The organism is Salmonella sp. SAL04213 (assembly GCF_046550535.1).
GTDB lineage: Bacteria > Pseudomonadota > Gammaproteobacteria > Enterobacterales > Enterobacteriaceae > Salmonella > Salmonella enterica.
On record NZ_JBGDXS010000011.1, the window covers coordinates 1 to 100,476 of the forward strand.

Annotated in this window: 89 protein-coding genes, 3 pseudogenes and 1 riboswitch; of the genes and pseudogenes, 45 read left to right on the forward strand and 47 right to left on the reverse strand. The window is 52.4% G+C overall.

From position 1 onward, the window contains the following. Window positions 1-311 precede the first annotated feature (311 nt). Together murI and btuB are read right to left on the reverse strand one after the other, a co-directional pair. On the reverse strand, window positions 312-1,163 hold the full coding sequence (gene murI / locus ACLJPQ_RS19635; RefSeq protein WP_023238485.1) for a glutamate racemase: 852 nt from the start codon (window positions 1,161-1,163) through the stop codon (window positions 312-314). After that, window positions 1,108-2,952, reverse strand: a complete 1,845-nt coding sequence (gene btuB / locus ACLJPQ_RS19640; RefSeq protein ID WP_000591403.1) for a TonB-dependent vitamin B12 receptor BtuB — start codon at window positions 2,950-2,952, stop codon at window positions 1,108-1,110. The genes murI and btuB overlap by 56 nt, the downstream gene beginning before the upstream one ends. 65 nt (window positions 2,953-3,017) lie before the next feature. Continuing rightward, a riboswitch (cobalamin riboswitch) is annotated at window positions 3,018-3,211 on the reverse strand. A 114-nt stretch (window positions 3,212-3,325) separates the two neighbouring features. Between btuB and trmA the strand changes: the two genes are divergently transcribed. Continuing rightward, window positions 3,326-4,426 carry a tRNA (uridine(54)-C5)-methyltransferase TrmA gene (trmA, locus tag ACLJPQ_RS19645; protein WP_000186981.1) on the forward strand — a complete coding sequence of 367 codons (1,101 nt, stop codon included), beginning with the start codon at window positions 3,326-3,328 and terminating at the stop codon, window positions 4,424-4,426. 46 nt (window positions 4,427-4,472) lie between these two features. Here the strand turns inward: trmA and ACLJPQ_RS19650 are convergent, their stop codons facing one another. Together ACLJPQ_RS19650 and fabR are read right to left on the reverse strand one after the other, a co-directional pair. Next, window positions 4,473-4,832, reverse strand: a complete 360-nt coding sequence (locus ACLJPQ_RS19650) for a YijD family membrane protein (RefSeq protein WP_000813838.1) — start codon at window positions 4,830-4,832, stop codon at window positions 4,473-4,475. Between the two features lie 15 nt (window positions 4,833-4,847). Continuing rightward, the gene (fabR, locus tag ACLJPQ_RS19655) at window positions 4,848-5,483 is read right to left on the reverse strand and encodes an HTH-type transcriptional repressor FabR (RefSeq protein ID WP_000971958.1); all 636 of its coding nucleotides are present in this window, start codon (window positions 5,481-5,483) and stop codon (window positions 4,848-4,850) included. Between the two features lie 198 nt (window positions 5,484-5,681). Here fabR and sthA point away from each other — a divergent pair, with 198 nt between their 5' ends. Beyond that, window positions 5,682-7,082, forward strand: coding sequence for a Si-specific NAD(P)(+) transhydrogenase (sthA, locus tag ACLJPQ_RS19660; protein ID WP_001120791.1), 1,401 nt, complete (start codon window positions 5,682-5,684; stop codon window positions 7,080-7,082). On the opposite strand, the gene oxyR is transcribed toward sthA, so the two are convergent. The 4 genes from oxyR to argC form a co-directional block, all read right to left on the reverse strand. After that, window positions 7,065-7,982 carry a DNA-binding transcriptional regulator OxyR gene (gene oxyR, locus ACLJPQ_RS19665; protein WP_001025919.1) on the reverse strand — a complete coding sequence of 306 codons (918 nt, stop codon included), beginning with the start codon at window positions 7,980-7,982 and terminating at the stop codon, window positions 7,065-7,067. The genes sthA and oxyR overlap by 18 nt on opposite strands. Window positions 7,983-8,265: 283 nt before the next feature. Beyond that, the gene (argH, locus tag ACLJPQ_RS19670; RefSeq protein ID WP_001230048.1) at window positions 8,266-9,642 is read right to left on the reverse strand and encodes an argininosuccinate lyase; all 1,377 of its coding nucleotides are present in this window, start codon (window positions 9,640-9,642) and stop codon (window positions 8,266-8,268) included. A gap of 117 nt (window positions 9,643-9,759) precedes the next feature. Beyond that, on the reverse strand, window positions 9,760-10,536 hold the full coding sequence (gene argB / locus ACLJPQ_RS19675) for an acetylglutamate kinase (RefSeq protein WP_001575262.1): 777 nt from the start codon (window positions 10,534-10,536) through the stop codon (window positions 9,760-9,762). A 7-nt stretch (window positions 10,537-10,543) separates the two neighbouring features. Further along, a complete protein-coding gene (argC, locus tag ACLJPQ_RS19680; RefSeq protein WP_000935332.1) occupies window positions 10,544-11,548 on the reverse strand; it encodes an N-acetyl-gamma-glutamyl-phosphate reductase in 1,005 nt (334 codons plus the stop codon). Window positions 11,549-11,636: 88 nt separating this feature from the next. On the opposite strand from argC, the gene argE reads away from it, so the two are divergent. From argE to ACLJPQ_RS19715, 7 genes are all read left to right on the forward strand, one after another. Next, entirely contained in the window at window positions 11,637-12,788 is a 1,152-nt protein-coding gene (argE, locus tag ACLJPQ_RS19685) for an acetylornithine deacetylase (RefSeq protein WP_000800208.1), read from the forward strand. Window positions 12,789-13,179: 391 nt separating this feature from the next. Further along, window positions 13,180-15,831 (forward strand): phosphoenolpyruvate carboxylase, encoded by a 2,652-nt coding sequence (gene ppc / locus ACLJPQ_RS19690; protein ID WP_001005548.1) that lies wholly within the window; start codon window positions 13,180-13,182, stop codon window positions 15,829-15,831. Window positions 15,832-16,041: 210 nt separating this feature from the next. Continuing rightward, complete coding sequence (locus ACLJPQ_RS19695) at window positions 16,042-17,775, forward strand: phosphoethanolamine transferase CptA (RefSeq protein WP_080185084.1); 1,734 nt, start codon at window positions 16,042-16,044, stop codon at window positions 17,773-17,775. Between the two features lie 160 nt (window positions 17,776-17,935). Next, entirely contained in the window at window positions 17,936-18,772 is an 837-nt protein-coding gene (locus tag ACLJPQ_RS19700; protein WP_000274595.1) for a helix-turn-helix transcriptional regulator, read from the forward strand. Window positions 18,773-19,026: 254 nt separating this feature from the next. After that, entirely contained in the window at window positions 19,027-19,689 is a 663-nt protein-coding gene (fsa, locus tag ACLJPQ_RS19705; RefSeq protein WP_000424866.1) for a fructose-6-phosphate aldolase, read from the forward strand. A gap of 11 nt (window positions 19,690-19,700) precedes the next feature. After that, complete coding sequence (locus tag ACLJPQ_RS19710; protein ID WP_080185083.1) at window positions 19,701-20,804, forward strand: glycerol dehydrogenase; 1,104 nt, start codon at window positions 19,701-19,703, stop codon at window positions 20,802-20,804. Window positions 20,805-21,062: 258 nt separating this feature from the next. Beyond that, the gene (locus ACLJPQ_RS19715; protein ID WP_080185082.1) at window positions 21,063-21,686 is read left to right on the forward strand and encodes a DUF1287 domain-containing protein; all 624 of its coding nucleotides are present in this window, start codon (window positions 21,063-21,065) and stop codon (window positions 21,684-21,686) included. Between the two features lie 57 nt (window positions 21,687-21,743). On the opposite strand, the gene katG is transcribed toward ACLJPQ_RS19715, so the two are convergent. The 3 genes from katG to ACLJPQ_RS19730 form a co-directional block, all read right to left on the reverse strand. Then, window positions 21,744-23,924: a catalase/peroxidase HPI gene (gene katG, locus ACLJPQ_RS19720; RefSeq protein WP_000108115.1), complete on the reverse strand. Its 2,181-nt coding sequence runs from the start codon at window positions 23,922-23,924 to the stop codon at window positions 21,744-21,746. Between the two features lie 164 nt (window positions 23,925-24,088). After that, the gene (gene metF / locus ACLJPQ_RS19725) at window positions 24,089-24,979 is read right to left on the reverse strand and encodes a methylenetetrahydrofolate reductase (protein ID WP_000007507.1); all 891 of its coding nucleotides are present in this window, start codon (window positions 24,977-24,979) and stop codon (window positions 24,089-24,091) included. Between the two features lie 194 nt (window positions 24,980-25,173). Then, window positions 25,174-26,730, reverse strand: coding sequence for a bifunctional metallophosphatase/5'-nucleotidase (locus ACLJPQ_RS19730; protein ID WP_001728569.1), 1,557 nt, complete (start codon window positions 26,728-26,730; stop codon window positions 25,174-25,176). Between the two features lie 135 nt (window positions 26,731-26,865). Between ACLJPQ_RS19730 and ACLJPQ_RS19735 the strand changes: the two genes are divergently transcribed. The 3 genes from ACLJPQ_RS19735 (at window position 26,866) to mscS (ending at window position 30,083) form a co-directional block, all read left to right on the forward strand. Then, on the forward strand, window positions 26,866-27,990 hold the full coding sequence (locus ACLJPQ_RS19735; protein ID WP_001134802.1) for a hypothetical protein: 1,125 nt from the start codon (window positions 26,866-26,868) through the stop codon (window positions 27,988-27,990). 234 nt (window positions 27,991-28,224) lie between these two features. Next, entirely contained in the window at window positions 28,225-29,223 is a 999-nt protein-coding gene (locus tag ACLJPQ_RS19740; protein WP_079952692.1) for a hypothetical protein, read from the forward strand. A gap of 2 nt (window positions 29,224-29,225) precedes the next feature. After that, window positions 29,226-30,083 (forward strand): small-conductance mechanosensitive channel MscS, encoded by an 858-nt coding sequence (mscS, locus tag ACLJPQ_RS19745; protein ID WP_000398251.1) that lies wholly within the window; start codon window positions 29,226-29,228, stop codon window positions 30,081-30,083. A gap of 115 nt (window positions 30,084-30,198) precedes the next feature. Here mscS and ACLJPQ_RS19750 read toward each other — a convergent pair whose 3' ends face one another. Together ACLJPQ_RS19750 and metB are read right to left on the reverse strand one after the other, a co-directional pair. Next, window positions 30,199-32,631: a bifunctional aspartate kinase/homoserine dehydrogenase II gene (locus ACLJPQ_RS19750; RefSeq protein WP_000110805.1), complete on the reverse strand. Its 2,433-nt coding sequence runs from the start codon at window positions 32,629-32,631 to the stop codon at window positions 30,199-30,201. Window positions 32,632-32,633: 2 nt separating this feature from the next. Continuing rightward, window positions 32,634-33,794, reverse strand: coding sequence for a cystathionine gamma-synthase (gene metB, locus ACLJPQ_RS19755; RefSeq protein ID WP_000197213.1), 1,161 nt, complete (start codon window positions 33,792-33,794; stop codon window positions 32,634-32,636). A 264-nt stretch (window positions 33,795-34,058) separates the two neighbouring features. Here metB and metJ point away from each other — a divergent pair, with 264 nt between their 5' ends. From metJ to ACLJPQ_RS19770, 3 genes are all read left to right on the forward strand, one after another. Then, window positions 34,059-34,376, forward strand: coding sequence for a met regulon transcriptional regulator MetJ (gene metJ / locus ACLJPQ_RS19760; RefSeq protein ID WP_000852811.1), 318 nt, complete (start codon window positions 34,059-34,061; stop codon window positions 34,374-34,376). A 456-nt stretch (window positions 34,377-34,832) separates the two neighbouring features. Then, a complete protein-coding gene (locus ACLJPQ_RS19765; protein ID WP_000899639.1) occupies window positions 34,833-36,623 on the forward strand; it encodes an aryl-sulfate sulfotransferase in 1,791 nt (596 codons plus the stop codon). 200 nt (window positions 36,624-36,823) lie between these two features. Then, the gene (locus tag ACLJPQ_RS19770; RefSeq protein ID WP_080185081.1) at window positions 36,824-37,486 is read left to right on the forward strand and encodes a TIGR02117 family protein; all 663 of its coding nucleotides are present in this window, start codon (window positions 36,824-36,826) and stop codon (window positions 37,484-37,486) included. 44 nt (window positions 37,487-37,530) lie between these two features. Here the strand turns inward: ACLJPQ_RS19770 and rpmE are convergent, their stop codons facing one another. After that, window positions 37,531-37,743 carry a 50S ribosomal protein L31 gene (gene rpmE, locus ACLJPQ_RS19775; RefSeq protein WP_000715284.1) on the reverse strand — a complete coding sequence of 71 codons (213 nt, stop codon included), beginning with the start codon at window positions 37,741-37,743 and terminating at the stop codon, window positions 37,531-37,533. A 203-nt stretch (window positions 37,744-37,946) separates the two neighbouring features. On the opposite strand from rpmE, the gene priA reads away from it, so the two are divergent. The 7 genes from priA to rraA all read left to right on the forward strand — a co-directional run bounded on the left by priA (window position 37,947) and on the right by rraA (window position 45,936). Then, on the forward strand, window positions 37,947-40,145 hold the full coding sequence (priA, locus tag ACLJPQ_RS19780; protein ID WP_000109397.1) for a primosomal protein N': 2,199 nt from the start codon (window positions 37,947-37,949) through the stop codon (window positions 40,143-40,145). A 154-nt stretch (window positions 40,146-40,299) separates the two neighbouring features. Continuing rightward, window positions 40,300-41,325 (forward strand): DNA-binding transcriptional regulator CytR, encoded by a 1,026-nt coding sequence (gene cytR / locus ACLJPQ_RS19785; protein ID WP_000841337.1) that lies wholly within the window; start codon window positions 40,300-40,302, stop codon window positions 41,323-41,325. 93 nt (window positions 41,326-41,418) lie between these two features. Beyond that, the gene (gene ftsN, locus ACLJPQ_RS19790) at window positions 41,419-42,399 is read left to right on the forward strand and encodes a cell division protein FtsN (RefSeq protein WP_080185080.1); all 981 of its coding nucleotides are present in this window, start codon (window positions 41,419-41,421) and stop codon (window positions 42,397-42,399) included. A gap of 91 nt (window positions 42,400-42,490) precedes the next feature. Further along, window positions 42,491-43,021: an ATP-dependent protease subunit HslV gene (hslV, locus tag ACLJPQ_RS19795; RefSeq protein WP_000208240.1), complete on the forward strand. Its 531-nt coding sequence runs from the start codon at window positions 42,491-42,493 to the stop codon at window positions 43,019-43,021. A 9-nt stretch (window positions 43,022-43,030) separates the two neighbouring features. Continuing rightward, the gene (gene hslU, locus ACLJPQ_RS19800) at window positions 43,031-44,362 is read left to right on the forward strand and encodes an HslU--HslV peptidase ATPase subunit (RefSeq protein WP_001293360.1); all 1,332 of its coding nucleotides are present in this window, start codon (window positions 43,031-43,033) and stop codon (window positions 44,360-44,362) included. Window positions 44,363-44,428: 66 nt separating this feature from the next. Next, window positions 44,429-45,358 (forward strand): 1,4-dihydroxy-2-naphthoate polyprenyltransferase, encoded by a 930-nt coding sequence (gene menA / locus ACLJPQ_RS19805; protein ID WP_000139639.1) that lies wholly within the window; start codon window positions 44,429-44,431, stop codon window positions 45,356-45,358. 92 nt (window positions 45,359-45,450) lie between these two features. Continuing rightward, entirely contained in the window at window positions 45,451-45,936 is a 486-nt protein-coding gene (rraA, locus tag ACLJPQ_RS19810) for a ribonuclease E activity regulator RraA (RefSeq protein WP_000872918.1), read from the forward strand. A 221-nt stretch (window positions 45,937-46,157) separates the two neighbouring features. Here the strand turns inward: rraA and zapB are convergent, their stop codons facing one another. Next, a complete protein-coding gene (zapB, locus tag ACLJPQ_RS19815; protein ID WP_000051370.1) occupies window positions 46,158-46,397 on the reverse strand; it encodes a septal ring assembly protein ZapB in 240 nt (79 codons plus the stop codon). A gap of 398 nt (window positions 46,398-46,795) precedes the next feature. Between zapB and ACLJPQ_RS19820 the strand changes: the two genes are divergently transcribed. The 4 genes from ACLJPQ_RS19820 (at window position 46,796) to fpr (ending at window position 51,135) form a co-directional block, all read left to right on the forward strand. Then, a complete protein-coding gene (locus tag ACLJPQ_RS19820) occupies window positions 46,796-47,641 on the forward strand; it encodes an MIP/aquaporin family protein (protein WP_000084285.1) in 846 nt (281 codons plus the stop codon). A gap of 20 nt (window positions 47,642-47,661) precedes the next feature. Beyond that, entirely contained in the window at window positions 47,662-49,170 is a 1,509-nt protein-coding gene (gene glpK, locus ACLJPQ_RS19825) for a glycerol kinase GlpK (RefSeq protein WP_000136808.1), read from the forward strand. 111 nt (window positions 49,171-49,281) lie between these two features. Further along, complete coding sequence (gene glpX / locus ACLJPQ_RS19830; RefSeq protein ID WP_001250624.1) at window positions 49,282-50,292, forward strand: class II fructose-bisphosphatase; 1,011 nt, start codon at window positions 49,282-49,284, stop codon at window positions 50,290-50,292. Window positions 50,293-50,388: 96 nt separating this feature from the next. Continuing rightward, window positions 50,389-51,135 (forward strand): ferredoxin--NADP(+) reductase, encoded by a 747-nt coding sequence (fpr, locus tag ACLJPQ_RS19835; protein ID WP_000796303.1) that lies wholly within the window; start codon window positions 50,389-50,391, stop codon window positions 51,133-51,135. 106 nt (window positions 51,136-51,241) lie between these two features. Here fpr and ACLJPQ_RS19840 read toward each other — a convergent pair whose 3' ends face one another. Further along, complete coding sequence (locus tag ACLJPQ_RS19840; RefSeq protein WP_000155237.1) at window positions 51,242-51,670, reverse strand: DUF805 domain-containing protein; 429 nt, start codon at window positions 51,668-51,670, stop codon at window positions 51,242-51,244. Between the two features lie 100 nt (window positions 51,671-51,770). Here ACLJPQ_RS19840 and ACLJPQ_RS19845 point away from each other — a divergent pair, with 100 nt between their 5' ends. Both ACLJPQ_RS19845 and tpiA read left to right on the forward strand, forming a co-directional pair. Beyond that, complete coding sequence (locus ACLJPQ_RS19845; protein WP_000802241.1) at window positions 51,771-52,367, forward strand: YiiQ family protein; 597 nt, start codon at window positions 51,771-51,773, stop codon at window positions 52,365-52,367. A gap of 112 nt (window positions 52,368-52,479) precedes the next feature. Then, entirely contained in the window at window positions 52,480-53,247 is a 768-nt protein-coding gene (gene tpiA, locus ACLJPQ_RS19850) for a triose-phosphate isomerase (RefSeq protein WP_001216339.1), read from the forward strand. 91 nt (window positions 53,248-53,338) lie between these two features. Here the strand turns inward: tpiA and ACLJPQ_RS19855 are convergent, their stop codons facing one another. The 7 genes from ACLJPQ_RS19855 to lsrA form a co-directional block, all read right to left on the reverse strand. Further along, window positions 53,339-54,103: an epimerase gene (locus tag ACLJPQ_RS19855; RefSeq protein ID WP_001088047.1), complete on the reverse strand. Its 765-nt coding sequence runs from the start codon at window positions 54,101-54,103 to the stop codon at window positions 53,339-53,341. 9 nt (window positions 54,104-54,112) lie between these two features. Next, window positions 54,113-54,403 carry a (4S)-4-hydroxy-5-phosphonooxypentane-2,3-dione isomerase gene (gene lsrG, locus ACLJPQ_RS19860; protein ID WP_001543603.1) on the reverse strand — a complete coding sequence of 97 codons (291 nt, stop codon included), beginning with the start codon at window positions 54,401-54,403 and terminating at the stop codon, window positions 54,113-54,115. Between the two features lie 82 nt (window positions 54,404-54,485). Then, window positions 54,486-55,361: a 3-hydroxy-5-phosphonooxypentane-2,4-dione thiolase gene (gene lsrF / locus ACLJPQ_RS19865; protein ID WP_023137066.1), complete on the reverse strand. Its 876-nt coding sequence runs from the start codon at window positions 55,359-55,361 to the stop codon at window positions 54,486-54,488. 28 nt (window positions 55,362-55,389) lie between these two features. Continuing rightward, window positions 55,390-56,412: an autoinducer 2 ABC transporter substrate-binding protein LsrB gene (lsrB, locus tag ACLJPQ_RS19870; protein WP_000090737.1), complete on the reverse strand. Its 1,023-nt coding sequence runs from the start codon at window positions 56,410-56,412 to the stop codon at window positions 55,390-55,392. A 28-nt stretch (window positions 56,413-56,440) separates the two neighbouring features. Further along, window positions 56,441-57,442 (reverse strand): autoinducer 2 ABC transporter permease LsrD, encoded by a 1,002-nt coding sequence (gene lsrD, locus ACLJPQ_RS19875; RefSeq protein WP_000981826.1) that lies wholly within the window; start codon window positions 57,440-57,442, stop codon window positions 56,441-56,443. Further along, complete coding sequence (gene lsrC / locus ACLJPQ_RS19880) at window positions 57,439-58,482, reverse strand: autoinducer 2 ABC transporter permease LsrC (RefSeq protein WP_080185079.1); 1,044 nt, start codon at window positions 58,480-58,482, stop codon at window positions 57,439-57,441. The genes lsrD and lsrC overlap by 4 nt, the downstream gene beginning before the upstream one ends. Beyond that, on the reverse strand, window positions 58,476-60,011 hold the full coding sequence (gene lsrA / locus ACLJPQ_RS19885; RefSeq protein ID WP_001167248.1) for an autoinducer 2 ABC transporter ATP-binding protein LsrA: 1,536 nt from the start codon (window positions 60,009-60,011) through the stop codon (window positions 58,476-58,478). The genes lsrC and lsrA overlap by 7 nt, the downstream gene beginning before the upstream one ends. A 255-nt stretch (window positions 60,012-60,266) precedes the next feature. Between lsrA and lsrR the strand changes: the two genes are divergently transcribed. From lsrR to ACLJPQ_RS19900, 3 genes are all read left to right on the forward strand, one after another. Continuing rightward, on the forward strand, window positions 60,267-61,226 hold the full coding sequence (gene lsrR / locus ACLJPQ_RS19890; RefSeq protein WP_001283049.1) for a transcriptional regulator LsrR: 960 nt from the start codon (window positions 60,267-60,269) through the stop codon (window positions 61,224-61,226). 86 nt (window positions 61,227-61,312) lie between these two features. Then, complete coding sequence (gene lsrK, locus ACLJPQ_RS19895) at window positions 61,313-62,905, forward strand: autoinducer-2 kinase (protein WP_000113084.1); 1,593 nt, start codon at window positions 61,313-61,315, stop codon at window positions 62,903-62,905. Window positions 62,906-62,918: 13 nt separating this feature from the next. Then, window positions 62,919-63,269, forward strand: coding sequence for a cupin domain-containing protein (locus tag ACLJPQ_RS19900; RefSeq protein ID WP_001173080.1), 351 nt, complete (start codon window positions 62,919-62,921; stop codon window positions 63,267-63,269). 89 nt (window positions 63,270-63,358) lie between these two features. Here the strand turns inward: ACLJPQ_RS19900 and ACLJPQ_RS19905 are convergent. The 11 genes and pseudogenes from ACLJPQ_RS19905 to cpxP form a co-directional block, all read right to left on the reverse strand. Further along, window positions 63,359-63,499: pseudogene (locus ACLJPQ_RS19905) on the reverse strand (CDP-diacylglycerol diphosphatase); the annotation flags it as partial. A 51-nt stretch (window positions 63,500-63,550) separates the two neighbouring features. After that, window positions 63,551-63,676, reverse strand: a pseudogene (locus ACLJPQ_RS19910) (hypothetical protein); the annotation flags it as partial. Window positions 63,677-63,773: 97 nt separating this feature from the next. Beyond that, entirely contained in the window at window positions 63,774-64,496 is a 723-nt protein-coding gene (locus ACLJPQ_RS19915; RefSeq protein ID WP_001528882.1) for a GntR family transcriptional regulator, read from the reverse strand. Between the two features lie 62 nt (window positions 64,497-64,558). Then, window positions 64,559-65,599 (reverse strand): ADP-ribosylglycohydrolase family protein, encoded by a 1,041-nt coding sequence (locus tag ACLJPQ_RS19920; protein WP_080185078.1) that lies wholly within the window; start codon window positions 65,597-65,599, stop codon window positions 64,559-64,561. Window positions 65,600-65,608: 9 nt separating this feature from the next. Further along, window positions 65,609-66,568 (reverse strand): aminoimidazole riboside kinase, encoded by a 960-nt coding sequence (locus ACLJPQ_RS19925; protein ID WP_023216597.1) that lies wholly within the window; start codon window positions 66,566-66,568, stop codon window positions 65,609-65,611. A 10-nt stretch (window positions 66,569-66,578) separates the two neighbouring features. Next, window positions 66,579-67,913 (reverse strand): MFS transporter, encoded by a 1,335-nt coding sequence (locus tag ACLJPQ_RS19930; protein WP_000777314.1) that lies wholly within the window; start codon window positions 67,911-67,913, stop codon window positions 66,579-66,581. A 264-nt stretch (window positions 67,914-68,177) separates the two neighbouring features. Next, window positions 68,178-68,933: a CDP-diacylglycerol diphosphatase gene (locus tag ACLJPQ_RS19935; RefSeq protein WP_000750756.1), complete on the reverse strand. Its 756-nt coding sequence runs from the start codon at window positions 68,931-68,933 to the stop codon at window positions 68,178-68,180. A gap of 100 nt (window positions 68,934-69,033) precedes the next feature. Next, a complete protein-coding gene (locus ACLJPQ_RS19940) occupies window positions 69,034-70,023 on the reverse strand; it encodes a sulfate ABC transporter substrate-binding protein (RefSeq protein WP_000758711.1) in 990 nt (329 codons plus the stop codon). A 203-nt stretch (window positions 70,024-70,226) separates the two neighbouring features. Continuing rightward, window positions 70,227-71,189 (reverse strand): 6-phosphofructokinase, encoded by a 963-nt coding sequence (gene pfkA / locus ACLJPQ_RS19945; protein ID WP_000591793.1) that lies wholly within the window; start codon window positions 71,187-71,189, stop codon window positions 70,227-70,229. A gap of 184 nt (window positions 71,190-71,373) precedes the next feature. Continuing rightward, window positions 71,374-72,276: a CDF family cation-efflux transporter FieF gene (gene fieF, locus ACLJPQ_RS19950; RefSeq protein WP_001077321.1), complete on the reverse strand. Its 903-nt coding sequence runs from the start codon at window positions 72,274-72,276 to the stop codon at window positions 71,374-71,376. A gap of 147 nt (window positions 72,277-72,423) precedes the next feature. After that, complete coding sequence (gene cpxP, locus ACLJPQ_RS19955; RefSeq protein ID WP_001233463.1) at window positions 72,424-72,924, reverse strand: cell-envelope stress modulator CpxP; 501 nt, start codon at window positions 72,922-72,924, stop codon at window positions 72,424-72,426. Between the two features lie 150 nt (window positions 72,925-73,074). Here cpxP and cpxR point away from each other — a divergent pair, with 150 nt between their 5' ends. Both cpxR and cpxA read left to right on the forward strand, forming a co-directional pair. Beyond that, window positions 73,075-73,773 (forward strand): envelope stress response regulator transcription factor CpxR, encoded by a 699-nt coding sequence (gene cpxR, locus ACLJPQ_RS19960; protein WP_001033731.1) that lies wholly within the window; start codon window positions 73,075-73,077, stop codon window positions 73,771-73,773. After that, window positions 73,770-75,143: an envelope stress sensor histidine kinase CpxA gene (cpxA, locus tag ACLJPQ_RS19965; protein WP_000580402.1), complete on the forward strand. Its 1,374-nt coding sequence runs from the start codon at window positions 73,770-73,772 to the stop codon at window positions 75,141-75,143. The genes cpxR and cpxA overlap by 4 nt, the downstream gene beginning before the upstream one ends. A 47-nt stretch (window positions 75,144-75,190) precedes the next feature. Here the strand turns inward: cpxA and ACLJPQ_RS19970 are convergent, their stop codons facing one another. The 4 genes from ACLJPQ_RS19970 to sodA all read right to left on the reverse strand — a co-directional run bounded on the left by ACLJPQ_RS19970 (window position 75,191) and on the right by sodA (window position 77,301). Continuing rightward, window positions 75,191-75,394, reverse strand: coding sequence for a hypothetical protein (locus tag ACLJPQ_RS19970; protein ID WP_000338671.1), 204 nt, complete (start codon window positions 75,392-75,394; stop codon window positions 75,191-75,193). A 120-nt stretch (window positions 75,395-75,514) separates the two neighbouring features. Next, a complete protein-coding gene (locus ACLJPQ_RS19975; RefSeq protein ID WP_000133443.1) occupies window positions 75,515-75,910 on the reverse strand; it encodes a nuclear transport factor 2 family protein in 396 nt (131 codons plus the stop codon). 11 nt (window positions 75,911-75,921) lie between these two features. Next, window positions 75,922-76,611, reverse strand: a complete 690-nt coding sequence (gene yiiM / locus ACLJPQ_RS19980; protein WP_000559229.1) for a 6-hydroxyaminopurine reductase — start codon at window positions 76,609-76,611, stop codon at window positions 75,922-75,924. A gap of 69 nt (window positions 76,612-76,680) precedes the next feature. After that, entirely contained in the window at window positions 76,681-77,301 is a 621-nt protein-coding gene (gene sodA, locus ACLJPQ_RS19985; protein ID WP_000122634.1) for a superoxide dismutase [Mn], read from the reverse strand. Window positions 77,302-77,629: 328 nt separating this feature from the next. On the opposite strand from sodA, the gene ACLJPQ_RS19990 reads away from it, so the two are divergent. From ACLJPQ_RS19990 to ACLJPQ_RS20000, 3 genes are read left to right on the forward strand one after another with little or no spacing between them, the layout of a single operon-like run. Further along, window positions 77,630-78,613 carry a TRAP transporter substrate-binding protein gene (locus ACLJPQ_RS19990; protein WP_000812816.1) on the forward strand — a complete coding sequence of 328 codons (984 nt, stop codon included), beginning with the start codon at window positions 77,630-77,632 and terminating at the stop codon, window positions 78,611-78,613. A gap of 18 nt (window positions 78,614-78,631) precedes the next feature. Next, complete coding sequence (locus ACLJPQ_RS19995) at window positions 78,632-79,147, forward strand: TRAP transporter small permease (RefSeq protein ID WP_001091413.1); 516 nt, start codon at window positions 78,632-78,634, stop codon at window positions 79,145-79,147. Further along, window positions 79,140-80,447: a TRAP transporter large permease gene (locus ACLJPQ_RS20000; RefSeq protein ID WP_000566804.1), complete on the forward strand. Its 1,308-nt coding sequence runs from the start codon at window positions 79,140-79,142 to the stop codon at window positions 80,445-80,447. The genes ACLJPQ_RS19995 and ACLJPQ_RS20000 overlap by 8 nt, the downstream gene beginning before the upstream one ends. Window positions 80,448-80,604: 157 nt before the next feature. On the opposite strand, the gene ACLJPQ_RS20005 is transcribed toward ACLJPQ_RS20000, so the two are convergent. Next, window positions 80,605-81,288 (reverse strand): oligogalacturonate-specific porin KdgM family protein, encoded by a 684-nt coding sequence (locus tag ACLJPQ_RS20005; RefSeq protein WP_000378721.1) that lies wholly within the window; start codon window positions 81,286-81,288, stop codon window positions 80,605-80,607. A gap of 618 nt (window positions 81,289-81,906) precedes the next feature. Between ACLJPQ_RS20005 and rhaT the strand changes: the two genes are divergently transcribed. Then, window positions 81,907-82,941, forward strand: coding sequence for an L-rhamnose/proton symporter RhaT (rhaT, locus tag ACLJPQ_RS20010; protein ID WP_000063541.1), 1,035 nt, complete (start codon window positions 81,907-81,909; stop codon window positions 82,939-82,941). Here the strand turns inward: rhaT and rhaR are convergent. Then, window positions 82,938-83,786, reverse strand: coding sequence for an HTH-type transcriptional activator RhaR (gene rhaR, locus ACLJPQ_RS20015; protein WP_000013292.1), 849 nt, complete (start codon window positions 83,784-83,786; stop codon window positions 82,938-82,940). The genes rhaT and rhaR overlap by 4 nt on opposite strands. Before the next feature lie 152 nt (window positions 83,787-83,938). Then, window positions 83,939-84,775: an HTH-type transcriptional activator RhaS gene (gene rhaS / locus ACLJPQ_RS20020; RefSeq protein WP_000217108.1), complete on the reverse strand. Its 837-nt coding sequence runs from the start codon at window positions 84,773-84,775 to the stop codon at window positions 83,939-83,941. A 287-nt stretch (window positions 84,776-85,062) separates the two neighbouring features. Between rhaS and rhaB the strand changes: the two genes are divergently transcribed. The 5 genes from rhaB (at window position 85,063) to rhaM (ending at window position 90,344) form a co-directional block, all read left to right on the forward strand. Beyond that, window positions 85,063-86,532: a rhamnulokinase gene (gene rhaB / locus ACLJPQ_RS20025; RefSeq protein ID WP_080185077.1), complete on the forward strand. Its 1,470-nt coding sequence runs from the start codon at window positions 85,063-85,065 to the stop codon at window positions 86,530-86,532. Then, window positions 86,529-87,788 carry an L-rhamnose isomerase gene (gene rhaA / locus ACLJPQ_RS20030; protein WP_000211470.1) on the forward strand — a complete coding sequence of 420 codons (1,260 nt, stop codon included), beginning with the start codon at window positions 86,529-86,531 and terminating at the stop codon, window positions 87,786-87,788. The genes rhaB and rhaA overlap by 4 nt, the downstream gene beginning before the upstream one ends. Before the next feature lie 142 nt (window positions 87,789-87,930). Further along, window positions 87,931-88,758, forward strand: coding sequence for a rhamnulose-1-phosphate aldolase (rhaD, locus tag ACLJPQ_RS20035; protein WP_001179685.1), 828 nt, complete (start codon window positions 87,931-87,933; stop codon window positions 88,756-88,758). A gap of 126 nt (window positions 88,759-88,884) precedes the next feature. After that, on the forward strand, window positions 88,885-90,033 hold the full coding sequence (fucO, locus tag ACLJPQ_RS20040; protein ID WP_000009248.1) for a lactaldehyde reductase: 1,149 nt from the start codon (window positions 88,885-88,887) through the stop codon (window positions 90,031-90,033). After that, window positions 90,030-90,344, forward strand: coding sequence for an L-rhamnose mutarotase (rhaM, locus tag ACLJPQ_RS20045; RefSeq protein ID WP_000619478.1), 315 nt, complete (start codon window positions 90,030-90,032; stop codon window positions 90,342-90,344). Before fucO ends, rhaM begins: the two co-directional genes overlap by 4 nt. Window positions 90,345-90,432: 88 nt before the next feature. Here the strand turns inward: rhaM and ACLJPQ_RS20050 are convergent, their stop codons facing one another. Then, entirely contained in the window at window positions 90,433-90,981 is a 549-nt protein-coding gene (locus tag ACLJPQ_RS20050; protein WP_001517951.1) for a helix-turn-helix domain-containing protein, read from the reverse strand. 100 nt (window positions 90,982-91,081) lie between these two features. On the opposite strand from ACLJPQ_RS20050, the gene ACLJPQ_RS20055 reads away from it, so the two are divergent. Beyond that, a complete protein-coding gene (locus ACLJPQ_RS20055; RefSeq protein ID WP_000683586.1) occupies window positions 91,082-91,741 on the forward strand; it encodes an AzlC family ABC transporter permease in 660 nt (219 codons plus the stop codon). Then, a complete protein-coding gene (locus tag ACLJPQ_RS20060) occupies window positions 91,741-92,064 on the forward strand; it encodes an AzlD domain-containing protein (RefSeq protein ID WP_000527677.1) in 324 nt (107 codons plus the stop codon). The genes ACLJPQ_RS20055 and ACLJPQ_RS20060 overlap by 1 nt, the downstream gene beginning before the upstream one ends. Before the next feature lie 354 nt (window positions 92,065-92,418). On the opposite strand, the gene ACLJPQ_RS20065 is transcribed toward ACLJPQ_RS20060, so the two are convergent. The 4 genes from ACLJPQ_RS20065 to ACLJPQ_RS20080 form a co-directional block, all read right to left on the reverse strand. Further along, window positions 92,419-93,519: a YiiG family protein gene (locus ACLJPQ_RS20065; protein WP_001651170.1), complete on the reverse strand. Its 1,101-nt coding sequence runs from the start codon at window positions 93,517-93,519 to the stop codon at window positions 92,419-92,421. Window positions 93,520-94,103: 584 nt separating this feature from the next. Further along, window positions 94,104-96,413 carry a hypothetical protein gene (locus ACLJPQ_RS20070; protein WP_080185076.1) on the reverse strand — a complete coding sequence of 770 codons (2,310 nt, stop codon included), beginning with the start codon at window positions 96,411-96,413 and terminating at the stop codon, window positions 94,104-94,106. Window positions 96,414-96,415: 2 nt separating this feature from the next. Next, window positions 96,416-98,251, reverse strand: coding sequence for an ATP-binding protein (locus tag ACLJPQ_RS20075; RefSeq protein WP_043856157.1), 1,836 nt, complete (start codon window positions 98,249-98,251; stop codon window positions 96,416-96,418). Window positions 98,252-98,909: 658 nt separating this feature from the next. After that, window positions 98,910-99,176: a DUF3829 domain-containing protein gene (locus tag ACLJPQ_RS20080; protein WP_000815832.1), complete on the reverse strand. Its 267-nt coding sequence runs from the start codon at window positions 99,174-99,176 to the stop codon at window positions 98,910-98,912. Between the two features lie 196 nt (window positions 99,177-99,372). On the opposite strand from ACLJPQ_RS20080, the pseudogene ACLJPQ_RS20085 reads away from it, so the two are divergent. Then, window positions 99,373-100,401: pseudogene (locus ACLJPQ_RS20085) on the forward strand (YiiG family protein); the annotation flags it as partial. Between the two features lie 15 nt (window positions 100,402-100,416). Here the strand turns inward: ACLJPQ_RS20085 and ACLJPQ_RS20090 are convergent. Next, the gene (locus ACLJPQ_RS20090) at window positions 100,417-100,473 is read right to left on the reverse strand and encodes an IS1 family transposase (RefSeq protein WP_003032489.1); all 57 of its coding nucleotides are present in this window, start codon (window positions 100,471-100,473) and stop codon (window positions 100,417-100,419) included. Between the last annotated feature and the right edge of the window lie 3 nt (window positions 100,474-100,476).

Sequence of the window (100,476 nt, forward strand, 5' to 3'; positions counted from 1 at the left end):
ATTTTTCGTCCGAGGACGTTAAGAATCCGTATCTTCGAGTGCCCACACAGATTGTCTGATAAATTGTTAAAGAGCAGTGCCGCTTCGCTTTTTCTCAGCGGCGCGGGGTGTGCATATTACGCTTTCCCGCTTCAGAGTCAAGCGATTATTTTCGCTTTTCTCCGTGAGGTTCTGGTCTGAACCCCGCTGACCCGGCGGCCTGTGTGCCGTTGTTCCGTGTCAGTGGTGGCGCATTATAGGGAGTTATTTCTGCCTGACAAGAGGAAATTTAAAATAATTTCTCAAGTGCCTGGTATTTACCCAAAACGCCATTAAACCGGCAGTTTTTCGAGCGTTTCAAAGCCATAACGCTGTAAAACGGGTAATAATTGTTCAGCTCCTGGCGTCATTGCCATGCAATAAGCAATATTGGCATCGGTTGATTTCGCATCCGGCGCTTCATGTTCCAACAGCCAGGCTGTACGACGCGCTATCGCCGCGCCGGAATCCACTAACCTCGTCCCTTCAGGCAGGACTTGCAAAAGCTCGTCCCGTAATAGAGGGAAATGCGTACACCCCAGAACGACCGTGTCAGGCGGCTCCGGCATTCGTAGCCATGGGCGTAATATGCGGCGCAGCTCTTCCAGCGATACCGAGTCGCCATGTAGTTTAGCTTCCGCCAGTTCCACCAGTTCTGCCGACCCCAACATCGCTATCTGACATTCATTAGCGAAGCGCGCAATCAGCTCGTGAGTATAAGGACGTTTGACCGTGGCTCTCGTCGCCAGTAGCCCGACGACGCCATTTGCGGTCAGCCGCGCCGCTGGTTTAATCGCAGGCACAACGCCCACCACCGGGAAGACAAACTTTTCACGTAATGCGGGAAGTGAGACCGTACTGGCGGTATTACAGGCAATCACCGCCAGTGAAAGGGGATAGCGCTGCTGTACCGCGGTCACAATCTCGACAACGCGCTCAACGATAAACGTTTCGCTCTTTTCCCCGTAGGGGAAAGCCACGTTATCGAAAGCATATATATAGTGGAGATCCGGCAGGAGCCGCCGAATCTCATCATAGACCGACAATCCACCGACGCCGGAATCAAATACCAGCACGGTGGGACGTGGTTCAGAAGGTGTAGCTGCCAGACAAGGTGTATTCTCGTCCTGCAGTTTGGTAGCCATAAACTGTCTCGTAATCTTTGTCGAACAGGTTGGCTATTTTACCACGAACTGTCAGATGTGAGGTGACCGGATATGCAACCGTAAGATCCCATAAACTGACGCCGCCCATTTTTACTGTCCGGTATGGGTAAGCGGAGTAGTCCGAATCATAGCGGGAACCAAGGTATTGATATGTCACCCCCCAGTCAAAATCGTAAACGTCCCAGTCAAGTTGATATTTTGCCATCTGTTTGGAACGCCGCGGTAATGGCGTATCGGTAATCGCATTACGCGCATCAACGTAATCGTAACTGACCGTATGCGTTAACGGTCCGGTATCGAAATTCGCCGTCGCCTCAATACCTTTAATGCGCGCCTTACCTTCGTTGTAATATTTTTGCAGATGATCGTCATAATCGATCATGTCATTAATATCGTTACGATAACCTGAAATACGCCAGCTGACGCCAGCGGTTAGCCCTTCAAATGCGCCTTCCCACTGTTTACTCTTTTCAGGATTCAGGTTCGGATTACCGTAATAACCATACAGTTGGCCCAAATTAGGCGCTTTGTAGGAGGTTCCGTAGGAGGCAATAAAGCGATAACCTTCTATAAACTCCCATCCTGCGCTGGTTTGCCATGTACCATGACGGCCAAACTGGGAGTTGTCATCACTGCGCGCCGCCGCTTCCAGAGTGAAGTCACCCAACTGTTGTAATCCTGTCAGGTAAACCCCGGTATTACGCTGGTCATATCCCTCGGGCACATAGCCGGTACCTGGCGTGGTAGTCTGTTTCTGCCAGTCTACGCCCGCCCCAACATTACCGTGCCCCACGACCACACTGTTGGTCCATTGAACATTGTACTGTTTCATCTCATCCAGCGTGGCGGAGGTATCATACCGGCCATAGTGCGGATCATAGTTGTAATCTTTACTGTGGCTATAGCTTGAAACCAGCTGAGACTGAATACGTTCGCCATTAAAGCGCAGCCCGGCGTCCCAGCTTTGGCTATAAAGTTTGCGTGTATCAATCAGCGGCGAGCCCGGCGAGTAATAAGCGTCGTAATCGGTACGGTTATCGTAGCCATAACCACGCACGAATCCGCTCCAGCGATCAGAAAAAGTATGCTCTAACGCGCCATAAAGCGTTTTACTCAAAAAGCCGTCCCGGTCAGGCTGCGCCTGCATCCCGGTACCGCCTTTCGCTACCACGTCAAACCCTTTGGTGTATTCGTAATCGCCGATCAACGTCGCCCGCGTGTTTTCGCCAAGTTGCTGTTGCGTCGAGATGTCGTAATTCTGGTAGCTATTGCTTCCCCATCCAGCGGTTAATTCTGTGCCTGGGTTATCGCGCGTCGTAATGATATTCACTACGCCGCCGATAGCATCGGAACCATAAATAGCGGAACGCGGACCGCGAATATATTCAATGCGCTGTACCAGCGACACCGGGAACTGGCTGAGATCGGCGGACCCGCTCACGCCTGCTAAATTCAGACGCACGCCGTCAATCAATACCAGTACATGGCTGGAGTTGGTGCCGCGAATGAAAATGGAGGAGTTTTGTCCGGCGCCGCCGCTCTGCGCAATATCGACGCCAGGCAAACGGCGCAGAACATCATTTACGGAGGTCGATTGCCAGCGTTCAATATCCTGACGCGTCACGATGGTAACGGGCGCCAGAACCGCGCTGCGCGGCTGCTGAAAACGGTTGGCGGTGACAACCAGGGTATCCGGGCTAGTGTCCTGCGCCCAAGCGGAAAAGGCCGTGACGGAGAACGCCGTCAGCAGCGTAGCTTTTTTAATCATTGTAAAGCATCCACAATATAAGAAGGATGCCGCAGGCTTCATCGATAGTACGCGATGATGAAAAACCAGATGCGACGTTAGCCGGCAGGTCTTCGGGCTTGGAGGGTTATCCGTTGACTGGATAGCAGAAATGATGACTTCCCGCCGGAGGCAGTGTCTGCTTACGCTCTCATCTCACCTTTCCTTACCGCTGCGCGTCAGCTCCAGATTTTCACTGGATTCCCTATTAACTCACAGGACCGGCCCACGGATGCTACCGTCTGTCACAACACCCTGTCCAGACCGCGCATCACAAATCAGAAATCATCAATAGCTGGACATCCACTGAGCAATCCCTACAATCCCCGCGTACTTTTATTATTCAGGATGCGATATGACCCCCGAACATCTTCCGACAGAACAGTATGAGGCGCAGCTGGCCGAAAAAGTGGCGCGCTTGCAGAGTATGATGGCGCCGTTTTCTGGCCTGGTTCCGGAAGTATTTCGCTCGCCGGTCAGTCACTATCGTATGCGTGCGGAATTTCGCCTGTGGCATGACGGCGATGACCTGTACCACATTATGTTTGATCAGCAGACCAAAAGCCGCATTCGCGTTGACACCTTCCCGGCGGCCAGCCAACTGATTAATACCTTAATGAAGGCGATGATTGCCGGCGTGCGCGATAATCATGCACTGCGGCATAAGCTGTTCCAGATCGATTATCTCACGACCTTGAGCAACCAGGCGGTAGTGTCGTTGCTGTACCATAAGAAGCTGGACGAAGAGTGGCGTGAAGCCGCCACTGCGTTACGCGATGCTTTACGCGCGCAAGGTCTGAACGTACACCTGATTGGCCGGGCCACTAAAACTAAAATCGAATTGGATCAGGATTATATTGATGAGCGTCTGCCTGTGGCAGGTAAAGAGATGATCTACCGCCAGGTCGAAAACAGCTTTACGCAGCCAAACGCCGCCATGAATATTCAGATGTTAGAGTGGGCGCTGGAGGTGACGAAAGACTCAAAAGGCGATCTGCTTGAGTTGTATTGCGGCAACGGCAATTTTTCTTTAGCGCTGGCGCGCAATTTTAACCGCGTGCTGGCAACCGAAATCGCCAAACCGTCCGTCGCTGCCGCACAGTACAATATTGCCGCTAATCATATTGATAATGTGCAAATTATTCGCATGGCGGCGGAAGAGTTTACCCAGGCGATGAATGGCGTTCGTGAGTTTAACCGCCTGCAGGGGATCGACCTGAAGCGCTATCAGTGCGAAACCATTTTTGTCGATCCGCCGCGCAGCGGTCTGGACAGCGAAACGGAAAAAATGGTGCAGGCTTATCCACGTATTCTGTACATTTCCTGCAATCCGGAAACGTTGTGCAAAAACCTGGAAACGTTAAGCCAGACGCACACGGTGTCTCGCCTGGCGCTATTCGATCAGTTCCCGTATACGCATCATATGGAATGCGGGGTATTACTCACCGCAAGGTAAAATGTACGTCGGATGGCCGGTTATACCGCCATCCGGCATTCGCACACTATTCCGCGGTGTCCTGCTTGCGGTTACGCAGTTTAAAGCCAATCCAGAATACCAGAATCACCGACAGCACCGCCGGGAAGAAATTAGAGCCAATATCCGGATATTCTGCACGCACCACGGTGCTATACAGTAAAACGCCAAGAATGAAACAGGCGGCGGCCAACCCCGGCAAACCTACCGGCATAGTACGATTTTGGTAGCGCTGATGCAGACAATATACCGTCAGCACCAGCGAGATAACCGGGAATACGGAGAACGGCACAATAGCGCTAAACAGCGCCGCGAATGTGCCGTTAATCGATAAGCCAGCGATGAGCGCCAGCAACAGCGTACCTTTATCTTGACCTGACTGTTTCATTACTCGTCCTTCACGTTATTCGGAATGATGTGCTATTTTCTCTTGCTCACGGCGATACCAGTAATACGCCCCTTTCGCAATCATGCGCAGTTGCAATACCAGCCGCTCTTCTAATTGCCGACGCTGTTCAGCGCCGATGTCCAACGCCTCTGCGCCCGCGCTAAAGACAATAGTCACCATCGCTTCGGCCTGGGCTTCAGTAAACGCGCGCGGCATATGGTTTTCGAGTTCCAGATAGTCGGCAAGTTCCGCAATAAAATGCTGAATCTCCCGCGCGACGGCGGCACGAAACGCCGCTGAAGTGCCGGAACGCTCGCGCAACAACAGACGGAAGGCGTTGGGGTTGTTGCCGATAAACTCCATAAATGTGGAGACCGACGTGCGAATGACGCTGCCGCCTTTCGCGATGCGCTGTCGCGCCTGACGCATCAACTGACGCAGCATCAGACCGCTTTCATCCACCATCGTCAGACCGAGTTCATCGACATCGCGAAAATGACGGTAAAACGACGTTGGCGCAATGCCCGCTTCACGCGCCACCTCACGCAAACTCAGGCTGGCAAAACTCCGCTCAGCGCTCAGTTGGCTGAATGCGGCTTCCACCAGCGAACGCCGGGTTTTTTCTTTTTGTTGCGCTCTAACACCCATCACAATGTCTGAATCCTTCCATATGCCTTATTCGGCACTATACCAGAGAATAAAAGTAACGGGTTCACACTGGATTGTGAATGATTGTTTACAGACAGTTTGTGCTCCGGCTTCGCAAAAAAGCACAACGATAATTGGGTTAAAGCTGGGCAAATGTTATCATCGTGTTTATTTTATGTATAAAAACAGGTGAGTAATACCATGCCACATTCCTGGGATTATGATGCAGTCGTCATAGGGTCAGGCCCCGGCGGTGAAGGCGCTGCAATGGGTCTGGTTAAGCAAGGAGCACGCGTCGCGGTGATTGAGCGTTATCATAACGTTGGCGGCGGATGTACCCACTGGGGCACCATCCCATCCAAAGCCCTTCGCCACGCCGTCAGCCGCATTATTGAATTTAATCAAAACCCGCTCTATAGCGACCACTCCCGTCTCCTTCGTTCTTCTTTCGCCGACATCCTTAATCATGCCGATAACGTGATTAATCAACAAACGCGTATGCGTCAGGGGTTTTATGAGCGTAACCACTGTGAAATATTGCAGGGCAACGCCCATTTTATTGACGAACATACCCTGGCGCTGGAATGCCATGACGGCACGGTTGAAACCCTGACGGCAGAAAAATTTGTTATTGCCTGTGGTTCGCGTCCTTACCATCCCAGTGATGTGGATTTCTCGCATCCGCGCATTTATGACAGCGACTCAATCCTGAGTCTCCACCATGAGCCGCGCCACGTTATTATTTACGGCGCCGGCGTTATCGGCTGCGAATATGCGTCCATCTTCCGCGGTATGGATGTGAAAGTGGATCTGATCAACACCCGCGATCGCCTGCTGGCCTTTCTCGATCAGGAGATGTCCGACTCTCTCTCTTACCATTTCTGGAATAGCGGCGTGGTTATTCGCCACAATGAAGAGTATGAGAAAATCGAAGGCTGCGATGATGGCGTCATCATGCACCTGAAATCCGGCAAAAAACTGAAGGCTGACTGCCTGCTTTATGCTAATGGCCGTACCGGTAACACCGATTCGCTGGCGCTGGAGAATATTGGTCTGGAAACAGACAGCCGTGGACAGCTCAAAGTCAACAGTATGTACCAGACCGCCCTGCCGCACGTCTATGCGGTGGGCGACGTGATTGGCTATCCCAGTCTGGCCTCCGCCGCCTACGATCAGGGGCGTATTGCAGCGCAGGCGCTGGTGAAAGGCGAAGCGACCGCGCATCTCATCGAAGATATCCCCACCGGGATTTATACCATTCCGGAAATCAGTTCTGTCGGCAAAACCGAGCAGCAGTTAACGGCAATGAAAGTGCCTTACGAAGTGGGCCGCGCGCAATTTAAGCATCTGGCGCGAGCGCAAATCGTCGGCATGAACGTCGGCACGCTAAAAATTCTCTTCCACCGCGAAACCAAAGAAATTCTGGGGATTCACTGCTTTGGCGAACGCGCCGCCGAAATTATTCATATCGGCCAGGCGATCATGGAGCAGAAAGGTGGCGGTAACACCATCGAATACTTCGTTAACACCACCTTTAACTACCCAACCATGGCGGAAGCTTATCGGGTTGCGGCGTTGAACGGCTTAAACCGCCTGTTTTAACGCCTTGTCGAAATGGCCATCCATTGCGCCACGGATGGCCTCTGCCAGTTGCTCATAACGGCTACGCAGCGGCGATCCCGGGCGATAAACCAGCCCCACGGTACGACGCGGCTCCGGCTTAATGCATGGCAGATAAACCACGCCGTCGCGCTTACGCTCCTGCGGTACGGCCAGCGCGGGAAGTAGTGTAATACCACTGCCCGCCGCTACCATGTTGCGCAGCGTTTCCAGACTGGTCGCCCGGAAATGGGTATCTTCATCCGCTCCCGCTTCAAAACAGAACCCCATCGCCTGATCGCGCAGACAGTGGCCATCTTCCAGCATCAGCAATTTCTCGCCCGCCAGATCGGACATCGGCACGCGATCGCGATTCGCCCACGGATGATCCTCATAAATAGCCAGCATCATGGGCTCATCAAACAGCGGCACTTCGATAAACGCCTCGCTCTCTTTCACCAGCGCCAGAATAGCGCAGTCAAGCTTGCCGCTATCGAGTTGCGCTAACAGCTGGTGCGTTTGCGCCTCATGCAGATACATTTCCAGCTTCGGGAAAGTCTGGTGCAACATTGGAATGATAAGCGGCAGCAAATAGGGACCAATTGTTGGGATTAAACCAATATGCAGCGGGCCGGACATCGTCTCGCCTTGTTGGCTTGCCATCTCCTTGAGCACCTTGACCTCACGCAGTACGGTACGCGCCTGATCCACCAGCAGTAAGCCCGCCTGGGTAAACAGCACCTTACGGCTCGTACGCTCCAGCAGCATAACGCCCAGCTCATCTTCCAGCTTACGTATTTGCCCACTAAGGGTTGGCTGGCTGACGTGACAGGAGTCCGCCGCTCGCCGGAAATGGCGATGTTCGGCTAACGCCACCAGATATTCAAGATCACGAATATTCATTATTCATCCTCCGTCGCCACGATAGTTCATGGCGATAGGTAGCATAGCAACGAACGATTATCCCTATCAACCTTTCTGATTAATAATACATCACAGAACGGAGCGGTTTCTCGTTTAACCCTTGAAGACACCGCCCGTTTAGAGGGTATCTCTCGAACCCGAAATAACTAAAGCCAACGTGAACTTTTGCGGACCTCTGGTCCGCTTTTTTTTGCGTAAAAAAGCCCGGCGTCGCTGATGCTCGGCCGGGCAGTATTACCTGATGGCGCTACGCTTATAAGGCCTACAACGCGAGGCGCGCCCTGGCATCGTCGATGGCCTGCGCCACCTGCTGTGGAGAAACGCCGCCTTTTGCCGCCCGTTTATCCAGACACGACTGCAAAGACAATATCGGATACACATCGTCGCCAATCACGCGGCTGAATTTCTGTAAATCGGCCAGCGGCAACGCTTCCAGCGGCTTACCCTGGCGAATAGCTTCTACCACCGCTTCGCCGACAATATGGTGCGCTTCGCGGAACGGCACGCCTTTCGCGACCAGGTAATCCGCCAGCTCCGTGGCGTTGGCATACCCCTGTTGCGCCGCGTCCTGACAACGTGGGCGTTTCACCTGAATACCGTCCAGCACCAACGCCGCCATATGCAGGCAGTCAAGCCAGGTATCGAGCGCATCGAACAGCCCTTCTTTGTCTTCCTGCATATCTTTGTTATACGCCAGCGGCAGACCTTTTAAGGTCATCATCATGCCGGTTAGCGCCCCTTGTACGCGACCGCACTTACCGCGAATCAGCTCCAGCGCGTCCGGGTTTTTCTTCTGCGGCATTAACGATGAACCGGAAGTCACGCGGTCAGAAAGCTCTACAAAACCCGCTTCACCAGAATTAAAGAAAATCAGATCTTCCGCGAAGCGTGACAGATGCACCATGCCGATAGCCGCATCAGAAAGCAGTTCCAGTACGTGGTCACGATCGGACACGCTGTCCAGGCTGTTGCGGGTCGCAGACGCAAAGCCCAGCCAGCCTGCCAATTGTTCACGGTCAATTTCATAGGCCGTTCCCGCCAACGCGCCGCAACCTAGCGGACTCACGTCCAGACGTTTAAGCGTGTCCTGCAGGCGGCTTTCATCGCGCGCCAGCATTTCGACATACGCGAGACACCAGTGGGCGAAAGTCACTGGCTGCGCGCGTTGCAGATGGGTATATCCCGGCATTACCGCGTCCTGGTTCGCCTGCGCGGTTTCCACCAGCGCGCTCTGTAGCTGGCGGTTAGCGGTAAGCAGTTCCCTCACCGTCTCTTTGCACCACAGTTTCAGGTCCGTCGCCACCTGATCGTTACGGCTGCGTCCGGTGTGCAGCTTTTTACCCAACTGACCCACTTTGTCGATGAGCTTACCTTCCACCCAGCTATGGATATCTTCCGCATCGCTTTGCAGGATTTGCTGCGGATTCGCGCGAACCTCTTCCAGCAGCACGTTCAGCGCTTCTTCCAACTGTCGTTGCTCATCGGCAGTCAGTACGCCTACCGTGACCAATGCTTTGGACCAGGCCACAGAACCGACAATATCCTGCTCCGCCAGACGGTAATCGAAGCGCAACGAATCATTGAATTGTTTAAACCGCTGGTCTGCCGCCTGTGTAAAACGCCCACCCCAAAGTGCCATAATAGACTTCCTTAAATTCTTCGAATTTCACTGCCGGATGGCGCTACGCTTATCCGGCCTATAATTTCTGTTCACGTAGGCCCGATAAGGCGCAGCCGCCATCGGGCGAACAAATACTTAAGCCAGAATACGCGTGCCAATCGGCGTGCCGTTAAACAGTGCAGGCAATTGTTCCGCATGACGCCAGGAAGCAATATCCACCGGGCGACCCAGCGCCCGCGCAGCATCGAGAGCCGCATTCACTTTCACAATCATCCCGTCGGTAATAATGCCCTGGTCGATAAGCTGCTCGGCTTTGGACGCCGTCATTTCGGCGATACGCTGGCCTTTGCCGTCCAGAATACCGCTCACGTCGGAAAGCAGGATCAGATCGGCCCCCAGCGTCGCCGCCAGCGCGGTTGCCGCCTGATCGGCGTTGACGTTCATCAGTTGGCCGTCGTCTGTTACGCCAATGGAGCTGACCACCGGCAGAAAGCCGTTTTCCAGCAGCATGTTAATCAGCTTCGGCGACCCCGGCTGCGCCAGCCCGACGTGGCCTAACGCTTCATCGAGTTGGGTCACGTTTACGCTGTCGCCATCGCCCAGAAACAGACCAACAGAGGCGATATGGTGTTTCTTCGCCCAGGCCAGCAGAGTCTTGTTAGCGGTTCCCGCCAGCGCGCCGGTAATGATGCCAATCTGATCGGCAGGCGTCACGCGCAGGCCGTCTTTCTTTTTCACTGGCAAATTAAGCCCTTTCATCAGCTCATCCACCACGCAACCGCCGCCGTGAACAATCACCAGCGGACGCTGATGGGACTCACGATAGTTGACCAGCGCGGTAAAAAGACGTTCCAGAGCCTCTTCGCTATCCAGTAATACGCCACCCAGCTTGATAATTAATGGATTCATCATTTCACCCTTAAATAAGAGACTGCGTTTCAGCGAAGCCAAAACGAATATTAGCGCACTGCACCGCCTGCGCCGCTGCGCCTTTCAACAAGTTGTCTTCGGTTGCCACCACAATCAGATGTTCGCCCTGGACGGCAAAACCAATATCGCAGAACGGCAGCCCGACGACGTTCTTTAACGCCGGAACGCCTTTGTCATACAGGCGCACCAGCGGTTTGTCGCCATAGGCTTTTTGCAACACGTCGGCGACCTGCGCATGGGTTACTCCCGCTTTCAGGCGGCAGGTAATGGTTTCCAGAATCCCGCGCGGAAAATTCCCCAGATGCGGGGTGAAGATGACCTCCGCGCCCAGATGGGCGGCGATTTCCGGCTGATGACGATGCGTAAACACGCCATACGGTTGCAAACTCACTTCACAGAAACTGTTCGATATTGCCGCTTTGCGCCCCGCGCCGCTCACCCCGCTGGTGGCATTAATTACCGGCCACTGCGTCAGATCCAGAAGCCCGCCGTCAATCAGCGGTTTTAGCGACAACTGCGCTGCGGTTGGATAGCAACCAGGAACCGCAATCAGATTCGCCGTGTTCAGTTTATCGGCATTCCACTCCGCCAGACCGTACACCGCCTGCTCCAGCAGCTCAGGATACTGATGAGTAAATCCGTAGTACTTTTCATAGAAGGCGCGATCGTTTACCCGAAACGCGCCGGAAAGATCGAATACGACGCATCCGGCCTGTAAAAATTGCGGCGCCAGATCGTGGCTCACTTCATGCGCTGTCGCCAGGAACACCACATCAACATCTGCGCTAAAGTCACGTACATCCGACATCGGTTGCAATGGCAGGTCGACAATCCCTTTTAACTGCGGATGTAAATCAGAAATTAACTTTCCTGCATCATTGCTTTGCGCTGAGACGGTCAAAGCGGTTATGGTCATATGTGGGTGGCGATTTACGTAGCTTACAAGCTCTGCGCCCGCATAACCGCTAGCGCCTACAATCAGCGTATTCAACATCGGGTTCCTTTATGCTCAACGTTAATGTATTTTTATTCATAATTAATGCATGAATATTGATACTATCATGACCTGAGGTGTGTCAACAATGAAAAACGTTTTACCGCCATTTATCGAGATTTACCGCGCTCTGATTGCCACACCGTCGATAAGCGCAACCGAAGAATCCCTGGATCAAAGTAATGCGTCTTTAATCACTTTGCTTGCAGGCTGGTTCAGCGATCTTGGTTTCAACGTAGAGGTTCAACCGGTTCCAGGAACGCGAAACAAATTTAATATGCTCGCCAGCACCGGACATGGCGCGGGCGGTTTGCTGCTGACCGGCCATACCGACACGGTTCCCTTTGATGACGGACGCTGGACGCGCGACCCGTTCACGCTGACCGAGCATGACAATAAGCTCTATGGCCTGGGCACTGCGGATATGAAAGGCTTCTTCGCTTTTATTCTGGACGCGCTACGTGACGTTGACGTCACAAAGTTGAAAAAGCCGCTCTACATTCTGGCGACCGCCGATGAAGAGACCAGCATGGCGGGGGCGCGTTATTTTTCCGAAACCACGGCATTACGTCCGGACTGCGCGATCATTGGCGAACCGACGTCGTTGCAACCGATACGCGCGCACAAAGGGCATATCTCTAATGTCGTTCGCGTCCTGGGGCAGTCCGGTCATTCCAGCGACCCGGCGCGTGGGGTTAACGCCATTGAACTGATGCACGATGCGATTGGCCATATCATGCAACTGCGTGACTCGCTGAAAGCGCGGTATCACTACGAGGCGTTTACCGTTCCGTATCCAACGCTGAATCTGGGCCATATCCACGGCGGCGATGCCTCAAACCGTATCTGCGCCTGCTGCGAATTGCATATGGATATTCGTCCACTGCCGGGCATGACGTTAAACGACCTTAATGGACTGCTTAACGACGCGCTGGCTCCGGTAAGCGAACGCTGGCCGGGCCGCCTGACGGTGGCGGAATTACATCCGCCGATTCCAGGTTATGAGTGTCCACCGGACCACCAACTGGTTGAAGTAGTAGAAAAACTGTTGGGAACAAAAACCGACGTGGTGAACTACTGTACTGAAGCGCCGTTTATGCAGACATTATGCCCAACGCTGGTGCTTGGTCCGGGCTCAATCAATCAGGCGCATCAGCCGGATGAATATCTCGAAACGCGTTTTATTAAGCCAACCCGGGAATTGATTACCCAGGTAGTACACCATTTTTGCTGGCATTAATGCATATTGCCCGGTGACACGATGTTTACCGGGCCTCCCCCGTCTTGTAGGCCGGATAAGCGCAGCGCCATCCGGCATCTCTACGCCACATGTTCATAAGCATTTCTTATTTGGCACGATGCGAATTAACTTTAATAAATTACCGCCATTTTTTCGTTTGCTGAACCGATTTCGCAGTAATTGACGCCACGGGTTTTACGTGGCTTTATAAAGATGAGAAGTGATGTGAAAAAGCTTGGTCCGAAAGATTTCGCGTTGCGGCAAGACGGCAAACGAGCACATCCCAGGGAGCTTACATAAGTAAGTGACCTGGGTGGGAGAGCGCAGCCAACGCCGCCGCAGCGTGAAAGATGCAGGACAATTACAACAGAGATGGGGTGTCTGGGATCATATGAACGAACAATATTCCGCGTTGCGTAGTAATGTCAGTATGCTCGGCAAGGTGCTGGGAGAAACCATCAAGGATGCGCTGGGAGAACACATTCTTGATCGCGTAGAAACAATCCGTAAGCTATCCAAATCTTCACGCGCCGGCAATGAAGCTAATCGCCAGGAGCTGCTCACCACGCTACAAAATTTGTCTAATGACGAGCTGCTGCCAGTTGCGCGCGCGTTTAGTCAGTTCCTGAACCTGGCCAATACTGCCGAGCAATACCACAGCATTTCGCCAAAAGGCGAAGCCGCCAGCAACCCGGAAGTGATTGCCCGCACTCTGCGTAAACTGAAAAACCAACCGGACCTCAACGACGCAACCATCAAAAAAGCGGTAGAGTCGCTGTCTTTGGAGTTGGTGCTAACCGCCCACCCGACAGAAATTACCCGCCGTACGCTTATTCACAAGATGGGTGAAATCAACAACTGTCTGAAACAGCTTGATAATACCGATATCGCCGACTACGAACGCCACCAGGTGATGCGTCGCCTGCGCCAGTTGATTGCCCAATCCTGGCATACGGATGAGATCCGCAAGCAGCGTCCAAGCCCGGTGGATGAAGCCAAATGGGGCTTCGCCGTGGTTGAGAACAGCCTGTGGCAGGGCGTACCTAACTATCTGCGTGAACTGAACGAACAGCTGGAAGAAAATCTCGGCTACAAATTGCCGGTGGATTTTGTGCCGGTACGTTTTACCTCCTGGATGGGCGGCGACCGTGACGGCAACCCGAACGTGACGGCGGATATCACCCGCCACGTGCTCTTGTTAAGCCGCTGGAAAGCCACCGATCTGTTCCTGAAAGACATTCATGTTCTGGTATCAGAACTGTCGATGGTCGACGCCACGCCGGAGCTGCTGGCGTTAGTGGGCGAAGAAGGCGCGTCTGAGCCGTATCGCTACCTCATGAAAAAATTGCGCGCCCGTCTGATGGCGACCCAGTCCTGGCTGGAAGCGCGTCTGAAAGGCGAGAAGCTGCCCAAACCGGCTGGCCTGCTGACGCAAAACGAGCAGCTCTGGGAACCTCTGTACGCCTGCTACCAGTCGTTACAGGCCTGCGGCATGGGCATTATCGCCAACGGCGAGTTACTCGACACGCTCCGCCGCGTGAAGTGTTTCGGCGTACCGCTGGTGCGCATTGATATCCGTCAGGAGAGCACCCGCCATACCGAAGCGCTGGGCGAAATTACCCGCTACCTTGGTATTGGCGACTACGAAAGCTGGTCGGAAGCCGACAAGCAGGCCTTCCTGATCCGCGAGCTGAACTCCAAACGTCCGCTGCTGCCGCGTAACTGGGAGCCGAGCAACGATACCCGCGAAGTGCTTGAAACCTGCAAGGTTATTGCCGAAGCGCCAAAAGGGTCGATCGCCGCCTACGTAATTTCAATGGCGAAAACGCCGTCTGATGTGCTGGCTGTGCATCTGCTGCTGAAAGAGGCTGGTATCGGCTTTGCCATGCCGGTCGCGCCGCTGTTTGAAACCCTCGACGACCTGAACAACGCCGACGACGTGATGACCCAGTTGTTGAATATCGACTGGTATCGCGGGCTGATTCAGGGTAAGCAGATGGTCATGATCGGCTACTCCGACTCGGCGAAAGACGCCGGCGTTATGGCCGCGTCATGGGCGCAGTATCAGGCGCAGGACGCCCTGATCAAAACTTGTGAAAAAGCTGGCATCGAGCTCACCCTCTTCCACGGCCGCGGCGGCTCTATTGGCCGTGGCGGCGCGCCAGCCCACGCGGCGCTGCTTTCGCAACCGCCAGGCAGTCTGAAAGGCGGCCTGCGCGTGACCGAGCAGGGCGAGATGATCCGCTTCAAATACGGCCTGCCGGAAGTCACCGTCAGCAGCCTGTCGCTCTACACCAGCGCAATTCTGGAAGCAAACCTGCTGCCGCCGCCGGAACCGAAAGACAGCTGGCGTCATATTATGGATGAGCTTTCCGTCATCTCCTGTGAAACCTACCGCGGCTACGTGCGCGAAAATAAAGACTTTGTACCGTACTTCCGCTCCGCGACGCCGGAACAAGAGCTGGGCAAATTGCCGCTCGGCTCACGTCCGGCGAAACGTCGTCCAACTGGCGGCGTCGAATCGCTGCGCGCGATTCCGTGGATCTTCGCCTGGACGCAAAACCGCCTGATGCTGCCAGCCTGGCTGGGCGCGGGTACTGCGCTGCAAAAAGTGGTGGAAGACGGTAAACAAAGCGAACTGGAAGCCATGTGCCGCGACTGGCCGTTCTTCTCCACGCGTCTTGGGATGCTGGAAATGGTATTCTCGAAAGCCGACCTGTGGCTGGCCGACTATTACGATCAGCGTCTGGTGGCGAAAACGCTATGGCCGCTGGGCAAAGAGCTACGAGACCTGCTGGAAGAAGACATTAAAGTGGTGCTGGCGATTGCCAACGATTCGCACCTGATGGCCGACTTACCGTGGATTGCGGAGTCCATTCAGTTAAGAAACGTTTATACCGATCCATTAAACGTGTTGCAGGCCGAGTTGCTGTATCGTTCCCGTCTGACTGAAGAGCAGGGCAAATCGCCCGATCCTCGCGTCGAACAGGCGTTGATGGTCACGATTGCGGGCGTCGCCGCCGGTATGCGCAACACCGGCTAACGCCAAAAGAAAGCCGCCCTCACGCAGTTATGTGGGGGCGGCATGAAATACTGCTGTCATCCTCGTCATTTTTTCAATATATTCCTGTCTGCATTTTATGCATTTGTAAATCTTTCTTAGCAAAACGTGCGGCATAAAGCAGGTTTGCTTCAGATTCTTTTAAGGTTCAGGCGTTACGTTTGGCGCTACGATTAAAGACAGGCTCTCATTATGCAATCCACATTACTCCAGACTAAACCCGCGTTTAGCTGGAAAGCCCTGGGCTGGGCACTGCTCTACTTTTGGTTCTTTTCCACCCTCCTGCAGGCCATTATTTATCTCACCGGATACAGTGGGACAAACGGTCTGCGGGATTCGCTACTGTACAGCTCACTGTGGCTGATCCCGGTCTTTCTGTTTCCAGGCCGCATCCGGGTTATTGCTGCCGTTATTGGCGTCGTACTTTGGGCCGCCTCGCTGGCGGCGCTGAGCTATTACGTAATCTACGGGCAGGAGTTCTCGCAAAGCGTGCTGTTTGTGATGTTTGAAACCAACGCCAATGAAGCCAGCGAATATTTAAGCCAATATTTCAGTCTGAAAATTGTTCTTGTCGCCCTGGCTTATACGGTAGCGGCGATTCTGCTGTGGACACGTCTGCGCCCGGTTTATATTCCATCCCCCTGGCGCTATCTGGTGTCGTTTGCCCTGCTGTACGGGCTGATCCTCCATCCCATCGCGATGAATACCTTTATCAAGCATAAGTCGATGGAGAAAACGCTGGATAGCCTGGCGTCACGAATGGAACCCGCCGCGCCGTGGCAATTTATTACTGGCTACTATCAGTACCGTTTACAGCTCGCCTCGCTGAATAAACTGCTGAATGAAAACGATGCCCTGCCGCCGCTGGCTAACTTCAAAGACCACTCCGGCGATGCGCCGCGCACGCTGGTACTGGTGATTGGCGAATCGACCCAGCGTGGCCGTATGAGTCTGTACGGTTATCCGCGCGAAACCACGCCGGAACTGGACGCGCTGCATAAAACCGACCCCGGGATGACCGTGTTTAATAACGTGGTAACTTCGCGACCGTACACCATTGAGATTCTGCAACAGGCGCTAACGTTCGCGGACGAAAAGAACCCGGACTGGTATCTGACGAAGCCATCGCTGATGAATATGATGAAACAGGCCGGGTATAAAACCTTCTGGATCACTAACCAGCAGACGATGACGGCGCGTAATACCATGCTGACCGTGTTCTCTAAGCAGACTGATAAGCAGTTCTATATGAACCAGCAGCGCACTCAAAGCGCACGCGAATATGACAGCAACGTGCTGGCGCCGTTTAAAGCGGTGTTAGCCGACCCGGCGCCGAAAAAATTCATTATTGTGCATCTGCTGGGAACGCACATTAAATACAAGTTCCGCTATCCAGAAAACCAGGGCAAGTTTGATGGTAAAACCGACCATGTTCCGCCGGGATTAAGCAGCGACGAACTGGAATCGTATAACGATTACGACAACGCGAACCTGTATAACGACTATGTTGTCGCCAGCCTGATTAAGGACTATAAAGCGACCGATCCGAACGGTTTCCTGCTCTACTTCTCCGATCACGGTGAAGAAGTGTATGACACGCCGCCGCATAAGACGCAGGGACGAAACGAAGATTCGCCAACCCGTCATATGTATACGGTGCCGTTCCTGCTGTGGACCTCAGAGAAATGGCAGGCAGCGCATCCGCGCGACTTCTCACAGGATGTCGATCGTAAGTACAGTAGTTCCGAGCTTATCCATACCTGGTCGGACTTAGCGGGCCTGACCTATGATGGCTACGACCCGACGCGTTCCATCACCAACCCGCAGTTCAAAGAGACCACGCGCTGGATTGGCAACCCGTATAAGAAAAACGCGCTGATTGATTATGATACGTTGCCGTATGGCGATCAGGTCGGTAATCAATAGCCTGTATGTTGCCCGATAACGCTAACGCTTATCGGGCCTGGCGTTCTTCTCTCCCGTAGTCCGGATAAGGCGCAAAGCGCCGCTATCCGGCAATAATCGCTTGAGGACATCGGTTTTCGACGTTACTGTTTCCTCTGTTTGCGATCGGCAGGGGATTATCATGTATCACGACGTCAGCCACCTTCTCTCCCGTCTCATCAACGGCCCGCTGCCGCTGCGCCAGATTTATTTTGCCAGCGCCAGCGGCCCAGCGCCGGAACTGGCGTACCAGGTGGATTTTCCGCGGCTGGAGATTGTGCTGGAGGGCGAGCTTACTGACATGAGCATTACCGCCCCGCTCATTCCTTGCGATGTTCTCTACGTTCCGGCTGGCGGCTGGAACATCCCGCAATGGCAAACGCCCGTCACCACCCTGAGCATTCTGTTTGGCAAACAGCAGTTAGGTTTCAGCGTGGTCCACTGGGACGGTCAGCAGCATCAAAACCTCACGAAACAGCACGTTGCGCGCCGCGGCCCGCGTATCGGCTCTTTCCTGTTACAAACGCTTAATGAGATGCAGATGCAGCCGCAAGAGCAGCAAACGGCCAGATTGATTGTCGCCAGCCTACTAAGCCATTGCCGCGATCTGCTCGGCAGCCAAATCCAGACCGCCTCCCGCAGCCGCGCGCTTTTTGAAGCCATTCGGGAGTATATTGATGAACGCTACGCCGCGCCGTTGACGCGCGAATCGGTAGCACAGGCGTTTTATATCTCGCCAAATTACCTCTCGCACCTGTTCCAGAAAACGGGAGCCATCGGCTTTAACGAATACCTGAACCATACGCGACTGGAACACGCCAAAACGTTATTGAAGGGTTATGACCTGAAAGTGAAGGAGGTGGCGCACCGCTGCGGCTTTGTCGACAGTAACTATTTCTGCCGCCTGTTTCGCAAAAATACGGAACGCTCGCCGTCGGAGTATCGCCGCCAGTATCACAGCCAGCTAACGGAGAAATAATCCACACGCCAGTAAAGAGAATACAGTAGATAAAACGCGCATTTACTGGATTATTGTAATATCAATGCAAAAACCTCACTCTCCCACATGGCATACAACAGCACGTTATACGTTAATCATCACCAACTTGTGAAGTAAATCACACTTTACCAAGAGCATCACATTTGTCCAGTTTTTGGCAGATTTGTCACATAGCGCATCCGGGGCACGCTCCTTTATCCTGTCCATAACGAAAACTCACGAAGAGAAAGACTATGGAACTCTATCTGGATACCGCTAACGTGGCGGAAGTTGAACGTCTGGCGCGCATTTTCCCGATTGCCGGCGTCACCACCAATCCAAGCATTGTGGCAGCCAGCAAAGAATCTATCTGGGATGTGCTACCCAGGCTGCAAAACGCCATCGGCGAAGAAGGCACTTTATTTGCGCAGACCATGAGCCGCGACGCGAAAGGGATGGTGGAAGAAGCCAAACGACTGAATAACGCCATCCCCGGCATTGTGGTGAAAATTCCGGTGACCGCCGAAGGTCTTGCAGCGATTAAATTGCTGAAAAAAGAAGGCATCGTGACGCTGGGCACCGCCGTCTACAGCGCGTCGCAGGGCCTGCTGGCGGCGCTGGCGGGCGCAAAATATGTCGCTCCCTACGTCAACCGCGTTGATGCGCAGGGCGGCGATGGCATTCGTATGGTTCAGGAGCTGCAAACGCTACTGGAGCATCACGCGCCCGACAGCATGGTACTGGCGGCCAGCTTTAAAACGCCGCGGCAGGCGCTGGATTGCTTACTGGCAGGTTGCCAGGCGATTACCCTTCCTTTAGATGTAGCGCAACAAATGCTCAATACGCCTGCGGTAGAGTCAGCAATAGAGAAGTTTGAGCAAGACTGGAAAAACGCTTTTGGTAATCTGAACCTGTAGGAGAGAAATGTATGGATCGCATTATTCAGTCACCAGGTAAGTATATTCAGGGTGCAAACGTCATCGCGCGTCTTGGCGATTATTTAAAACCAATGGCGAACAACTGGCTGGTTGTGGGCGATAAATTCGTGCTGGGATTTGCCGAAGAGACGCTGCGCAAAAGCCTGACGGATGCCGGTTTGTCAGTAGAAATCGCCCCGTTTGGCGGCGAATGTTCGCAAAATGAGATCGACAGGCTGCGCGCCGTCGCCGAGAAAAGTCAGTGTGGCGCCGTACTGGGTATCGGCGGCGGTAAAACGCTGGATACCGCCAAAGCGCTGGCGCACTTTATGAACGTCCCGGTCGCTATCGCGCCGACCATCGCCTCTACCGACGCACCGTGCAGCGCGCTCTCGGTTATTTATACCGATGCCGGTGAGTTTGACCGTTATCTGCTGCTGCCGCATAACCCGAATATGGTCATTGTCGATACGCAGATAGTGGCGGGCGCGCCGGCGCGTCTGCTGGCAGCCGGTATCGGCGATGCGCTGGCGACCTGGTTTGAAGCGCGCGCCTGCTCACGCAGCGGCGCCACCACAATGGCGGGCGGCAAGTGTACACAGGCCGCGCTGGCGCTGGCGGAGCTATGCTATAACACGCTGATCGAAGAAGGCGAAAAAGCCATGTTGGCCGCCGAACAGCACGTCGTCACGCCAGCGCTGGAACGCGTCATCGAAGCCAACACCTACCTGAGCGGGGTCGGTTTTGAAAGCGGCGGTCTGGCCGCAGCGCACGCGATTCATAACGGTTTAACGGCGATTCCGGATGCGCACCACTATTATCACGGTGAGAAGGTCGCTTTCGGTACGCTGACGCAACTGGTGCTGGAAAACGCGCCGGTCGAAGAAATCGAAACCGTTGCGGCGCTGTGCCATTCCGTTGGCCTGCCGATTACGCTGGCGCAACTGGATATTAAACAGGATATCCCGGCCAAAATGCGCACCGTCGCGGAAGCCTCCTGCGTAGAAGGTGAAACTATTCATAACATGCCTGGCGGCGCAACGCCGGATGAAGTGTACGCCGCGCTGCTGGTCGCCGACCAGTACGGTCAACGCTTCTTGCAGGAATGGGAATAAGGTCTGAGCAATACTCCTGACGATAGTCAGGAGTATTTCAGCTTGCTGACCCAACAGAATTCATTTGCCGAATATCGACACAGGCGCCTTATCTGGCCTTGTTATCCAATCATCCAGGCCGGGTAAGCGAAGCGCCATCATCAGGTATTCCATAGCCTGGAATCAGTCCATTTTGTCCTGAAATAGACTTTTTTGTCACGCACCATTCTCTCCGCGGAAAGTCAAATGACGTACTGACACACTTCACGGACGAAGAAGATGAAATTCGCACGGGCGCTTATCGGTATTCTTGCTGCTTTTTTTATTAGCCATATCTCTCATCATTCGCCACGCTCTGATACCAGACCAATAACCGTTCAGGCGCAAACTAATGCTGCAATCGCCCAAAGTGCCGGGACGCAAATAGGTAAGACGCTATTTTATGATGCTGCCTATGTTCGTCTGGATTATCCGAATGGCGATCTTCCGCTGGAGCGTGGCGTATGTGCAGATGTCGTCATCCGCGCGCTGCGCAGTCAGCAGGTTGATTTACAGAAACGGGTACATGAAGACATGCAGTCGCATTTCTCTGCCTACCCGAATAACTGGAAGCTGAAACGCCCGGACAGCAATATCGACCATCGCCGCGTTCCGAATCTGGAAACCTGGTTCCAGCGCCACAACAAAGCGTTGCCGGTGACAGATAAATATAGCGATTATCAACCGGGAGATATTGTCTCCTGGCGACTGGATAACGGCCTTGCGCATATTGGCGTGGTGTCCCTGAACGTCACGCCTGAAGGGGTGCCGCTGGTTGTGCATAACATAGGCGCGGGAGCACAGGAGGAAGATGTATTATTTAACTGGAAAGTAACGGGGCATTTTCGTTATTTTTCGCATTAAACGCGGAAAACGTCAGCGACTACCGAATAGCAGCCGCTGACGAATTAACCTATCAGATTATTGCAGATCGAAACGGTCCAGGTTCATCACTTTCACCCATGCCGCGACGAAGTCCTTCACAAACTTCTCGTGCGCATCGCTACACGCGTAAACTTCCGCCAGCGCGCGCAGTACGGAGTTGGAACCAAACACCAGATCGGCGCGGGTCGCCGTGTATTTCACCTCGCCAGTCAGACGATCCCGGCCTTCGAACAGCTCATTAGCGTCGTCGGTGGGCTTCCACTCGTAACGCATATCCAGCAGATTAGCGAAGAAGTCTGTACTGAGCACGCCCGGTCTGTCGGTAAAGACACCGTTCTGGCTGCCGTCAAAGTTGGTTCCCAGCACACGCATCCCGCCAACCAGTACCGTCATTTCCGGCGCGGTCAACGTTAACTGCTGCGCTTTATCAATCAACAGCGATTCGGTCGTCGACACATCCAGACGCGCACGATAGTTACGGAATCCATCGGCAATCGGTTCAAGCAGCGAGAACATCTCGATGTCGGTCTGATCCTGACGCGCATCCACCCGGCCCGGCGCAAAAGGTACGCTGATGCTGACACCCGCAGCAGCGGCCGCCTGCTCGATACCGACCACGCCCGCCAGCACAATAATATCGGCCAGCGAGGCTTTATTCGTCGTTTTCTGGATCTCTTCTAATACCGGCAGAACGCGAGCCGCAACGGCGTTGACCTCCCAGTCGCGCTGAGGCGCTAATGCCAGACGCGCGCCGTTAGCGCCGCCACGCTTATCGCCGCCGCGGAAAGTAGACGCGGATGCCCAGGCAACCGAAACCATCTCGCTAATAGAAAGCCCGGATGCAGCGATCGCCGCTTTCAGGTTGATAATGTCTTCCTGCGTTGGCTGGTAGAGCGGTTGCGGCAACGGGTCCTGCCAGATCAGATCTTCTTTCGGCACTTCCGGTCCGATGTAACGCGCTTTTGGTCCCATATCTCTGTGCGTCAGTTTGAACCAGGCACGAGCAAAGGCTTCATTAAAGGCCTGCGGATCGTTAAGGAAACGACGGGAAATCTTCTCGAACTCCGGATCAAAACGCAGCGTCAGGTCGGTGACCAGCATGGTTGGCTTACGTTTTTTCGACGGATCGAACGGGTCCGGGATGATGTCCGGCGCGTCTACCGCTTCAAACTGGATAGCGCCAGCCGGACTACGGGTTTGTACCCACTCATATTTGAACAGGTTCTCGAAGAAATAGTTGCTCCACTGGGTCGGCGTCTGCGTCCAGACCACTTCCAGCCCGGAGGTGATAGCATCCGCGCCAACGCCGCTACCATAGCTGCTGGCCCAACCTAAGCCCTGCGCTTCAATCGGCGCGGCTTCCGGATCGGCCCCTACATGGGATGCCGCTGCCGCGCCGTGGGTTTTACCGAGGGTATGCCCGCCAGCGATCAACGCCACGGTTTCTTCGTCGTTCATCCCCATATTGCCAAAGGTAGCGCGAATAGCGGCGGCGGCAGAAAGTGGTTCGCCGCTGTGATCCGGCCCTTCCGGGTTAACGTAGATAAGGCCCATCTCGGTCGCGCCCAGCGGCGCTTTTGCCAGCGCTTCAGGGTGTCGGTGAGTCAACCAGGCTTTTTCATCGCCCCAGTTCACATCCAGATCCGGCTCCCAGACATCTTCACGCCCGGCGCCGAAACCGAAGGTACGGAAGCCGGAGTTTTCCAGCGCCACGTTACCCGCCAGAATAAACAGGTCAGCCCAGGAAATTTTCTGGCCATATTTCTGCTTAATCGGCCACAACAAACGACGCGCCTTATCGAGGCTGACGTTATCCGGCCAGGAGTTAAGCGGCGCAAAACGCTGTTGACCACGACCCGCGCCGCCACGACCATCAATAGAACGGTAGGTGCCAGCGCCATGCCAGGCCATACGAATAAACAAACCGACATAGCTGCCCCAGTCGGCGGGCCACCACGGTTGTGAATCGGTCAGCAGCGCCTTGAGATCCCCTTTCAGGGCGGAGTAGTCTAACTTGCTAAACTCTTTGCGGTAGTCAAAGTCTTCACCCAGCGGGTTAGAACGGTTGGAATGTTGATTCAAAAGATCCACGCGAAGCTGGTTCGGCCACCAGTCGCGGCTGGCAGTCCCTGCGCCTGCGCTTCGGTCATGCCCCCCCTGATGGAAAGGACATTTTCCAGTGGATAACGTGTTATGGGTATCGTCGGTCGTGCTCATATCTCAGCTCCCTTTTAAAGTGTTACCGTTACGATATACACCAGGAGCAAATAGATATAGTTGAATTAATCCACAGATTCGATAGCTAATACCTTTTATATTTTTAGTTACAGAGATGTAGATCAATATGAGTTGTAATAAAGCTCCCGGCAGGGAGCTGGAGGTTATAAACCCGGTCTTACGCCCAACGTGTGGCAAATGGCATAACTCATTTCCGCACGATTCAACGTGTAGAAGTGGAAATCCTTCACTCCTTCGCGACTTAAAATTTTCACCATGTCCATCGCAATGTTAGCGCCCACCAGCTTGCGGGTTTCTGCGTCATCATCCAGACCCTCAAACATCAGTGACATCCAGGACGGAATGCGGACATTGGTCATATCGGCAAATTTTTTCGCCTGTTTAAAGTTAGACACCGGTAAAATGCCGGGAATAATTTCTACGTCGATACCGGCGGAAACACAGCGGTCGCGAAAACGCAGGTAGCTTTCCACATCGAAGAAAAATTGGGTTATCGCGCGGTTAGCGCCAGCATCCACTTTACGCTTCAGATTAAGCAGATCGGCCTGCGCGCTTTTCGCTTCCGGATGTACCTCCGGATAGGCCGCTACTGAAATATCGAAATCGGCCACCTCTTTGAGCAAACCAACCAGATCGGCGGCGTACATCTCCGGCTTACCGCTGCCCGGCGGCAAATCGCCGCGCAAAGCGACAATGTGGCGGATACCGTTATTCCAGTAGTCGCGGGCAATGGTACGCAGTTCATCGCGCGTGGCGTCAATACAGGTAAGGTGCGGCGCGGCCTCAAGCCCAGTACGCTCTTTAATGCCTTTAATAACGCTATGAGTGCGGTCGCGTTCCCCGGAGTTGGCGCCATACGTTACCGAAACAAACTTCGGTTTCAGACTGCTCAGGCGATCGATGGAGTTCCACAGGGTTTGCTCCATTTCACTGGTGCGCGGCGGGAAAAATTCAAACGAAACGTTAATCTGACCCTGTACTTCCGCCAGGCTCTGATTCAGGGCTTCCCGCTGGTTGGCGTGAAAAAAGCTCATACCTTACCTCATCAATCGCATGTTATTATTTGTTGTGTTGTAAACATCTATCCGTTTAGACGTCCAGATGTAAAAATGACGGAAAAGCGGAAGGACGTCAACTGAAAAATCACGCCAAAGAATGAGGAATATTCAGCAAAGTTGAATTTTCTTCATGTCACGCCGCGACACTGAACGCGCCGCGGCAGGGGAAATTACTTCTTCACATCCGCAACGCGCATCCCTTTGAGCTGCTCATCCGTGATGGTGTTGCCCGCCTTAAAGTAATCAACTATCGCATTCGACACATAGTAGCCGCCGGAGGTGTTCCGCGCCTGGCCTTCCGTGAACGCCGCAAAACCGTCGCCGCCGTCGGCAAGGAAGCTATTGGTAGCGATGTGATAAACCGTAGCATCGTCAATCGGCTTGCCATTGAGCGTCAGCACGGTAACCCGCTGGCCGATAGGTTTGCTGCTGTCATACTTCATCTCCAGCCCTTTAGACACCTGCAATACGCCGTTGCTTAATCCAGCGCCATGCTCCATCAGGCTGCGCAATTGTTTACCGGTTAAATCCATCGTGACCAGTTCATTAGGGAACGGGAAGGTACTGATTACCGCACCCATCGTCACCGCGCCAGCCGGGATTTCGTTGCGGATACCGCCAGAGTTAGTAAGCGCTAACTGGGTGTCTTTCCCCGCCGTAAAAAGCAGTGCATCCGCCGCCAGATTCCCCAGCGACGACGATTCGCCATACGCGCGCGTTAACTCGACCGGCGACTGGGCCACCGTTTGCTGCACGACTTTATCGAGCTTTTTGTTCCAGCCGTCGATCACCTGTTTCGTTTGCGGATCGGGCTTCCACTCATCAGCAAAAATGGTCTTCAGCTCGAAGTTCTTCACCGTAAAGTGGTGTGGTTTCTCTTTGTAATCCAGCACCAGTTTACCCACATCAATACCGCCGCTGTCCGTTGAGAGGATCAGCGTATTACCGACTTTAATCGGTTCCGGCGTACCGACATGCGCGTGGCCGGTAATCAAAATATCCAGCCCTTTTACCTGACTTGCGGTCTGAATATCTTTATCCAGCGCGCGTCGCACATCGGTATTTCCCATGCTGGACTGGCGGGCCGGGGTGCCTTCGTGAATCAGCGCCACGGTCAGATCGACTTTACCTTTAAGTTCATCAATGTAACGTTGCAGCCACTTAATCTCATCGCGTGCCTCAATGCCCACGCGCGTCGCGGCGGATACCGTATCATTAAAAGCAAAGACACCGTGTAAGCCGATTACGCCAATCTTGACGCCATCTTTTTCAACAATGGTGTACGGCTTATCCCAGAAGGATTTACTGCTGTCCTCATAAAAAATATTGCCCTGCACGATAGGGAATTTTGCCCGGCTCAGTTGCAACAATGTATTGTCCCAGCCATGATCGAACTCATGATTACCGATAGTGGCAGCGTCATACTGCATGGTATTCAAAATATCGATAATCGCTTTACCCTTCGTCAGGCTGCTGATATACGGTCCGGTAAAGTAATCTCCGGCATCAAAAAACCACGTCGCCTTATTTTTGGCTTTTTCCTGCTTCACCAACGTAGTGATATTGGCCCAACCGCCAATATCGCGTTTACCGTCAGCAATCCACGGCACTTTATAAGGCTCCACATGGGCGTGTAGATCGTTGGTGTAAATAATGGTGACATCTTTGGCGCAGGCCCAGAACGGCAGCGTGAACAAAATACTGGCTGCAAGCAGTTTTACTTTCATAAATAAGTCCCTTTCAGTCATATAAAGATTCGCTACGTTACGTTCTGAAAGGTTTTTTTATGTGAGAGTCCTCACACCCGCGTACCGTTTTATGAAGGCAGAATCAACGACCTGCCAAAATCGTTGGTAAAATGTATGCCGCCTCTGTTCACCATTAATGCCTGCAAAAGCGCTGGTTGTCGCAATCTTGGGCTGCCTGACTCGCCGGATTATGTGTGGCCGGACTATCGCCTGGGTTATCCGGCATTGCATTGTCGAGCCTGCGGCAGTTATCCGCCGCTCTTCAACGAGGGGGAATTTCGCCGCTGGGCGTCTGCTTATATCGCGCAATATGCCAAAGAGCATGGTCACTTTTGTCCCGACTGCTATCAAAAAACATGGATTCGCTATGGACGTAATCCCGGCGGAACGCAGCGACTTCAGTGCCAGTACTGTAAGAAAGTCTGGACGCCAAAAAAGCACGCGCTGAATGTCGCCGAAACGCCGGAACAGATTTGCAGTATTCCGCTGCTCGTACCGTTTCAGGGAGCGAATGCCTTCCAACAATTGTACTTTTTATTCAGTTTTGACGCTGTTCGCGGCAATGTTCTTCACCTTTCCAGCAATTTCACGTTACTTTCTGCCGGAAAGAGTTTGCATTACCACTGGAAAGGAATTGCGCCGCCCGAGGGTGAGGATGGCGATATTATTCACCGTATCGCCATTAAAGAACGGCAATTTTTACAGCGCAGCCAGTTCGATGAGATTCAGTATGGCCCGGCGGCGCTTAAACGTAACGCGCAAGGGACAATACTTCGCCCGGTCATTACGGCGCATGGTCATTTTCGGGTGCTGAAAAACCGCTTTCCTGATGTCACGACACACATCATTGCCCATGAGTGTTTTTTGCGCGGCGCGGTCATTACGGCATGGGCGGAGCGGTTTCGCCAGCGTCTCTCCTCGCTGTGGTTCGTTGAGGAAGAGATAAACGATGACGATTGCCGCGCAGAGTGGCAACTGTTAGGCAAAACATGGCAGGGATGGTGGCAAAATCAGTGGCAACTCTGGGGGCAAGGTCACAACCGCAAAATGGTCTGTTCGTTAACCGGTTCCCACTTAGAACAAGGTGTCGCCGTTAATCTGGCGGCCAGTCGCCGCTTTGTTACCTGGCTATGGCAACAACCTGAATTCCAGCAAAGCGCTCACTATTCCGCCAAACGCGTCACGCAAATTCTGTATTTGCTGACGGAAAAATATAACTCACAATGGAATCACATTTAACCCAATGATGTAATGCCACGCATAAAAAATCACAGATTATCATTCAGAAGGCGCTATAGATTTAATCACCTCACATCCTGCTTTTATACGCTGAAAAAGAATAGAACTATTTGATAAAATGGCCCTTCGTTTTAAGTTAAAATCGGCTATAAACGTTATTCACATAATCAATATTTATTATCAATTTAAATAGTTCTATACATTCTTATTTTCTATGGAAAACAAGGGATAAATATGGAAATTACTTTACCGTCAATGTCAGATAAAAAATGGACCTGCGCCGATCTCCTGAGTAGCTATCGATTCTGGGGGATCACTTTTTTCTTTTTGGTGCTCTCTTTTATCAGTTCGCTGGGATCGTCGTATGGTGTTTATTTTTGGAGTAAATCACTGTCTATTCCAGCCGATCGTATTGGTGTTATTCTCGTTTGCGGCCAACTGGGATACCTCCTGGGTATGGTTGCCAGCTGGTTTGTCTGCCGTATAAAAAATTGTTACCCCTTCTACTTTGTTGCGCTCCTGTTAATCATTGGCGTGGTCTGTTCCTTCTGCATAAATGGCCCGTCTGACGTAGTCAGGCTTATCATAGCGCAGTTTTTAATTAATCTGGGTATGGGGATCGTAACGCTGTTAGTCCCCATGCTGCTTTTCAGCGCTATCGGCAGTGCTCAGACATTTGTTATTTTATTTAGCCTCTGCTTACTGTTCAAATTTATCATCGCTGGCTATCTGTCTATATTTATATACTCAATTCCTTATATAGGAATAATCGTAATTACTTTAGCGGTTATCGCGCTTTTGCTACTATTACCGCTCAAAAAAGAACTTTTCTATATTGCACCGCCCAAAAGGTTCTCATCAACCCAGCGACCTGAGTGCGCAGAACCCGTTGTTGTCGCATTATTGGCCTTTTTCATTCCATTTTATATTATTTATTGGTTCTTCAGAATTCACCGGGAAATGCAATTTGTGGCGCCTTCGCCCCGACTCATGACCGCATGTGGCGCGGGATGGCTGTCAGCAATTATGCCGTTTGGCACAGCCATATTGTGTCTGACGCTTAGCGATGAAATCCGCGCTCTGCTGGCGAATAAAAACGAAGATGGCGGAATACGAACCGGCTGGACACTATTCTGGGCGTTACTGCTGCCACCCGTCGGCGCGGCGATTATCCAGGCAAAAATGAACCGTTTTATTACCGCTAATACCGCAGATACTGCTGACAGAGGATAAACATGGAAGGTTTTGAGTTATTTCCAAAAATTAAAGGCGCGATCAAATGGATGGCCGAGCACAGTGACTCGGTAATTCATTTTGGCTGGAATGTTGTTGCCGCCATCATTCTACTTTTCATCGGTAAGTTAATAGCTCGCTTACTATCGAGGGGGCTGGAAAAGTTACTTCTCAGGCGGCAAGTGGATGCCACTATTGTCCACTTTTTCTCCGCGCTGGTTCGCTACATCACAATAGCTTTCACGGCAGTAGCCGCTCTTGGCCGTGTCGGTATAGAAACCTCCTCAATTATTGCCGTTATCGGCGCGGCGGGTTTAGCCATTGGCCTGGCGTTGCAAGGGTCACTTTCCAACTTTGCCGCAGGCGTACTGCTTGTCTCCCTGCGCCCTTTCCGCGCCGGGGAAATTGTACAAATTGGCCTGGTTATCGGCACAGTAGAAAAGGTCCATATTTTCTCCACCACTCTGCTCACTGCGGATAGCAAAGAAGTTGTCATCCCGAATGGTAAAATTATTGCTGATAATATTATCAACTATTCACGACACCCCTATCGACGTATTGATCTGATTATTGGCGTGGATTACCAAAGCCGTATTGCTGACGTAAAAAGCGTGATACATCGTATTATTGAACAAGATCATCGCATTGATAAAACCCGCGATATTACGGTCCGCCTGGGCGAACTTGCGCCCTCTAGCCTGAATTTCTATGTTCGCGTATGGGTGCCCAACGCTCAGTACTGGAGTACTTACTACGATCTTCTGGAAAATATCAAGGAAGCAATGGATGAAAACGGCATCAATATTCCTTACCCCCGGATGGATGTCCGGGTTGAGAATGTAAAAAGCATCACGCCATAATGTTTCGTCAGCAATCGGATGGCGCTTCGTATATCAGTATCTACAGAATGACTGCATAACGTATTGATGAGGGAGCGAAGCGCAACCCGGCGCTTCGCTCACGAACTTGCCTTTATTACAGCAACTGCGCCAGGCGGTTGATATCCGACTGAATCGCCCCGGCGGTCACATCGCGGCCCGCGCCCGGCCCACGGATCACCAGCGGGTTATCGCGATACCAGCGGCTTTCAATAGCAAAGACATTATCGCACGGCAGCAGCGCCGCCAGCGGATGTTCCGGACGCACCGCTTCAACGCCGACGCGCGCTTTGCCATTGGCGTCGAAACGCGCCACGTAACGCAACACCAGCCCCAGTTCGCGGGCTGCCTCCAGACGCTGCACCATCTGTTCATTCAGCGCGTCGCCGTTTTCGAAAAAGTGATCGATAGACCCTTCTTCACAATGCGCCGGCACCAACGATTCTACACGCACCTGATCCGGCTCGATGTCGTATCCCGCCTCGCGCGCCAGAATCACCAGCTTACGCATGACATCTTTTCCGGAAAGATCGACGCGCGGATCGGGTTCCGTCAGCCCCTGCTGCCAGGCCTGATCCACCAGATCGGTAAACGGCACCGTACCGTCAAATTGCAGGAACAGCCAGGATAGCGTCCCGGAGAAGATCCCGCTGATCGAGAGAATCGTATCGCCGCTGTCAATCAGATCCCGCACCGTGTGGTTGATCGGCAACCCCGCGCCCACGGTGGCGTTATACAGCCAGTAACGCCCGGTTTTTTCAAACGCGTCATGAATCTGGCGATACTTATCGCTGGCGCTTGCGCCCGCCAGTTTATTGGCGCTAATCACATGAAAACCGTGGCTGGCGAAATCCAGATACTGATCGGCCAGTTGCTCGCTTGCTGTCACATCCAGCACCACTAAATCATCATACGGATGCGCACGCATCCACAGGAATAGCGACTCTTCGTCCTGCTCAACGGCTTCATCATCAAAGAATGCCAGCGCGCGGCTGGCGTCCAGCCCTTCATAATTCAACAGGCTACGGCGGCTATCCACCACGCCCGCCAGCACAAATTCAAAACCAGTACGCGCGGAAAGCGTGCTTTGTTCACGGGCAAATAGTTCCAGCCAACGGGAACCGATGTTCCCCTTGCCGAACAGCATCAGGCCAATACGTTTTTCGGCGCGGAAAACCGACTGATGCAGCCCCTGAATCAGGCTCTCAGTCGGGCCGGTACGCAGCACCGCCACCAGACTGATGCCCTCCTCCGACTGCCAGGTAAATTCCACTGGCTGACCTTTAAGCTGCTGCCAGAAGCGATGGCAGTGTAGTGGATTACGAGTGACGCCCGCACCGACCATCGCCACCAGCGCCAGCCCCTGTCGCAGGCGCAATTCGCCCGGCAGCCCGACATCGTCGAGGAGTTTCAGTACACTATCCGCTACCTCGGCGGTATAGCAGAACTGCAATAGCTGGCGATCGCGATGCACGCCCACCGCCAGCGGACGCGCCTGCGCCCGTTTTAAAATGTGGTCGAGCTCTTTATGCGCCAGCCTGAAATCCTGGCTGGCGGGCACCTGAAACTCAATCAGACAGATATCATCGTGACTGGTCACGATACGCGCGCCCGTCCCGGAAGCCAGCACTCGTTCAATTCGGGTTGACCCTTGATCCGGCGTGTAGCTACAGCGCAACTGCAAATCGATATCGCTGCCGGACACTGGCTGTAGCGTGCGGGCGTGCAGAACAGGCGCCGCCAGACGCGCCAGCTCGCTGGCTTCGTCCAGACGCAGCAACGGCAGCAGGCAGGCATCTTTCACTTTGCGCGGGTCGGCGCTATAAACGCCCGCGACATCGCTCCAGATGGTCACGCGGGAAACGCCCGCCAGCGCGCCGATTTGCGTGGCGGAATAGTCGGAACCGTTCCGGCCTAACAGGACCGTTTCGCCGTCGTGATTGCGGCTGATAAAGCCGGTCACGACCAGACGTTTGCCAGGATGCTGCGCCAGTAGCTGTTGCAATAAAGGATAAGATAGCCCTTCATCAACCTGCGGCTGTGCGGCGCGTTCGGCGCGTAAAAATGCGCGCGCGTCCAGCCAGGCGGCATCCAGCCCCTGCTGATTCAGGACGGCGGACATCAATCTCGCCGACCAAATTTCGCCGTGTCCGACGATCTCAGCATAGACGGCATCCGTTACGCCGCCGTCGAGCAAGGCGGCAAGACGTTCCAGATCGCTGATAAAAGCGCTGGTTAAGTCATCTGCCGCGTCGGCGGGAAGCAGCCCGCTAATCAGATCGCACTGGTAGCGGCGTAACGTCTGTAATACCTGATGCGCAGAAAGGCGATCGGTCTGGCTTAACTTGAGCCAGCTAATCAACTGGTTGGTGGTACTGCCTGCGGCGGACACTACCATCATATCGTCAGGCTGCGAATACTCCGCCATAATGCCTGCGACACGCAGGTAACACTTCACATCCGCCAGACTACTGCCGCCAAATTTATGCAGTTGACGACCTTTCGCCCCTGCCTGCGCAATCACACTCATGTTTACCCCTTGTTTGCAGCCCGGAAGCCATTTTCCAGGTCGGCAATTAAATCTTCGCCATCTTCAATACCGGTGGAGATACGCAGTAGCGTTTCGGAGATCCCGGCGGCGGCACGCGCCTGCGGCGACATACCGGCATGCGTCATGGTGGCGGCGTGAGAGATCAAACTTTCCACTCCCCCTAAAGATTCCGCCAGCGTAAACAGCGACAGCCCGCCCAGAAAACGACGCAGCGTCTCCTCATCCCCATCCAGTTCAAAACTCAACATTGCGCCAAAGCCTTTTTGCTGGCGCGCGGCAATTTCATGCCCCTGATTTTCCGGCAGCGACGGGTGATACAGTTTTTTCACCAGCGGCTGGGTTTGCAGATATTTCACAATCGCCTGCGCGTTGCGCTGTGCCAGCTCCATACGCGGCACCAGAGTTCGCAAACCGCGCAGCAGCAGATAGCTATCAAACGCCCCGCCAGTGACGCCAATATTATTCGCCCACCACGCCAGTTCAGTGACCATTTCCGGATCTTTAGCAATCACCACGCCGGCCACGACATCCGAATGACCGTTGAGATATTTCGTGCATGAATGCAACACCAGATCGGCACCCAACGCCAGCGGATTTTGCAGCGCCGGGCTTAAAAACGTGTTATCAACGACGCTCACTGCGCCCGCCTCGCGCGCCAGCCGACAGATTTTCGCAATATCCACCACGCGTAACAATGGATTACTTGGACTTTCTACCAGTACCAGCTTCGGTTTTTCTTCCAGCGCCGCCTGTAAGGCGCGTTCATCGCCCTGATCGACAAACCGCACACGATAACAGCCGCGTGTCGCCAGACTGTCAAACAGACGATAACTGCCGCCGTAGCAATCATGCGGCGCGACCAGCAGATCGCCCGGCTTGAGGAAAACGGTGGTGACCAGATGAATCGCCGACATGCCGGTATTCGTCAATACCGCGCCCGCGCCGCCTTCCAGTTCCGCTAATGCGCGCTGAACAACATCACGCGTGGGATTACCGCGGCGGGAATAATCATGCGCGCGCGGCTCATTGAAACCGGTAAAGTTATAGGTGCTGGAGAGATGGATCGGCGGCACAACGCAGCCGTATTGCTCGTCGTCGTTTAATCCGCTACGCACTGCGATAGTGGCCTGTTTACGCGTCATATGAAGATATTCCTGGCTGAGTCGGTGAAAGTCAGGCCACAGATTAACCACTACCAAGATAGACGTCAATACATCTGGACATCTAAACTTCTTTGCGTATAGATTGAGCAAACCGCAAATAGCCGTTAAAATTATATGCATTAGCGCACATCTGCGACCGCTAACTTCGTGTCAGGGCCGCGCCACTACGGTAAACTACGCGCGATTATGGTCCGGGCTCAGGTTCAGACCTCAATATTAATGACGAAGAGGATTAAGTATCTCATGGCTGAATGGAGCGGCGAATATATCAGCCCATACGCTGAGCACGGTAAGAAGAGTGAGCAAGTCAAAAAAATTACGGTTTCCATTCCTCTGAAGGTGTTAAAAATCCTCACCGATGAACGTACGCGTCGTCAGGTGAACAACCTGCGCCACGCCACCAACAGCGAGCTGTTGTGTGAAGCATTTCTGCACGCCTTTACCGGGCAACCCTTGCCGGATGATGCCGATCTGCGAAAAGAGCGCAGCGATGAAATCCCGGAAGCGGCAAAAGAGATCATGCGTGAGATGGGGATTGACCCGGAAACGTGGGAATACTAATAGCAAAGCATGCGGTCAGAACGCCTCTGGCCGCGCTTTTTTAACGATTCCCCCTGTACGCGGCTATCTCCGACATTTTTCTAAACGTTCATCTTCCCGAATAGCCCTCGATAGATAAATTTGTCAGACATGATAAGTTTCTCTTCGTTACTTTCCTGAAAAAAATTCCCGGCATGCCATAACCGATATAATTTTATTATATTTAAACTTCCAATCTTTATTTAAAGTTTCACGTAGCAAAGCGTACATGAATAATAATACACCGCCATATATTTACTGAACAAATAGTATAACGATGAGTATTGTTAAAAAGACCATGGACACCTCATATTTGTGACCAACATCATTATTCCCCTCCGCGGATTGTTTTACTTTTTTAAATGTTTTTTCATCTCCGATAAATAAGAAGGTTAATATACATTCATTTTATCGATAATATCGAATGGGGAAATAAATATGTTATTTACAAGGAAAGTCTTACCTGTATTATGCTGCCTGTGTTTGAGCGGCAGCGTTTTGGCCTCAGGCGTTTTAGACCCAAACAGGCCAATGGTCGCATCAGCAGATGTCATTCCAGTACATGAAGGACCATTAGGTATGGTCGATGTCGCCCCCTACGGCGGCGTTTTCCCATTAACAGCAATCATTAATAAAGCCAATCATAATGTACAGGACGTGAAGGTTACCGTTTTAGGGAAAGGGGAAAAAGGTATCCCGATCAGTTATGATGTCGGCCCGCAGGCTATAAATACCCATGACGGCATACCTGTATTTGGCTTGTATCCAGATTATGTCAATAAGGTTAAAGTTGACTGGACTGAAGAAGGTAAAAAACAAACTTATACGTGGTCCATTTACGCCGCACCGGTATCATTACCCTCTACTACCGGGCAAACTGCCGTTCTTCCTACAGTAGAACCGGTTAAAGTCGATAGCTCGCTTAAAAATCGCTTATATCTTTTTAACCATATAACAGGGATGCCAAGAGCCGGCCACATTATGCATGTCGCAGGCGGCGCGGCGAACTGGGATTATACCGGTATCAACTGGATTAGCGATACGAATGGCGATGTTCGCGGTTATATGAATATTGATAAATTCCGTAACCAGGATGATATAACGCGCTTTGGTTCCATGATGAGCTTCCATCAGGTTAACGATGGCAATCTTATTTTTGGCCAGGGTCAACGTTACTTTAAATATGATTTCTTAGGCCGCGTTATTTCCGATAAACGACTGCCAAAAGGATTTATTGATTTTTCGCACGCCATTACCGAAACGCCGAAAGGCACCTACCTGCTGCGTGTCGCAAAAGAAAATTATCCATTAAATGGTAAATACACCATCAATACGGTGCGTGATCATATTCTTGAAGTTGACCAGAACGGCGATACCGTCGATTACTGGGATCTGCCAAAAATCCTCGACCCCTATCGTGACGACGTTATTCTGGCGATGGATCAGGGAGCGGTATGTTTGAGCGTCGATGCCGAACACTCCGGTCAGGTCATGACCAAAGAGCAGCTTGCAAAACAACCCTTCGGCGATATCGCGGGTTCCGGCCCGGGCCGCAACTGGGCGCATGTTAACTCCGTCAGCTACGATCCTCGCGACGACAGCATTATCATTAGCTCGCGCCACCAGTCTGCCATCATCAAAATTGGTCGCGATAAAAAAGTGAAATGGATACTTTCCGATCCATCCGGCTGGAAAGGCGAACTGGCGAAAAAAGTGCTGAAACCCGTAGACAGCAACGGTAAACCACTAACCTGCGAAGCGCACCACTGCGACGGTGGATTTGACTGGACATGGACACAACATACCGGTTGGTTAGTGCCATCCAAAAGCACCGGAGGTAAAACCGTCGTGACCGCCTTTGATAACGGCGATGCGCGCGGCATGGAACAACCGGCCATGCCATCAATGAAATATTCCCGCGGCGTGGAATATCAAATTGACGAAAAAAATATGACGGTTTCCCAAATGTGGGAATATGGTAAAGAGCGCGGTTTTGACTGGTACAGCGCCATTACTTCCGTCACGGAATATCGCCCGGAAACCAAAACGATGTTCATGTACTCGGCTACAGCGGGAATGAGCGGTACAAAACCGATCGTTTCCGTTCTGGATGAAGTCAAAGACGGTACTCAGGATGTGATGCTGGAGCTAAAAGTACACAGTAACCGTGCCGGTATGCTGGGTTATCGGGCGCTGATTATCGATCCAGAGCAGATGTTTAAAAAATAAAGCGAGATAGTAAAAGTAAAACAGGCGGAAGCTAACTTCCGCCTGAATGGTTAAAACGTATTGTAGTTATGACATTCGCCTTATTACCCTCGAAGAGGAATGCAAAAATATCAATGAATTACCAATCCGGCACCGACCCGATAAACGCAGCGTCATTAGACAAACGCCACAACATACCGCGCCTTTGCTGGTGATATGTCATGAAAAATCTCTTTATCGCCGGGTTAAGTTTATTGCTATATGGCTGCACAACCTTTCCACAAGCCGTAAAACCTACGACAGGCGGACAGCCCTCCCCGACGGAAATCTATATCGTCAGTCATGGCTGGCACACGGAAATTATTGCGCCGGCCCATGATGTTAATACCGTTCTGCCACAGCTTAAAAAACGGTTCGCTCAGGAGACGCAGTGGTATGAAATCGGCTGGGGCGATAAGGGCTTTTATCAGTCACAAGAAATAACCACCGCGCTTACGCTCCAGGCCATGTTCTGGTCATCCGGCGCGGTTATGCACATCGTCGCCTTTTCCGGTCAACCAGAACGCTATTTCGCCGGTAGCGAGATAAAATCACTGCTCCTGCATACAAATCAGCGTAACAGTCTGATGCGTTATCTGGGCCGCAGCTTTGCGCGTGACGCAGAGGGTAATCTGATTCCGTTAAAACAAGGAATTTACGGCGATAGCCAGTTTTACGCCGCGAATGGCCGCTACGGCATACTCAATACCTGCAATAAATGGACAGCGAAGGGGCTGGAAAGCGCGGGACTGACTATAAATCCTTCGTTAAAACTCACGGCAGGAAGCGTAATGAAAGCGATTACGGATCACAGAATGTGTCTGAACAAATACTGTTATCCCTAGAAAACAAAAAAAGCGCCCTGCGGCGCTTTTTTTCTGGCGGTAACTTATTTGCTGCCAGGGATGCTGAAGCGCTTGTTGAAGCGCTCAACACGACCACCGGTATCAACAACACGCTGCTTACCAGTGAAGAACGGGTGGCATTTGCCGCACACGTCCAGGTTCAGGTCGTGACCCACGGTAGAGTGGGTTTTGATAACATTACCGCAAGAACAGGTTGCAGTAATTTCTACGTAATTCGGGTGAATACCTTTTTTCATGGGGAACCTCAGTGTAAGGCCGCGTCGCTCTTCCAGCCCTAACGCCAGACACCACGCGAAGTTAATAGTAAAGGGTTTGATGCTCACAACACGCACCAAAGGCGGCGAATCATACAGAATTTGACCACCGTATGCAAACTGATCCGCGCTCCCTTATCGTAATGTGTATACTACCCGACGAAATTTCAAGTCAGGAAGATGTTATGTCCGTCGCGCACGTTGCCTTGCCCGTTCCGCTTCCCCGAACCTTTGATTACCTGCTGCCGGAAGGCGGGGTCGCCAAAGCCGGGTGCCGCGTGCGCGTGCCGTTCGGCAAGCAGCAAGAGCGCGTGGGCATTGTCGTCTCGGTTAGCGACCACAGCGAATTGCCGCTCGATGAATTAAAATCGGTCATTGAAATCCTGGATAACGAGCCAATCTTTTCTCCCTCCATCTGGCGCTTACTCCTCTGGGCGGCGGATTACTACCACCATCCCCTCGGCGACGTTCTGTTTCACGCTCTGCCGGTTTTACTGCGTCAGGGAAAACCAGCCAGCAACGCGCCCCTATGGTATTGGTTCGCCACCGAAGAGGGGCAAGCCGTCGACATCAACAGCCTGAAACGCTCCGCCAAACAACAACAGGCGCTGGCGGCGCTGCGGCAAGGAAAGATCTGGCGCTATCAGGTAGCCGAGCTTGATTTTACTGACGCCACGCTGCAAACGCTGCGGCGTAAGGGGCTTTGTGAGCTTGCCAGTGAAACGCCCGCGTTTACCGACTGGCGGGAGCGTTATGCCGTCGCAGGAGAGCGCCTGCGGCTGAATACCGAACAGGCGACAGCAGTCGGCGCAATTCACAGCGCGTCGGACGGTTTCTCCGCCTGGTTGCTGGCAGGCGTAACCGGTTCCGGCAAGACCGAGGTGTATCTGAGCGTGCTGGAAAACGTCCTCGCCCAGGGCAAACAGGCGCTGGTGATGGTGCCGGAAATCGGCCTGACGCCGCAAACGATCGCCCGTTTTCGCGAACGTTTTAACGCGCCGGTGGAAGTGCTGCATTCTGGGCTAAACGACAGCGAGCGTCTTTCGGCATGGCTGAAAGCGAAAAACGGCGAAGCGGCGATTGTCATCGGCACGCGCTCCTCGCTGTTTACGCCGTTTAAAAATCTTGGCGTAATTGTCATCGACGAAGAGCACGACAGCTCTTATAAACAGCAGGAAGGGTGGCGCTACCATGCCCGCGATTTGGCAGTGTATCGCGCCCATAGCGAGCAGATCCCGATTATTCTCGGCTCCGCCACCCCAGCCCTGGAAACGCTATGCAACGTGCGGCAGAAAAAATACCGGATGCTGCGTCTGACGCGGCGCGCAGGCAATGCCCGCCCAGCCCTGCAGCATGTGCTGGATTTAAAAGGCCAGCGTCTTCAGGCGGGACTGGCGCCCGCCCTTATCGCCCGTATGCGCCAACATCTCCAGGCCGACAATCAGGTAATTTTATTTCTTAACCGCCGGGGATTCGCGCCCGCGCTGCTTTGCCACGACTGCGGCTGGATTGCGGAGTGCCCGCGTTGCGATCACTACTACACGCTGCACCAGGCGCAGCATCATTTACGCTGTCATCACTGCGACAGCCAACGTCCGGTACCGCGTCAGTGCCCCTCCTGCGGCTCCACACATATGCTACCGGTTGGGTTAGGGACGGAACAGTTGGAGCAGGTGCTGGCGCCCTTCTTCCCCGGCGTGCCGATCTCACGAATCGACCGTGATACCACCAGTCGTAAAGGCGCGCTGGAGCAGCATCTGGCGGAAGTTCACCGCGGCGGAGCGCGCATTCTGATAGGCACACAAATGCTGGCGAAAGGCCACCACTTTCCGGACGTCACGCTGGTGGCGTTGCTGGATGTCGATGGCGCGCTTTTTTCCGCAGATTTTCGTTCGGCGGAACGCTTCGCCCAGCTCTACACTCAGGTTTCCGGCCGCGCCGGGCGCGCGGGAAAACAGGGCGAAGTGGTGCTCCAAACGCACCATCCTGAGCATCCCCTGCTGCAAACGTTACTGTATAAAGGCTATGATGCGTTTGCGGAACAGGCGCTGGCGGAACGGCAAACGCTCCAGCTTCCGCCGTGGACCAGCCACGTCATTATTCGCGCAGAGGATCACAACAATCAGCAGGCGCCCGTCTTTCTCCAGCAGTTGCGTAATCTGATTCAGGCCAGCCCGCTATCAGACGATAAGCTGTGGATCTTAGGTCCGGTTCCGGCCCTCGCGCCAAAACGCGGCGGCCGCTATCGCTGGCAAATTTTACTTCAGCATCCTTCACGGATTCGCCTGCAACACATCATCAGCGGCACGCTGGCGTTGATCAATACGCTCCCGGAAGCACGGAAAGTTAAATGGGTTCTGGACGTCGATCCGATTGAAGGATAGTCCTCACGATGCGAGGCGGATCGTAAAATTAAAGATCCATCACACTTTTTATGAAAATTCTGTAACCGCTTCCACGCACTATCTGATAAAAATGTTTTCGATGAGTGTTACCAGGGATAGATCTGCGCCAGCAGTTCCCAGGCGAGGAGAAAGAGTGAAATCGAACAAGCAGGTTACTGCCGCTACGATGAAGGATGTTGCGTTGAAGGCGAAAGTCTCTACGGCAACCGTATCCCGCGCGTTAATGAACCCCGATAAAGTCTCCCAGTCGACCCGTAGCCGGGTTGAACAGGCCGCGCTTGAAGTGGGTTATTTCCCGCAGTCGATGGGGCGAAATGTAAAACGCAATGAATCCCGTACGATTTTGGTGATTGTCCCGGATATTTGCGATCCCTTCTTCAGTGAAATTATCCGCGGTATCGAAGTGACCGCGGCAGAACAGGGGTATCTGGTGCTGATTGGCGATTGCGCCCATCAAAACCAGAAAGAAAAAACCTTTCTTAATCTCATCATCACCAAACAGATCGACGGCATGGTACTTCTCAGTTCCCGACTGCCCTTTGACGCCAGCGTTGAGGAGCAGCGCAATTTGCCTCCGATGGTGATGTCGAATGAGTTCGCGCCGGAGCTTGAACTGCCGACGGTACATATCGATAACCTGACCGCCGCGTTCAATGCCATGAACTACCTGTTGGATTTGGGCCACAAGCGGATTGGTTGTATTGCGGGGCCGGAAGATATGCCGCTCTGTCACTATCGCTTACAAGGTTACGTACAGGCATTAAGACGCAGTGGCATTGTGGTCGATCCGCATTACATCGCCCGTGGCGACTTTACCTTTGAAGCCGGGGCAAACGCATTAAAGCAGTTGCTTGAGCAACCGTTGCCGCCTACCGCCGTCTTTTGTCATAGCGACGTAATGGCGCTGGGCGCCCTCTCCTGGGCCAAGCGCCAGGGTCTGAAAGTGCCTGACGATCTGTCGATTATCGGCTTTGACAATATCGCGCTGGCCGAGTTTTGCGATCCTCCGTTGACAACCGTGGCGCAGCCGCGTTTTGACATTGGTCGCGAGGCGATGCTGCTGTTGCTCGATCAGATGCAGGGGCAAAATGTGAGCAGCGGCTCGCGTTTAATGGATTGTGAGCTGATTATTCGCGGTTCTACGCGCGCTTTACCCTAAAGTAAATAGCTTTAAGACTCACCTGTCTGGTCAAAGGCCCGCCGCTTCAGTAACATGACGGGCTGACGAACGAATAAATACAGCGAAACGATAGTGGCACAACGAGATTATGTACGTCGCGGCCAACCGGCTCCTTCGCGGCGCAAAAAGAGCACCTCACGGAACTCACGGAAGAAGCAAAGCAACATGCCTGCCGTCTCGCCGGCAATGGTCGCGATTGCGGCAGCCGTCCTTGTGACCTTTATCGGCGGTCTGTACTTCATTACTCACCATAAGAAAGAAGAGTCCGAAACGCTACAAAACCAGAAAGTCACCGGCAATGGGCTTCCGCCAAAACCGGAAGAGCGCTGGCGTTACATCAAAGAGCTGGAAAGTCGCCAGCCGGGCGTGCGTACGCCAACGGAACCGTCCGCCGGCGGCGAAGTCATGAATCCGAATCAGCTCACCAGCGAACAGCGTCAACTCCTGGAGCAGATGCAGGCGGATATGCGTCAGCAGCCAACGCAACTTAACGAAGTGCCGTGGAACGAGCAGACGCCAGAACAACGCCAGCAAACGCTACAGCGCCAGCGTCAGGCGCAGCAGCAGCAGCAGCAGTGGGCTCAAACGCAGCCTGTTCAGCAACCACGTACGCAGCCACGGGTAAACGAACAGTCGCAAACGCGCACGGTACAGTCCGCCCCGGCGCAACCCGCGCGCCAAAGTCAGCCGCCGAAGCAGACGGCCTCGCAGCAACCTTATCAGGATTTGCTGCAAACGCCGGCGCATACCAGCGCGGCAGCGCCAAAAGCCGCGCCCATTACGCGCGCGCCTGAAGCGCCGAAGCCGACAGCAGAGAAAAAAGATGAACGTCGCTGGATGGTGCAATGTGGTTCATTCAAAGGCGCCGAGCAGGCAGAAAGCGTCCGCGCTCAGCTGGCGTTTGAAGGCTTTGACTCCAAAATTACCACCAATAACGGCTGGAATCGCGTGGTTATCGGGCCGGTGAAAGGTAAAGAAAATGCCGACAGCACCATTAACCGTCTGAAGATGGCGGGCCATACAAACTGCATTCGACTCGCCACCGGGGGTTGAAACCCTCAAAATCTCCCCCATCTATACTTGCATTATGCCCCGTACGCCGTACGGGGCCGCAATTCAGCATTAGTAACCAAGGGGTCTGCTCGTGACAACAATAGTAAGCGTACGCCGTAACGGCCACGTGGTAATCGCCGGTGATGGTCAGGCCACACTGGGTAACACAGTAATGAAAGGCAACGTGAAGAAAGTCCGCCGCCTCTACAACGACAAGGTCATTGCGGGCTTTGCGGGCGGTACTGCGGATGCATTCACGCTGTTCGAGCTGTTTGAACGTAAACTGGAAATGCATCAGGGGCACCTGGTCAAAGCCGCCGTTGAACTGGCGAAAGACTGGCGTACCGACCGTATGCTACGCAAACTGGAAGCGTTGCTGGCCGTCGCGGATGAAACCGCCTCGCTCATCATCACGGGTAACGGCGATGTCGTGCAACCTGAAAACGATTTAATTGCTATCGGCTCCGGCGGTCCTTATGCCCAGGCTGCCGCTCGCGCTCTGTTGGAAAATACCGAGCTCGGCGCGCGCGAAATTGCTGAAAAGGCGTTGGATATTGCAGGCGATATCTGCATTTACACCAACCATTTCCACACCATTGAAGAATTGACCGCCAAAGCGTAAGGACCTCTCATGTCTGAAATGACCCCACGCGAAATTGTCAGCGAACTGAACAAACACATTATCGGCCAGGATAACGCAAAGCGTTCCGTGGCAATTGCATTGCGTAACCGCTGGCGTCGTATGCAGCTTGATGAAGAGCTGCGCCACGAAGTAACGCCGAAAAATATTCTGATGATTGGCCCGACCGGCGTCGGTAAAACCGAAATCGCCCGTCGTCTGGCAAAACTCGCCAACGCGCCGTTCATTAAAGTCGAAGCCACCAAATTCACCGAAGTGGGCTATGTCGGGAAAGAAGTGGACTCTATCATCCGCGATCTGACCGATGCCGCGGTGAAAATGGTTCGCGTACAGGCTATCGAGAAAAACCGCTATCGTGCGGAAGAGTTGGCGGAAGAACGTATTCTCGACGTACTGATCCCACCCGCAAAAAATAACTGGGGCCAGGCCGAACAGCAGCAGGAGCCTTCTGCCGCCCGTCAAACGTTCCGCAAAAAACTGCGCGAAGGCCAGCTCGACGATAAAGAGATCGAGATTAACCTCGCCGCCGCGCCGATGGGCGTAGAGATTATGGCGCCTCCGGGCATGGAAGAGATGACCAGCCAGTTGCAGTCTATGTTCCAGAACCTGGGCGGTCAGAAACAGAAACCGCGTAAGCTGAAAATTAAAGACGCGATGAAACTGTTGGTTGAAGAAGAGGCTGCTAAGCTGGTCAACCCGGAAGAGCTGAAACAGGACGCTATCGACGCGGTTGAACAGCACGGCATCGTGTTTATCGATGAAATTGACAAAATTTGTAAGCGTGGCGAAACCTCCGGCCCGGATGTTTCACGCGAAGGCGTACAGCGCGACTTACTGCCGCTGGTAGAAGGCTGCACGGTTTCGACCAAACACGGGATGGTCAAAACGGATCATATTCTGTTTATCGCCTCTGGCGCGTTCCAGGTGGCGAAGCCGTCTGATCTGATCCCGGAACTGCAGGGCCGCCTGCCGATTCGCGTTGAACTTCAGGCGCTGACCACCAGCGATTTCGAACGCATTTTGACCGAGCCAAACGCCTCCGTCACCGTGCAGTATAAAGCGCTGATGGCAACTGAAGGCGTCAATATCGAGTTCACCGATTCCGGTATTAAACGTATTGCCGAAGCCGCCTGGCAGGTTAACGAAACCACCGAAAACATCGGCGCGCGCCGTCTGCATACCGTACTGGAGCGTCTGATGGAAGAAATTTCCTATAACGCCAGCGATCTGCACGGCCAAAACATCACAATTGATGCGGAATATGTGAGCAAACATCTGGATGCGCTGGTCGCAGATGAAGATCTAAGCCGTTTTATCTTATAATCGCGTCCAATGCATTTTCATCACTGTTGATGGGGCTGAAAAGCCCCATTTTTATTGGCGCTAAATATGACTGAACAACAACAAATTAGCCGCACCCAAGCCTGGCTGGAAAGCTTACGACCCAAAACCTTACCCCTCGCCTTCGCAGCGATTATCGTCGGTACGGCCCTGGCATGGTGGCAAGGCTATTTCGATCCTCTGGTCGCGCTGCTGGCCCTTATCACCGCCGGGCTGCTGCAAATTTTATCCAACCTCGCCAACGATTATGGCGACGCTGTCAAAGGCAGCGATAAACCGGATCGCATCGGGCCGCTGCGGGGGATGCAAAAAGGCGTCATCACCCGGCAGGAGATGAAGCGGGCGTTAATCATTACCGTCGTGCTGATCTGTATCTCCGGACTGGCGCTGGTGGCGGTCGCGTGCCATACGTTAACCGATTTTGTCGGCTTCCTGATTTTGGGCGGGCTGTCGATTATCGCCGCCATCACCTACACCGTGGGTAATCGGCCCTACGGTTATATCGGGCTGGGTGATATCTCTGTCCTGGTATTCTTTGGCTGGCTAAGTGTCATGGGGAGCTGGTATCTCCAGGCGCATACGCTGATTCCGGCGCTGATTCTCCCGGCCACCGCCTGCGGTTTACTGGCGACGGCGGTGCTGAATATTAATAACCTGCGCGATATTAATAGCGACAGAGAGAACGGCAAAAACACCCTTGTAGTACGACTGGGCGATGTCAACGCGCGTCGTTATCACGCCTGCCTGTTGCTAGGCGCGCTGCTCTGTCTGGCGCTGTTTAATCTGCTCTCGCTACACAGTCCGTGGGGATGGTTGTTTATTCTGGCCGCGCCCTTGCTCATTAAACAAGCGCGCTACGTAATGCGCGAAAGGGAGCCTGCGGCAATGCGCCCGATGCTTGAACGTACCGTTAAAGGCGCGTTGTTAACCAACCTGTTATTTGTGATTGGGATACTCTTAAGTCAGTGGGCCGTTTAACTGACAAATATCAATTAACAATTGATGATTTTGCCAACAGTATACTTAGCGCGATATACTAAAAATTCTCGCAGCAACTGAACGTTAAGCCTATGAAATACGATACTTCCGAGCTTTGTGACATCTATCAGGAAGATGTCAACGTCGTGGAACCGCTGTTCTCTAATTTTGGAGGGCGGTCGTCGTTTGGCGGACAAATCATCACGGTAAAATGTTTCGAGGACAACGGGTTGCTGTACGATCTGCTCGAACAAAATGGCCGTGGTCGGGTTCTGCTGGTCGATGGCGGCGGTTCTGTCCGTCGTGCATTAGTCGATGCGGAGCTGGCGCGTCTGGCCACGCAAAATGAATGGGAAGGGCTGGTTATCTATGGCGCGGTGCGTCAGGTGGACGATCTGGAAGAGCTGGATATCGGCATCCAGGCGATCGCCGCCATTCCGGTTGGCGCCGCAGGTGAAGGCATTGGGGAAAGCGATGTGCGCGTCAATTTCGGCGGCGTGACGTTCTTCTCCGGCGATCATCTCTATGCCGACAACACCGGGATTATCCTTTCCGAAGACCCGCTTGATATCGAGTGATCAAAAAAGGCGCCGTAAGGCGCCTTTTTTATGCGTTGTCGCTGATTGCCGGATGGCAGCTTACGCCTTATTCGGCCCACCGGTGTCCGCATTCTAAATCCTCTATAGATTTCGCGTCAGGGCAAGGCGGCAAGTAAGTGAATCCCCAGGAGCATAGGCCACTATGTGACTGGGGTGAACGCACGCAGCCAACGCCGCCATAACGTGAAATATGACGAGGATTAGACTTCTTCCATACGACCAAGCAGCGCCTGCAAACGTTCCTGCCAGCCGCTCTGCTGTTCCTTCAGAGAATTATTTTCACGCTCGAGTTCTTCACGCTGATGCTGTGCAGACTGCACTTCCTGCGTCAGGCTGTTGTTCTTTTCTTTCAGCTCTTCAATTTCCATCTGTAACAGGGTGATGGTGTCAATCGCCTGCTGTACTTTTGCTTCCAGTTTCTCAAACACTTCTAAAGACATGATCTTACCTCTCCTGAATTGCAAGGCGACGCTTCACGTAAACGCGCACAATATATAGTGTCGATTGTATGAAGCCCCGCTCTCGCTGTCCAGCGACATACCGCGTAGATCGCGGTTTGCAGCAATTTTCATCCATCTCCTGGTAACATTCATTCAATAACTTAAAAGTGTTAACATATTGGTTAATGAAATGATTCAATTCACTCTCTTCTGCTGTCTCAAAATGCGCCTCATGGCGCGATAACGCTCATTTTATTGACGCAGTACACACATTTTGATTTCGATATTTCTCGTTTTTGCTCGTTAACGATAAATTAACAGTGTGCCTACAGGGCATCGTGGATGTCCATGACTTCCTCGCATACCAATAATCATTACATACTCTTCAGGATCCGATTATGAGTCAAACATCAACCTTAAAAGGCCAGTGCATTGCTGAATTCCTCGGTACCGGGTTGTTGATTTTTTTCGGTGTGGGTTGTGTCGCTGCGCTTAAAGTTGCCGGAGCTACTTTTGGACAGTGGGAAATCAGCGTCATCTGGGGTCTGGGGGTAGCGATGGCTATCTACCTGACGGCAGGTGTTTCTGGCGCACACCTGAACCCGGCAGTGACCATCGCACTCTGGCTATTTGCCTGTTTCGACAAACGTAAAGTTGTTCCTTTTATTATTTCTCAAGTTGCCGGCGCCTTTTGCGCAGCGGCGTTAGTTTACGGGCTTTATTACAATCTTTTTGTGGACTTCGAACAAACCCACCATATCGTCCGTGGCAGCGTTGAAAGTCTCGATCTCGCAGGCATTTTCTCAACTTACCCGAATCCTCATATCAATTTTGTGCAGGCCTTCGCGGTTGAAATGGTGATTACCGCTATTCTGATGGGGCTGATTCTGGCGCTGACCGACGACGGAAACGGCGTACCTCGCGGTCCGCTTGCGCCACTGCTCATTGGTTTACTGATCGCCGTTATCGGTGCCTCTATGGGGCCGTTGACCGGGTTTGCGATGAATCCGGCGCGTGACTTTGGCCCCAAAATGTTCGCCGGGCTTGCCGGCTGGGGTGAAATTGCGTTTACCGGCGGTAGAGACATTCCTTACTTCCTGGTGCCGCTGTTTGGCCCCATCGTCGGCGCCATTCTGGGCGCGTTTGCTTATCGCAAATTTATTGGCCGTCATTTGCCGTGCGATACCTGCGTCGTGGAAGAGAAGGACTCCACCGCGACCACACAACAAAATGCTTCGCTGTAATCTGATTACGGGACAAAATTATGACTGAAAAAAAATATATCGTTGCGCTCGACCAGGGTACCACCAGCTCCCGCGCGGTCGTTATGGATCATGACGCGAATATCGTCAGCGTATCACAGCGTGAATTTGAGCAAATTTATCCTAAGCCAGGCTGGGTAGAACACGACCCGATGGAAATTTGGGCGTCCCAAAGCTCAACGCTGGTAGAAGTGCTGGCTAAGGCCGATATCAGTTCCGATCAGATTGCCGCTATCGGTATCACCAACCAACGTGAAACCGCGATCGTCTGGGAACGTGAAACCGGCAAACCGATATACAACGCTATTGTCTGGCAGTGCCGTCGTACCGCCGATATTTGCGAACAGCTTAAACGCGACGGCCTGGAAGATTACATCCGCGACAATACCGGTCTGGTCGTCGACCCGTACTTCTCTGGCACTAAAGTGAAATGGATCCTTGACCATGTGGAAGGTTCGCGCGAACGCGCGAAGCGTGGCGAGCTGCTGTTCGGTACGGTGGATACCTGGCTTATCTGGAAGATGACGCAGGGCCGCGTCCACGTTACGGATTACACCAACGCCTCACGAACCATGCTATTCAACATCCATGATTTGGACTGGGACGATAAGATGCTGGACGTGCTGGATATCCCACGCGCGATGCTGCCCCAGGTACGTAAGTCCTCCGAAGTCTACGGCCAGACCAATATTGGCGGTAAAGGCGGTACACGTATTCCTATCGCCGGGATTGCCGGGGATCAGCAGGCCGCGCTATTCGGTCAACTGTGCGTAAAGGAAGGAATGGCAAAGAATACCTACGGCACCGGCTGCTTTATGCTGATGAACACCGGCGAGAAAGCGGTAAAATCGGAAAACGGCCTGCTGACCACCATCGCCTGCGGCCCAAGCGGCGAAGTCAACTATGCGCTGGAAGGTGCGGTGTTTATGGCGGGAGCGTCCATTCAATGGCTGCGTGATGAAATGAAGCTCATCAGCGACGCGTTCGACTCCGAATATTTCGCCACGAAAGTGAAAGATACCAACGGTGTCTACGTGGTTCCGGCCTTCACCGGTCTGGGCGCGCCGTACTGGGATCCGTATGCCCGCGGCGCCATTTTTGGCCTGACTCGCGGCGTGAACTCTAATCACATTATCCGCGCGACGCTCGAATCCATCGCTTACCAGACCCGCGACGTACTGGAAGCGATGCAGGCCGACTCCGGCATCCGCCTGCACGCTCTGCGTGTGGACGGCGGCGCAGTAGCCAACAACTTCCTGATGCAGTTCCAGTCAGATATTCTCGGCACGCGGGTGGAACGCCCGGAAGTGCGCGAAGTGACCGCGCTGGGCGCCGCCTATCTGGCTGGTCTGGCCGTCGGTTACTGGCAGAACCTGGACGAGCTGCAGGAAAAAGCCGTCATCGAGCGAGAATTCCGCCCCGGCATTGAAACCACCGAGCGTAACTACCGTTATAGCGGCTGGAAGAAAGCGGTTAAACGCGCAATGGCGTGGGAAGATCACGACAAGTAAGGTCGCCATCCGGCAAAATCTTTGTGCGGGGGCAACTCCGCACACACATCAATTATTCCCTCCTTCCCCTGTGCTACACTGCGCGCCACTCCTTTTTGCTACGAGTTTGTTATGAGACGAGAACTTGCCATCGAATTTTCCCGTGTGACCGAAGCGGCGGCGCTGGCTGGCTACAAATGGCTGGGACGCGGCGATAAAAATACCGCGGACGGCGCGGCAGTCAACGCCATGCGTATCATGCTCAACCAGGTCAACATTGACGGCACCATCGTGATTGGCGAAGGCGAAATCGACGAGGCCCCGATGCTCTATATCGGCGAGAAAGTCGGTACCGGCCACGGCGATGCGGTAGATATCGCCGTCGATCCGATTGAGGGCACGCGCATGACGGCGATGGGTCAGGCGAACGCGCTGGCGGTGCTGGCGGTCGGCGATAAAGGCTGCTTCCTGAATGCGCCCGATATGTATATGGAAAAACTGATTGTCGGTCCGGGCGCCAAAGGGGCGATCGATCTCAATCTGCCGCTGGCGGATAACCTGCGCAACATCGCGGATGCGCTGGGTAAACCGCTTGGCGATCTAACCGTGACCATTCTGGCAAAACCGCGTCATGACGAGGTCATCGCAGAGATGGCCAAACTGGGCGTACGCGTGTTTGCCATTCCTGACGGCGACGTCGCGGCCTCCATTCTGACCTGTATGCCGGATAGCGAAGTCGACGTGCTGTACGGGATTGGCGGCGCACCAGAAGGCGTGGTATCCGCAGCGGTGATCCGCGCGCTGGACGGCGATATGCAGGGGCGTCTGCTGGCGCGCCATGACGTGAAAGGCGACAGCGAAGAAAACCGCCGCATTGGCGAACAGGAACTGGCGCGCTGCAAAGCAATGGGCATTGAAGCGGGCAAGGCGTTATGCCTGGGCGACATGGCGCGTAGCGATAACGTTATTTTCTCCGCGACCGGCATCACGAAAGGCGATCTACTGGAAGGAATTAGCCGGAAAGGCCATATTGCCACGACGGAAACGCTGCTGATCCGCGGCAAATCACGCACCATCCGCCGCATTCAGTCGATCCACTATCTTGATCGTAAAGATCCGGATGTGCAGGCGCATATCCTCTAGCGCATTTGTTAGTTAGAGCCTTCCAGCCTCGCGGGGCTGGAAATCTTTCTCCTGACGAACGAAGATAAGGTTAGCGATTCAGAACAGGAGAAAACCATGGCCGATTGGGTAACAGGTAAAGTCACTAAGGTGCAAAACTGGACTGACGCACTGTTCAGCCTGACCGTTCACGCCCCCATTAATCCTTTTACTGCAGGCCAATTTACCAAACTCGGACTGGAGATCGATGGCGAGCGCGTTCAGCGCGCGTATTCCTATGTGAATGCGCCTGACAATCCGAATTTAGAGTTTTATCTGGTGACGGTGCCGCAAGGAAAGCTCAGCCCGCGGCTGGCGGCGCTAAAACCTGGCGATGAGGTGCAAGTGGTCAGCGACGCGTCGGGTTTCTTTGTACTGGATGAAGTGCCTGACTGCGAGACGCTATGGATGCTGGCAACCGGAACCGCTATTGGCCCGTATTTGTCTATTCTGCAATATGGCCAGGATGTCGCGCGCTTTAAAAATCTGGTCTTGGTCCACGCCGCACGCTTCGCCGCCGATTTAAGCTATCTGCCGCTAATGCTGGAACTGCAACAGCGTTATGAAGGCAAGCTGCGCATCCAAACGGTGGTCAGCCGGGAGAGCGTGCCAGGCTCGCTTACCGGACGCGTGCCAGCGCTCATTGAAAACGGCGAGCTGGAAAAAGCCGTTGGATTACCGATGGATAAAGAGACCAGCCACGTCATGCTGTGCGGGAACCCGCAGATGGTGCGCGATACGCAGCAACTGCTGAAAGAGACCCGACAGATGACTAAACATCTGCGCCGCCGACCGGGGCATATGACGGCTGAACATTACTGGTGATGTTTTACCGAATGGCGGCTAGGGCTTATCCGGCCTGCAAATCATCACCAATCTGTGGGCCCGGTAAGCGTCTGCGCCACCGGGCAAATTACGGTTTACCGCCCGTTTACGGTTCTGCTTTAAACTTCACGTCCTGTGTCGCTTTCCCAAACTTATTTTCCCCCTGAACACCGACAAACGCGCCCAGATCGATAAGCATCATCACCAGGATCAGCGTCGGAATAAATCGCCCGACGACCCACTGCCACATCCCCGGCAGCATCACCCAGTTTCCGGCCAGCAGCATCCACGCCAGAATCATCAGCAACGCCCACGCGCCGGATCGCCCCCGGTCATGCAGACGTTTGACCATGACGGCGGCGGTCGGCCACAGCAGGCACACCAGGCAAAATGCCGCCGTTTGGATATCAAGCAGATTTTTCCCCGCCAGCGAAAATAGCGCCAGCATCCCGGCAAACCAGAGGCCGATCCAAATCCAGAAATCACGGCGTCCGATACGCCCTTTAAATGAGAATAACCATTGCTGTATGGTCATGTAAGTTCCTTATATTTTGCCTTCCGCTACAGTTTACCCTTTTGACAAGCCCGACAGTTATCGTTTTAATCGTGAGCAGTCCTAACGAAAGGTAAGATTGATGAAGCCAGGATGTACTCTGTTTTTACTGTTGTTTTCTGCTCTCACCGCCAGCATAACGGCGCACGCGCAGCTCTCTTCATCGACCACGACAGCGCCCTATCTGCTGGCGGGCTCGCCAACCTTTGATCTTTCTATTAGCCAGTTTCGTGAGAACTTTAACCGCCAGAATCCCGATCTGCCGCTCAATGAATTTCGCGCCATTGAGAATAGCCGCGATAAGGCGAATCTGACCCGCGCCGCCAGTAAGATTAACGAAAATCTGTATGCCTCCACGGCGCTGGAGCGCGGTACGCTCAAAGTGAAAAGTATGCAGATTACCTGGCTGCCCATTCAGGGGCCGGAACAGAAAGCGGCGAAAGCGAAAGCGCTGGAATATATGGCCGCCATTATTCGCACTGTCGCCCCGTTGCTGACAAAAGAGCAAAGCCAGAAAAAACTGCAAAAGATGCTTATCGCCGGTAAAGGTAAACACTATTACGCCGAGACCGAAGGCGCGGTACGTTATGTTGTCGCAGATAACGGCGAAAAGGGGCTGACCTTCGCGGTTGAACCGATTAAGCTGGCGTTATCTGAAAATCTGGAAGGGGCGAATTGATGACAAAAAGCAAAGCCTTTCCGGGGATGAATCTCTATACTGTTTCACAGACCATGCTGCTCTGACGAGCGGCCATCTTCCTTAATTCGCTGACTAAGCGTGGAGAAATGAAATGCGACATCCTTTAGTGATGGGTAACTGGAAACTGAACGGCAGCCGCCACATGGTAAACGAACTGGTGGCTAACCTACGTAAAGAACTGACGGGCGTAGCAGGCTGCGACGTGGCAATCGCTCCGCCGGAAATGTATATCGATCTGGCGAAACGCGCTGCTGCCGGCAGCCACATCATGCTGGGCGCGCAGAACGTTGATCTGAATCTGTCTGGCGCATTCACCGGTGAAACTTCGGCTGAAATGCTGAAGGATATCGGCGCGCAGTACATTATTATCGGCCACTCCGAGCGTCGTACTTATCACAAAGAATCTGACGAGCTGATCGCCAAAAAATTCGCCGTACTGAAAGAACAAGGTCTGACGCCGGTACTGTGCATCGGTGAAACCGAAGCGGAAAACGAAGCGGGCAAAACAGAAGAAGTATGCGCACGCCAGATCGACGCGGTACTGAAAACGCAGGGCGCGGCAGCCTTTGAAGGCGCGGTTATCGCTTACGAACCCGTATGGGCGATCGGTACCGGTAAATCTGCAACTCCTGCGCAGGCGCAGGCAGTTCACAAATTCATCCGTGACCACATTGCTAAAGCTGACGCAAAAATCGCTGAACAGGTCATTATCCAGTACGGCGGTTCTGTTAATGCGTCCAACGCAGCCGAACTGTTCGCGCAGCCGGACATCGACGGCGCACTGGTAGGCGGCGCTTCTCTGAAAGCTGACGCCTTCGCCGTGATCGTGAAAGCAGCAGAAGCTGCTAAACAGGCTTAATTGCCAATCAATGTCTGATGGCGCTGCGCTTATCAGGCCTACCAGCCGAGTGCTTATGTTGGCCTGATAAGGTAAAACCGCCATCCGGCATTTATGCTGTGGAGGGTAAGAAAGTAGTATCCCCGGCAACCTTAAACATCGCCCTCCAGCTCCGCGTATTCTCAGCCAGCCGATCATCACGAAATAACGCACTACCAGAAACAACACGATCGATGCCCTGTGCAATCAACGAAGGCAATTGATCCTGCGTTAACGACCCATCAATAACGATAATTTTACCTTCGCGTTTATCACCAAGTAGACAGAGAAGCTGTGCCACGCGCTCATGCAAATCACTGGAGCGCATTTTACTGCCGTATCCAGGGTTCACTGCCAGTAGTTGAATAACCTCAACGTCGCTCAGAATGGGGATAATGACATCCAGAGGCGTTGCCGGGCATAAACTAATCCCCCGGATCACCGGCATTTCACCGCCGATAACGGGCACGGTCTGCTGACCAAGCCAGCTTAGCGTATGATGCAGATGAATATCGCCTTCAGCCTGAAGCGTGATGCAGTGTGCGCCCGCCTTCACGCAGGCTTGCGCCGCCGTCCATTGATCCGCTACCATCAAATGAACATCTTTGATAAAGGTTTGCGGCAGTTGCCCAACTGCCCATGGCCCAACGGTAAACTGCGGGCAAAATTGACCATCCATCAAATCCAAATGCAACAGCGGCTGGTTTAGCGCTTCCAACTGTTGCAGATAGCGATGCAACGCAATCCACTGCCCTGCCAGAATACCCACACTAAGCGGATATGACGCTAACAATGCCACACATGCTTCGCGCGTTAATCCGGCAAACTGGCTGTTCATGAGCGCTCCTTAAGGCATCAAACCCATAAAAACTTTTTTTGTCCGCGGACCGGTCATCAACGGTTCAAGCTGCTCCACGCAAGTTTTGTAGTGTGGCGTTGTCTTGTGAAAAGCGACGGCCTGTTCATCAACGTAGGCTTCATAAATATAAAATCGCGTAGGCACCTGCGGATCCTGCAGAACATCAAAACGCAAGTTACCCGGCTCTTTAATTGAGCCCAGATGATTTTGCCGAAAAACATCGATAAATTGTTCAACCTTGTCATCATGAACGTTAATTTCAACCAGCGTAACGTGCATCATTAACCCCCTGATTATTCCAAATAAAATAACAGTCATCCCCATCTCCTCGCATCGGTAAAAGATGGGGAAGCGATCTCATTTAACCTTTCTCACTCAAAAACAGCTCATAAGCACGCTCTGCTGTTTCGTTATGATGAACGACAGCATGTACCGCTTTAATCATGGCTACCGGATCTTCTGACTGGAATATATTACGCCCCATATCTACGCCAGAAGCCCCCTGGTCAATCGCCTGATAGCACATTTCCAATGCTTCACGTTCAGGCAGTTTTTTACCGCCGGCGATGACAATCGGCACCGGACAACCTGCCGCAATACGCTCAAAACCTTTATCGACATAATACGTTTTGATAATTTGCGCCCCCATTTCCGCAGCGATACGCGTTGCCAGTGAAAAATAACGCTGGTCGCGAGCCATATCTTTACCCACCCCGGTCACTGCCATTATTGGCATCCCGACGCGTAACCCGGCATCAATCAGTTGAATAATATTTTTAATCGACTGATGTTCATGCTCACTACCAATATAAACCTGTGCGGCAGCAGCACAGCTATTCAACCGCACAGCGTCATCCATCGCCACCGCAACCGCCTCATTGCTTAATTCAGTGAGAATAGAATTCGCCCCGGACGCGCGTAAAACGACTGGTTTATTGATTGCCGGAGGTACCACACTGCGTAATATGCCGCGAGTACACATTAAGACATCAGCATATTCAAAGAGCGGCGCAATATTGATATCAATACGCTCAAGTCCGGTTGTCGGCCCCTGGAAATATCCATGATCAAAGGCCAGCATGACCGTTTTTCTGGTCTTGGGATTAAAAATCCTCGCCAGTCTGGACTGCATTCCCCAATCCAGCGCGCCACAGCCTTTTAATGTGAACAAAGTGTTAGTTTGTGGTTTATCGGTGTGAAAATCTTTGCCATCTTTAATATCATCTAAATCAGCCATTCTTTACTCCGTCGATACATAACAGTTATCAGAAATCATATTTGTCGATATTGTCTTTGTTGAAAATGACACGCTCCGGCAATAACACAATGCCGTTACCTTTTGCCTCATAGTGATATCCCTGCTCACTATTAGGTGAAACGGTGACTTTGCCGATACCGGGAATATCCAGTGAGTCACCGACATTCATTGGCATATTTTTCAGCAACGCGTTGGCGACATATACGGAAATTTTTCCCTGTTGGACGACATCCCACAGGCCAAACTCTTTAACAGTGCCGCGCTGAACATAAGGGCGCATTACATTCGGCGTACTAAAACCAACAATCGCGAGATTATTGCGTTTAAGGTTCTCCGCCGCCTGTGCAGCAGCAGGTAAAGCGTTAGCGTCAGGCGCGATGATGGCATCCAGATCGGGATACGCTTTGATGATACCTTCCGCCGTCTGGAGCGATTTCGTGGCATCGTTATAGCCAAACTGGGTAGTGACTATCTCCCACCCCGGATGTTCCTGGCTAATTTTGGCTTTAGCTTCTTTCACCCACTGGTTCTGGTCGGTCACCGTTGGGCTGGAATAGAAGAAAGCGACTTTCGCTTTCTCTTTGTCCACCTGATGAGCGGCCATCTCTACCAGCATGCTGCCGAGCTGTTTTGGCGTCCCTTGATTGATATAGTAAGAACGGCACTCCGGCTTGGTATCGGAATCCCAGGTTAATATTTTCACGCCTCTTTGCATTGCCCGCTTCAACGCCGGGCACAGGCCATCAGGCGAAACGGCAGAAACGATAATGGCGTCATACCCCTGATTGACAAAGTTATTCACCAGTTGAACCTGGCCTGAGACGCTGGGCTCTGTAGGGCCATCGTAAGTTACGTCAATGCCCAGCGCTTTTCCCGCTTCCTGCGCGCCATTGCCGCCGCTGGTAAAAAAGCCCACGCCAACCAGTTTGGGAATAAAAGCAATCCGCTCTGCCGCCTGCACGGTCATTGCCGCAGATGCCAGACCAAACGCAGTGAGTAAGGCGATCATTTTAATGCTGTGTCTTGCCATTTTTTTCTCCATAAATTTCAAAAGGAAATCATGCCTGATGCGCATTGCGACGGCGTGAGTACCATTCAAGGATTTGGTGACGATGCAAACTGACGGAACGACCAACGACAACAACAATGAGAAGCGCACCGGACAATGCGCTGGAAATTTGATTCGGCACTCCGGCCATCTGTAGCCCCTGCTGTAAAAATCCCACCAGCAGCGCCGCCAACGCGGACCCCATAATCGACCCGGAGCCGCCATAAATATTGGCGCCTCCCAGCACAACCGCCGTAATGGCCGGCATCAGGAAAGAGGCGCCCAGATCCGAACGTGCGGAGCCAAAGTAAGAAACCAGTAATACGGCGGCGATAGCGGAGGCGCATCCGGTCATGGCATACACGGTATACAACGTGCGATTCACCGGGATCGCGCTGTACTGCGCGACACGGGCGCTCTGGCCAATCAGGAAAACGTTGCGTCCCATATGCGTGCGATGCATGAGCAGCCAGAAAAACAGACAGCACACAAGAAAAAAAATAAGCGGCATAGGAATACCAAGAAATGAAATATTGGCAAAGTCAGTGAACGCTGTGGGAAATCCACCAATACCTTCATAACCTGTGGCGCCAGCCATACCAGATAACAATAATGCGCTACCACCAAATAAATACATGGTTCCCAGGGTAATCACTAACGGGTTTACGCCGGTATAAATAATAAGTCCGGCATTTATCAGCCCACATATTGCGCCAAGTAGTAGGGTAATAATAATCGCTAAAGGTAGCGGCATACCGAGCTGAAAAAGCACACCCAGGGTAATCGCGCATAGCCCGATTGTAGAACCAAATGAAATATCCATACCACCGCTGACAATAACCATTGTTAGCGGCAAAGCGACAATACCGATACAAATAAAATCGCTAGTGCTAAAAAGTAAGACATTAATATCTAATAAACGTGGATTAATCAGACCGAAAGCCAGAATTTCAAAGATCAATAAGGCTGCCAGCGCAATTTCCCAGCTATAGCGTCGCCATGGATTCATCATGCCACCTCTTTGTTTTTATTCTGTTGTGCGTGCGTTTTTGCTTCCGCCTGTAGTGGAGTGGGTGGTGATATAAAACGGGCATATTTCTGGCGGCGCAGATTGCGTTGTAATGCGCAACGCAGCCGCCCATCGAATACCAGTACGCCCAACAATACCAGGCCGGCAATAAAATCGTTCCACCAGGCAGGGATACGCAGCAGCACTAACACACTATCGATTTGCGTAAGAAAATAAGCGCCGAGAATAGCGCCGATGACCGTGCCTGACCCGCCTAACAGGCTAATTCCCCCCAATACGCAGGCCGCGATGGCTTTCATTTCCAGCCCCGTGCCGGTTTGATTGGGAATGAAGCCAATCTGCGAGGAAAACACGATTCCAGCCAATGCCGCCATACCGCCATTAAGTGAAAATGCCATGATGCGTACCATCTCGGTACGGACACCCAATTGCCGGGCGCCCTGCAGGTTATCGCCGGTGGCGTAAAAATTGCGGCCAAAGGCGGTTTTCGCCAGGAGCCAGGCCATAAGCAGCGCTAACACCAGGGTAAACCAGCCGATTGCGGAAATTCCCAGAAACACCGGAGCAGAGAGTTGCTTTAAGCCTGCGGGTAATCCTTCAATCCATTTCCCCCCTGTCCATAGCAGCATGATCCCACGATACAAGCCCAGCGTTCCCAGCGTGGCGACAATGGCGGGTATCTTCAACCAGGCAACCAGTACGCCATTAAAAAATCCGGCGAAAATTCCTAATATTAGTGTGGCCAGGCAGGCGACCGGCAGGCTATAGCCGGCGTTTAACATCACTCCCAGCAATACCGCGCACATGCCTGTCGTCGAGCCCACCGATACATCAATATTGCGGGTGAGCATTACCATCGTCGCGCCAATCGCCAACAGCATCAAAATTTGCGCGCTACTGAAAACCATTGTCAGCGTTTGCACGCTCAAATACTGGCTATCCAGCGCGCCAGGAAACACGAATAAACAGACTATTGCCAGCAGTGCCGTCGCTTCCCGGTTATTTTGGATGAATTTCAACATGTTGCCTCCGACGCACCATGTTCGCCAAACGCAACGTGCATGATGGTATCAACGTTAATTTCCTCGCCGCATAACGCAGGCCCCCCCAGTTCCCCCTGGTGCATGACATATACGCGATCGGCCATCTGCTCTATCTCTTCCAGATCGGAGGAAATAAACAGCACCGCGACATTTTGTTGCGCGATACTGCGCAACAGCTGATAAATATCGCTGCGGGCGGAGACATCGACACCGCGGGTCGGTTCATCGACAATCAGTAATTGCGGAGAGGCCTCCAGGCATTTGGCAATCAATACTTTTTGCTGGTTACCGCCGGATAAAGTACGCGCCGCCTGTTCGGCATTATTGAGTTTGATATTTAACGCGCGGTGGTAACGTTCAAGGGTGGCGTTATCCCGCTGGGGCTTTATCCAAAATCCTTTTTGGTTGTGGGTCAGCGAACAGACATTCCATGCCAGGGAAGCGTCAAGATACAGCCCGGATGACTGCCGATCTTCCGGCAAATAGACCAGGCCGAGCTGCAACCGCTGTTGGGTTGTCAGGGCGTTAATTTCTTCACCATTGAACAGCATCCGCCCCGCATTGACCGGTCTAATACCGTACAGCGTTTCAGCCAGTTCTGTGCGTCCCGCGCCGACCAACCCGGCCAGACCAAGGATTTCGCCTGCCCGCACCTCAAGGTTGATATTCATAAAACCTTCGCCCGTCAGTGACTCCAGCGCTAATACCGTCGCGCCGCGTTCGTTCTGCGGGCGGCTGCCAGGCAATTCCAGCCACAACTTTTGATTCGCAGAAAGACTGACGCCCTGCGTTGCCGGGGTGATAGCTTGAATAATCTCGTCGGTAGAAAGGTCATGCGTTTTTCCGAATAATGCGATTTTACCGTCACGCATCACGCTAACGCAGTGAGCTAACTGTCTAATTTCTGGTAGCTTATGAGAAATAAATACAATTCCGACACCCTTTTTCAGCAACTCTTGCAGACGCGTAAATAATCGGTCAGTTTCGGCTGGCGTTAACGACGCCGTGGGCTCATCAAGAATTAAGATTCGCGAGTCGCGCATCAAGCCGCGCATAATTTCAACGATCTGGCGGTCTGCAACATCAAGCGTACCCGCAGCGCTCGCCGGATCGAGTTGGCATCCCATCGCCTTTAATAGCTGCTGCATTTTTTCCGTGGAGGCCTGACGTCCCTGCAAGCCAAACAAGATATTTTCCCGCACAGATAAACTCGGAAATAACAGAGGCTCCTGGGGAACCAGGTAAATGCCATACTGGTGCGCCTTCAGAGGCGTTAAATGACTGCAACGCACACCAGCAATATCGATAGTCCCTCCATCTGGCGGGACTATACCGGCAATAATCTTCATTAATGTTGATTTACCCGCACCATTGCCGCCAAGCAATGCGTGCACCTCTCCCGCATGCAGAGTAAAGTCAATTCCCTTTAGTACTTCGACGCCGGAATAACTTTTATAAATGTTCTGCACACAAATCAGAGGGGATGCAGTATTGTGACTGATTTGCATGTTGCCTCCGCTCCCTCAATGTTGACTGACGGGACTGAACAAATGTTTTTTGAAAAAGAAATTGTTCAAAACGGTAGTAGTTATTTGGTCAAAAAACTCTCATCCAGATCACGTTTTCTGAATAAATGAATTTTTAGATGATAAATGTTCAGATTTGACGCGTTTTTGTGGCGTTAATCACGGTTATTTCGGAGTGATAACTGAACAATTGTGTTAATGATTTAGAAATGTTCAAAGTAAAGCCAGGTTATGACAATGAGCGATAATACGTTGGTATCTGATTATGGAATGTGCGAAGAAGAGCAGGTGGCGCGTATTGCCTGGTTCTACTATCACGATGGATTGACGCAGAGTGAAATCAGCGAGCGTCTGGGGCTAACCCGGCTGAAGGTTTCTCGTCTGCTGGAGAAAGGGCATCAGTCCGGTATTATTCGCGTACAAATCAACTCCCGCTTCGAAGGGTGTCTTGAGTATGAAAATGCCTTGCGCAACCACTTCGCATTGCAGAATATCCGCGTGCTGCCGGCATTACCCGATGCCGATATTGGTCTGCGCTTAGGAATCGGCGCCGCCCATATGTTGATGGAGTCACTGCGGCCACAGCAACTGCTGGCCGTCGGCTTTGGCGAAGCCACGATGACCACATTAAAACGCCTCAGCGGATTTATCTCGGCGCAACAAATCCGACTGGTCACGTTATCCGGCGGCGTGGGGCCGTATATGACCGGAATAGGCCAGCTTGATGCCGCTTGTAGCGTAAGTATTATGCCCGCGCCGCTGCGCGCATCATCGCAGGAAATTGCCTGCACGCTGCGCAATGAAAATAGCGTGCGGGATGTGATGCTCACAGCGCAAGCTGCCGATGCCGCCATCGTGGGGATTGGGGCAATTAACCAGAAAGATCAAGCCAGTATCTTAAAATCCGGCTATATCACTCAGGGTGAACAACTCATGATTGGCCGCAAAGGCGCAGTAGGCGATATTCTGGGCTATTTTTTTGATGCTCATGGCGAAATTATTCCAGACATCAAAATCCATAACGAATTAATTGGCCTGAAGTTAAATTCACTTTCCACGATCCCAACCGTGATTGGCGTCGCCGGCGGCGAACAAAAAGCAGAAGCTATTATTGCCGCTATGCGCGGTAACTATATCAATGCGCTGGTTACCGATCAGAAAACCGCAGGAAAAATAATTCAACTTATTGAAAAATAAAAAATAAAATAACACTTACCTCAATTCAATAAACAATAACTGACAGGATTTTATGTAACGATGTAAAAATAGCCGAGGATAAAAAAATGGCTCGACTCTGTACCCATACTGAATCAGGACATTACCTGATGGCTCTTGACGCCGGTACCGGTAGCGTCAGAGCAGTAATTTTTGATCTACAAGGAAAGCAAATAGCTGTCGGTCAAGCGGAATGGCAGCATCTGGCCGTGCCGGATGTGCCTGGTTCGATGGAGTTTGATCTTGCCAAAAACTGGCAACTGGCTTGCCAGTGTATCCGTCAGGCACTACAGAAAGCCGCCATTCCTGCAACGGCTATCGCTGCCGTATCGGCCTGCTCGATGCGTGAAGGCATTGTTATTTATGACAGTAACGGCGAACCAATTTGGGCCTGCGCTAATGTTGACGCCCGCGCGGCGCACGAAGTCAGTGAATTAAAAGAGCTGCACGATAACACCTTTGAGGAGGAAGTTTATCGTTGCTCCGGGCAAACGCTGGCGCTCAGCGCTATTCCGCGTCTGCTCTGGCTTGCCCACCATCGTCCGGATATTTATCATCGCGCGTCAACCGTCACTATGATCAGCGACTGGATGGCCTTTATGCTCAGCGGCGAACTGGCGGTCGATCCCTCCAACGCAGGCACGACGGGGTTATTGGATCTGGTGACCCGCAACTGGAAACGTAGTCTGTTACAGATGGCGGGCCTGCGTTCTGACATTCTCTCGCCGGTAAAAGAAACCGGGACGCTGCTCGGTCACATTTCACAGAAAGCGGCTGAACAGTGCGACCTGCAAGCGGGTACGCCGGTCATCGTTGGCGGCGGCGATGTGCAGTTAGGCTGTCTGGGGCTGGGCGTCGTACGCCCGGCGCAAACGGCCGTGCTGGGCGGAACCTTCTGGCAACAGGTGGTCAATCTTCCCGCGCCGGTCACCGACCCAAACATGAACGTTCGCATCAATCCTCATGTGATCCCCGGTATGGTACAAACCGAGTCTATTAGCTTTTTTACTGGGTTAACGATGCGTTGGTTCCGCGACGCCTTTTGCGCCGAGGAAAAACTAATCGCTGAAAGGTTAGGTATTGATGCGTATTCCCTGCTGGAAGATATGGCCAGCCGGGTTCCTCCCGGCGCGTACGGTGTGATGCCCATCTTCTCTGACGTTATGCGTTTTAAACGCTGGTACCATGCCGCGCCGTCGTTTATCAATCTGTCTATCGATCCTGAAAAGTGTAATAAAGCGACCCTATTTCGCGCGCTGGAAGAGAATGCCGCCATTGTTTCCGCCTGCAATTTACAGCAAATTGCCGCGTTTTCCGGCGTACAGGCCGACTCGCTGGTTTTTGCCGGCGGAGGATCTAAAGGCAAATTATGGAGCCAAATCCTTGCCGACGTTACGGGACTCACCGTTCACGTACCTGTCGTCAAAGAAGCTACCGCGTTAGGGTGCGCTATTGCCGCAGGCGTTGGCGTGGGTATCTGGCCATCGCTGGCGGAAACGGGAGAAAAGCTAGTGCGCTGGGATCGGGAGCATAAACCTAATCCTGAAAATTTCGCTGTCTACCAGCAGGCCAGAGAAAAATGGCAGGCCGTTTATCAGGATCAACGCGCGCTGGTCGATGGTGGCTTAACGACATCCCTCTGGAAAGCGCCAGGCCTGTAACAGGAGAATAAGCATGCAAAAAACGAATGAGAAGAATCATGAATACCGCTTTGGCGATAATGGCCCTAAATACTTAATCCGTGGGCCGGGCTGCGATATGGGCGTCGTCATACTACAACCAGGGCAGTCATTCCCTAACCATCGCCATAATACCGCTTGTGAGATTTTTTATACCCTAAGCGGTGAAGTGTGCCTGTATCTGGAAGGAACACCTCATATCCTGCAAACTGGAGATGTTTTACAGTGCGAACCTGGGGAGGCGCATTATCTCATTAATAACGGCGATAAACCCTGGAAAGGCGTGTTTATTAAATCGCCGCATCTGGAAAATGACAGCCACCCCGCAGATCCACCGGCCTGGTAACGCCCGCGCCATCGCCAGATTTTGCCGGATAGCGCCACGAGAGCCTTGTCCGGCCTCCAAACGGCATTCGTTAATGCAATATCAAGCTGTCATTTGATGACCTGTTGGTTCAAGATATCACACTGATGATCCTGAATTTCCTCGGCAGAAGCGCGATTGAAGATCAGTAAATTACGCTCGGTCGCCAGCAGGACAAAAGAGCCATCGCTTTGGCGTATCACCGCCAGCGCGATACATCACAGCATCCCCGCCCGCGCAGGAACTTTCCCTGGTCCCATCGCCACCACAGCAGCAAAAAATAGCAGTGCGGTCATAAACTCCGGCAGTAGCGAAGTCGCCCACAGAAGGATAGTAACGCCAACCATGATGAAAGGAAGGAACAGAGGATGGGGCAACCAGAGCGACATACCTGTCTCCTGACGATTTTTTCAGCAAGAATACGACGGACAGTCAGGCAGGTAAACGCCAGATATAGTGGGGTTATCGCAGGATTAAGCGGACAGATCAGTGATAATGAATTTCACCAAAGTATTCAGACAGCACGTAATAGCGGCAATACTCAAAAGGGCTGTCCTTCCCGGCCTGAAACGTCTGTCTGGCGACGGATAACAGCGGTTTATTGGCGGCGATTTGCAATTTTTCGCACAGGTCAGCGGAAGGTAAAATCGCCTCAACTTTTTCTATCGCCGAGTCGCTTGTGACGTTTAATAACGAATAAAGCGACGTATGCTCCAGCGCCTGCGGTGTAAGTTGCAGATCGGGAAAGAAGCTGAGATCGAGATAGATCTTTTCATGGTTAAACGGACGGTTATTCAGACAACGAATACGCGAAATATAGAGATAGTGATGCTGTGCGGGCAGGCTCAAGCCATCTGCCTGGGCATCGCGCGCGCGGCGCGGCGCGATTTCCAGAATACGGTTCTCAATCGCCACGCTGGCGTCCTGGAGATCGCGGGTAATACCGCGAAACGTGTGCCCGTAGCTCACGCCTTCCGGTACCGAGCACACCACCGAACCACTCCCGCGCTGCGACGAAATAATGCCCGCATTGATCAATTCGCTCCAGGCCTGTTTAACCACAATCAGCGAGACGTTGTAGGATCTGGCAATCTCTTTTTGCGTCGGCAGCTGGCTGCCTAAAGGCAGGGATCCATTTTGGATCTGCTGACAGATGATAAAAAATAGTTGCTTATAAAGCGGAGTAAAGCTCGTTTTATCAACCTGCAAGCTGCGCACCTCACGTCTTCGCCAGCAGGGGACGTTTTACCGTCCCCGGCAGGGTGAAGTCGCTACCCTGCGATTTGCCTGGCCAGTTCTGCCAAATCGAAATGATTCATACGATCCAAAGTCGTTAAATAATCGGCGGGAAAAGCCTCCACGCCATGGAATGCGCCGGAAATCGCCCCAACCATGGTGGCGACAGTATCAGTATCATTGCCGATATTAACGCCGGAGATAATAGCATCTACGGCAGAATTCGGACAACACGCGAACAGGCCAAAGGCCGCCGGCACCGCTTCACTCACGTGCAGCCCGGAGCCAATAATATCGGCAATATCCACTATCGCCGTTTCCCAATGGCGATGACGTTTACCGATATCCACGGCCAGTTCAATGCGTCGGGCAACGGAAGGCCCGGCGACCATCATCGCCCCTTGCTCCTGCGCCAGCAGATAGCCTCTTTGCGCGCCGTAAATACCGGCGGCAATAATGCTGTCTGCGTTGGTCTGCGCTCTTAACGCCTCGCTGGTTGCCGCCGCCATCGCCGCTGCGCCGGACATCGCCAGCACGTTATTATGCGTAAAACGGCAAATCTGCAGTGCGCAGTCAATCGCCGCGTCAATATCACCCGGATGCAGCACCGCCGCTGGCCAAATCTTCATGGCCGCGCCGTTGGTGGCTTCGGCATTACCCTTATTAATGATCTGTACCGATTGTTTTTCGCCTTCCAGCTCGCCCTGCAAAGAGGCGCGATTATCATTAAATATCGCTTTCATTGCCGCACGCGTCGTCGGACCGGTAAAGTTGGCGTAGAAAGGATAATCCAGCCACTGCTGAAAAGCCTCGCGCATCGCCTCGTCGCTGACCTGGCGTTGATGGCGCAGCAGCGCATCCATGATGTACTTCGCCTGAATAAAATCATCCGTGCACATCCCCGCTTCATTGCAGCGGCCAAACGTGTCCGCAGGCGGTTTTTGAAAGGTCGTCACCCAGCCGCCAAAATAGTCTTTTATCTGCTGCTGGGTGCGTACTTCCGTCGCGGCTCCCATCGCGTCCGCGGCGGCGGCGCCAACCAGGCATCCCAGTATTTTGTTTTGATCAACGTGCATGATGACTCCTTATTTCACGGTCATGGCTTGTGCCAGCGAATGGCTGGAAAGAAAAGTGTTTAGCTGGTCGGGAAACGGTAAAGCGGTCATTGCGCCCTTTGCCGTCACCGCCATAGCGCCACAGGCGTTGGCATTGCTGATGGCCTCCGCCAGCAGGGCATGGTTCCAGCAATTTGCGCGGGAAAGGGTGAACAGCAGGCCGCCGACAAAAGCATCACCGGCTCCCGTGGTATCAACAACATCGACGCGCGGTGCGGGGAAATGGAATTCCCCCTCGGCGGTAATCAACAGCGCGCCATCGGCCCCCAGCGAAATGATCGTGGTGTCGCAGCCCAGATCGCGCAGGTAATAACGCGCATCCTGCCAGTGGCTGGCCCCGCTGAGCTGGCACAGCTCATCTGCCGAGACTTTGCAGATAGAAGCCAGCGCGGCGGACCGGGCGATCAGTTCAGGGATTTCATCAGTATTCCCCCACATTTTGCTGCGCAGATTGACGTCAAACAGTACGTAACCACCCGCTTCACGCATTCTTCTCGCTCCCTCAAGGCACGCCTCGCGAGCGGGCCTGTCGGTGAGGCCAATTGAGCTGAAGTAAAACCATTCGTACTGCCTGAACGGCGGCAAATCCTGCGGCGAAACGTAGGTATCAGCCCCCGGATGCACCAGATAGGTAAAGCTGCGCTCCCCATCAGCCGTCAGGTTGACAATCAGCACCGCGCTGGTCAGGTCCGCATCCAGCCGCAGCGAAGAGACATCCACGCCGTTATCCTGGAAAACCTGGCGCAGGAAGCGACCGGCGTCATCATCACCAAGACAACCGATAAAACCGCACTCCCCGCCCAGCCTGGCAACGCATACCCCCACGTTCGCCGACGCTCCGCCGGGACATTTCAGATAGCTGTTCTGTTTTTCCGGCACCAGATCAACGGAGGCATCGCCGATAACCCAAACCTTATTCATGGCCTTCATTTGCGCCTCCTTATGCCTGTTTCTGCGCCAGGGCAAGCTGAATATCTCGATAATATTCATTATTAATCAGATACTTTTTCATAAGCAGCCCAACCGCAAGGTGGAACAGAGCCGGAATGAGCGTCATCATCAGCGCAATACCGGTGAGCGAACGCGCGCTTTGTTCAACATCGGCTTGATAGCCAAAGTGGCTCAGCAGGAATCCGAGTATCCCGCCCGCGATCCCCATCCCAAACTTCTGGAAGAAGAGGATGCCGCCAAACGCCAACCCGGAAACGCGCAGACCGGTTTTCTTTTCTCCGTAATCCACCGCTTCGGCGATAGAGGACCAGAACACCGGCATTTGCATATCGCAGAAGAAATTAATAAGAAAATAGAACGCAAACGCCAGGATAAGATTTTCACGCCCGACGGAGAAATACATCAGCGCGCTCAGGATAAAGGTAATAATCTGGGTGTAGCGGAACATCTTAATTTTGTCCCAGAACTTGGTTATCCAGGTGGTAGCGATCATCGCTAAAATAGAGGCAACGACGCCGGTAGTCAGGAAGGGTGAAATCAGGCTATCTCCGCCGTTCAGATAATACTTGGCGTAATAAGCGGCAACGGAACCGCGAATAACATAACCGCACATCAGCAGCAGAATAACAACGCCGAGAATAATCCACTGATCGTTACGTAACAGGTATTTAAACTGTTTCCCCACCGATAGCGAGGTAATTTCCGGCTCGCTGCGTTCACGCGTGGTAAGAAAACAGAAGATAAACAGCAGCGCACCCATCGCCCCCATCAGCCCCATCGAAAACTGATAGCCCAGCGCCTTGTTGCCCTGCCCCAGCCAGACGGCAAGCATCGGTACGACGATAGTCACCAGGAAAGCGGCAATCTTGGTCATCACAAAACGATAGCCGTTGGCGCTTAACCGTTCGACGGGGTCGCTGGTAATGACGCCAATCATCGAAATATAGGGAATGGTGATCGCGGTATAGACCAGAGTCATCAGAATATAGGTGCCATAAGCCCATGCCAGTTTGGCCATATAAGCCATATCAGGCGTAATAAACATCAAATACACGGCGAAACCAAAAGGAATGGCAAACCACAGCAGCCACGGGCGGTAACGCCCCCAGCGCGTGTTCAGTTTATCGGTCAGAACTCCCATGGCCGGATCGATAATGGCATCAATCATCCGCACAACCACAAACAGTACGCCAACATCAGCGGCGCTCAGGCCGTAGATATCGGTATAGAAATAGGCGAGGAGCAGCTGCATGGCGATAATCACAACGTTTATCGCCATATCTCCCGCGCCGAAGCCGATTTTTTCCACGATAGAAAGTTTCATGTTGATATTCCTTTACGCTTAACAGCGCAAATCTGGTGAACAATTAATGATGTCACTACATGAAATAAAAACGTTTTTATAAATAAGCCGCCTGTCCGACACGCAATGGAGGCTATGAAGAGAGTGTAACCATCCTCAAAAAGATATAAAGGTATACCTTTATATCTTTTGATCGGTTTCACATATTTTTATAGACACGATCTTACCCCGGTTTTAAACCGGGATAAGAATCAATAAGATAATGAGCAGGGGGTGTAACGAAAATCAGCGGGAAGACAAAATGGCGCAACTATGGTCCTGAATCTCTTCCGCCGATGCGCGATTGAAGGTCAGTAAATTACGCTCGGTCGCCAGCAGGACAAAAGAGCCATCGCTTTGGCGTACCACCGCCAGCGCATAGCGTCCCATATGATCGCGCGCTTCCGGCACCTCTTCCGCCAGCATCATAAACGGACTACGCTGCGCCAGTTCGCTCTCGGTTACCCGGCGCGCCAGGTATTCATGCCCCATCAGGTCGCCCGGTAGCGGAAGCCAGCGAGTGCTGATACGCGTGAGATCGTTATCCAGTTGTTCCCGAACGTCAGGACGGATGCAAGAAATATGGATATGCAAATGGTCCTGTGAACGACCAAGCCGCGAATTAATCGCCAGCGAGACCGCGCTATCCGGAATATCATGCCCGTATTTTTTACTCATATAGCCGCGAGCCTGCCAGGCCAGCCAGAAAAAGTTGGGCGTAGCGGGTTCCAGCAATAGCGGGCTTTCTGTACCGTTGATACGGTAGGTGGGCATCAATAAATATTGCAACGGACCGTGACGATCTTTAAAGACGACATAGCCGGCGCGAGGTTTGACTTCCGCGCACGGCGCTGGGTTTTGATGCTGTAACTGATCGGGCAGGCATTGTTCAAGCACGATTTCCCGTAATGCATCAGGGTTGCCGGAAAATTTCCAGTAACCGACGCCCGCCGCGGCGACAATCACTATCACCGCCAGTAAAAAGTAGCCTGTTTTTTTCATGATATGCGTTCCCTGTGACCCATAGACGGGGAAGAGTAACGCAAAATTGTGGCAAAGAAAAAACCCGGTAACATAATACGTTACCGGGTTTATAAACGGTTTAGCGTTTGCTGATTTGGTCGAACGTACCGCCATTAGCGAAGTGATCTTTTTGCGCCTTCGCCCAGCCGCCAAACACCTCGTCAATGGTGAACAGCTTCAGCTTCGGAAACGCATCGTCGTATTTTTTCGCCACGTCAGCATCGCGCGGACGGTAGAAGTTTTTCGCTGCTATCTCCTGCCCTTCCGGCGAGTAGAGATACTTGAGATACGCTTCCGCTACCGCTTTGGTGTCTTTCTTTTCCACCACTTTGTCGACCACGGAAACGGTCGGCTCTGCGAGAATAGATTCACTCGGGGTCACTATCTCGAATTTATCTTTACCCAGTTCATTCGTCGCCAGCAGCGCTTCGTTTTCCCAGGCAATCAGCACATCACCGATACCGCGTTCAACGAAAGTATTGGTTGAGCCGCGCGCGCCGGAGTCCAGCACTTCAACGTTTTTAAACAGGGCTTTGACAAAATCCTGCGCTTTGGCCTGATCGTTATTGTTGTGGTGCAGGGCGTAGCCCCATGCCGCCAGATAGTTCCAGCGTGCGCCGCCAGAGCTTTTCGGGTTTGGCGTAATCACCGACACACCGGGTTTAATCAGATCGTTCCAGTCATGAATTTGTTTTGGATTGCCTTTGCGGACCAGGAAAACGATGGTGGAGGTGTAAGGTGCTGAGTTATCCGGCAGACGCTTAATCCAGTTTTTATCGATACGACCACGTTCCGCAATAGCGTCCACATCGTAAGCCAGCGCCAGCGTCACGACATCGGCTTCAATACCGTTAATAACGGAAGTCGCCTGTTTACCCGAACCGCCGTGCGATTGGCGGATCACGACGTTGTCGCCGGTTTCCTGCTTCCAGTGCGCGCTAAACGCTTTGTTGTACTGCTCGTACAGCTCACGCGTTGGATCGTACGATACGTTAAGTAACTGAATATCCTTTGCCAGAATGCTGGTTGACGCCAGCAATAATGTGAATCCCACGCCCCACTTTTTCATCGCCCGACTCGCTTATGTTGTGTTGTGATGAGCAAAGCGTGCCAGAAAGCGATCCAAACATTAAAGAATAAAAAAAGATTGGCTATAACTTCGAGGAATAAATCTGAGGGATTGCCGGATGGCGGCTAGCGCCTAATCCGGCCTACACGTTTCTGCAACCTGTAGGCCTGATAAGCGTAGCGCCATCAGGCGCGCAAAAACAATCAGTACAGTTTTTTCGCGCACTCCATCCAGTCGCTTTTGAACGGACGCTTCATGTTTTCAATCGCATCGATGATGTCATGATGAACAAGCTGCTCGTTCTGGATACCGACACAACGACCGCCATGGCCTTCCAGCAGCAGGTCAATAGCATACGCGCCCATACGGGAAGCCAGAATGCGATCGTAAGGTACCGGGGAACCACCGCGCTGAATGTGGCCGAGCACCGTCGCACGCGTTTCACGGCCCGTTTCTTTTTCAATAAAGTGCGCCAGCTCGTCAACATCACACATATGTTCGGTGATAGCGACGATAGCGTGTTTTTTCCCTTTCGCGATCCCGGCTTTGATTTCCGCCACCAGATCTTCGCGATTAAATTCAACTTCCGGCACCACGATAAACTCACAGCCGCCAGCAATAGCCGCCGCCAACGTCAGGTCGCCGCAATAACGGCCCATCACCTCAACGATAGAGATACGCTGGTGAGAAGAGGAGGTGTCACGCAGACGGTCAATCGCTTCCACGACAGTGCCGAGAGCAGTGAAGTAGCCGATAGTGTAGTCGGTGCCTTTGATGTCGTTATCGATAGTGCCTGGCAGACCGATGCACGGGAAGCCCATTTCAGTCAGACGTTTTGCACCCATATAAGAACCGTCGCCGCCAATAACTACCAGCGCATCGATACCGCGTTTTTTCAGGTTTTCGATCGCGACAGCGCGAATATTTTCGTCACGGAATTCCGGGAAACGGGCGGAACCGAGGAAAGTACCGCCACGGTTGATCATGTCAGATACGCTGTAACGGTCAAGCTGCACCATACGATCTTCATACAGGCCCAGATAGCCGTCATAAATGCCCATGACTTCCAGCCCTTCCGTCAACGCTGCGCGCACAACACCGCGGATTGCCGCGTTCATGCCCGGCGCATCACCGCCGCTTGTCAACACACCGATTTTCTTAATCATGACTACCTCTGAACTTTGGAATGCAAAATGAAATCTATTGCCGGAAGCCGATTTCGCACTTCGAAACGATCCAACGAATATACAGATAGTATAACAATCCCTTCCTGCTGAATTGATTCAGGTCAGGCCAAATGGCGGTAATTTATACACAAAATGCTGGCCTGGCTCACTTTTTAACAATCAATTATACAAGCTCGAACTTCCTGCCTTCCCTGGGGACGACTGAACAGGGATCCTGATGAATAATGACATCTGAACCCGGAAAACGCCGCAAAATCGCCTGCTCTACCTGGTCAGCCACAAAATGCGCCTGAACGAGCGGCAGATTATCTTCCATTTCCAAATGAATCTGAATAAAGCGAGTCGGCCCTGACTGCCGCGTGCGGAGATCGTGCGCGCCGCTGACTCCCGGCCATGACGTCACGATATCAATAATTTCCTGTCGTTCCGCATCGGGCAGCGCGCGATCCAATAATGACTGCACCGCCTCATACCCCATACGCAACGCGCTATACAAAATATAGATGCCGATACCTAACGCAAACAGGGCATCCGCACGATGCCAACCGTACCAGGATAACCCAAGCGCGATAAGAATCGCTCCGTTCATCATAACATCAGACTGATAATGAAGCATATCCGCCCGTACCGCCTGACTTTGGGTCTTGCGTACCACCCAGCGCTGAAACGTGACCAGTATAATAGTGCATATCAGAGCGATGACGGTAACGCCAATCCCCACGCCGGGGTCGTTCATTGGCGTCGGCTTAATCAGATTCTGGATACTGGTCAAAAACAGAAACAACGCCGAACCGGAAATAAACATACTTTGCGCCAGCGCCGCCAGCGACTCCGCTTTACCGTGCCCAAACGTGTGTTCATCATCTGCGGGTTGCAGCGAATAACGCACGACCAACAAATTCGTCAATGACGCGGCAATATCCACCAGCGAGTCCACCAACGCCGCCAGAATACTCACCGATCCCGTATACCACCACGCAAAAATTTTGATCAAAAGTAACGCTGATGCCATCGCCGTTGCCGCGATAGCCGCCCGGCTAACCAGCCGTCCATAGGTTTGATTCATAAATACTCCCGCTATCTTCTGCCGGTAGTATAACGGATGGTTTAAAACAGTAAGCTAATAACAGAATGACAAACTGGAGATAAAAAAAACCCCCACATCATGTGGGGGAAGACAGGGATGGTGTCTATGGCAAGGAAAACAGGGTTGTTACTGGGAACGTGAGTTGCTACTACTCAATAATTTCAACGATGAACTTTTTTGCCATTGCGCCACGTCGCGCAGTTGCTCCATTCGTTGCTGATGCTTTTCATTCAAAACCGCTTGCTGCTCCGGCGTTAACAGGCGATACATCTGGTTACGCACGCGGGCCATTTCGACCTGGCGGGCAACCTGCTCTTGCGCCATTTTTTCTGCCTGAGCGCGCACAGCGCTTTCATCAAATTTTTCTGCGGTGACAAGCCGATGCATTGTCTCCATTTCGCTAACATTAACAGGAGGCTGTTCGTGCCTTGCCTGTTGCATAAGATCTCGCATCTGCTGACGCTGATGTTCGGTTAAACTTATGCCGTCAAACATATGATTTTGCGCGCTACGCTGCGTGGCCCCGTCACCGGGGTGCCAGTTATCGCTTGTAACAACTTCAGCTGCGTGGCTTAAAAAACTGAATGCCAGCGTTGAGGCCATAACAGCAGCGGTAACTTTGCGCATCGCTTGCTCCCAAAATCTTTTCTGTCGCGATTCAACGAGAGACAGTTTACGATTCGGGCTGCAAACATGCGTCAGGGGGTGTAAAACAACGTAAAGTCATGGATTAGCGACGCCTGATGACGTAATTTCTGCCTCGGAGGTACGTAAACAATGAATAAAATCCTGTTAGTTGATGATGACCGAGAGCTGACTTCCCTGTTAAAAGAGCTCCTCGAAATGGAAGGTTTTAATGTCCTGGTGGCCCACGACGGCGAGCAGGCGCTTGAGCTTTTGGATGACAGCATCGATTTACTTTTGCTTGACGTCATGATGCCGAAGAAAAACGGTATCGATACGTTGAAAGCGCTTCGCCAGACACACCAGACGCCTGTCATTATGCTGACCGCGCGCGGCAGCGAGCTGGATCGCGTTCTCGGCCTTGAGCTGGGCGCGGACGACTATTTACCCAAACCATTTAACGACCGCGAGCTGGTAGCGCGCATCAGGGCTATTTTGCGCCGTTCCCACTGGAGCGAGCAGCAGCAGAGCAGCGACAACGGCTCGCCGACGCTGGAAGTCGATGCGCTAAGCCTTAATCCGGGCCGCCAGGAAGCCAGTTTCGATGGCCAAACGCTGGAGCTGACCGGTACGGAATTCACCCTGCTCTATTTGCTGGCGCAACACCTCGGCCAGGTGGTTTCCCGTGAACATTTAAGCCAGGAAGTGCTGGGTAAGCGCCTGACGCCGTTCGATCGCGCCATTGATATGCATATTTCTAACCTGCGCCGCAAACTGCCGGAACGCAAAGACGGTCACCCGTGGTTTAAAACATTGCGTGGTCGCGGCTATCTGATGGTTTCCGCTTCATGATAGGAAGTTTAACCGCGCGCATCTTCGCCATCTTCTGGTTGACGCTGGCGCTGGTGCTAATGCTGGTACTGATGTTGCCCAAGCTCGATTCACGCCAGATGACCGAGCTGCTGGACAGCGAACAGCGCCAGGGATTGATGATAGAGCAACATGTAGAAGCTGAACTTGCGAACGATCCGCCCAACGACCTGATGTGGTGGCGTCGCCTGTTCCGCGCGATCGATAAGTGGGCGCCGCCTGGACAGCGGTTATTACTGGTGACCTCTGAAGGACGCGTGATCGGCGCTGAACGCAGCGAAATGCAGATCATTCGTAACTTCATTGGTCAGGCGGATAACGCCGATCATCCGCAGAAGAAAAAATATGGCCGCGTAGAGATGGTGGGGCCGTTCTCCGTTCGCGACGGAGAGGATAATTACCAGCTTTACCTGATTCGGCCGGCCAGCAGTTCGCAATCCGATTTTATTAATCTGCTGTTTGACCGCCCGCTTCTGTTGCTCATTGTCACGATGCTGGTCAGTTCGCCGCTCTTGCTATGGCTGGCATGGAGTCTGGCGAAACCGGCGCGTAAGTTGAAAAACGCGGCTGATGAAGTGGCGCAAGGCAACCTGCGTCAGCATCCGGAGCTGGAGGCGGGTCCGCAGGAGTTCCTCGCCGCTGGCGCCAGTTTTAACCAGATGGTGACGGCGCTGGAACGGATGATGACCTCGCAGCAGCGTTTGCTGTCAGACATCTCCCATGAGCTGCGAACGCCCCTTACGCGCCTGCAACTGGGTACCGCGCTGCTGCGTCGTCGTGGCGGCGAAAGCAAAGAGCTGGAGCGTATTGAAACCGAAGCGCAGCGTCTGGACAGCATGATCAATGACCTGCTGGTGATGTCGCGTAACCAACAGAAAAATGCGCTGGTCAGCGAAACGATGAAAGCCAATCAGCTATGGGGCGAAGTGCTGGATAACGCCGCCTTTGAAGCCGAACAGATGGGCAAGTCGTTAACGGTAAATTATCCGCCGGGGCCGTGGCCGCTCTATGGCAACCCAAACGCGCTGGAAAGCGCGCTGGAAAATATAGTTCGTAATGCGCTGCGCTATTCACATACGAAGATTGAAGTCGGCTTCTCGGTGGATAAAGACGGTATTACGATCACGGTCGATGACGACGGGCCGGGCGTCAGCCCTGAAGACCGCGAGCAGATCTTCCGTCCGTTCTATCGCACTGATGAGGCGCGCGACCGCGAGTCTGGCGGCACCGGGCTGGGGCTGGCGATTGTCGAAAGCGCCATGCAGCAGCACCGCGGCTGGGTGAAGGCTGACGATAGCCCGCTGGGCGGGTTGCGGCTCACGCTGTGGCTACCGCTGTACAAGCGAACCTAATGTTATTCATGGCTCGGTAATACTTTCTCTTACCGAGCCTTAACCATTTAAAGCGTATCGAGGATGCTGTCCAATTCATCACCATTCACGCCATACTTTTCCGTTATGAACTTAAACTGTTGATACAACTCAGCTAAAAAATCCTCATCCAGAGACCGCTCCCAAAGCTCCTCGATAGATTTGAGGTGATACTCTTCGAATAAGATGTGCTTAACTTCTTCCGTACAAGCTTCGAGAATATGTGCGTCCATAATTTACATATCTTTTGTGAATAATTAATAGGTTACCAGCGGAATAAGGCAAACGCCGTCATCCGGCAATGTACACCTGACTGCCTGACGGCGCTACGCTTATCCGGCCTACGTACCGCGCTATCGGGAGATTTCCGGCGCTAAAATCCACTCGGCGCTGTCATTCCACACGTCCATCCGGGTAATTTTGCCATCGCGCACTTCGAAACGATCGATAAAGCGATTACCGGCAAACGGGCGACCGTCGGGCCATTCCCCATACAGCGTACCGTTGGAATAAATCACAACGTAATGATCATGCTGCACCGCATCAAACTCGCCCAGCGCCTTCTTCACCCACTTGTAGCGAGCGCCGTTAAACTGCGCGATATCTGCCGCGCCAGCCATTGCCCGGCCTCCGGTGAAGGTAATTTTCACCTCCGGGTGCATATACGTTGCGGCGCGTTCAGCATCGGGAATCATCGAGGCCACCAAAAATTCTTTTACGATCGCCACCGCATTTTCAGCTTCAGTCATAATCCTTCCTTTCATTTTGGCGGAGTTTTATCCCCCCACAGTCGTCTGGCGCTATCTTCAATTTTGCCGCTCAAACGACGCTTCTGCATGGTGCGGCTCCAGCTCGCCGACAGCCCGGCGGCGCTCAACAGCCGGTGATATTGTTCGTCATCAAACGGCATAGACCAGGCGATAACACCCGCTTCATGAACCGAGACATCGCTCAGACGTGACGCAAGTTCCAGCGGCGCATCGCTGGAGACCTTACCTGGCGCAATGACCCGATACAGCCAGCCGGTTTTTCCGCTGTTCTGCATAAGGAGGGCCATGTCGCTGATGGCAAAGTGGAAATTAAGTTTAAAGCATGGAGAGCGCGGCTGAGTGACCTGGATCAACGCCTCGCCCCAGCGGTAGATGTCGCCAATAAACACGTTGTGTTCGGTCATTCCGTTCGTCGACAGATTCTCGCCAAACGCCGGGGCGCAAAACAGCGTCGCCTGCTCGGGGAACTGGCGAATCCAATCAGCATAGTGTTCGCGGGGGTAATGGCATAGCGCGCGGTCGGGGCCGCCGTGGATTTTCTTTTCGGCCTGCTGATCGCCTGCCAGACCGAGCTCGGTCAGCATGAGTTCGCCGTCGATTTGCACCTTGGCGATAGCGCTCGGGCGGCTGCCGTCATAGTCACGAATTTTGCCAATAAACACGTCAACCGGATAATGCATCTGCTGCTCCTTACGCGGATACAAAAAAAGCGAGTCATCAGACTCGCTTCTACAGACGTGCAATGCAAATTATTTTTTAGCGGCGAAACGCGCTGCTGCTTCGTCCCAGTTCACCACGTTCCAGAACTCTTTGATGTAGTCCGGGCGGCGGTTCTGGAATTTCAGATAGTAAGCGTGTTCCCACACGTCCAGACCCAGGATCGGGAAGCCGGAAGCGCCGGAAATGGCTTCACCCATCAGCGGGGAATCCTGGTTTGCGGTAGAAACCACAGCCAGTTTGTCGCCTTTCAGCACCAGCCACGCCCAGCCGGAGCCGAAACGGGTTGCTGCTGCTTTTTCGAATTCAGCTTTGAAGTTGTCAACGGAACCGAAGTCACGCTCGATAGCCGCTTTCAGATCGCCCTGCAGAGTGGTGCCTTTTTTCAGTCCTTTCCAGAACAGGCTGTGGTTAGCGTGGCCGCCCGCGTTGTTACGCAGCACGGTTTTTTTGTCCGCTGGCACCTGATCCAGTTTAGTAATCAGTTCTTCAACCGGCAGGTTAGCAAACTCAGGCAGGTTTTCCAGCGCCGCGTTAGCGTTGTTGACATAGGTTTGATGGTGTTTGGTGTGGTGAATCTCCATCGTCTGCTTATCGAAGTGCGGTTCCAGTGCATCATAAGCGTACGGCAGGGATGGCAGTGTATAACTCATAATCATCTCCATTATTGTCGAGCGGCACAGTGTTAACGCCGCGTAAGCAGTTGGTTCATTATAGTTAATTAAATGATATTGAAAATGATTATCAATGCCGTACTTTTTACAGGGTTATAAACGTTACGGCATCCGCTGAAAAAAACCGATTTTTACGCCTCCAACCGAAACCGCCTGTTGATGAATTCCTGGAAATCATGAAATGTGAAACAGGGTTTCAAAATCTTTCTTTTGGTGCCAAATTTTGTCAGCGGTGGCAAAATCAAGAAGGTTATAATTTCACCATGCAATTACATTCCCGGTAAATTATTACAATTGCGAGGGAATTATGAAGCAACCTGGTTTTATACGTCTGGCTACGCTGGCCTTACTCTCCACACTCTCTTTCTTCTCCCACGGCGAAACCATTTTGCGCCTGGCCTACGCTGAAAATAGCCAGCCGGTAAAAGATGCGTTGCACTTCCTGGGGCAGCAAGTGGAAGAGAAAACGGGCGGCGATATCAAAGTACAGTACTTCCCGGACGGACAGCTTGGCGGAGAGCGCGAACTGGTGGAGTTGACGCAGGTCGGCGTCGTCGACATCACTAAAGTGTCGTCCGGGCTGATGGAGAGTTTTTCGCCTGAGTACGGCGTGTTCTCACTTCCCTACCTGTTTGCCACCGTCGATGAATACTACCGCGTAATGGATAACCCACAGGTGATGGAGCCTGTTTATCAGTCCACCGCCGCGCAGGGGTTTGTCGGCGTAGGCTGGTATGATTCCGGCGCGCGTAATTTTTATATGAGCAAAGCGCCGGTTAAACGCATTGAGGATTTACGCGGGAAGAAGATCCGCGTCATGCAGAGTGAGACGGCGATCCAAACTCTCAAACTGCTGGGCGCTTCGCCCATCGCCATGAGCCAGGCGGAGGTCTATACCTCGTTACAACAAGGCATTCTCGACGGCGCGGAAAACAATGAGTTCGCTCTCACCATCGCCCGCCACGGCGAAGTCGCCCGTTATTACACCTACGATATGCACACCCGCATTCCCGATATCCTGCTAATGAGTACCCTCACGCTGGAAAAGCTGACGCCGGAACAGCAGCGCATCGTCGAAGCCGCCATCAAGGCGTCGATCGAATTTGAGAAAGCCGCATGGGACAAGGAAATAGAGAAAACCAGGCTGGCGGCGGTAAAAGATTTCAACGTTGAATTCTACGAGATCGACAAAAAACCCTTCCAGAAGGCAGTACAGCCTATTTACGACGGTCTGAAAAACAAACCACGGCTTTACGGGCTGTATCAACGTATCCAGACAGCAAAAAATTAATCTAATCAGGAAATTAAGATGAACACATTCAGAAAAGGACTTGATTTATTGCTGGGCGCTATCTGTTGCCTGGTGCTGGCGATAATGGTTGGCATCGCCTGCTGGCAGGTGGTGAGCCGCTACATTCTGGGCGTTCCCAGCACCCTTACCGAAGAGATGCTGCGATTTCTCCTGGTGTGGGTATCAATGCTGGGCATGGCTTTTGTCGCCGGTCAGAAACAGCATATCAGCCTGACTCTCTTACTGGATAAGGTGTCGCCGACGATTCGCGGCTGGTGGGATATTATTCTGCAGGTCATTTTTATCGCGTTTTCCATTTGGGTATTGATTATCGGCGGCTTAAAGATTTCTGCGATTTCTATGCTGCAAATCTCCCCTGCGCTGGGCATTCCGATGGGAAAAATTTATTACGCGCTCCCCTGCGCGGGCGTACTGATCATCCTCTATGGGCTGCTGAATATCGTTGACGCCCTGAAAGCTATCCATTCCGCCACGGATACCACTGAGCACACTCTGGAGAAATCACATGATTGACCCTATTTTTGCGTCCTGTACGCTAATTGCCGTCTTTGTTGTTTTACTGGCCATGGGCGCGCCTATCGGGATCTGCATCGTTATCGCCTCTTTCAGCACCATGATGCTGGTACTGCCTTTCGATATTTCGATGTTCGCCACCGCGCAAAAAATGTTCTCCAGCCTGGACAGTTTTGCCTTGCTGGCCGTGCCGTTCTTCGTTTTGTCCGGGGTGATCATGAATAGCGGGGGAATTGCCGCCCGGCTGGTCAATTTTGCCAAACTGTTTACTGGCAAACTGCCCGGCTCGCTCTCTTACACCAACATCGTCGGCAATATGATGTTTGGTGCAATTTCCGGATCGGCAATTGCCGCCTCAACCTCCATCGGCGGCGTGATGGTGCCGATGAGCGCGCGCGAAGGTTACGATCGCGGCTTTGCGGCCGCGGTGAATATCGCCTCCGCGCCGACGGGAATGTTAATTCCGCCCACCACGGCTTTTATCCTTTATGCGCTGGCAAGCGGGGGAACATCGATTGCCGCTCTGTTCGCCGGCGGTCTGGTCGCGGGAGTGCTGTGGGGCGTTGGCTGTATGCTGGTCACGCTGGTGGTCGCTAAGCGTCGAAATTATCGGGTTTTCTTCACCGTCCAAAAAGGCATGGCGCTAAAAGTTGCCGTTGAGGCCATTCCCAGCCTGCTGCTGATCGTGATTATCGTCGGCGGCATTGTGCAGGGGGTTTTCACCGCCATTGAAGCCTCCGCGATTGCCGTGGTGTATACGTTATTGCTGACGATGGTGTTTTACCGCACGCTGAAAATTAAGGATTTGCCTTCGATTTTGCTCCAGACAGTGGTAATGACCGGGGTCATCATGTTCCTGCTGGCAACCTCTTCGGCGATGTCCTTCTCGATGTCGATCACCAATATTCCTGCGGCGCTGAGCGATATGATCCTCGGTATTTCCGCCAATAAACTGGTTATCCTGTTAGTCATTACCGTCTTTTTGTTGATTATCGGCGCATTTATGGATATCGGTCCGGCCATTCTGATTTTTACCCCGATTCTGCTGCCGATCATGGCTAAACTGGGCGTCGATCCGGTGCATTTCGGCATTATCATGATCTATAACCTGGCGATTGGCACCATTACGCCGCCAGTTGGCAGTGGTTTATATGTCGGGGCGAGCGTCGGTAAGGTCAAAGTTGAGGAAGTGATTAAACCGTTGCTGCCTTTTTACGGCGCGATTATCGGCGTTCTGTTATTAATTACCTACATTCCGGAAATCACACTGTTCTTACCCCGTCTACTGGGCATCATGTAAGCGCATAGTTTCCTGCATATCTCGTTGCCGGATGGCGATTCGCGTCTTATCCGGCCAACGCATGATAATAATTATCCGCAGGTCATCACCAGGTAAAAAAAACCGGCTACCTATAAAGTAGCCGGAAAAGGGAATAAATAATAAACAGGGATAATGATTAGAATGTGTAGCCTATACCCACGCGGAAACGGGTTTGTCTTTCATCGCTGTTGCTATTGACGGAAACATTACCTACCTCAACGAATGGCGACCATTGATCAATAATATAGGCAGTTCTGAAGTTATATTCATAGTTATCTTTGCCGCCATCGTAAAGATCATATTTATCAGCTTTCTTATAAATTCCTTCGATTGTCCAGTCAAAGTTGTTCCATTTATAACCCGCCCAGACATCCATACGATTGATAGTATCATCATCACGGATATCAGAAGAACGGCGTACATATTCAAAACGATAGCGCGCGCCAACCCACCAGCTTTCATTTAATGTCCACGTCGCGCGGAAGTAAGGCTTATAGGTAGAGTAACCGTTGCCTGTTTCCAGCACGAAACCCGGTTGCCAGGCGACATCACCGGTTTTAAATTGGTAGCTTATCGTATATTCGTTACCCTGTGTTTCCAGGTCATTAAACGCTTTATTGGTGTCATCCCCGCCTGATTTTGAGATAGCTTCTATCGCAAAACCAACACCATTCGCAAACCGATGAGAAATATACGCACGGTCATAGTTAGCTTTACTGTCATCAAGATATTCATGACGAACATCGACATATACTGCATGCGCATTTGTTACAACAAGAGGTAATAGTAAGAAAAGAGATTTTCTCATAACAGAATCCATTTAATTTAAAATTAAAACGTTGTTTCATGTCAGACCATTACAACCATAATACGCAATGTGAATGGCGACAATATAGACAAAGATCTTTAATTTAAAATTGGGATAATGTTCAAAAAGCAAAATAAAATAAATGAAATTCATATTCGTCATATAAAATAAAAATCAAAACACCATCAACAACGCCAATATAGGGATTTCCTTATATTTATATTTCATTGATTCCTAACGTTAATTTCAATATATTTAAATTGTAAATACAAATAAAACAATTAAATAATTACTGTATAACTACCCTTTTATCAAACGGTAAGTCAGACTATTCCCATTATGTGATCTCACGCAGCGTTTTCTTTGCATTGTTGCCAGCTAAGTCGTTTCGTGTCGTTATGATGAAGGTATTTTAGAAAACAAATATTACCCACTGATTTAAATAACATCCAGACGGTCACGATGCGCTCCGACTTTTTTAAAACGTGAAGTTAATCACTTCATTAACGTGCTGATTGCCAGAATACACCCAACGGCGGCAATCGTTATAAGGTTACCGGGCTGCGTAATTTTTAAACTCATGCAAACGGAAGGGGTATCCCGTCCATAAAAAATAATGAGGAACATGTCATGAGTAACGCGATTACGATGGGTATTTTCTGGCATTTGATAGGGGCGGCCAGTGCAGCCTGCTTCTATGCCCCGTTCAAGCAAGTGAAACAGTGGTCATGGGAAACCATGTGGTCAGTGGGCGGCATCGTCTCATGGCTTATTCTGCCGTGGACAATTAGCGCTCTGTTACTGCCTGATTTCTGGGCCTATTATGGGCAGTTTAACCTCTCCACCCTTTTACCGGTTTTTCTGTTCGGCGCCATGTGGGGCATCGGCAATATTAATTACGGTCTGACCATGCGTTATCTCGGGATGTCGATGGGTATCGGCATCGCTATCGGCATTACGCTTATCGTCGGCACGCTGATGACGCCTATCATCAACGGTAACTTCGATGTGTTAATCCATACCGAAGGGGGACGCATGACGCTACTTGGCGTTTTTGTCGCGCTGATCGGCGTCGGGATTGTGACGCGCGCCGGACAGTTAAAAGAACGCAAAATGGGCATTAAAGCGGAGGAGTTCAATCTGAAGAAAGGGCTTCTGCTGGCAGTGATGTGCGGTATTTTCTCGGCGGGGATGTCTTTTGCCATGAACGCCGCGAAACCGATGCATGAAGCTGCTGCCGCGCTTGGCGTTGACCCGCTCTATGTCGCGCTGCCGAGTTACGTGGTGATTATGGGCGGCGGCGCGCTGGTGAACCTCGGTTTCTGTTTTATCCGCCTGGCAAAAGTGCAAAATCTGTCAATAAAAGCCGACTTCTCGCTGGCAAGACCGTTGATTATCAGCAATATTCTGCTGTCCGCGCTTGGCGGTCTGATGTGGTATTTACAGTTCTTTTTCTATGCCTGGGGTCACGCGCGCATTCCCGCGCAATATGACTACATGAGCTGGATGCTGCACATGAGCTTCTATGTGCTGTGCGGGGGGCTTGTCGGTCTGGTGCTAAAAGAGTGGAAAAATGCTGGCCGCCGTCCCGTTGCCGTATTAAGCCTCGGCTGCGTGGTAATTATTATCGCGGCGAATATTGTCGGTTTAGGCATGGCCAGTTAATCGCTTTGATTACTGAGATGACGCCATTGGCTCGGCGTCATCCCGGTTTCCCGCGTGAACACCACTGAAAAATAATTACTATCTTCAAAACCGCACTGCATCGAAATCTCGCTAATCATCAGCGGGCTATGCTGAAGCAGATACTGCGCGTGGCAAATACGGACCTGGCGTAAATATTGATTAATCGTCATCCCGGTTTGGGCGCGAAACTGCTGCCGCAGCACCCGTTCGCTGCATTGTTCCTGCTGGCAAAACGCATCCAGCGCAAAGGGACGCTCAAGGCTATTAGCCAAAGCGGTAATTAATTTATCCAACAGGGTTTCTCGGGAGGTTGCCGGAAGATCGTCGGTCGCGTAGCGATGCCGTTTTAACGTCATCACCAGTTGACCAAACAGCAATTCCGCCATCTCATTCGCCAGCGGATCGCGTCCATTACTCTCATGTTCAAGCTGGTTAATGACCTGCCGCGCCTGATTCATTCCCATACTGCCCAGCCGCCAGTGAGGATGCCACTGCGCTCCCTGAAAGCCGGGAATCATCGCCTGCCAGTTTACATTGAGTTTCAAACGCTCCGGGCAGTAAATAATATTTTGCAGCACCAGATCGTTAACGGAAGTATAGGAGTGTTTGTCTTCAGCACGAATGTAAAACAGATCGCCGCGGGTAATTCTGTATGGGCGCTCATTAAGAACGTGTAGGCCATTGCCCCGCCAGACCATCACCAGTTCACAAAACTCATGCGTATGTTCCGCAAAAACATCCTGTGGATAGCGATCGGCAACCGTAACGGCCTGCTGCTCATCAGTAAAAAAATCTTTTTTCAAAAGGATTAACTGATTTGCCACCGCAGCACCTCATGTTGAATGCTTGCCGGATGGCGCTACGCTTATTCTGTCTACCGCTCGCCGCCGTAGGCCAGGTAAGGCGCAGCCGCCATCCGGTATTAAAGGGTATAATTATCAGCATATTGGCGACGAAAACGTTGATAGCGTTCGCGTTACTGGATTATCGCATCGCGTCCCTGACGGATATCCCGCGGCGACCAGTTAAATTCTCGGCGAAACAGAGTCGAAAAGTGGTTACTGTCGCCAAAACCGCAGCGGTACGCGATTTCTGTCACGCTATGATCGCTATGGCGCAATAAATGCCGGGCTTTGATCAAACGCAGGCGATTAAGGTAACGTTGCGGCGTCAGCCCGGTATGCTGTTTAAGCTGACGATGCAGCGTGCGTAGCGACAGCGAAAACTGTTCAGCTACCGCCTCCCAGCAGACCTCCTCCGCAAAATGGTCTTCCAGCCATGCCATCAGTTGGTTGAGTTTGGCGTCGTTATTGGTCGCGCCTTCCATCAGGCTACTGCGGCGTAACAACACCAGTAGTTGCATAAACAAAATTTCGCGATTCGCCACGGCAGGCGCATCCATGCCGTCTCCGGCGCGCTCCATCAGACCGACCAACTGGCGCACCTGCTGCAACGCGCTCTGATTCACCCGCCAGTGAGAAGGATAGTAACCATCCTGCTCCTGCGGCAGCAATTGATCCAACCCCGCCAGGAACTGGAAGGCGTCCGGTGAACGCCACAGTACATTCGTCAGGCATAGGTTGTCGGTATGTTCATATAAATGCCGGTCGTGATCGCGAACAAAACACACGGTACCGCCGCTGATGGTATACGGCTGCCCGTTGAATACATGAATGCCCGTACCGTGTTCCACAATCACGATTTCATGAAAATCATGATGATGTTCAGGGAAAGCGGCTTGCGGCAGACGAGGTTCAATCGCCACGGGCGCTTTACCTGATGGAAAAAAATCCACGCTATGCAGTACGGTCATGGTTGCTTCCTCCTGAATTCAACATGTCCGAATAGTAATTAAGGGTTATCGGCCTCACCTTAAATTTTTGACGCTAAAGCGCGCAAACATGGTCTTTTTTTCAAGAAAAGGCGGGAAAAAGCGGGAAATGCGGACGACATCACACCGGCCTATTAGTAGAAACTGTGAACGCTATCACGTTCATCTTTGCCTTGTTGCCAGCGGCTCATTTTCCTGTCAGTAACGAGAAGGTAGGTCTTTGAGGGCTTTTTTAGACTGTGCGCAATGACTCTAAGAAGGACCTGATTATGACTTTTCGCCATTGTGTCGCGGTTGATCTCGGCGCATCCAGCGGGCGCGTGATGCTGGCGCGTTACGACAGCAAACACCGTACCCTGACGCTACGTGAAATTCACCGTTTTGTGAACTGCCTACAAAAAACAGACGGGTTTGACACCTGGGACATCGACAGTCTGGAAAAGGATATCCGTCTTGGTCTGAAGAAAGTCTGCAATGAAGGCATTCTTATCGACAGCATCGGCATCGACACCTGGGGCGTCGATTATGTCCTGCTGGATAAACAAGGCCAGCGTGTCGGCCTGCCGGTCTCCTACCGCGATAACCGTACCACGGGCATCATGCCGCAAGCGCTGGTCCAGATCGGCAAAAGCGAAATCTATCGCCGCAGCGGGATTCAGTTTCTGCCGTTTAACACCATCTATCAGCTACGCGCGCTGACGAAACAACAGCCTGAGTTAACGGCGCAGGTCGCTCATGCGCTGCTGATGCCCGATTATTTCAGCTACCGCCTGACCGGTGAAATGAACTGGGAATACACCAACGCCACGACCACCCAGTTGGTCAATATCAATACCGATGACTGGGACGATACTCTGCTGGCGTGGACCGGCGCGAAAAAGAGCTGGTTCGGTCGCCCCTCGCACCCTGGCAATGTTATCGGCGACTGGATTTGCCCGCAGGGCAACCGTATTCCGGTGGTAGCCGTCGCCAGCCACGATACCGCCAGCGCCGTTATTGCCTCTCCGCTGGCAAATAAACATAGCGCTTACCTGTCTTCAGGCACCTGGTCGTTGATGGGTTTTGAAAGCAAAATGCCCTACACCACTGACGAGGCGCTGGCTGCCAATATCACCAACGAAGGCGGCGCGGAAGGGCGATATCGGGTACTGAAAAACATTATGGGTTTGTGGCTGCTCCAGCGTGTGCTGAAAGAACGGAGCATTACCGATCTGCCTGCGCTTATCGCCCAAACAGAAGCGCTGCCGGCCTGCCGTTTCCTGATTAACCCGAATGACGATCGCTTTATCAATCCTGACGATATGCGCGCTGAAATCCAGGCCGCCTGTCGCGAGACCGACCAGCCCGTTCCCGTCAGCGATGCCGAACTGGCGCGCTGCATTTTCGACAGTCTGGCGCTGTTGTATGCCGACATTCTGCACGAACTGGCAAATCTGCGCGGCGAAAAATTTACCCAACTGCATATTGTCGGCGGCGGATGCCAAAACGCGCTACTCAACCAGTTGTGCGCCGATGCATGTGGTATTCGCGTGATGGCCGGGCCGGTTGAAGCCTCCACCCTTGGCAATATTGGTATTCAGCTTATGACCCTCGACGAATTAAACAACGTCGATAACTTCCGTCAGGTCGTCAGCGCTAACTACGACCTGACAACCTATATCCCTAATCCTGATAGTGAAATTGCCCGCCACGTTGCGCAGTTTCAACCCAAACGACAGACAAAGGAGCTTTGCGCATGACCACTCAACTGGAACAAGCCTGGGAACTGGCAAAACAACGTTTCGCCGCAGTAGGTATTGATGTCGAGGAGGCGCTGCGCCAGCTCGATCGCCTGCCGGTTTCCATGCACTGCTGGCAGGGCGACGATGTTGCCGGATTCGAGAACCCGGAAGGTTCGTTGACGGGCGGAATTCAGTCGACCGGCAACTATCCGGGCAAAGCGCGTAACGCCACCGAACTGCGCGCCGATCTGGAACAGGCGCTGCGTCTGATCCCAGGCCCAAAACGGCTGAACCTGCACGCCATTTACCTTGAGTCGGATACGCCGGTTGCTCGCGACCAGATCAAACCGGAGCATTTTAAAAACTGGGTGGAGTGGGCGAAAGCGAACCGGCTGGGGCTGGATTTCAACCCCACCTGTTTTTCTCATCCACTGAGCGCTGACGGTTTTACCCTCTCTCATCCAGACGCGAAAATTCGCCAATTCTGGATCGATCACTGCAAAGCCAGCCGCCGCGTCTCGGCATACTTTGGTGAGCAGCTCGGTACGCCGTCGGTGATGAACATCTGGATCCCGGACGGCATGAAAGACATTACCGTCGACCGTTTAGCCCCGCGCCAGCGCCTGCTGGAAGCGCTGGATGAGGTCATTAGCGAGAAATTCGACCCGGCGCACCACATCGACGCCGTTGAGAGCAAACTGTTTGGCATCGGCGCGGAAAGCTACACCGTCGGCTCCAATGAGTTCTACATGGGCTACGCCACCAGCCGTCAGACCGCGCTGTGCCTGGATGCGGGCCACTTCCATCCCACTGAAGTGATTTCCGACAAAATTTCCGCCGCCATGCTCTACGTGCCACGGCTGCTGCTGCACGTCAGCCGCCCGGTACGCTGGGATAGCGACCACGTGGTGCTCCTGGACGATGAAACCCAGGCAATTGCCAGCGAGATCGTCCGTCATAACCTGTTCGACCGTGTGCATATCGGTCTGGATTTCTTCGACGCCTCTATCAACCGTGTCGCCGCGTGGGTTATCGGTACCCGCAACATGAAAAAAGCGCTGCTGCGCGCTCTGCTGGAACCCACAGATCAACTGCGTCAGCTTGAAGCCAGCGGCGATTACACCGCGCGTCTGGCGCTGCTGGAAGAGCAAAAATCTCTGCCGTGGCAGGCCGTCTGGGAAATGTATTGCCAGCGTCACGACACGCCGGCTGGCAGCCAGTGGCTGGACAGCGTTCGCGTCTATGAAAAAGAGATCCTGAGTAAACGTAGCTGACAGCGACACCTGATCTGTAGGCCGGATAAGACGCCCGCGTCGCCATCCGGCAATAAATGAAACACGATTGCCGGATGGCGCTGCGCTTATCCGGCCTACGTAAGACCCGAATAACCTTCGGGCAATAAATGGGAACACGAACATGCAAAATATTACCGATTCCTGGTTTGTCCAGGGCATGATTAAAGCCACGTCTGATGCGTGGCTGAAAGGGTGGGACGAACGTAATGGCGGTAACCTGACGCTGCGTCTGGATGAAGCCGATATCGCACCGTTTGCAGCTAATTTCCACGAAAAACCGCGCTACATCGCGCTAAGTCAACCCATGCCGCTGCTGGCGAACACGCCGTTTATTGTTACCGGTTCCGGCAAATTCTTTCGCAACGTGCAGCTCGATCCGGCAGCCAATTTAGGCGTGGTCAAAATCGACAGCGACGGCGCAGGCTACCACATTCTGTGGGGCTTAACCCACGACGCGGTACCCACCTCTGAACTCCCGGCGCATTTCCTCTCCCACTGCGAACGCATCAAAGCCACCCACGGCAAAGACCGCGTCATTATGCATTGCCATGCGACTAACCTGATCGCCCTCACCTACGTACTGGAAAACAACACTGCGCTGATCACCCGCAAACTGTGGGAAGGCAGCACCGAATGTCTGGTGGTATTCCCGGACGGTGTCGGCATTCTGCCGTGGATGGTGCCAGGCACCGATGAAATCGGCCAGGCCACCGCGCAAGAAATGCAGAAACATTCGCTGGTGCTGTGGCCGTTCCACGGCGTGTTCGGAAGCGGACCTACGCTGGATGAAACCTTCGGTTTGATAGATACCGCAGAGAAATCCGCTGAGGTATTAGTCAAAATCTATTCGATGGGCGGTATGAAGCAGACCATCACGCGCGAAGAACTGGTCGCACTCGGCAAACGTTTTGGCGTGACACCTCTGGCCAGCGCCGTAGCGCTGTACTGATACCTCCCAACTCAACGCCGGATGCGGCTTTGCCTTATCCGGCCTACAGGTCGGTGCGCATTTTACCGTAGGCCCGATAAGCGTAGCGCCATCGGGCAACAGGGAATTTTTTTAAGGAGAATAGTGATGAGCTTTATGTTGGCACTGCCAAAAATTAGCCTGCATGGCGCTGGAGCGATTGCCGATATGGTGAACCTCGTGGCGAATAAGCAATGGGGCAAAGCGCTGATCGTTACCGATGGTCAACTGGTAAAGCTGGGCCTGCTGGATAGCCTGTTTAGCGCACTGGATGAACATCAAATGTCTTACCACCTGTTTGATGAGGTGTTCCCAAACCCGACAGAAGAGCTGGTGCAGAAAGGTTTTGCGGCGTATCAGAGCGCAGAATGTGACTACATTATCGCCTTCGGCGGCGGCAGCCCGATCGATACCGCAAAAGCGGTGAAAATTCTGACCGCCAACCCAGGTCCATCTACCGCCTACTCCGGCGTCGGCAAAGTGAAAAACGCCGGCGTACCGCTGGTAGCGATTAATACTACGGCAGGTACCGCGGCAGAGATGACCAGCAACGCGGTGATTATCGACTCTGCCCGTAAGGTCAAAGAGGTGATCATCGACCCGAATATCATCCCGGATATTGCCGTGGATGACGCCAGCGTTATGCTGGAAATCCCCGCTTCTGTGACCGCCGCAACCGGCATGGATGCCCTGACCCATGCGGTGGAAGCCTATGTCTCCGTTGGCGCGCATCCGCTCACCGACGCTAACGCGCTGGAAGCGATTCGCTTAATCAATTTGTGGCTACCGAAAGCGGTTGACGATGGCCATAACCTCGAAGCCCGTGAGCAAATGGCATTCGGCCAGTACCTGGCGGGTATGGCGTTCAACAGCGCCGGTTTGGGGCTGGTTCACGCGCTGGCGCACCAGCCGGGCGCAACCCACAATCTGCCGCACGGCGTCTGCAACGCTATCCTGCTGCCAATTGTCGAGAACTTTAACCGTCCGAACGCCGTCGCGCGTTTTGCCCGCATCGCACAGGCGATGGGCGTGGAGACGCGCGGTATGTCTGACGAAGCCGCAAGTCAGGAAGCGATTAACGCTATCCGTACGCTGAGCAAACGCGTCGGCATTCCAGAAGGTTTCAGCAAGCTGGGCGTCACAAAAGAAGATATCGAAGGCTGGCTGGATAAAGCCCTCGCCGACCCGTGCGCGCCGTGTAACCCGCGCACCGCCAGCCGCGATGAAGTTCGCGAGCTGTACCTGGAGGCGTTATGATCCGCAAAGCCTTTGTGATGCAGGTAAATGCCGACGCGCACGAGGAGTATCAGCGTCGTCATAACCCAATCTGGCCGGAGCTGGAAGCCGTATTAAAATCTCACGGCGCGCATCACTACGCGATTTATCTCGATCAGGAGCGCAATCTGCTGTTCGCCACCGTTGAGATTGAATCCGAGGAGCGCTGGAATGCCGTTGCCAGCACCGACGTTTGCCAGCGTTGGTGGAAACATATGCGTGACGTTATGCCCGCGAATCCGGATAACAGCCCGGTCAGCGCAGAGCTAAAAGAGGTGTTCTATCTGCAGTAAGTCGTGTGCCCGGTGGCGCAAGCTTACCGGGCCTACGGTTTTATTTTTTGTCGGCCGGATAAGGCGGTTACGCCGCCATCCGGCAATTTCAATTCTGCTCCGCTACCAGGATAGCCTGAGTATCCGGTTCCAGCGCTTTAAAGATATGCGCCTGGTCGCCGGGATAACAAATGTAATCGCCCTCCGCCAGCTCTTCCGGCGCCTCGGTTAAGCCGACGAGGGCTTTTCCCTGCGTAACAATAATATGTTCCACCGACCCCGGCGGATGCGGATGAGAGATCCGGTCGGCCCCCGGCTGCGTCAACAGCAGATAGATATCACGCCGCGCGCCGGGCGGACACGCCGCCAGTAATATCGCCTGATAATGCGCCTGCTCCGCCACCACTTTGGTGCCTTCTCCGCGGCGAATCACCTGCGTTTTTTGTACCTGCGGCTCCAGCAGCCTGGCAAAGGGAATGTCGAGCGCGACGCATAGCGACCATAACGTCTCCAGGCTGGGGTTGCCGTTCCCTGCTTCCAGTTGTGAAAGCGTAGATTTAGCGATGCCTGCGCGCCGCGCAATCTCCGCCAGCGACAGTCCGGTTCGCTGGCGTTCGCGTACCAGGCTTCTGGCAATGACGCTAATAGGTTGTGTCATAAAGCATCCAACGTTCACTATAACGAACGAAATGTTCGTCTTGTAAAGCAAATCTGTTCCGTTCATTATAATGAAAATTCGTTCGATATGACTAAAGAAGATGAAACACTATTTTTCCTGTCTCAAGGGAGACACGATAAAAGCGATATTTTTAGTGTGCCTGGCCGTGGGCGTCGTCGGCATGTCCTATGGCTCACTGGCGATGGCCTACGGTTTCCCACTGTGGGTGCCGTTTGTCCTCTCTATTTTTGTGCTGGCGGGCGCGTCCGAATTTATGTTTATCGGCATTGTTGCCAGCGGCGGCAATCCGTTAGCGGCGGCGGCGGCAGGACTACTGGTGAATGCGCGCCACGTGCCGTTTGGCGTAACGGTGCGCGATTTGGTTGGCACCCGCGCCGCCAGCTTTTTCGGCTGCCATATTATGAATGATGAGAGCGTGGTGTTCGGCCTGTCGCAAAAAACACCCGAACAACGTAAAGCCGCCTACTGGCTATGCGGTCTGGGCGTCGCCCTATTCTGGCCGATTGGCACACTGATTGGCGCTGGTGTCGGCAAACTGCTCCCGGCCCCAGAAACCATCGGTCTGGATGCCGTATTCCCGGCAATCTTACTGGCGCTGGTGATCCCGGCGTTTAAAAACCGCACCACATTGATTCGTGGTTGCAGCGGCGCCGCGCTGTCGCTTGCCGCCGTTCCCTTTGTGGCTGCCGGATTGCCGGTGTTGCTTTCGCTGCTTGGCCTACTGGCGAGGAAAAAATAATGGGCAATATGACACTATTTATTATCGGTATTGCTCTTTTATCTGCGGGAACCTATTTGATGCGCCTCGGCGGCGCGAAACTTGGCAGCCGTCTGGCGCTGTCTGAGCGTTCACAGGCGCTGCTCTCGGATGCGGCAACGGTGCTGCTATTCTCCGTCGCGCTGGCGACCACCTTTTACGAAGGCGAACATTTTGCCGGAATGGCGCGCGTTCTTGGGGTTGGCTTCGCCGTATTTTTAGCCTGGCGTAAAATGCCGCTTATTGTGGTGATTATCGCCGCTGCAGTGGTGACCGCGTTATTACGAATGGCGGGTATTAATTAACGTCTTACAGAACAGTTGGACGTGACACCCTATAAGTGATGAAGGCTGGGCCGCCCTATGCTGAAGTGGCTCAGAATTTTCGCACCAGGGGGATAAATGCTTTCCATATAAATGCCGATCCTCAATGACACTACCAGTACCTTCCAGCGTGACGTCAACATCTTGTGATAGCTTCAGATTACTGGTTTTTCTAATAACTCTCTTTAGTTAATGTTTACGTCAGCTATTTTTACAGATATTGCCTGATGAAGAATACATGAACGAAAAAAGCGCCTGATCGGCGCTTTTTATTGGCGTTATAGCGTAATTTTATAGGCACTTGCGCCAGCCTGTGCGCAGTTAATGTGCCGTCACTCAACGCAGGCGGTTATAATCATCCACCATCTCGTTATAACTTCTCAACGACGCCGGATAAGAATCCGCAACCATCCATCCTGTTGCAGGGTCCTGCACCCGTTTCTTTTCAAAATCAGAATACTCAACATTGTCTCTGATGCGACGAATATATTTTTTAGCTTGTAGCTGATAATCAGCCGCAGAGCTGATGAAAGAAGAATTACGGCCATCAGTATTCACTTCTTTCAATTGCGCAATCATTGTTTCCAGTTCCGCGACTTTTTTCATCATCGCTTCGGCATCAAAGGTATCGGCAGAAATAACCTTGTTGATCTGCTTTGCCGAGATCATGACAGCCAGAGAATAATAGTTAAATGTTTTACCTTCCGCTTCTTCTATTCTCTTCAACTGTGTCAATTGCCGCCTGTCATTTATCTCCTGAATAGCCTCATGATATTTTTCCGAGACGGGTTTAAAATCCTCGATATTCTTCAGTAATGTCTGATGCAGCGCCTTACCTTTAGCAAAGGCATCATCTTTATAGTTTTCCTGGGTATAATATTTTTCCATTTCGTTAATGGTATTACCCAGCGCGGCGGCGCTATCAATATAGCTAACGGCAACGCCATCAATAGGCTCAAGTAATGGCGTTAAGGCGGCCACCTGTTTCATCTCTTTCTGGCAATTCGTTATGTAAGACTCCGTAATACCATAAATGCCATAAACCAGGCTCTCTTTCCCTGTCGGACCTTTTTTAAAGTCTTTCACCCAATCCGCGTAACGCGCCAGACTGCGCTGAACGGGCAATTGAAGTTTATTAAAACAATCGATATAGACATCCATTTTTTCACTATAAACTTCTTCAGCGTCAACCTCCGGCTGAGCTGGCGTTTCTGGCTTCGCCGCCGGGGGCTGAGTTGCCGTTTCTGGCTTCGCTGCTGAGGGCTGCGCTGGACTTTCGTCAGATTGCGTTTCCGGCGTCTGAGAAGGCGCTGGCGTCGCAGGCTGACTGCTGGCGGCCGGCGTCGCCTCGGTTTTAACATTATTGTCATCACATCCTGTTGCGCCCAGGGTCATTAGCGCAATGATTATCGCTGAGGATAATAAATTCCTTTTCATTTAATTGCCTTTTGTATATTTACGTTGGGGTTCTCTTATTTTAACGAACACATTGATATTGATAATGTTAATTATAATGAAATATGCATTAAGTATTTTTCGTGTTGAATAAATCACATACCTATTTTCTTCATTAAAATGAATCTGTAAATTTCAATAATGTTATTTATAGGTTACTCTAATGAAAGAGAATTTGTTATCACCAATCTGGCCGGATCTCAAAAAATGCCTAGAACTAAAACGGGTCTATTTACAGTAAGACTTGCCGAGACCCAACTCTCGCCCAGCGCCTACGGTGGCGGATGTTGAATGTTGGGTTTCGCTTCGCGTCACCCTGTCTACAAAGTCCGCAATATCCATATGTTGTAAAACGATCTCGCAAGCCTTAAAGCTGCGCTCCATCAGGTACTGAGTTTGTCATCACAACAGACAGCGGGAGCATTTCCCGCTGTCTCAGATGATTGACAAGCCTTGCCTGAGTTTTGCCGGATGGCGGCGCTTGCGCCTTATCCGGCCTACAAACAACGCTAATTTCAACAAATTCCACTATTTCTGACAGTATTCGGGGAATATAGCCCCGCAGGTTACATCCCGTACCGTTCAGCAATGGCGCGGTGTTTCTCTTCATTTACGCCTGCGGCCTGCGCCAGCCGCCACCAGCATAGCGGATGCTCCCAGTCGGCGGTCAAACGCGTCAGCGTTTTATCGATATCCGCCTTCGTTACCGACTGCGGCGCGCTGATAACAAAGTAAAATCCAGGGAGGGGAGTCGCATCGTCGCCCTGATGGCTATCGGTTAAGGTGTAATCATCCGGGCTACTGCTCCAGTAATACCACCCCAGCTCCCTGATAGCCTCGCGAAAAGCGTTGTACTGCGCTTCTTCCGGCATGACGCCGTCGCAAAACCAGGATTCGCCGTACTCCGTTGGGATCACCGTTTTCAGGCTGGCATACAAAGGCGTGAAGTTCTTCCGCTCTTCTTCGTCTTCCGGCGGCGTATTCAGCCGCTCAGCGTCAAAGACTACGATTTCACCGACATGCTGCGGGTAATCAGTACGATAAGTGGGTTCGACTACTCTTGCCGTCACCGGCCCAATGCGCTGGGCGAAATAGTATCGGTATTCGTAATCTTCGCGGAAACGCAGGTTTATTAGCCCCCAGTTTTCATCAATAAAACCTTCGCCTTCGGTGAGTTCAATCTCCAGCTCCGCCGCAAGCCTGCGCACGATATCCCATTTCTGCAAAATGCTGGCCGCCGCCATCATATCCCACTGGGTGTTGCGGGGATCTTCTTCGCGCCGTGTGAGCAGTGCCAGTAGCTGCTGTAAATATTCCAGTTGCCTGTCGTAGGCTTCCTGTTTTTGCGCCGCCCACGCGCACATCCGGTAAGCGCCAATCCACTCGCCGCCAATTTTAGTTTGCAGCAGTTTTTGCCCTGTCGTTTCCAGCTGCGCCCAGTCTTCCTGCGAGCCGAGAACCCGCGCACGGAACCACAGCGCCATATGCTCCTGCCCGGATGCGTCATACTGCCGGGCCAGTTGTTCAATCTCCTCCAGTTCGTCTTTCGCCAACAGCAGGTCCAGCAGATCAAAAGGAAGGCCGTTGTCCTCTTGCAGATGGTTTTCAACATAATGACGCAAAAGCGCGATCGACTCGTCCCGCGCGTAACAGGCGTTCAGCGCATTGACCAGTCGGCCAAGTAACTCCGCATCCTCAGGTGACTGCATAAAGGCGCGGCGGAACTCTTCAACATCTTTTTCTGGATCGGCCTCTGCGTCTTCCGCCGTATTTTCAGTTTGTGGCATAACGGGGCGCGCCGACAGTTCTGCTTCTTTGGCGGCAATTTTCTCGCTGAGTTCCAGATACTCCCGGTCAACGCCCAACAGGGCGCGCAGTTTTGGCATATGCCGCTGGGCAAGTTTAAACGCCTGCTTCGCGACCCAGACGGATTCACGATCCAGCGCCAGGTTAATCTGCATTTTCGCCAGATCCACCAGTTTACGGTGCGCCCCCACCTTAGAATAGTGTTCCAGCATGTGCTGGAAAATTCTCGCCAGCCGCCAGTGGTTACGTTCCGGATAACGGGGAAGCAACACAATCAAAATATCCAGCCACAGATCCCAGGAGTAAGGCGTAAGGTCCGACCAGGCGGGTAACGCTTCCCAGACCTCCTCGTCCTGCCCGCCGCTCAGCGCCATGATGTACAGCTTTTTCAGCGGATAACCGATGCGATCGCGCCCCCAATAGTCATTTTCAGCGATCAAATGTTCAACCAGCTCACGCGCCTCTTCATAGCGTTGCAGCGCGATCAGGATATCGACTCGCGTCGAGAGCAATGCCTCAACGTATTCCTCTCCCGAATCCTTCACCGCCGCAATCTGTTTATCCAAATATGCTAACGCTTCTTCGTGCCGATGGGTGTCCATCAGGGCGCTGGCATATTCCGTGGACAAACACTGAAAACAGTTCCAGGTGGGGTCGATGCGCGCAATCGTCTCTTCGCAGACCGCCATTCGCTCTGCCGCCCAGCCAGGGCCATCTATGTTTTCATAGCAGGCGGATAAATCCTGGGTGACGCAGATGGATTGCGGACAATCTTTCGCTTCTTCCCGGTGCGCTTTTTCAAACAGGGCGACAACGTCAGGCAGGACCTTTTCGCCTTCGCTATAATTCGTCAGGCGGTGACGCATCTCCCAGTGCCCGATAAATATCTCCAGCCACGGATTTTTGGCGACCTGATTCAGGGCTTTCATTTCTGGCAACAGCGCATCACACTTTTCCAATTGTAAATTTAGCGCGCCTTCAGAAAAGTCATCAATTATCTGGGGAATATATCCCTGCCCGGCATCCCGCAACTCTTTACTGTAGTTGTTGTACCACTCCCATGTATCCATTCTTACATTCCTTGCTTAATTAATGAGGGGATAATCTGCGTGAAATCTTCCAGTGCCTGATGCAAATCCCATTGCTGTTCTTTATTCCCATTACTACATAAAATAACCTTCAGGGATTTTAATAACCGCAGCGCCGCCACCGGTTGCTGATGATTCTGCAATGCCGTAACTAATTGTTTGACGCAGGCATTATTCAAATTGAGATATAAGCTGGAGGTTTTGGTTTGTTTAATCTGCGAAGTAAACTGGCGCGCCAGCATTAATGCGGCGGTACTCATTCGCTTGTCCGCATCGTCCTGTTCAAGGATTTGTTTTAATTCGGCTTCACGATCGAGGGTCACCACCAGCGGCAAAACATCCGGGTCAAAGCGGGAGATAATTAATTGCTCGCCGTCGCATAAATGCGCTTCCAGATAATCGACCTGTTCCGCCGGTAAATCGGCGAGCGTAAAGAGTTGCTCGTTGCCGCTTTGCGTGCCGACTTCAATAATCCGGCAATGGTATAACAGCGCCCAGCGTCGTAAAAACGGGACCACAGCATAGCGATCGCCTCTGGCGACGGGCCGTTGCAGAATATGGAATAGCATCTCTTCAAAGCCGCCATCAGCGCCCAACAAAATATGGATGCTGTTATTAATGCGGAGTTCCTTCGCCAGCACCGCGCCTTTCGACGTGGGCACCTGCAACCGATCCTTCAGCAGATCAAAAAGACGATCATCACACAGCGCCGCGCCCAGCAGCGCTTCGTTATGACGCATTAAAACGCGTCGCCATATCTCCGGCTGGTTTTGCGCGAGATCCGACAAACCGGTAATCAGCGCTTCTTTCAATGCCTCCTGTACCGCAACCCAGGTTTCGTCCCGCTGCAAATCTTCCCGGCTTGCCGTCGGCGTGAGTTTCGACGATTCAATCACGCCGCCAATAAACCCCGCCCACGGCGGCAGGAGTTCACGCGCTTCGTCATCAAGCAGCATTCCGCGTAAAAAGAGGGATAGATTACGGTTGTCGCTGGTGCCGTAAGTCGCGCCGTCCTGAATCCACAGAATGCCCACGGCATCGCTGCCCCCCTGCGGAACCACCGGCAGGGTGCAGATAGGTTCGAAGGACGATTCGAACTGCGCCGCGAACGCGAGGTTTTTACGCTGGACCAACGCACGGTGCATCGTCACGCCTTCCGGCGTCGATTCGCGCCAGGGCGGCTGGAGTTTATTTACCGGTTCGGTCGCATCGCCGACAAAAACTGGCTCATGCAACAAAATGCAGTACCTTGAGAGTACGCGATTAAGCAAATTATTACTGGCAAGATGGCTGTATTCTTCTTTCAGCGTCAGGATCACCTGGGTTCCCGGCGCGACGGCGTCAGAAGGCGTAACGGTATAGCGCTGCCCATCAACAGAGTGATATTTCCAGCCCTGGTCCGGCGTTTGCCAGGACGTGGTCAGCACGGTGACATCTTTCGCCAGCACAAACGCCGACAAAAAGCCCAGCCCGAACATGCCGATTAACCCTGTGTCATCATCCTGCTGGCGCAGCATCCGGGTATAGCCCACCCCGACGGTCGCCAGAAAACCATGAATTTCGCTTTCCGTCAGGCCCGCGCCGGTGTCAGATATCGTTATAGTCGATTTTGCCACATCCGCCACAACGCGGATGTGGTTATCCTGCGGGGCATCGGGCTGTTCGATTCGTCTGCGGACAATCGCATCGTGCCCGTTCTGCACCAGCTCCCTTATCGCAACAACGGGCGTTGAATAAAGATGCTTACTGAGAACTTCTATTAATCCATTTAAATTGACTTCAGTAGAAAAAGAACTGTCGGATAGCTGCAATGCACTCATTTTTCAACACTCATAATCCATCACCTGCTGTTGAAAAGTTTTATTTTTACAGTCGGTGCGTAATTTTCGGTTTAACACGCAATCATCGCATCCAGCTCATATTCATTATTGATACGATGATTGTTTCTTGGCTATACATTTCATCCTTCAAGCTGCCTCTGCGTTGGCTGCGCTCATTCACCCCAGTCACGTACTTATGTACGCTCCAGGGGATTCATTCCCTTGCTGCCTTGATGCAACTTGAATGATTTCGTGTATATGTAAAAATCGGACAAATAATTAATGTTACCGTCATGATGCTAAAGCATCATGACGAGGCGCAATGAGTATATACATAATCGGGAATAGTTACGATATTAACGATTGTATTAATAATGTAAAAATTATTGTAACTTATTCAACATAATTATATTTTCAAAAAAAATAAACAATATAAATCACATGAATATCATTAACAAATTTCAATAAAAAATAAAATCGTACATTAACCAAGCCGTGCGGAAATGCTGACATTGCCAAAATAACCAAATAATATTTAATGTTTTTTAGTCGCTGGTACATTCCGTTCTATTTACGAGGTTAACGGACCATCAGACGTTTATCACGTTGCTTAAGTAATTCTACCCAATAAAAACACTTTACCTGAAAGTTTAATCATTCAGTTCATTAAATTAAACCTTGTCACTAAATCATTATAACCTCTGATTACCTTATCAAAAGAACCCTCAGCCCATGCCGGATTCTCTTTATCGCTGTCGGTCAAAGGGATGTGATCTCGTTCACGACGAACTCGCGTTTTTACAGCCAGCACATATTTGTCTGCAGCCTCAAGAAATTGCTCGTGCTGAAAAGAACCACTTTTGGTGTCATTTTGTTTGGCTTTCAGTTGCGCAACATGCTCATTCAACGCCTGTACTTGCTTCATCGCGTCATCCACATTAAATCCGTCATTTTGCAAAAGCTGATTGGTTTTCTTATTTTAACGAACACATTGATATTGATAATGTTAATTATAATGAAATATGGATTAAGTATTTTTTGTGTTGAATAAATCACATACCTGTTTTTTTTCATTAAAATGAATCTGTAAATTTCAATGATATTATTTATAGGTTATTCTAATGAAAAAGGATTTGTTATCATCAATTATTATCGCTATGCTGATGACTGCCGGGCTAAGCGCTTGTGATGAAAAAAAAGCGGACGAACAACCTGTAGCTCAGAGTGCGGATTCATCAGCGAGCAATACACAATCCACATCAGCGGAAAGCGCAGATGCGAACGATGTTCTTAACCAAAAGCTGAATGTTTACATTGATTGTTATAATAATCTCCAGGCAGATATTTACCGTGCTGTAAATCGTTATGCTAACACATTCGACGATTTCCGTACCGGTCCTACCGGTAAGGAAGACGATCCCTCTCCGCTGGTTCCTGTGTATCCTGCATTTATCCAGGACTGCCGGAAAGACATCAAGGCGGCGGCTGAATTAAAGCCGGCGTTTGCCTCTCTGGATAGTGCTGCTCTGGCATTTATTAATGCGGCTGGGCCACTCGCTGAAACAATCAATAGTATGAATAAATACTATGATCAAGATAACTTCAAGGATGATGCCTTTGCTGGCGCTAAAGCGTTCCATAAAACGTTTATAAAACAGTTCGATGAGTTTGATCCCATTGCGAAAAAATATATCGCCGAGATTACCATTATGAGTGGGCAGCATGCGGCTAATGAAATTAAGGCGACCGAGAAGAAAGAAGGTAAATCCATTAAGTACTATACGCTTTTGACGATGCAGGAAGCCGAGACGCTTAATGATGCTGTAGCTGATGATTCTTTTGATGTGGCGGCAGTAAGCAAACAGCTCGCTGATTTTGAAGAGCATACTCAGAAGCTAAACGAGAAGATCAACGTTGATATAGATAAACATCGTAGCTTCCCTGGTTTTATTTCTGAGCTGGAAAAATTCCAGGGCAAGGTGAAAAAACGCATTCGGCGCGTGCGCGATAACGTGGCGTATACCTCGCATGAGCAGGACTACCTCAATAGCGGCAGCGGCGATATGGTAGATGGTTCTTATGAGGCTGTGGTTAAAGCTTATAACGAGCTCATCGATACCTATAATGGCTATCATCTTGAGCGTGAGTTCGGTAATGACTCCAACTTATTGATAGTGTTTTATGTTCAGATAATGCCCGATGACTTTGTCATGCAGCTCCACCGA

Coding starts and splice junctions, on each gene's coding strand:
- ppc (WP_001005548.1), top strand. CDS start 13,180: ATGAACGAACAATATTCCGCGTTGCGTAGTAATGTCAGTATGCTCGGC.
- ACLJPQ_RS19715 (WP_080185082.1), top strand. CDS start 21,063: ATGAAATTCGCACGGGCGCTTATCGGTATTCTTGCTGCTTTTTTTATT.
- ACLJPQ_RS20070 (WP_080185076.1), bottom strand. CDS start 96,413: ATGGATACATGGGAGTGGTACAACAACTACAGTAAAGAGTTGCGGGAT.
- argH (WP_001230048.1), bottom strand. CDS start 9,642: ATGGCACTTTGGGGTGGGCGTTTTACACAGGCGGCAGACCAGCGGTTT.
- rhaS (WP_000217108.1), bottom strand. CDS start 84,775: ATGACCGTACTGCATAGCGTGGATTTTTTTCCATCAGGTAAAGCGCCC.
- katG (WP_000108115.1), bottom strand. CDS start 23,924: ATGAGCACGACCGACGATACCCATAACACGTTATCCACTGGAAAATGT.
- cpxA (WP_000580402.1), top strand. CDS start 73,770: ATGATAGGAAGTTTAACCGCGCGCATCTTCGCCATCTTCTGGTTGACG.
- ACLJPQ_RS19735 (WP_001134802.1), top strand. CDS start 26,866: ATGCCGCCTCTGTTCACCATTAATGCCTGCAAAAGCGCTGGTTGTCGC.
- rhaD (WP_001179685.1), top strand. CDS start 87,931: ATGCAAAATATTACCGATTCCTGGTTTGTCCAGGGCATGATTAAAGCC.
- lsrR (WP_001283049.1), top strand. CDS start 60,267: ATGAGCGATAATACGTTGGTATCTGATTATGGAATGTGCGAAGAAGAG.
- lsrC (WP_080185079.1), bottom strand. CDS start 58,482: ATGTTGAAATTCATCCAAAATAACCGGGAAGCGACGGCACTGCTGGCA.
- ACLJPQ_RS19995 (WP_001091413.1), top strand. CDS start 78,632: ATGAACACATTCAGAAAAGGACTTGATTTATTGCTGGGCGCTATCTGT.
- metJ (WP_000852811.1), top strand. CDS start 34,059: ATGGCTGAATGGAGCGGCGAATATATCAGCCCATACGCTGAGCACGGT.
- ACLJPQ_RS19935 (WP_000750756.1), bottom strand. CDS start 68,933: ATGAAAAAAACAGGCTACTTTTTACTGGCGGTGATAGTGATTGTCGCC.
- argE (WP_000800208.1), top strand. CDS start 11,637: ATGAAAAACGTTTTACCGCCATTTATCGAGATTTACCGCGCTCTGATT.
- ACLJPQ_RS19970 (WP_000338671.1), bottom strand. CDS start 75,394: ATGGACGCACATATTCTCGAAGCTTGTACGGAAGAAGTTAAGCACATC.
- ACLJPQ_RS19920 (WP_080185078.1), bottom strand. CDS start 65,599: ATGCACGTTGATCAAAACAAAATACTGGGATGCCTGGTTGGCGCCGCC.
- oxyR (WP_001025919.1), bottom strand. CDS start 7,982: ATGAATATTCGTGATCTTGAATATCTGGTGGCGTTAGCCGAACATCGC.
- ACLJPQ_RS20055 (WP_000683586.1), top strand. CDS start 91,082: ATGAAACACTATTTTTCCTGTCTCAAGGGAGACACGATAAAAGCGATA.
- ACLJPQ_RS19710 (WP_080185083.1), top strand. CDS start 19,701: ATGGATCGCATTATTCAGTCACCAGGTAAGTATATTCAGGGTGCAAAC.
- ACLJPQ_RS19975 (WP_000133443.1), bottom strand. CDS start 75,910: ATGACTGAAGCTGAAAATGCGGTGGCGATCGTAAAAGAATTTTTGGTG.
- yiiM (WP_000559229.1), bottom strand. CDS start 76,611: ATGCATTATCCGGTTGACGTGTTTATTGGCAAAATTCGTGACTATGAC.
- lsrG (WP_001543603.1), bottom strand. CDS start 54,403: ATGCACGTTACGCTGGTTGAAATTAACGTTCATGATGACAAGGTTGAA.
- pfkA (WP_000591793.1), bottom strand. CDS start 71,189: ATGATTAAGAAAATCGGTGTGTTGACAAGCGGCGGTGATGCGCCGGGC.
- sthA (WP_001120791.1), top strand. CDS start 5,682: ATGCCACATTCCTGGGATTATGATGCAGTCGTCATAGGGTCAGGCCCC.
- hslU (WP_001293360.1), top strand. CDS start 43,031: ATGTCTGAAATGACCCCACGCGAAATTGTCAGCGAACTGAACAAACAC.
- ACLJPQ_RS20080 (WP_000815832.1), bottom strand. CDS start 99,176: ATGAAGCAAGTACAGGCGTTGAATGAGCATGTTGCGCAACTGAAAGCC.
- lsrK (WP_000113084.1), top strand. CDS start 61,313: ATGGCTCGACTCTGTACCCATACTGAATCAGGACATTACCTGATGGCT.
- ACLJPQ_RS19930 (WP_000777314.1), bottom strand. CDS start 67,913: ATGAAACTTTCTATCGTGGAAAAAATCGGCTTCGGCGCGGGAGATATG.
- argB (WP_001575262.1), bottom strand. CDS start 10,536: ATGATGAATCCATTAATTATCAAGCTGGGTGGCGTATTACTGGATAGC.
- ACLJPQ_RS20005 (WP_000378721.1), bottom strand. CDS start 81,288: ATGGATTCTGTTATGAGAAAATCTCTTTTCTTACTATTACCTCTTGTT.
- ACLJPQ_RS19845 (WP_000802241.1), top strand. CDS start 51,771: ATGAAGCCAGGATGTACTCTGTTTTTACTGTTGTTTTCTGCTCTCACC.
- lsrA (WP_001167248.1), bottom strand. CDS start 60,011: ATGCAAATCAGTCACAATACTGCATCCCCTCTGATTTGTGTGCAGAAC.
- argC (WP_000935332.1), bottom strand. CDS start 11,548: ATGTTGAATACGCTGATTGTAGGCGCTAGCGGTTATGCGGGCGCAGAG.
- rhaT (WP_000063541.1), top strand. CDS start 81,907: ATGAGTAACGCGATTACGATGGGTATTTTCTGGCATTTGATAGGGGCG.
- ACLJPQ_RS19940 (WP_000758711.1), bottom strand. CDS start 70,023: ATGAAAAAGTGGGGCGTGGGATTCACATTATTGCTGGCGTCAACCAGC.
- ACLJPQ_RS19990 (WP_000812816.1), top strand. CDS start 77,630: ATGAAGCAACCTGGTTTTATACGTCTGGCTACGCTGGCCTTACTCTCC.
- rpmE (WP_000715284.1), bottom strand. CDS start 37,743: ATGAAAAAAGGTATTCACCCGAATTACGTAGAAATTACTGCAACCTGT.
- ACLJPQ_RS20060 (WP_000527677.1), top strand. CDS start 91,741: ATGGGCAATATGACACTATTTATTATCGGTATTGCTCTTTTATCTGCG.
- ACLJPQ_RS19820 (WP_000084285.1), top strand. CDS start 46,796: ATGAGTCAAACATCAACCTTAAAAGGCCAGTGCATTGCTGAATTCCTC.
- ACLJPQ_RS19740 (WP_079952692.1), top strand. CDS start 28,225: ATGGAAATTACTTTACCGTCAATGTCAGATAAAAAATGGACCTGCGCC.
- tpiA (WP_001216339.1), top strand. CDS start 52,480: ATGCGACATCCTTTAGTGATGGGTAACTGGAAACTGAACGGCAGCCGC.
- fieF (WP_001077321.1), bottom strand. CDS start 72,276: ATGAATCAAACCTATGGACGGCTGGTTAGCCGGGCGGCTATCGCGGCA.
- lsrB (WP_000090737.1), bottom strand. CDS start 56,412: ATGGCAAGACACAGCATTAAAATGATCGCCTTACTCACTGCGTTTGGT.
- btuB (WP_000591403.1), bottom strand. CDS start 2,952: ATGATTAAAAAAGCTACGCTGCTGACGGCGTTCTCCGTCACGGCCTTT.
- ACLJPQ_RS20050 (WP_001517951.1), bottom strand. CDS start 90,981: ATGACACAACCTATTAGCGTCATTGCCAGAAGCCTGGTACGCGAACGC.
- ACLJPQ_RS19750 (WP_000110805.1), bottom strand. CDS start 32,631: ATGAGTGTGATTGCGCAGGCAGGGGCGAAAGGTCGTCAACTGCATAAA.
- metB (WP_000197213.1), bottom strand. CDS start 33,794: ATGACGCGTAAACAGGCCACTATCGCAGTGCGTAGCGGATTAAACGAC.
- trmA (WP_000186981.1), top strand. CDS start 3,326: ATGACCCCCGAACATCTTCCGACAGAACAGTATGAGGCGCAGCTGGCC.
- ACLJPQ_RS20065 (WP_001651170.1), bottom strand. CDS start 93,519: ATGAAAAGGAATTTATTATCCTCAGCGATAATCATTGCGCTAATGACC.
- rhaB (WP_080185077.1), top strand. CDS start 85,063: ATGACTTTTCGCCATTGTGTCGCGGTTGATCTCGGCGCATCCAGCGGG.
- rhaM (WP_000619478.1), top strand. CDS start 90,030: ATGATCCGCAAAGCCTTTGTGATGCAGGTAAATGCCGACGCGCACGAG.
- ACLJPQ_RS19730 (WP_001728569.1), bottom strand. CDS start 26,730: ATGAAAGTAAAACTGCTTGCAGCCAGTATTTTGTTCACGCTGCCGTTC.
- lsrF (WP_023137066.1), bottom strand. CDS start 55,361: ATGGCTGATTTAGATGATATTAAAGATGGCAAAGATTTTCACACCGAT.
- ACLJPQ_RS20000 (WP_000566804.1), top strand. CDS start 79,140: ATGATTGACCCTATTTTTGCGTCCTGTACGCTAATTGCCGTCTTTGTT.
- sodA (WP_000122634.1), bottom strand. CDS start 77,301: ATGAGTTATACACTGCCATCCCTGCCGTACGCTTATGATGCACTGGAA.
- menA (WP_000139639.1), top strand. CDS start 44,429: ATGACTGAACAACAACAAATTAGCCGCACCCAAGCCTGGCTGGAAAGC.
- ACLJPQ_RS19695 (WP_080185084.1), top strand. CDS start 16,042: ATGCAATCCACATTACTCCAGACTAAACCCGCGTTTAGCTGGAAAGCC.
- ACLJPQ_RS19925 (WP_023216597.1), bottom strand. CDS start 66,568: ATGAAGGCCATGAATAAGGTTTGGGTTATCGGCGATGCCTCCGTTGAT.
- lsrD (WP_000981826.1), bottom strand. CDS start 57,442: ATGATGAATCCATGGCGACGCTATAGCTGGGAAATTGCGCTGGCAGCC.
- priA (WP_000109397.1), top strand. CDS start 37,947: ATGTCCGTCGCGCACGTTGCCTTGCCCGTTCCGCTTCCCCGAACCTTT.
- ACLJPQ_RS19855 (WP_001088047.1), bottom strand. CDS start 54,103: ATGAACAGCCAGTTTGCCGGATTAACGCGCGAAGCATGTGTGGCATTG.
- ACLJPQ_RS19840 (WP_000155237.1), bottom strand. CDS start 51,670: ATGACCATACAGCAATGGTTATTCTCATTTAAAGGGCGTATCGGACGC.
- fsa (WP_000424866.1), top strand. CDS start 19,027: ATGGAACTCTATCTGGATACCGCTAACGTGGCGGAAGTTGAACGTCTG.
- ACLJPQ_RS19900 (WP_001173080.1), top strand. CDS start 62,919: ATGCAAAAAACGAATGAGAAGAATCATGAATACCGCTTTGGCGATAAT.
- fucO (WP_000009248.1), top strand. CDS start 88,885: ATGAGCTTTATGTTGGCACTGCCAAAAATTAGCCTGCATGGCGCTGGA.
- ACLJPQ_RS19770 (WP_080185081.1), top strand. CDS start 36,824: ATGAAAAATCTCTTTATCGCCGGGTTAAGTTTATTGCTATATGGCTGC.
- mscS (WP_000398251.1), top strand. CDS start 29,226: ATGGAAGGTTTTGAGTTATTTCCAAAAATTAAAGGCGCGATCAAATGG.
- ACLJPQ_RS20075 (WP_043856157.1), bottom strand. CDS start 98,251: ATGAGTGCATTGCAGCTATCCGACAGTTCTTTTTCTACTGAAGTCAAT.
- ACLJPQ_RS19650 (WP_000813838.1), bottom strand. CDS start 4,832: ATGAAACAGTCAGGTCAAGATAAAGGTACGCTGTTGCTGGCGCTCATC.
- rraA (WP_000872918.1), top strand. CDS start 45,451: ATGAAATACGATACTTCCGAGCTTTGTGACATCTATCAGGAAGATGTC.
- cpxP (WP_001233463.1), bottom strand. CDS start 72,924: ATGCGCAAAGTTACCGCTGCTGTTATGGCCTCAACGCTGGCATTCAGT.
- cpxR (WP_001033731.1), top strand. CDS start 73,075: ATGAATAAAATCCTGTTAGTTGATGATGACCGAGAGCTGACTTCCCTG.
- metF (WP_000007507.1), bottom strand. CDS start 24,979: ATGAGCTTTTTTCACGCCAACCAGCGGGAAGCCCTGAATCAGAGCCTG.
- fpr (WP_000796303.1), top strand. CDS start 50,389: ATGGCCGATTGGGTAACAGGTAAAGTCACTAAGGTGCAAAACTGGACT.
- rhaA (WP_000211470.1), top strand. CDS start 86,529: ATGACCACTCAACTGGAACAAGCCTGGGAACTGGCAAAACAACGTTTC.
- murI (WP_023238485.1), bottom strand. CDS start 1,163: ATGGCTACCAAACTGCAGGACGAGAATACACCTTGTCTGGCAGCTACA.
- zapB (WP_000051370.1), bottom strand. CDS start 46,397: ATGTCTTTAGAAGTGTTTGAGAAACTGGAAGCAAAAGTACAGCAGGCG.
- ACLJPQ_RS19765 (WP_000899639.1), top strand. CDS start 34,833: ATGTTATTTACAAGGAAAGTCTTACCTGTATTATGCTGCCTGTGTTTG.
- glpK (WP_000136808.1), top strand. CDS start 47,662: ATGACTGAAAAAAAATATATCGTTGCGCTCGACCAGGGTACCACCAGC.
- glpX (WP_001250624.1), top strand. CDS start 49,282: ATGAGACGAGAACTTGCCATCGAATTTTCCCGTGTGACCGAAGCGGCG.
- ACLJPQ_RS19700 (WP_000274595.1), top strand. CDS start 17,936: ATGTATCACGACGTCAGCCACCTTCTCTCCCGTCTCATCAACGGCCCG.